This is a genomic window from Bacillus sp. FSL W8-0223 (assembly GCF_038006805.1).
Lineage (GTDB): Bacteria > Bacillota > Bacilli > Bacillales > DSM-4216 > Bacillus_O > Bacillus_O smithii.
Map to the genome: position 1 here is coordinate 171,358 of NZ_JBBOVX010000001.1, position 115,343 is coordinate 286,700.

A 115,343-nucleotide genomic window follows, 5' to 3' on the forward strand; every position below is an offset into this window, starting at 1 on the left:
GCTTAAAGCTTTGCTTGAAGGTGCGAACCGAAGCCCCAGTAAACGGCGGCCGTAACTATAACGGTCCTAAGGTAGCGAAATTCCTTGTCAGGTAAGTTCTGACCCGCACGAAAGGCGTAACGATCTGGGCACTGTCTCAACGAGAGACTCGGTGAAATTATAGTACCTGTGAAGATGCAGGTTACCCGCGACAGGACGGAAAGACCCCGTGGAGCTTTACTGCAGCCTGATATTGAATTTTGGTACAGCTTGTACAGGATAGGTAGGAGCCTTGGAAACCGGAGCGCCAGCTTCGGTGGAGGCGCCGGTGGGATACTACCCTGGCTGTACTGAAATTCTAACCCGCACCCCTGATCGGGGTGGGAGACAGTGTCAGGTGGGCAGTTTGACTGGGGCGGTCGCCTCCTAAAAGGTAACGGAGGCGCCCAAAGGTTCCCTCAGAATGGTTGGAAATCATTCGCAGAGTGCAAAGGCAGAAGGGAGCTTGACTGCGAGACCTACAAGTCGAGCAGGGACGAAAGTCGGGCTTAGTGATCCGGTGGTTCCGTATGGAAGGGCCATCGCTCAACGGATAAAAGCTACCCCGGGGATAACAGGCTTATCTCCCCCAAGAGTCCACATCGACGGGGAGGTTTGGCACCTCGATGTCGGCTCATCGCATCCTGGGGCTGTAGTCGGTCCCAAGGGTTGGGCTGTTCGCCCATTAAAGCGGTACGCGAGCTGGGTTCAGAACGTCGTGAGACAGTTCGGTCCCTATCCGTCGCGGGCGCAGGAAATTTGAGAGGAGCTGTCCTTAGTACGAGAGGACCGGGATGGACGCACCGCTGGTGTACCAGTTGTCTCGCCAGAGGCATCGCTGGGTAGCTATGTGCGGAAGGGATAAGTGCTGAAAGCATCTAAGCATGAAGCCCCCCTCAAGATGAGATTTCCCATTTCTTCGGAAAGTAAGATCCCTGAAAGATGATCAGGTAGATAGGTCCGAGGTGGAAGCGTGGTGACACGTGGAGCTGACGGATACTAATCGATCGAGGACTTAACCAAAAGAAAGCGCGAAATCGGTGAAACTGCTTCTTCTATCTAGTTTTGAAGGAATAATTTTTTCCTAAATATCCATTTGTTATTGCAATCTGCATAATTTATGTTATAATATTACCTGTCTTGAACGTCTGGTGACAATGGCGAAGAGGTCACACCCGTTCCCATCCCGAACACGGAAGTTAAGCTCTTCAGCGCCGATGGTAGTGAGGGGATTCCCCTTGCGAGAGTAGGACGTCGCCAGGCGATATCGTTCCGCAGTAGCTCAGTGGTAGAGCAATCGGCTGTTAACCGATCGGTCGTAGGTTCGAATCCTACCTGCGGAGCCATGCTTCCATAGCTCAGCAGGTAGAGCACTTCCATGGTAAGGAAGAGGTCACCGGTTCGAGCCCGGTTGGAAGCTTTCCTGTGATTTTTTTGGCCCGTTGGTCAAGTGGTTAAGACACCGCCCTTTCACGGCGGTAACACGGGTTCGAATCCCGTACGGGTCATCCTCAATGGAGGTTTAGCTCAGCTGGGAGAGCACTTGCCTTACAAGCAAGGGGTCGGCGGTTCGATCCCGTCAACCTCCACCATACTTAAACAAGCCGGCTTAGCTCAATTGGTAGAGCAACTGACTTGTAATCAGTAGGTTGTGGGTTCAAGTCCTACAGCCGGCACCAGCAGCGGAGGGGTAGCGAAGTGGCTAAACGCGGCGGACTGTAAATCCGCTCCCTCAGGGTTCGGCGGTTCGAATCCGTCCCCCTCCACCATTTAATTTTGAATAGTTTTTGTATCGTTGGATATCCTAATAATGTTCATTCATCATTGGGCTATAGCCAAGCGGTAAGGCAACGGACTTTGACTCCGTCATGCGCTGGTTCGAATCCAGCTAGCCCAGCCATTATTGTTGATCCTTTTGAAGGATTTTTTTATTGTTTTTTGATGAGCCATTAGCTCAGTAGGTAGAGCATCTGACTTTTAATCAGAGGGTCGGAGGTTCGAATCCTCCATGGCTCATTTTTTTGTATTTGCGGAAGTAGTTTAGTGGTAGAACACCACCTTCCCAAGGTGGGGGTCGCGGGTTCGAGTCCCGTCTTCCGCTCTATTTGCCGGAAGATATGGGGCCTTAGCTCAGCTGGGAGAGTGCCTGCATCGCACGCAGGAGGTCAGCGGTTCGATCCCGCTAGGCTCCATTTTCAGTTCAGATAGGAAGCTTACGTTTTTTGCCTTAAACCGTTAGGTTTGAGGCTTTTTCTATTTGGATCAGCTCTAGATACATTATCATTTGATTCTTAATTTAAGTAGGAAGAAAATGTTTCTAATTTTAAGACAAAATAATGATATTCTTGATTTTAATCTAATAGACTTTCGTTTGGACGAACTTTCGCATTGCGGATGTTGTTTACAAACAAAATTGTTCGAAGAGTGGGAAAGATTCTGCTGTACTTGAAATTCAAAAAATCTCTTCAAAATATAAAGCGGCCATAGCAGCGGCTGCATTTATGTCCATTTCATAGACAGCAGCCTCCTGCTTACGAGGTTGCTGCGATTATTTTGGACTTTGAGATTCATACAGATTCAAAAGCTGATCCAGCTTTACACTTAATGCAAGCACTTCATCATTTGCAAAAGAAGTTTTCATTGCCTGGGAAATCATTTCAACTCGGCAGTTTTCAATTTGAAGAAGCAAGTCATGTTCTGTTGTTGACATTGTCTATCACCGCTTTTGCTGATTTTTATTATTATCATATCCGTTTTCAAAAATGTGCAAACTTGATTAGGTCAATATTTGTTATGATGGAAGAGAAGATTTTTGAAACTTTCTTTTTCGTTGATTCGTATTTATATATTGCCGCTGGAGCGGGGGTACAAGTGAATGGATGTTTTTATTAGAAAAAAAATAAGGCAAGTGCTTAAGGGCGATCAGAACGCATTTGGAGAGATTGTGGAAATTTATAAAGATAAAGTGTATCAGCTTTGTTATCGGATGCTGGGAAATCGGCATGAGGCAGAAGATGTAGCACAAGAAGCGTTTTTACGTGCTTATCTCAACATTCGACGGTATGATGAAAATCGAAAATTTTCAACCTGGCTGTATCGAATTACGACCAATCTTTGCATTGATCGAATAAGAAAGAAAAAACCGGACTACCATTTAGATGCAGATATAGAAGGATCTGAAAATTTAACGCTGTATTCGCAAATTGCTTCATCCAGCCACCTGCCGGAGCAAGAAGTAGAACATATGGAATTACAAGAGTCGATTCAGCAAGCGATTTTAAAGCTTCCTGAAAAATACAGAGCGGTCATAATATTAAAATACATGGAAGAATTATCTGTCGAAGAAATCGCAGGAATATTGGATATGCCGGTTGGGACGGTAAAAACAAGATTACATAGGGGCCGAGAAGCTCTTCGAAAACATTTGCGCAAATTATAGCGAGGGGATGAGCTACAAGATGAACGCAGACTGCCAAAAAGAAATAACGCGCTATATGCATGAGTATTTAGATGGTGAACTGCCAAAAGAACAAGTTGTCAAACTAAGGGAACATTTGGAGCAATGCCAAGATTGCCATCAGCATTTTCAAGAATTGAAACAGTCTATTATGTTTGTGAGGGGTCTTTCCAATAGCGTGAAAGCTCCTGAGCATTTTACCGAAAATGTTTTATCTCTGTTGCCAAAAGAAAAAAGAACGATAAAACTGCAGAGATGGTTCCATCTCCATCCATTTTTGACTGCTTGCGCTATATTTTTTGTGTTTATGATGGGGTCGTTTGTCGCTTTATGGGAGCAAGATCAACAGTTTTCATTTACGAAGCAGCCCAATCTTGTTGTGAAAGGAAATACGGTCATTGTTCCAAAAGGGAAAACAGTGAAGGGAGATCTTGTTGTTCGGAACGGAGACATCCGAATTGAGGGAGAAGTGGATGGGGATGTTACGGTCATTAATGGTGAAAAATACATGGCGTCTGCCGGAAAAGTGACCGGGAATATAGAAGAGATTCATCAGATGTTTGAATGGCTTTGGTTTCATATGAAAGAATTGGTAGCGCAGTGAAAGGCATCTTAAGCTCTTAAAATAATTCCAATCTTGTCCCATTGTTTGATTTAAGTTCGATGTCTGAAGTATGATATAATAAATTCATTGGAAAGAGGCCCCTATACGGCTATTTTTCATTACATTATTGGAGGATGTAATATGCCGTTTTTAAGGAATTTTGATAATTTTTCAATACTGGATTATTTATCCAATATTATAGATATTTTGCTTGTTTGGTTTGTCATTTACAAAATACTGACCCTTATACGTGGAACAAAAGCTGTTCAGCTGCTGAAAGGAATTTTCGTCATTATCATTGTTCGAGGTTTCAGCGGCGTCCTTGGCTTTCATACTTTAAGTTGGATGATGGAACAGGCTTTGACATGGGGTTTTTTAGCCGTCATCATCATTTTTCAACCGGAACTCAGGCGAGCGCTGGAACAGCTGGGGCGGGGAAGATTCTTTTCGCGCCGCAGTTTAGCACAAGAAGATGAGGAGCAAATGCATCTCATTGAATCCATGGCCAAAGCAGTGAACTATATGGCTAAGCGGAGAATTGGCGCGCTCATTTCCATAGAAAGGGAAACGGGGATGACCGATTATATTGAAACGGGGATCCCTTTAAATTCTAAAGTATCCTCCGAATTATTGATTAACATTTTTATCCCTAATACACCACTACATGACGGGGCGGTCATTATCCAAAAAAATCAAATTGCAGCTGCTGCTTGTTACCTGCCGTTGTCTGAAAGTCCCTTTATCTCTAAAGAGTTAGGAACTAGACACAGGGCTGCCCTCGGTATCAGCGAAGTGACCGATAGTTTAACCATCGTGGTATCAGAGGAGACAGGCTCCGTTTCAGTCACGAAAAATGGAGAGCTGCATCGAGATCTATCTGCAGAAGACTTCCAACAACTTTTGGAAAAAGAACTGCTCCTGGGAAAATCGAAACATGGATCCTCGACTCTGTGGAGCTGGAGGGGAAAACGAAAAAATGGATAGATGGATTGAAAGCCCTTGGGTATTGAGAATTTTAGCGCTGTTTTTGGCAATATTATTATATATGTCAGTTAACGTGGAAGAAGTGGATTTGAAGAAAAAAACGGAAAATGTTCCTAACGATAATGTTGCGACGATAGAAGATGTGCCGGTGGATGTATATTACGATTCGGATAATCTTGTGGTATCCGGAGTCCCACAAACAGTAAGTGTAACGATCGAGGGTCCAAAAAGCATTGTACAGTCCACAAAAGCGCTGAAAGATTTTAAAGTGTATGTGGATCTATCCAATCTAGGGGTAGGGACTCATGATGTTCCTATAAAATATGACAATATATCGAATCAATTAAAAGTGAAAATTGAACCTGCTTATGCAGAGGTTTCCATTCAAGAAAAAGTGACAAAAGAATTTAAAGTGGGAGCGGAAATCAGCGATGGCATGCTGGGGAACGGCTACCAAGTGGATAGTTTGTCTGTCAGTCCTAAAACAGTGGAAATCACCGGGGCTAAAGACGTAATTAATCAAATTGCGTATGTGAAAGCAACCCTTGACAGCGATGAGCTGATCGATGGTGAATTTACAGGAAAAGCAAGGGTGCGTGTACTGGACAGCGAGTTGAATAAATTGGATGTAGCTGTCGATCCCGAGACGGTGGAAGTAACAGTAAAAGTCAAAAATCCAAATAAAAAAGTGCCTGTGTCTGTAAAAGAAATAGGGAATCCTCCGGAAGGCGTGAGCATTAAGGATATTGACATAGATCCAAAAGAAGTAACCGTCTACGGCAAAGAATCGGCGTTGGATAAATTAAATAATGTGGAAATCAATATAGATTTAAGTAAAATAAAAAGGGATACGGTAAAAGAGGTTCCAATTCATTTGAAAGAAGGCTTGAATTATGTTTCGCCTCAAAAAGTAAAAATTGTCGTTTCAGTGGATAAAAGAACCAAGCCAAAAGAGGACGAGAACGGAACTGCTGAGATTACGCCTGATGACAATCAAACTCAAACAAACGACACGAATTCACCGAATTCCGTCATAACCAAAACGATTGCTGATATCCCGATCGAAACTCGAGGGTTAAGCGATGATTACGTTCTTGATTCGATGTCTCCCTCAACTGTAAATGCGGAGGTAACCGGGGAAGAGAGCGTCGTCGACAAATTGAGCAAAGACGATTTTTCCCTGTTCATAGACCTTTCCGGTTTGACAGTGGGGGAACATCTGCTAAAGATTGAAGGAGACGGACCCAACAATACAGATTGGAAACTATCGGATGATCAAGTAAACGTTCAATTATCGGTAAAAAAACGTTAGTATACCTGGATGGATAGTTTATAAAGGAGCGATGAAGATAATGGGAAAATACTTCGGTACGGATGGAGTTAGAGGGGTGGCTAATTCGGAGTTGACGCCTGAGTTAGCTTTCAAATTAGGGCGTTTTGGCGGCTATGTGCTCACGAAAAACGCGAAACGACCTAAAGTATTAATTGGGCGAGACACCCGTATTTCCGGCCACATGCTGGAAGGAGCGCTCGTAGCAGGTCTGTTATCGATTGGAGCGGAAGTGATGCGTTTAGGTGTTATCTCCACTCCGGGTGTTGCTTTCTTGACAAAAGTAATGGGAGCTCAAGCGGGCGTTATGATTTCTGCTTCTCATAATCCAGTGGCTGATAATGGCATCAAATTTTTTGGTCCGGACGGTTTTAAACTTTCCGATGACGAGGAATTGGAAATTGAAAAGCTTTTAGATACGAATGAAGACAATCTTCCTCGCCCGATTGGAAAAGAACTTGGACAAGTAACGGATTATTTTGAAGGCGTGCAAAAATATATTCAGTATTTAAAACAGACTGTGGATGAAGATTTTGAAGGAATACATATTGCGTTGGATTGTGCTCACGGCGCAACCTCCTCGCTGGCCACTCATTTGTTTGCGGATCTTGAAGCTGATCTGTCGACAATGGGTGCGTCTCCAAACGGATTAAATATCAATGACGGAGTAGGGTCTACTCATCCGGAAGCGCTGGCGCAATTCGTAAAAGAAAAAGGCGCGGATGTAGGTTTGGCCTTTGACGGTGACGGCGATCGTCTTATTGCAGTGGATGAGAACGGCCAAATCGTCGATGGCGATCAAATCATGTACATCTGTGCAAAGTATTTACAACAAGAAGGCCGTTTAAAGCAGTCGACCGTTGTGTCAACCGTTATGAGCAACCTTGGGTTCCATAAAGGACTGGAAGAGTTAGGAATCAAGAGTGTACAGACGGCTGTCGGCGACCGCTACGTTGTGGAAGAAATGAAGAAAAACAACTACAACCTAGGGGGCGAACAGTCGGGACATATCATTTTCCTTGATTATAATACAACGGGGGATGGCCTTTTGACCGGGCTGCAGCTGGTGAACATTATGAAATTAACCAAAAAACCGTTATCCGAGTTAGCTGCAGAAATGAAAAAATTTCCTCAAAAACTTGTAAACGTCCGTGTTACCGATAAACATAAAGCGTTGGAAAATGAAAAGGTGAAAAAAGCGATTCAAGAAGCGGAAGAAGAAATGAAAGGAAATGGCCGTATCCTTGTCCGGCCGTCGGGAACGGAACCTCTTGTCAGAGTGATGGCGGAAGCTCCTACAGAAGAAGAATGTAATCGCTATGTTGAAAAGATCGTCAATGTGGTAAAAGAAGAAATGGGGTTAGATTAATTTATAATATATAGATATATGATATGCATAAGGAAACATTTTGATTCCTTATGCATATTTTTTATAAAGAATGTGTATTTCTTCGTAATCTTTGATGTTTTTAGTTGACGAAATCCAAAAAAATAGTGTATGATTAACGTGTTTTGAATAAGTTTCCAAAAAGGAAAGGGGGATCAAGGTTTAGCACGTTGATTTGATAATAATAGCGCCCGAACTAAGCCCAGAGCGGAGAAAACAGGCTTAGTTGACGAGGAGGAGGTTTATCGAGTTTTCGGCGGATGCCTCCCGGTTGAACGCACAGCCGTGAATTCTCTTCTTAAAACATCAGGGCGACCTGGTGGACAAAGGAAGGGAAATGCGATTTCAAGATAGCAGTCGGATGTACTGACGAATGTTGATAAAATTGAAAACGGAGATAAGGGGGCAGAAACGCCCCCGCGATTTCTTGCCCCCTTGTCTAAAGGGAGGAAGAACACCATGTGCGGAATTGTTGGTTATATTGGTAATCAAGATGCGAAAGAAATTTTGTTAAAAGGTCTAGAAAAACTTGAATATAGAGGCTATGATTCTGCTGGAATTGCTGTGAATAATGGCGAAGGCGTTCATGTGTTCAAAGAAAAAGGCCGTATTGCCGATCTGCGCAACAGTGTGGATAATAGTGTGAAAGCGAATATCGGAATTGGGCATACTCGCTGGGCTACACACGGAGTGCCAAGCAAAAGGAACGCCCATCCACATCAAAGTGCTTCAGGCCGTTTTACGATCGTTCATAACGGTGTAATCGAAAATTATGAAGAATTGAAACAACAATATTTGCAAGATGTTCCTTTGCAAAGCGATACGGATACGGAAGTCGTTGTTCAATTAATTGAACTGTTCGTCAACGAAGGAATGGAAGTCGAAGAAGCCATTAGAAAAACATTGAAACAAATTAAAGGTTCCTATGCAATTGCAGTGTTGGATGAACAAAATGCGGATACGATTTTTGTAGCGAAAAATAAAAGCCCGCTTCTTGTCGGCATCGGCGAATCCTTTAATGTAGTCGCTTCTGATGCGATGGCAATGCTTCAAGTAACGAATCAATTTAAAGAATTGATGGACCAAGAAATGGTCATTGTAACAAAAGATCGTGCAGTGATCAAAAATCTTGATGGAGAAGTAATCGAACGCGCTCCATTTACAGCTGAACTTGATGCAAGCGACATTGAAAAAGGTACTTACCCTCATTATATGTTGAAAGAAATTGACGAACAGCCGCTAGTTATCCGCAAATTGATTCAAGCTTACCAAAACGAAAACGGGGAATTAGAAATTGATCCTAAAATCGTAGAAGCCTTGAATCAATCGGACCGTCTCTATATTATAGCGGCCGGTACGAGCTACCATGCTGGTCTTGTTGGAAAACAATTGATTGAAAAAATGGCAAAAATTCCTGTGGAAGTTCATGTTGCCAGCGAATTTAGCTACAATATGCCGCTTTTATCTGAAAAACCGATGTTTATTTTCATTTCCCAAAGCGGTGAAACAGCAGACAGCCGTGCCGTTTTAGTTGAAACGAAAAAATTGGGCTATCCGGCGTTGACGATTACCAACGTACCGGGTTCGACATTGTCACGGGAAGCTGATTATACATTGCTTCTCCATGCCGGTCCGGAAATCGCCGTAGCATCGACAAAAGCGTACACAGCACAAATTGCTGTACTTGCTATCTTGGCGAACGTAACAGCGAAAGCACGCAATATTGCAGTTGATTTTGATCTAGTGAAAGAACTAGGAATCGCAGCCAACGCAATGGAAATTCTTTGCGATGCCAAAGATGAAATGGAACGAATCGCTCGGGAATATTTGGCAACTACACGCAATTGTTTCTTTATCGGCCGTTCTATCGACTATTTTGTCTGCTTGGAAGGTGCCTTAAAGTTAAAAGAAATTTCTTATATCCAAGCAGAAGGTTTTGCCGGCGGTGAACTGAAGCACGGTACGATTGCCTTAATTGAGGAAGGAACGCCTGTTATCGCACTGGCTACACAAGAAAACGTGAACTTAAGTATACGCGGAAATGTCAAGGAAGTCGTTGCTCGCGGCGCTAACCCTTGCGTGATTTCCATGAAAGGACTGGAAATGGAATCAGACCGTTTCGTCATTCCGCAAATTCACGACTTGTTAACACCTCTTATCTCTGTTGTTCCGTTACAGCTTATTGCTTACTACGCAGCTCTGCATCGCGACTGCGATGTCGATAAACCGCGCAACCTGGCAAAAAGCGTAACGGTGGAATAAAATAAGTTTTGTTCGTTGTGACCTAGTGTCTAGAAAAATTGGAACCTGAAATAAAATAACGTTTCGAAACCGAAGGTATTCTACCTTCGGTTTTTTATGTCCGAAAAAGAGCAAGGAAAAGCCCGAATAAGCACCTGAAAACAAGTATAGCAAGGCATAAAGAGGATTAATTGGAAAGAGGAGAAGGAGGAAAAGAAAGACCTGAATTCCTTGACCTTTTTCCTAATGAGGAACATAGTTAAATTCAGTGCAAATTCTTTATACCAATGAGGAAAAAGCGGGTAACGATTTTAGTAATGTCATGCCTCTAACGTTTTAACGAAAGAGGCTATATTTTTTAGGAGAAAGATCTAAATCGAATATAGAAAAGTTTTTTAATTCGCTGTCAAGATGAGTAAGTAGATAATTTGTTAGAAAGGATAGCGTTAATACGAGAAGTTATTAGGGGGATATATATGTTTGGGGTCGGTAAATTTCATTTTTATGCCTCCCCTTTTTTTCCATCATCTATTAAATTTACTTTCTGAAATTTGACCACCACTTCCACCTTCACCACCAATTCATTTTCCAGTTTTTCTTTCTTTTACAAATCCATTTTTCGGTTTACCATCATAAATTTCAATCCAATCTTATTCAACATTTTGTATAAAGTATTCAAAGGAAATTTACATTTAAATTGCATTTATACACATTCAGGACATAGTTCCGAATGGTGTGTTCTCTGCTTGTAAAAATTTGTGCCTGCATAAATTCTAAAAACATAAACATTCCGGACTATCGATTTAGGTTTATTTAATTTGTTGTCGGTAAGTACTAATGAATCACCAAATTGTTGTCAAACCCAAATAATCGTCAACTGCATATAATTTCCTATACACCACAAAAGGAGGGATTAATGTGCAAAGTGCTCAAAACATTTCACTGAGTTTACCGTCACAATCAAGCTGGGGATTAAGCACTGAAATTGCGGGAAGACCGGTTGTTAGGGGGGGACTGAACATTCACTCGGTCTCAGGGAGAACCGTAATCGGTACCGCCAATTTTCGAGGTACGCCTGTCCCTATCCATGGAACCTGGGATGAAAATACCAAACAACTAAGTTTTGAAACACCTTATGCAACGTTTTCTGGTCAATTACAAATATTTGATAGTGCGGCAATTAGAATTCGTCATTTAATCTTAAGTGGACGTTTTGTTATGAAAGCTCCTTCTCCTCAGGCAGGAGAGAGCGGCTCTTGGATTGCCACCACGAATAGAGAACTGACTGGACCTCCAATTAAAAACGGAGCTCTACCACCTATTGGAGTCTTTTTAACATCCGATTTGCTTAATCAAAGCACTGGACAATATTATCGACTTGTCTGAAATTCCATATTGTTTAGATTTATGTAGGATTATCTTTATACTAATTTTCTTTTTTCCGTCATTGGGTGCTTTCATAGAAAAAATGGTTGATGTATCAACCTTTTTTTATGATCCACTACCGGGGGCTTATCTTCAATAAGTTTTTTATAGGAAAGCCGGGCTTTTTTCCTCTCATTCATCACAGCACTCTGAATAAAAATTTTGTCTGTAGTTTAAGAATACCACCAATATTGAGTTATTAGTTAGGAGGACAACTTAAAGTTATTACTTTGTTGTTAGCTAGATGGGCATGTGGCGGTGCCTCTTATTGTATATTTTTCGGAAGCCAATGGGCAGTATTTTAGACTGCGAATAAGCTTCATAAAAGAACAGTACAACATACTATTACTTTTGAGAGTTATTTAAGATAAGGTGGTGAACTTTAAAATGTATAATCAGACAGTATACTCCTATATAAATTATGATCAGCAATTGGAGCGTCAATTTCCAAGTTTACCAGTGCCCTCGTTTCCGGGATCATCAGGTTTACCGGGTTTACCAGGACCTGGGTTTCCGGGACCATCAGGTTTGCCAGGTCTACCCGGATCACAAATTCCACAAGCTCCAACTGCTCCTCCTCCACCATTTATTCCTCAACAGGCAAGTGCTTCACCATTTGCTGTTGATCCAGGAGCAATTAGGTTGTGCCTGTTTCGTAATACTTTTATATGGCTCAACAATGGTGAAGGGTTTTGGTTTTATCCCGTTTTCGTAGGTCCAAGATCTGTTGCTGGTTTCAGATGGAATGGTTGGTCCTGGATGATATTTGGTATTGATACAAGGAGAATTATTTCGTTTACATGTTTTTAAAAACTATAATTTTTGAGGGCGATGTTTGAATAAGGGTATCGCCTTTTGCTTGTTTGATTTACTACACGGATTGTGAAGAATTACACTTAAAATAACGGGTGCGTTAGTGGAAGATTAATATTTTGAATAAAAAGACCGTCTTTTTAATGAGTCGGTCTTTTCTGCTAATTATAATGTTATATACAAAGCTAAAAGCAGCCCTTATTATTTCAGCTAATTAAATAGAAAAAACGAACGATTTTAATTATATTCCCAGTTCAGCTGTTTCATTTCATCACCCGTTCCAATGCCCATACATTATGCCGAACATAATGGAATCGATCGACCACCAGAATCGGTTTATCAAAACTTTTCAAAGCGAGCGTCTTGTAGGGCTGCCACATATCCATGACCACCATCTGTATTTTCTCCCTTGGAAGTGTACGGAAGTATTCCTTTAGGGTGGATAGATTCCTGTTAGGAATGATATCGTAAACCCTTCGGTTTACAGGATCGCCAATGATACATTGGTACTTGCCCGTTTCAGAAGTCCCTTTCAATTCATCAATGGCCAGAACTTTCGGGAGGGTCTTATTGTCATAGGAATAGTACTTGTCAAAGAGCCGAATGACGGTGGAATGCCCAAGTCCTGTTTCCTTGGCAACCTGCTTAAAGTTATACTCCCTCACTTTAACCAAAAGTGCTTGGAGGAGTCGTTTCGTGTGGCGCTGGTAACGTTCTAGAAAAGAATAGGGTTCGTAGAACCGTTTTCCACAGGACTTACATTTGTATCGGCGCTTTCTCAAAATGAGAAAACAATATTTTTCAAAGACTTTTACATCACGAATCTTTTGAATTCGATCATCATGGACAGAGGAAGTTTCCTTCTGACAGCAGGGGCATTTTTGAACTTTTACAGGCGTTTGAATATGGATTTCAAAGTGAGTGATTTGATCCTCTACATGAGTGATTTCAACATCTTCTAACCCAAGCAGTTTTGTGAGAAAAATGAGAATGCATTTACGAAATCTCCTTTTTGATGTATTCGCCGACTATCATTTTAAAGGGAGATCTTCGTAAGTGCTTTTATTTTGCCTGTAAAATCCTTAACCCCAAAATTTAGTATAGAACCAAAAATAAAAAGGGAAGCTATCCAACTTATTTGCGTTAGCTTCCCTTTTATTAGGCTCTGTTATTAAGTGATAATGGTATTATGCTTGATATGTTCTCTGACGGATTTCTCAATAAATATGATTCGTCCAACTTTACTTTCACTGAATTGTACATATGGATATCCTTTTTTTAGTCAGTTCTGTTACATCATAGAGGCGGTAGTGTTAAATACATTGATAAAATTGAGAAATTATGATAAATTAAGTTAGAAACACATTTTATTTATTTTTTATAATTATAATATCCCATTATAATTATATATCATATTTTTTCTTTAGTCAATCCCCATTTTTCATTTTTTTAAAGGAGTGATTGATATTGAATACAGAACTTCGGCGGGAGCAAGAACGATTGGACAGCATAATGGAGATCATTGCAGAGCAAATCGGCATGCTGGAAGATGAAACCCTTAGGCGCAGGAAAGAAGTGATTGATACGCGCAAACATTTTTGGGATGACGTCAAGGTGAATACAGATACTTTCGACGATTACCTTGAGACGATCATCGCCTTGAGACAACAGGCTCAGAACCTGTCTGTCAGCCAAAGCACCCACAGACAATCCTTCAAGAGGTTGGCCACGCTGCGCCGCATGCAGGAGGTGCCTTACTTCGGACGGATCGATTTCACTGAAGAAGGGGATTCCGTCGCCGAACGAATCTATATCGGTATTTCCACGCTCACGGATACAAGCGGAGAGAACATCCTTATCTACGACTGGCGGGCGCCGGTCTCGAGTGTCTACTACGATTACGCACCCGGTCCGGCCGAATATGCTACACCTGGAGGCGTAATTCGCGGCACGCTGGAGAAAAAATGGCAATATATCATCCGCAACGGCGTTATCCAATCGATGTTCGATACCAGTCTCACCATTGGAGACGAGATTTTACAGCAGGTGCTTGGCAGAGTCACGGACAAACATATGCACAATATCGTGGCTACTATTCAAATGGAACAAAACCGGATTATCCGGCATGATCGCGGGAGGATGCTCATTGTGCAAGGCCCCGCTGGCAGCGGCAAGACATCTGCCGCCCTTCAGCGGATCGCTTACTTGCTCTACAAGTACCGGGACAGGCTGAAGGCCGATCAAATCATTTTATTTTCACCGAATTCGATGTTTAATAGCTACGTGTCCAATGTGTTGCCCGAACTCGGCGAAGAGAATATGCAACAGGTCACATTTCAGGAATACTTGGACCATCGGCTGAGCAAAGCATTTCAAGTCGAGGGTCCATACGAGCAACTGGAATATGTGTTGACTGCAGCAAATGACCCTTCATACCGGACCAGGATGGCGAACATCCGATTCAAGGCATCAACTCGTTTTTTCGAGGCGATTAAAGGATACTGGAAGTCGCTGGCGTCCTCCGGCATGCTATTCAAAGATATTCTATTTAGAGGAAAACCGATCGTCACCGCCAAACAAATTGCGGAAAGGTTTTACAGCAGCGACACCTCGTTCCGCTTTCACAACAGACTTGAAAAGCTGACGGAATGGCTAAACAAGCAAATCGATGAAGCGGAGAAAATTGAACGGACCAAGCCATGGGTACAAGAAGAAATCGAGCTGCTTAGCAACGAGGATTACCATAAAGCTTACACTCATTTACGGAAAAAACGTCGCTTTAAAGGAGAATCGTTAGACAATTATGAGATTGAGACCGAAGCGATTGGCGAATTGATCGTCCGCAAAAAATTGAAGCCGTTGCGCAAACGGATCCGGGCGCTTCGTTTCATCGACTTTAAAGGGATATACAAGCAGCTTTTCACCGATCCGACGCAGATCAAACTGTGGTTGGAGGGGGAAACCCCTGGGGAGTGGGAGGATATTTGCCGATTGACGGTGAAAATGCTAGACGAAGGCAAACTGTTTTATGAAGATGCAACTCCGTTTTTATTCTTGAAAGATCTGATTCAAGGCTTTCAGACGAACATCTCGATCAAACACGTGCTTGTAGACGAAGCACAAGATTATTCTTCGTTTCAATTCGAGTATTTGAAATGTTTGTTTCCCTCGGCAAGGATGACCGTGCTCGGCGACTTTAACCAGGCGATCTTCGCCCATGCCAGCGAAACGGGCGATTTTCAAACACTGACCGACTTATACGGAACGGATGAAACGGATGTGATCACCTTGAATCGCAGCTACAGATCCACAAGACAGATCGTCGAATTTACGCGCGGACTCGTGCCCGGCGGCGAACGGATTGTCGCTTTTGAGCGCGACGGTGATAAGCCTGTGCTGACGAGAGTTTCTGATCATGCAGAACTGCACCGTTGCATTGTTTCCAAAATCAAGGATTTGCGGAATCGAGGGTATAATACGATCGCAATTATATGCAAATCTGCTGCGGAAAGCACCACCGCATACGAAGCACTGAAGAGTGTTGAAGAAGTGAAGCTCGTGAAGAGCGGCTATGCCGAATATGAACAAGGCGTTGTCGTCATACCGGCGTATTTGGCCAAGGGCATTGAATTCGACGCCGTCATCATTTATGACGCATCGGCGCAAGTATACGGTGATGAGAGCCTGCGCAGATTGTTCTACACCGCCTGTACACGGGCTATGCATCATTTGGAGCTTTATAGTGTAGGCGAACCGAGCCCCTTTTTGAGCAATGTTGCGCCGGAAAGTTTACTTCTGATCCAGGGTTAACGCGAGACTGGTCAGGGCTGGTCATTTCAAACCTGGACTGGACCTCCCATGTGGGGCCAGTCCACTTTTATCTAATATCATCAAAGATCTTTTCCATGTCCATGCCATTCGGTATATCAACGATCACTTCTTAAACGAAAAGAGAATATCTTTTTTCTAGGTCCACCAGGGAATTCTGTAATGTCCGATCCGGTAACGAAAAAGGGCGCATTGAAGGACAAGCCAAATCTTAGAACAGCTAGATAAGAATCCATTTGATTAATCTTTTTTAAAATGGATTCTTCTTTATTTATTATAAATACAGGTTTGTGAGATATTTTTGATTAAACTTTATTTCAAAGCACCACTTGAGATCTTCTTATGCCAAGAGGGGGTGTTTTTTATTATTTATTTTGGATTATCTTAATCCACCATTTTTATAAAAAATAAATTCAAATCTGTAAGAGAAAAATCCATTTTTAATCAAAAAGGGTGAAAGACTAGACTCAGTTTTCCACATGTATTGTTAAAATTAGGGAGAAGGTTAGAAGGAAAATTTTTTTGTGCGGCACTTGCATTTGGTACAATATTAAGCAGTTATATGATTGAAATGGAAAGTATATTGGAATACACAATAGAAAAACATATGAATATGAATTGAACTGGCAGGAACGGAGAGAAGCAAATGATTCATCAAGTCGGTCAGATTATGCTGTATGTCAATAATCAAGATGAGGCATTGAAATTTTGGACAGAAAAAATTGGGTTTTGCGTAGTTTCTGAAGAAAATAATGGCCAAGGACTGAGATCGATCGAAATTGCTCCAACAAAGGAAGCTGAAACGAGTATTGTTCTCCACAATAAGGAATTAATTGCTAAGATGCATCCGGAAGTAAATCTTCATTCACCTTCGCTCCTGTTTTACTCAGAAAATCTCGATCAATTATATAAAGATTTTTCGGATAAAGGCATCACAGTTGGAGAAATTGTAAGCATGCCCGGCGGCAGAGTTTTTAATTTTGTGGATAATGAAGGAAATTACTTTGCCATCATGGAAAAAAAGAAAATCAAATAAAAGAAACAAAATCCACATGACTAGGATAAACATTAACGTTCCTGATCCAAAGGTTTTGCTGAATCCAATTTCAGCCGGCCTTTGGTATTTTTTGCTTGAAAAGGGGCCAGTGTCATTCACATTGGGAGTATCAATAATATGGTGTAAATGGAATACCATCTTCAACTGTTTTACAATTTTTCGCTAATTCCTGAATCAATGTGGCCTTTTCGCTTTGCATCAATGGTCATCTTATTAATGGTAAGTTTCAGTTACACAAAACCTCTTACATCCTCGCGGTTTATTGAAAATGGCACTATTTTAAATGACATTTGATGCGATATCAATAGATTTACAAGGGTGATTAAAAGTTTGAGATTTTCAAGTATTGTACTATGATAAATTTAATTCCATTATTTGAGTTGAGCAATGGTATAGAGAGCAGTGTCCCTTGTTCTTACACAATTTACCTAAGGAGTGGTAGAGATGGCACGTGTTTTATTTATTAATGGTGGGTCAGAAGGACATATCAATCCGACTATTGGAGTTGTGCAAGAGCATATTTCGCGCGGGGAAGAGGTCGTGTACTTTACGATTGAAGCGTTTAGAGAGCGTATTGAGAAGACGGGAGCTACTGTACGAACATTTGACGGTCAAAAATTTATAAAAGCCTTTCTTTCAGGTGGAAGAAATTATTTACTTGAAAGAATCAACGGTCTTTTACATACGGCAGATATTGTCATACCTAGCGTTCTTGAACAGATCAAAGGGGAGCATTTTGATTACATCATCCACGATTCCATGTTTGGTTGTGGACGTTTACTTGCCCAAATTCTTAAGCTTCCCGCAATCAATTCTTGTACTTCTTTTGCGCAGACCAAAGCATCATTCGATAAAATGCTGGAACAGCTTTCTAAAGAAATTCCTGCAGAAATAGTTAATCCTTTATACGGTGAATTTCAACGCCTGACGGATATGGTGAAGGAAAAATATGATGTGGAGATCCATTCTCCTTACGAAGTTTTTTGTAATCCTGCCCCACTTACCATCGTTTATACAACTAGGGAGTTTCAACCTTTTGGAGAAACATTCGACCAAACTTACAAATTTGTAGGTCCATCCATCTCTTCACGATCAATGGAAGAAAACTTCGATCTTACTGCAATAAAGGGGAAAAGCCCGATTTACATATCACTGGGTACGGTCTTTAACCAAGCAATGGATTTCTATAAGCTTTGTTTTAAGGCATTTGGGAACACTGATCATACTGTTGTCATGTCTATTGGGAAACAAAATCAAATATCTGATTTGGGGGAGATTCCTAAAAACTTCATTGTAAAAAATTATGTTCCGCAAACTGAGGTGCTGAAATACAGTAAATTATTTATTACACATGGTGGAATGAACAGTACCAATGAAGGTCTCTATTATGGGGTTCCGCTCATTGTAATTCCACAAAGCGCGGATCAGCCGATCATTGCCGGGCAAGTTGCCAATATCGGAGCCGGTATTAAATTACAAATGCAAAGCTTGACTGCAAATCAACTACGTGAAGCTGCAGATCATGTGTTAAACCACCCATCTTTTCATCAAGCTGTTGCAAATATTAGGGAATCCTTTCAAAAATCGGGTGGGTATCACCAAGCTGTTGATGAGATTTTCGAATTTAAAAGTCAGTATGGTATCTAAATAAAGAAATTTCACGGCTGCCATTATTGTTGACTTTTTCTTAGTGGTACAGCAACTTCTTTTAAAAGCTGGATTGTGAAATTTATAATAAAATTAACAGATGCTTTAGTTCATAAGAACTTATTAAAATGAATAAACTTTTTCATAAAGAAGTTACTCGCTCCATTTTCAAAGCATGCCTTATTTTTTATAATAAGGTTGAACCTCTCAGGTAATATATCCGCGAGAGGTTGTTTTTAATTTTCGGATTTGTTCGAAAGAAAAGCGCGTTTTATAGTCACTCGATCCATATTTTGCAGGGTGATGCAGTAAAGGTGGGAACTGCAATGAAAGTTAATCCAAAAGAATTTTTGATGAATGATTTACGTTATATTATAAGGCCTGCAATAGAAAAGGATGCCAAAATATTGTCTGAAATAAGATTGCAGATAGATGGTGAAACGGAAAATCTAGATAGAGAAAAGGGCGAGGCGTACATAGACGAATTAGGTTTTAATCAATTAATAAAAGATGATGCAGAAAGTAGCAACTTATTTTTAGTTGCGGAAGTTGATAAGAGGATAGTAGGTTTTTCCAGATGTGAAAGAAACAAATTAAAAAGATTTTCTCATAAAGCCGAATTTGGCGTTTGTGTATTAAAAGAATATTGGGGATATGGAATAGGAAAAAATCTTCTAAAAGAATCGATTCATTGGGCTGACTCAAATGGCATTAAAAAAATAAACTTAAGTGTACTCGAAACCAATGAAAAAGCTATAAAACTCTATAAAAAATATGGATTTGAAGTAGAGGGGATTTTAAAAAAAGACAGAGTTTTATCAGATGGCAACTACTATAATACCATTTTAATGGGAAGGTTTAATGAATAGCAGCTAGAGGATGATAATATTTAAAATGCCTTTAACTCGATCAGCAAACAGAATTCCTATTTTATTCCATTAAAAAGCGCGTCATAAGAAAAAATCTTTCAAAAGGCTTCTAATTATTTTATCGTTAAATGGAGGCTTGCGAAGTGTTTTTGATCATACTTTCATTTAAAGTTTCACTAAGGCAGCATAACATTTTATGAAAAAATACGTTGACAGTGTAAACAAAAATATGTTAATTTTATGAAAACAATTCTTATTAAATTAATAGGATTAATAAGAAATTAAGATAGATGAATTTGACCAAAACACAGACCAGATCACTGGATGTGAAAAGAGAACAGCGATGATTGCGAAAATCACTGTTAACCGGCAAGAAAACCACCTTTAAAGGAAACGTATTTAAATAAAAAAGATGTTTTGAATCCCGCTTCTTTTAGGAAACGTTTAGGGAAGCTTTAAAATGAAATCTATTAAGATGTTCGAATATTTCATGTATGTCTAACATTGAATTTGAAAAGATATCTGTATTTATTTTTTAATCAAAGGGGGTGCTTCTTTACCTTTATCAGCGGAAGAAGCAAAATAATCACTTAGGCCATCATCTGCAATTCTCATATGGATCAATGATAAAAGACAATAGCAATCTGTGTTTTAGTCGACCGGACCACTGGAGACTTCCTTTCATTTTTAAGGGAGTCTCCTTTTTTAATTTAAGCTTCCCATAGACAGACATATTCAAGGAGGAATTATAAATGGAAATCTTTTGGTTTATTCCGACAAATGGAGACTTTCGTCAACTAAATCAACAAGAGGGTTCACGCCCTGCAACTTATAACTATTGCAGACAAATTGCACAAGCCGTCGATGACTTGGGCTATAGCGGCGTCTTAATTCCTACAGGAAAAACATGTGAAGAAGGATTTATTGTTGCTTCAACGCTAGCACCCGTAACCCAAAATCTAAAATTTCTTGTAGCCGTACGCCCGGGATTAATGTCGCCAAGCTTTGCTGCGCGAATGTCGGCGACATTGGATCGATTTTCCGATGGTCGGCTGTTAATTAATGTGGTGGCGGGGGGCGACCCGGTCGAACTTGCAGGAGAAGGTGTGTTTTTAGACCACGATGAACGCTATGAGTTAACCGACGAGTTTTTAACGATATGGCGGCAGTTGTTTACGGAAGAAGAAGTGAAGTTAGAAGGAAACTATTTACGAATTGAAGGGGGGCAATTGCCGTACCCAACGGTTCAAAAACCATATCCGCCACTATATTTTGGAGGATCTTCTCCTGCTGCGATGAAGGTGGCGGCAGAACACATTGATGTTTATTTAACGTGGGGAGAGCCACCGGCCCAAGTTGAGAAAAAAATTAATAAAATGAGGGAGCTCGCTGCTGCCCAAGGAAGAACGTTAAAATTTGGCATCCGGCTGCATGTCATTGTCCGTCCAACGTCAGAGGAAGCATGGGAAGCTGCCAATCATCTCATCGAACATGTGGATGAAGAAACCATTGCACAGGCGCTGAAAGTATTTAAGCGGATGGATTCAGAAGGCCAGCGTTTGATGACGAGTTTGCATGAAGGTGACCGTACCAGATTAGAAGTGAGTCCAAATCTTTGGGCAGGTATTGGATTAGTGCGTACCGGTGCGGGCACGGCGCTTGTAGGAGATCCCGATACGGTTGCCGCCCGTATAAAAGAGTACGCTGATTTAGGCATCGAAACCTTTATTTTATCAGGCTACCCACATTTAGAAGAAGCCTATAGAACAGCGGAATTATTATTTCCGAAACTTCCGGTTAATCAAAAGGATGCTTCCAATCAGCGGACGTTCCTTAGCCCATTCGGCGGAGATATAAAATCGACCGCTGCCGAACAACACGAACGTACACTCAAAAGTATAGGTTAAACGAGATTTAAATGCGGCTAAATATAGATGGATCTATTAATGAAAAAGGAGAGATGGATAAATGTCTAATCAAAAACATTTAACTTCTGATACATTGACATTCACAGAACCGGTAAGACTTCATTCGAATGAACTTGAACAACTGATCTCTGCCATTGCAAAAGATGCTGAAGTGCGCAGAAAGTCTGGTAGTGAAGCGCGGCCATTTTATGCAATGGAGTTAATCAAGAAATCAAGACTTGGTGCCCTACGTTTACCTGTTGAATTAGGCGGCAGCGGGGCCAGTATTCGTGATCTTTTCTATGTTGTCATTCGCTTAGCAGAAGCGGATCCGGATGTTGCTCATAGTCTTCGTTTTCATTACTACCAAGTGGAGGAATTTCTTCAAAGCCCTGCTGGCAAAGAGCGTGATAAATGGCTGAAAAAGGTAGCGGAAGGAGATCTTATTGGTAATGCTTATACTGAACTTTCATCTAATAATGTAGGAAATTCGGTCTATGAAACGACTTTAACCCCTGATGGCGACGGATACCGTTTAAATGGCACGAAATATTTTAGTACGGGAACTCTATATGCTGATTGGGTATTAGTCATGGCTTCTACTCCTGATGGCTCAACGGTGTCCGCACTTATTCCGACAGATCGGGAAGGCGTCATTATTGAGGATGATTGGGACGGAATTGGACAAAGATTGACCGGGAGTGGAACAACCCGTCTTGAGAATGTTTTCGTATATAAAGATGAAGTAACATTCATTGATGAAAATAAAACCCCATTTAATTCATTTTTGCAACTTATTTTACATGCGGTGATTGCGGGCATATTACGCAACGTAGTGACAGATGCAGCCGCGTTGGTTCATCGTCGTAAGCGAACATTCAGTTTTGCAGCTGCTGATAAGCCGACGGATGATCCGCTTTTGCAGCAGGTGATTGGCCAGCTTTCGAGTAGTGCGTTTGCTGCTGAGGCGATTGTGTTGACAGCCGCAGATGCATTAGACGCCACGGTGGATTCAGTTGTTGATGGAAACCTTGATTTTGATCTTAGTCATGAAGCTTCATTGAGGGCGGCTCAGGCCAAAGTGATTGTAGATGAATTGGCATTGAAGGCTTCTACATTGCTTTTTGAAGTTGGAGGGGCATCTGCAACAAGGCAATCGGAAAATCTCGACCGTCATTGGCGCAATATTCGTACAATTTCTTCCCATAACCCAACCGTTTACAAGGCTCGTGCCATAGGGAACTACGTTGTAAACAATACTAAACTTCCAATCAGAGAAGTGTACTTTTAAATTCTTCTACCATACTAGCTGAATCTATTGTTAATAAGTGATTGATCTTGACTGATATTAGGAGGTATTTAGAATGGGGATTTTAAAAACGGATCAAAATATTTATTCAAGAACTTATGTGGAAGAAATCAGAGAGCGAGTCAGCCCTATCATTCAAAATGTCATTGAACCAAATGCGGAAGCGATTGATAGAGAAGGAAAATTCCCAAGAGAAAATTTATTGGCGCTGGCTAAAGAAGGGTGGAATTCTGTAACCGTTCCTGAAAAATGGGGCGGATTAGATTTGGGTTATTTAGGCTTTTCCATTGTTTCAGAAGAAATCGGAAAGGTCGATGCTTCTACAGGGTTAGTGTATGCCATGCATGTGGGGGCAACGCAGGTTATTGTTCTATATGGAAATGACGATCAAAAGGAACGATGGCTATTGCCTGTACGGGAAGGCGCCATTGGGACTTTTTCTACAAGTGAAAAAGCGACAAGAGGGCATGTATGGTTTAACTTGAGCCAGGCTAAACGGGATGGAAAGGATTATATCATTAATGCTGAAAAATCCTTTACGACTAGTGGAGGATACGCTGATTTTTATATTTTACAAACGAGAACTCCGGATTCGGAAGACCCAAGTGATTTTAGTTATTTTATTGTTGACGGACATAATGAGGGGATTACGGCAAAGCCGTGGAAGGCACTAGGCGTTAGAGGAAATCATAGCGGACCCATTACTTTCAGTAATGTAAAAGTAAATCATCGCGATCTGGTGGGACGTGAAGGATTAGGAAAAGAGATAATGGAAGAAGGAGGAAACCCTATTTATTTGCTCGGCATTGCTTCTGTTTGGCTTGGAGTAGCACAAGGTGCGCTAAAAGCAGCTGTTGATCATGTTACGAAAACAGTAAATAAAGGTTTTGATAATAGTTTAGCTGACCACCAAGTGATCCGTCAAAAACTGGCAGAAGTGAAAATACAAATTACGGCATTAAAAGCATGGCAGATAGATTTAGCAAGACATTTTGATGAATTTTTGGCGGAGGGTAAACCGTTGAGTTTACTTGGATCAGAAGTGGTAGAGTTTAAAATTCACACTTCTGAAACGGCGGATTTTGCCGCGCGGGTCGCAATGGATGTAGCCGGCGGTTATGGATATTCTGAAGGAATATTTGAACGGCTTTATCGGGATGCGCGTGCAGGGATCCCAATGGCTCCATCGAATAATATTGGACGAGACCAAATTGGCAAAATTTTAGTAGGGTTGCCGTTGAATCTTTGGAATGAAGGTAAGTAATCTAATTTGAATTTGAGAAAAGGGCAGTCCAAAAGCTGGTCTGCATCCATAAAACTCAGCATTTTAAACGTTGGGAGACTTAATCAACCGATTAACGAAATGAAGATCAGTTGACGGGTCGTTATTTCAAGAACAATAAATGTTTAAAATTTAGAATTTTTGTTTTTTAATTCGTTCATTTTTAAAAATATATTAAAAAGAAAACATTTAAACGGGGATGAAGAAATATGTCCAAACCACTGTCATTTTCAGCTTTTGTTATGAATACAGCTTCTCACATCATTCACGGTCTTTGGCGTGATGAAAATGGGCATCAGAAGAACTTTAATGATGTTGAGCTTTGGGTATCCCTAGCCAAAAAATTGGATGAAGGTGGCTTTGATGCCATCTTTTTTGCGGATGTGATTGGATTATATGGCAATCATCGCGGCGGCTGGGAGTATCATGTTAAAACGGGCCTGCAAATACCAAGCAATGATCCCATGGTTCTTATGTCTGCACTGGCCGTAAACACGAAGTATTTAGGATTAGCTTTTACGGCGGCTCCGCTTCAGGAACATCCGTTTAATTTTGCAAGGCGCGTTTCAACATTGGATCATATCTCCAAAGGTCGTATTGCATGGAACATCGTTACAAGCTATTCGGCAAATGCTTTTCGAAATTTTGGCTATGATGGTCTAGTTCCTCACGATGAGCGATATCGCTGGGCGGATGAATATGTAGATGTATTGTATAAACTTTGGGAAGGTTCATGGGACGACGGGGCATTGTTGCAAGATGTCAAGAGCGGCATTCATGCAGATCCGGCAAAGGTTCACAAAATTAATCATATCGGAGAGCGTTATAAAGTGGAGGGCCCGCACCTTGTTTCACCATCCCCTCAGCGCACCCCGGTGCTATTTCAAGCCGGAGCATCTTCTACAGGAAGGGAGTTTGCGGCCCGAAATGCAGAGGCTGTCTTTATTGTAGCACCTGATCCCGAAAATGCCCGACAATTGATCAATGAAATCCGGCGATTGGCTAAACAAAATGGCAGGGATGAGAATGATATTCTCGTTTTTCAAGGGTTGTCTTTTGTGATTGGTGAGACGGAAGAAGAAGCGAGACGTAAAGAAGCTGAGCTGGATCAAAAAATTGATTTAGATATGATGATCGCCCATATGGCAGGCGGAATGGGCATTGATCTTGGAAATATCAGTTTAGATACACCTCTTAAACACATTGAAACAGAGGGAGTAAGAAGCACATACGAGTGGCTAAAGCAAAGTACTCCCGGGCGCACCCCTACAGTACGAGACCTTGCCAAACTGAGAACGAGATCGTCTCGCATTGTTGGAACCCCTGAAACCATTGCAGATCAACTGGAGATTTGGAGGGAAGCAGGAATCGATGGGGTCAATATGATCAATGCTGTCATTCCCGGTTCCTATGAAGAATTTATTGATTTGGTGATGCCTGTATTACGAAGACGTGGTTTAGCCCGTGGAGGCCATTCCGAGCCAAGCACCTTCCGAAAAAAATTGTTTGGATCAGATCTTCTGAATGAACGTCACCCTGCAGCCAAATATAGAGGTGCATTTGCTGCGAAAAGTACAACACAATAATAAGAATGATCGAATATAAAGGCGCCGTTTTTATCATTAATATGACTAAGAAGATGCGAATAATTTATTTTAAACAAAAGGGGGAATTTTGTAAGATGAGCTCCAAACAATTAATTTCAAAAAAAGATCAAGATCCCTTTTCCTCTGCGGCATTTTCTGAGCCGGTTAAACCAAATTCCCGTGAACTGGACCAATTGATTGAGGAAATTGCCCGGGATGCGGAGGAACGAAGGAATACGAATAGTGAAGCCCGACCTGATTATGCGATCAAGTTAATCAAGCAGTCCAAGCTTGGCGCGTTGCGTTTGCCGATTGAAGAGGGAGGAGGCGGCGCCAGCATTCGGGATCTTTTCCAAGTGATCATCCGCTTAGCCGAAGCAGATCCGGATGTAGCACACAGCCTTCGTTCACATTATTCCCAAGTGGAAGAATATCTTCGAAATCCGGATAAAAAAGAACGTGATAAATGGCTGAAGAGGGTGGCCAACGGCGATATTATCGGTAATGCATTTACCGAACTTTCGTCCAAAAATGTTGGAAAATATGCTTTTGAGACCACTTTATCCCCTGACGGTGACGGATATCGATTAAATGGGACGAAATATTTTAGTACAGGTACGATGTATTCTGACTGGGTTTTTGTGACGGCGTCCACCCACGATGGGAAAACAGTATCGGTCATCATTCCTGCAAACCGGGAAGGAGTCATTATTGAAGACGATTGGGACGGCATCGGGCAAAAATTAACGGGAAGCGGCACGACCCGTTTGAACAATGTGTATGTATTTAAAGATGAAGTAACGTTTATTGACGGTACAAAGACTCCGTTTAATTCCTATCTACAGCTCTTTTTGCATGCAGTCATTGCCGGAATATTGCGAAATGTAGCGACGGATGCTTCTTCTTTAGTACATCGTCGTAAACGTACATTTTCTTTTGCGGCAGCAGATAAACCGACAGATGATCCGCAGCTTCAACAGGTGATTGGCCAACTTTCCAGCATCGCATTTGCTGCAGAAGCGATTGTGCTAACTGCTGCAGAAGCACTTGATGTTGCTGTGAGATCAGCCGTTGACGGTGTGATCGATTATTCGTTGAGCCATGAGGCTTCGCTTCGAGCCGCACAAGCTAAGGTGGTAGTAGACGATCTTGCTTTAAAAGCCGCTACCCTGCTTTTCGAAGTTGGCGGGGCTTCAGCAACAAGACAATCGGCGAAATTGGATCGACATTGGAGAAACATACGCACGATTGCTTCGCATAATCCAACAGTTTACAAAGCTCGGGCCATTGGCAGCTACATAGTAAACGGTACAGATCTTCCGATTAGAGAAATTTATTTTTAAGACGATTTTAATCAAAACAAATATGAATGGATTTGAAGAATGAGATAAAGTGGGCAAGCTTAATGCTGATTTATAAAAATTCATTAGGAATAAGTTGGTTTTCTTTGACTTTTTCTAAAAGGATTTCTATAATAATTTCTGTACTTTTAAATTTAGAGGAGGATTATTAAAAAATGTATTTTATCAGATTGCGATTCCCGGCTTTGAACCAGTAATTAAATACGTTCAAAGGCTCTGTTTGTGTATGCAGAGTAAACGGGAGCAGTCTGTCCTTTTTTAATAATCTTCGTTTCATATAGAAAATATGTAATGTGAAGAAGGCAGACGGATCGTTCTGTCTTTTTTATTTATGTATCATTCTCCTTCTTTTGTTTAGCAAAAGGAAGGTTTATCCCGCTTCAACGGGCAGTAAGTCCCCGCTTCAAGACTTAAGCGGAAACAATGAAGTCAAGTGGGGAATAACTGCTCGTAAAAGCCCGATTAGTTCAACTAACCATCAGTGGCAGATGAAGGCTTATTAAAAGCACCGTGTCCCCATGTCTTCATCTGCACTTGCACATCCTGTGCGTTGCCCCCCACTGATGGAAGTTTCACTTTATTTGGTGACGGCTTCTAATAGCCCCTAATCTAATAAGGATGGGTCTTCTTCCCTTTACTCTGAATCACAGGCAGATCGCCTGTGATTTTTTTATGTGCGCCCGGCATGTACATGAACTATAGGGTGTAAGTCCCGAACCCCGAAGACAGAAGTAGAGGTTAGCCAAGAGCAAGGGTGTCCGTGGTGACGCGGAATCTGAAGGAAGCTGGAGGCAAAACACCGGTCCGAGGAACACGAACCTCATATAAGGCTAGGTATGATTGAGTGAGTTTGCATAACAAAACAAAGCTCTTTCTGTCGAAGGTCATATCGAGTAAATGAGGCGGATAGATGGTGTGAAAGTGCATGTACTTACCCGGGGAGGTCTGGCGGATATGTGAAGTACTCTTCATAACCTACTTAGTGATAAGTAGCTGAACCGTCAGAAGTCAGCAGAGGTCATAGTATTAGTTGGTCTAGAACAACTAAGAAGGACCGAACAATTAAGAGAGAATAGCCCTTGGTATTCAGTGAGTCATGATGAACACAGAAAACGTAGTACCTCACTTGAGGGAGGAAGCGGTGAATCCCGTGGGAGACCTCTTGGAGGGTGGAGTGACCACTGGCATAAAGAGAACAGCTATTCACGGAAGTTATAAAGACTTGCGTCAATTATCTTAATTGAACCGCCGTATACGGAACCGTACGTACGGTGGTGTGAGAGGACGGGAGTTAATCGCTCCCTCCTACTCGATTTCGAAAGGAAGAGATCACATGACCAAAAAAATAAAAAGTGCGGAACTTGTCAGTGAATTTGTAGAGGCATTCAGATGCCCACTCTGTAAAAGTTCGATGAAGGTTGTTGATTTTAAAAGCTTAATATGCTCTAAAAACCATACTTTTGATTTCTCAAAACAAGGATATGTAAATTTGATGACTCATCCCTCGAAGAGTCATTACAAGAGAGAATTGTTTAAAGCCAGACACAAGATCATTATCGAAAGTCATTTATATACTCCCATGCATGAAATGATTTCGAAAGTGATAACGGAATATATGGATGTTTCTGTTAAACCTTTTATGATTGTAGATTTAGGCTGCGGAGAAGGTTCTCATTTACAAAGGATTTTGGACGAATGTAAGGTTCCGGCAATGACTGGTGTGGGTCTTGATATTTCAAAGGAAGGCATTGCCATGGCTGCTAAGAGGTACGAAAACCAAATTTGGCTAGTAGGAGACTTGGCTAAATCACCATTGGAAGATCAATCGTTTCATGTGATTTTGAATATCTTATCTCCTTCCAACTACAAGGAATTCAAGAGGATTTTAGTGGAAGATGGGCTAGTCATTAAGGTTGTTCCTCGACCTAATTATCTAAAGGAGCTACGAGAAGCATTCTATGATCACAAGGAAAAAAGGGTCTATAAAAATGATCAAACAGTATCCCTTTTTAAAAAACATCTCCGACTACTGGATGTTTTCCATTTATGTTATTCAAAGAACCTTAATGAAACGGAACTAAAAAATTTGGTTCAAATGACCCCTCTTGCTTGGTCTGCGGATAAAGCACGTATTGATGCGTTTATTCATCGGGACTCCGCTCGGATCACAGTTGATCTAGATATTTTAGTTGGTATGAATAAAGGCTTGAAAAGAAAGTTATCATCGCACAATCGAATGGGGGGCAGTGAATAATGGAAAAAGTATATATTGAATTAAAAAATATCGAAGTCTCCTTTTTAGGCAAATTAGTATTAGATATCCCGCGATTAGCAGTACACCAATTTGATCGTATCGGGATTGTTGGAAAAAATGGGGCTGGAAAGAGTACGTTATTGAAACTTTTGGACGGTCAAATTACACCAGATAAAGGCCAAGTAAATCGCTTTGCGGATTTTGCTTATTTCGATCAACTGTCAAGACCGATTGAAAAAGAAATAGATTTTGATCTTCTAGGAAAGCTCTCTATACCTCAGACAGAAGTTGAAAATTTAAGCGGCGGTGAACAAACACGTTTGAAGTTAGCGGGAATTTTCTCCACCTACCATGAAGGGTTATTGATTGATGAGCCGACAACACACTTAGATGAGGCCGGTGTACAGTTTTTCATCGATGAGCTGCGCTATTATTACGGTGCGCTTGTTCTTGTTAGCCATGATCGTCATGTGTTAGATGAACTCGTTACAAAAATTTGGGAAGTCGAAGACGGGCGTGTAACGGAATATACAGGGAATTATTCCGACTACTCAGCACAAAAAGAACTCGCTCGTAATAGACAGCTTAAGGATTACGAAAAATACGTGAAAGAAAAAACACGTCTTTTAAAAGCGGCGGAAGAAAAGATGACCAAGGCCGAAAAAGTGACCAAGGCCAATAATCGTATGTCAAAAAAGGAAACGAAAGCAAAGGCAAATAAAATGTTTATGACGAAATCAAAAGATACAAGCCAAAAGGCGATCCAACGTGCAGCAAAAGCGATTGAGCAGCGAGTGGAGCAACTCGAAGCAGTGGAGGCGCCAAAAAAGGAACAAGCACTTTATTTTCCTCAGCCAACGGCTCTCAAGCTACACAATAAGTTTCCGATTATGGCAGACCGATTAACGCTAAAGGCAGGAAATAAAATCCTGCTCAAAGAAGCTAGTTTCCAATTCCCATTAGGCAGCACCATCGTGATTACAGGAAAAAATGGTTCAGGGAAAACAACACTCCTTCGCCATATCATCCAACAAGGAGAAGGGATTATCGTATCTCCTAAAGCTGTCATCGGATCGTATGAACAAATGGGTTATGAATTTGAGAAAGATGAAACTGTACTTGCATTTATGAAAGAACGGAGCGACTATGATGAAAGCAAGATCCGTGCTGTCCTACACGCAATGAATTTTACTGGAAATGATTTGAGAAAAAATGTCCGCCATTTAAGTGGTGGAGAAGCGATCCGTTTAGTATTGTGTCAATTGTTTTTGGGAAGATACAATGTGCTGGTTTTAGACGAGCCGACCAATTTTTTGGATGTTTTCTGTATTGAAGCGTTAGAACGCTTTTTAAAAGGATATGAAGGTACTGTCCTACTTGTATCACACGATCACATGTTTATTCAACGTGTAGCAGATCATATATATGTCATTGAAAACCAACAACTAAAATTAAGAAACTAAGTTAGACCTCATTTGCGGGTAAAATAATAGTTTCATTGTGGATGCCGGCCAGAGTTTTTTTCGTGCATAAAGGACAAATTTTATATATCATTTATCTTTTCTTGCGTTATTGAAAAAAGTCGTTTGTCTTTTGGCAAACGACTTTGTGTAGAAGCTGTATTCTTTTCTCCGTTCAGAAAAGCAGCAGGTAAGCAATCTCAAAATGAATTGGCCCATATTAAGAGGGTTCGAGCCATTTCTTAATCAAAAGGTTAATCGTTGTATAAAATCACTTTCATCGCTTTTTCTTTGGCTGCATTGCCAAATACATCATATGCTTGGATGATTTGATCCAGAGGAAAGCGATGGGTGACTAACTGCTGCGGCGAGATCTTCCCTGATTCCACTGTCTTTAACAACATCGGTGTTGTACTTGTACTGACCAGTCCGGTTGAGATCTTCACATTTCGAATCCACAATTGTTCTAGGTGCAATTCGACAGGCTTGCCGTGTACACCGACATTGGCTAGACGTCCGCCCGGCTTTAGGATTTGCTGACAGATGTCGAAGGTTACCGGAAACCCAACGGCTTCAATCGCCACGTCAACACCTTTTCCATCCGTTAATTCCATCACCTGTTCAACCGCATTTTTCGTAGAGCTGTTCACTGTCTTAGTGGCACCGAACTTTTTAGACATCTCTAGGCGATTATCGTCAAGGTCGATCATGATGATCTCCGCCGGTGAATAAAGTTGTGCCGTTAAGAGTGCCGACATTCCAATCGGTCCTGCGCCGACAATCGCAATGACATCACCCGGCTGAACTTCACCGTTGATCACCCCGATTTCCAGACTCGTCGGTAAAATGTCGCTCAACATGACAAGTGCTTCTTCATCGGTTCCCGGAGGAATATGATACATGCTTGTATCGGCATAAGGGATCCGAACGTATTCTGCCTGGGTTCCGTCGATTAAGTGCCCAAAATCCACCCACCGTTTTCACAGTGGGCATACATCGCTTTTTTGCAATAATCGCATCTTCCACAGGAAGTGACACAAGAAATCAGCACTTTGTCTCCGGGTTTGAAATTGTTGACACCCGTGCCGACTTCTTCTACTATTCCAATTCCTTCGTGTCCCAGTGTTCGGCCGTCCGTTACCGCCGGTACATCTCCGCCTAAGATATGCAAATCCGTGCCGCAAATCGTCGTTTTGGTGATTTTTACAATGGCATCAGTCGGATTCTGAATCGTCGGCTTGTCTTTCTCTTCCCATTCGATTTTTTTCGGTCCATGGAATACAAGTGCTTTCATCATTATACCTCCTATGGTTTCGTTCGCGAAGTTCCCCTCGGTTACCAAATGAAAGGTCGTACCGTCAGGGTTTAACCAGGTTAGGCGTTACTAAAGTGGTTAGGCGTTACTAAAGTGGATTATCGTCCTGTTAGTATTTTCCCCTTGAGATCATTAAATTATTCTGCTCTATAGGAGGCGTGAGGGAGAGTTGGAATGGAAATTATTGAGAGTATGGGTACATAGCGAAAAATGCTAGATTCAATCAAAAATATTTATTCTAGTATAATAGAAGAAAAGTTATTGGAGAGATCAATATGAAAATAACCAAACAAAACGCTGAACATTACATATGGGGTGACCATTGTGATGGATGGCATTTAGTGAAAAGTCCAAATTTAAGCGTGATTCAAGAACGTATGTTGCCCAATACTTCGGAGGTCAGACATTATCATCAATATGCACGCCAATTTTTCTTTGTATTAAAAGGTACAGCAACTATTGAGATAGATGGTCAAAAGATTATTTTACATTCACAAGAAGGGATTGAGGTGCCTCCTTTGACTCCGCATCAAATGATGAATGAATCAAATGAAGAAGTTGAGTTTTTGGTTGTATCTCAACCTCATAGTCATGGCGACAGAATATTAGTAGATGAAATCTAATGTTTCCAGAAAAGTAAGCAGCTAATGAAAGCACGGGTGAAAAGAGGGAAAATGCTTTTTTATCCGTGTTTATTTTTTGGTTCTATTGCGAAGGATTGCGGGCTTAAATGAATAAGGAGAAAAGGTGCTAAGAATAAAGAGGAAAAATAAAATCGAGGGGAGAATTATTTTCGTGCATTTACACCCGATTGAATAAACTGTGAACATATGAATGATCATTCTTCCATGTTTGAAAGGGAACGAAATAGATGAAAAAACAATATGTAATGATTTTATGCATATCTTTTGGCGTGTTCGCTTCTGTCATGAGCAGTACGATGCTGTCCATAGCTTTTCCAGATATCGTGGCTAGCTTTCATATCTCCTATTCTTCCTTGCAAATTCGGAATATTTTGTTTTTCGCTGTTTTCGCGACGGGTCTTCCTTTATTTGGCCATTTGGCTGATCGAGTTTCTCCCAAATTGTTGATGAGCATGGGGCTGCTGTTATTTTGTCTATCCAGTTTTTTAAGCGGATTCCTTCATCATTGGTACTTATTCTTGGCATTTCAGTCCTTTCAGGCTGTCGCAGATTCTATGATCGTTCCAGCTCAAGTGGTTCTGATCCGTAAATTGTTTCCTCAAGATAAAACGGGCTGGGCTTTTGGCTGGTTTTCGGGGACACTTTCGGCTGCTACTCTTGTAGGACCCGCTTTGGGCGGATTCATTGTACGTTATTTTCATTGGGAAACCATATTTTATTTATTATCGCTCATTTCCTTTCTATCTTTTCTTTTCGTAAGATGGGTTGTTTCAGAAGTTCAAGGTTCTGATGAAAAGGCAACATTGCCTTATTTAAGCACGATGAGTTTGTTAGGGTTTATTCTATCGGTGCAAGTTTTATTTCTACATACCCGTCTTATGACCAAAATGATAGCGTTTGTTATCGTATTTTGTAGTTTAGGATTGCTCATTTTTTCTGAAAAACGTAAACAGCAAGGGAAAGCCATATTCCCAACGAGCGCATGGAAAAATTGGATGTTTATCCATTCATTGTTTCGAGTTTTTTTATTGTATATGGTGAGTAATGCTGTATTACTGTATGTTCCAAGTTTCATGAGAGATGTCCATCATATGGAGCCGCAAATAGTAGGGTTTATTCTATTAATGGATTCCATCATTGGCGTATTTTTTGCTGGATTGGCTGGAAAATTAGCGGATAAAGCCCCGCACCGAACTTTATTAATCGGAATGATGATTTCGATCATGGGGGTCTTTCTATTAAGTGTAAGCGGAATAATTCGTCTTCCTGCTATTTTCATGTTCGGGATCATCTATTTATTATTGGGAATGGGTGGGACGGTTTCGATGCCTGCTTTAAATGCGATTGCGCTGCTTTCCGTACCCGAAAAGGAAACAGGCAGCTATATGGGAGTTTTCCAAATGATTCAGTTTGGAACAGGAGCTTTTGCAGCAGGGCTATTTTCCACTTTAGTCGAAGCAGTTCATAATACGGGGGAAATCTCTGTAAGTGGATTTACAAAAATGACTGTTATTTGTCTCGTTTTCTATTTGATTGCGCTTTTGACTCTTCTATGGGATAAAAAGCTGTTAAAAGAAAAAAAGAATGAAATCACGGCTCTGAAGCTCTAACAGTGTTCTGAAAAGTCAATTTTTGTTGCCAGTACACCAATTACCTTTTTTGTCATTGAAAATGTGGAAGCAACTGACTAATTCAAAAGTAGTTTTAATAGTGCGGGGGAATCATTATGGTGTTTGTTTGCCGAAAACATGTATACGAAGGATCAAAACTGCTTCGTATTTTCCATGTACAAAAATAAATGGTTACTGCAAGATTGCTGCGAAAAAAATAATTTTTACCGAAAAGCGATTATTTATCATCTATGTTTTGAGATAATGACATAGATCTACCTTTGAATGGTCATAAAAGAAGCGCGCCCTCTCCACATTCTTATAAATGGGAGAGGGCTTTCCCTTTTGTTTCATATTGAAAAAAAATAGTATCAAACGTCAATCGATGGTATTGGAATCAGCCGAAAGCTTTGTCGTCTTTTGCTTCGATCATCATGCAAAGAGAAGAAAATCGCTTCATTTTCCATAAACAAACTGCAATCAAACTAGTTCTTATTTAGAGACCGGAATCGGACAAAAGCAATCAATCCATTCGGTTAATAATTTTTGCAATTCATTCACACCGATGAGGAGGTCTGATTCTTCTTGATCGTTAGGGAAGAGTTGCAAAAAATAGCCGTAATCCGTATTGAATAATACTTCTTTATAATCGTCGCCGGGATACACACAAACTACTTCTTTGACGATATTGAATTTTATTTCTCCTTTGTCATCGGTATATTTAATTCCTCTATAATCATCCATTTGCTCCATCGTGGAGGTGGAACCATATTCTTGGAAGATATTGTATAATGGACGGTATTTGACTTCAAGAACAAATGAAGATTGGAAGATCTTTTGATGATCTTGCATTTTATATAAATCAACTTTAATATCAGGCTTTTTTCGGAATTTTGTACTGAAAAAATGCTTGTTTTTCTCAATGGCTAATCGTGAATTATATTCCAGTTCCTCGTTATAAATGACTTCAATCAAACAACGGCGTTCCTCGTTTTCGAGAGTAATCTTTGTTCCGTCATCTAATCCGTCTTTATATAATGACAGCTTTAATTGCTCCTTTAAATCATAATCAGCGGGAAAATGAAAATTTAAATATTGCAGACTTTCAATGACAACAAAGTAAACAAAATACTCATACAACAAATACGTAGGTTTATAGGCTGGGATGATCCATTCCTCTGTGTGAGCTGGATTTGACTGTTGTTTTAATTGTTGCATGATATGATCAAATAACAAGTAACTTTTTTTATGAATTTTTGTTTTTCTTTTTACTTGGTGGTGGCAAATCGATTTCCAAAACGAATGCTCTAAAACGGCTTGTAATCGATTACTCGATTTTTTCACCCTTTCCATCAAGTTTAATAACTGTTTTTCCTCGATCCGATATTGTTGCAACTTTCTTTCCAGCCGATGATAGGTGTTTTCGATTTTTTTCTTATGTGAATAGGTGATCGTGTTTCGATTCGAAATGCTATTTATTTCTGTTTTTATTTGGTTTAAATCTTGTAATGTGTTCTCTATTTTTTGTTTTTGTTTGGATAAATAAGGATTCAATTCGTTTTTCCCTTCTGTTAACCGTTTTAGTAATTCATGTATTTTCGTTTTTACCATTCGATTATTGTCCGTATCCACAGATGTGATATATTTACGGTTTAAATATTTAGACTGTTTGAAAAGAAAGCCTTTGGAACTATTTTGCCATTTAATGCTGGTTGAATCGAGATGTTTAGGGATATTCTCGACCACGTAATCATAGATGATGGTTGATTCGCTTTCCTTTTGAATGCTGTCAAGGGAGGCAAATAATTTTTTCTCCGCTTTCTCATACCATTTATAAAAAGAAACAAAATGACTCTTGTCAAAGATCGATTGCTCTCCTAATCCATGATTAAAATTCATTATATCTTCAGTAATCCCTTGGATTTTTTCATTTAATAAATTGTGAATTTTTTTTAACTGGATTTTCGTGACATTTTTTGGTGTGATCGAAAAAGCACCATAATAGCTTTGTGAATGATAGCGAATTTCAAAAATGTAAGTTCCACACCGCCATGGATAAACGATATTTGCGTTTTCTTGATATAACACTTTTTGGTTGTTTAGATTATTTAAAATGAAAACATCATAAAAATCTTTTTCGTCTTCTCCGAATATTTTGTTCCAAATGACTTCTATTTCGATATCATTTTCTTCACTATTTAACACCACTGCTAACTTTTTATATTCCTCAATTTCATATACATAGTTCATAACATTTTTGATGTCTGAAATTAAATGGCCGATCGGCTGCTTGCGATTTCCTATTTCTAAGTGCAGATGAAACGGTAAGCGAAGTTTTTTATCTATTACCATACAATTATTGAACGTATCCATATAGCATCAACTCTTTAGCTTTCTGTTTAATAAACTTAATTGAATTGGTGAATTTCGATACTTTTTGTCCGGTTTCTGATATTAAGATTTTAACTAATGCTCCTTCTTCATACTGATTTTCATCTACATATGTTCCTACAAGCGGACCTACAAACGTTTCAATTCCCTTGATTTTCGATAAAATTCGTTGGACAATTTGAAAATCGAAAGCTTCCTCTCTTGATATCATGGCTTCTCCCTCTTCGTTAACGGGGACATTGGCAATAAACCTTGCTATTCCGTTGACCGTTCTAAACGAAACTCCTTTCTGTTTGTCATAGGTTTGAAGCAATTCATGAATTTGATCAAGCAAAGTTAATTCATCCGTTGATAATAGATTTAACAAATCGTCATCTATGCTGGAATTTTTCAAAAACGCTTTATGAATCACGTTTAAAGGTTCAACTTCTTTTACTTTTTGATATTTTTTATAGTCATTTTTTATTCCGATAAAGCTTCTTTTTCTCGGATAAATGACGTTTGCTCGATCTAATAGACGGTCTGAAAAATCTGTGGTCGTTTCATCAAAATTAACCGTTCCAACAAAAATAATGTTGTTATGAATTTTGATTTTGGATTTGTAATGGCCATTAATACAACGATCTTGATCACTAAAGAGTGTTAAATACCTTTCTTCCTCATTTAATTCTAATAGGGATATAAAAGGACTAAACCAGTGTTCGACTTGTGATAAGTTCATTTCATCAAATATCACCATATGAATGCGATCCGGATGTTTTTCTGCTTCTAATAATAAACTGACTAGCCCAGTTTCACTTTCATGATAAACACCTGTTGAAGGATTTAAAAAACCTAGTACGTCATTTGGTTCTTTATATGACGGAGAAACAGGAATGATCAACATTCTTTTTCCAAGCTCAAGACCTAACGTTTCTCCATAAATTTTGGCTAGCTGCGTTTTTCCTGTCCCGGACATTCCGCCAATAATCGTTAGCATGTTTGTTTTTACACTGACATGGAAGGAGATCATATCTTTTTCATCGTAAAACAATCGATATTGGTTTTGAGCTTTTTCAATAAACCGCTGCAAAAATTCATATTCTTCTTTATTAAACGTACGCTTTACATTTTGGTCTGTAAAATGATCTTCAATTTCCTGTTCAATTCCTTCTTCCGGTTCGGAATATGAAAATTGCTCAATTAAGCTTATCCCTTCTTTATAGACTTTATCTTGTAAATTCGACAATTCCTTGTTTTCGATAAAATATAAATCATTGTCAATTCTAGCGTGAACGATTTCTGCAAATTCATCTTCTATTTCAATAAAACGGACATCCACTCCATCTTTTTGTGAATACGTTGTCGGATTGTTCGATTTATTGAATGATACTTGATATAAAGTACCTTCATAATAAATAAACTTAGGAGAATCGAAGATATTCGGATAAGAATTCAGTGTGATTGGATACCCTTTTTTCACCAATTTCATTTCTAAATCTTTTTTCGTTTCTTCCACCTTTAATTGCGGACCAGGGATTAACGCATACTTGCTTTGTGGCTCGATATTTTCCACTTTCACAATATCTACATAAACAAACTCCGGCTTAGGATCCAGCTTAAATACAAGGAGCTTTCCTTCCAATAACTCTCTGACTTTCTCAAGCCTTTCATAAAACATAAGATGATCGTAGTCGATCAACTCGTTAAATAATTTTCTATTTTGCCTGCTGCGAGTATTCCCTGTTAAAATTTTGTTTTGAAACGAAAAATGTTTTGAAACTTCTTCAGGGATAGGTGATAAACATTTAATATAAAATTGGATATCTTCATTATATTCATCTTTATATTTCAATGCTTCATCCAGCAATGTTCCTGCTATTTCGCTCTCTGAAACCAATCGTCCGACAAAATATGCATCCTTTAATTTTCGTTCAACTTCTGGATTCATTCTAGTTAACAACCTCATAGCGCAATTCCCCTTCTAAATATGAAATGATTGAACGGATAATGTTTTGTGTTCCTTGGCTTACCAATCGATATTGGATTTTATGATGCTCTTTTAAAAGCTTTTCAATTTTAAATATATCCTTCGTTGAAATACCGTCTGTTACGATAAATACAAGTTCTTTTTCGATCATTTTTAACTGTTCTGAAAAATGATCGATTGAAGAAAAGTAGCAAACGCGTTCTTTCCCAATCAGCGTTTCTATAATTTCATCGTTTTTTGACAAAAACACTTTAATGTCTTCTCTGATTAATTGAAAAGGTTGGACTCTATTGTTTGATTCTTCTTGAATGGAATACATTTTCTCCATTTGTTTATGCAATTGTTCAATTTCTTTTTTATACTGATGCTCAGAAATTTCTTTTTCTTTTATGATTTTTTGCAGCACCAGTTCTTTGTTTGTCACTTCTTTTGCGAGTTGTTCACGTTCTGTCTTCATAGCCTTCATTTCATTTTTTATCATTGTTAGTTGTTTGTTTAACCTTTCATTCATATCTTTTAATTGCTGAATTTTGTTATCTTGTAATTTCATTGAGCGTTCATTGCGGTCCAATTCCTCCTCCCATTTTTCGATCAGTTTTTGAATGAATAAAATGCATATATGTAAATAACTCAACTTTCGCACACAGAAATATTTAAGCATTGCTTGATATAATTAGGTATAGTGGCCAACCATTTATTCATTTGATTTTTAAAGATGTCCATGTTCAAAGAAACCTCGGCTTCCGCCAAAGTTTGGAAAAGGTCAATAAGTGATTGAAGGGCAGTAATAAAATCTATGTCTTTTACATCTTCGCAAAGGATGTAAAAAAGGTTGCCAATCGTCTTAGGATCCTCCTCTTTTCGCATTTGCCAAGCAATGAGAATATATCGTGTAAAAACAATGGTTGTATGGCTAATTAACATGTCGTAGGAACGTCCCTGGAATTCTTTCTCTAAATTTAAAAGGGATTTATTGCATTTGAAGAAGACTTCAATGTCCCAACGCATGCCGTAAATACGAATGATCTCTTCATTTTCTAATGTTGTATCTGTGCTGAGAATGGCAAGCCATTCGCTCCGTTTATTACGGTTTCGTACAAATAGAATTTTTACTGGAATTCCATTGTCTAAAGTAGCATAAACGGATCCGCGAATGTCTTTTTTACCCATGTGAGGTTTTGCCAATTTGTAAAGTTGATTCAGTGTGAAACGTTCACCATTGTAAACGTATCGCTGCTTTAATTGCTTCACCAAGCCAATGACAAATAACCCTTTGTTCGTAATCTTCTCAATTAAAGGCGCTTGTGTAAACCAGGAATCCATGAGAACATAGTCAGCTATAATCCCTTTTTCAAGCGCATGATCAAGTAAAGCTGAAGCCACGTCCGGTTTTGATTTCAGAGCTTCCTGGCGACGCTTATAGCCAGATGTTCGTTTATCAATATCGGTATTGATTTCTTGCAGGCGATTTTCCTTTTTCGGTGAACTTAGAAGAGCAAAATCAACGGGAATAAAAGTAAAACTATCGGTCCAGCCAAGGGTAAGCATTTGAAACCCTTTCAAGTACTGATGGGTAGAGTGATCAAAAACCTTAGCCAACAGTTCAACCGACTTACTACGGTTTCTTGAAAAGACAGAATCATCAATCACAAAAGCTGTGACACGATCTTTTGAAGTTAATGGTTGAAGCAGACGGATCATTTCACTGCTTAATGAAAGCAGAAACTTTCTCCAATGATAGGTTGGTGTATTTAAAAAGCGATAGACTGTATCCTTTCCGGGCAGATCCTGAGATCGTTTACTCATAAAAGCACGAAACCAGTTCTTATATTGGAAGACTAAAAGAAAAATCAGTTTGAAAACAGTAAGACAAGAATACCCGGAAAGTTTCGTAATATTCGCTTTTCTTAAATGATATCCAATATTTAATTCGGAAAATCCTTGTTTAATTTCTTTTGGTAATTGCGCAAAGTAGTCTTTATTCGTTATCATAGTGGTGACACCTTTCTTTTGGATTTGGTTTCGTCACCAATATTTTACCAAAAGAATAGGTGTCTTTCTTTATGTTTTAAAAAATGTCAAATGATAATTTTGTACTTCCAAAACCCATTTACATCAAGCATTTAAACAAGATTTTGGACTGCGAAAGCTGAGTAAATAACTTTCTTGATTTAACTGATCAATATCTATACCGTGAAATGTATCTTTCTCCATTTCTTTTAATACTTTAAAAAATGGATAAACGACTGATTTCGTATCGCTACCATCTAAAAAAACTTGCTCTATATTCGGGAAAATTGTGGAAAGCCTTTCCTCCAAATCATTCATGGAAAGAGCAGCAAGAGCTTTTAACTCTTTTTTTATATCTTTTTCCCCTAACAAAGCTTCAGCTAAATTACTCTTTTCTGATAGACTTTTTATGATTGTATCCTTTTCATTTTTATACAGAGCAGGGAAATAATAAGTAAGTAATATTAGTTTGATAGGGGGCTCGATTTCCTTGTCATTTTCCAATTTATATAGAAATTCTTCTTGCGGAAGCCCGCTATATTCATTTTCTGTGGCTTCGATCACACTTGTGAATAATATTTTGGCATTATTTACTTTTTGCAACTTTTTTTTTAAATGGTTTCTTAGTACTACTTCAGGGATTGTTTTGACTTTGCTGCTAGAAAAACCGGGAACCTTTAATTTTACCATTTTTGTCGTTTCTAATAAAATTTTTTTTGACATTAACTCGATCACTTGTTCAACAAAAGAGCTCTCATACATTTCCTTTGGAAGTTGTTTCATTGTATTCGCCCCTTCATATCCTTTGTATAAAGATTTCAATACCTTCAATATCTGCTTTTTTGACAATAATTATCAAGTTTCTCATAAATTCATCTAATACCTCCATTTTTTACATATGATTATAGCATTTTTAAGCGTTCACCATCCAAAGTTTGTCGAAAACCTTGTCATGGTATAACCCATTTTAGCTAGAAATGACATTTCCTTCCAACGAGAAATTTAAAAGCAAGAAAACCGTTTTATGGAATGTAGTAAAAGGGCTCTTTGCGCTATAATAAGAAAAATTCATTAGTTTAAATTCTTTGTATAATGATTGTGGCCATAAGCTTTTTTTATTTGAAATGTTCACGCTTTTAGGTGTATCCATTTTTTTGAAAAAACGAAACTGAATGTCCAAGAGTTAGGGACGAAAAAAACTGGCATTCGTAACGTATTTTGCAACGTCGAATCAGAGCATTATTTGAAATAGAGAAAAGGAGTGAGATTCCATGAACTTTCAAGATCAAGTGGTGGTTGTAACGGGAGCGGGGAGCGGAATTGGCAAATCCGTCGCAGAACAATATGCGAAAAAAGGGGCAAAAGTGGTCATCGCTGAGCTGAATGTAGAGACAGGAAATGAAGTTGCCAGACAAATCAAAACGCAAGGCGGAGAAGCGGTTTCTATTCAAATCGATGTGCGTGAACCGAATGATATTATCCACTTATTTCAGAAAACCAATGAAATGTACGGTAAGGTGAATATTTTAATTAATAATGCCGGAGTTTCTCGATGGAAAGATCCGCTAGAGCTGACAGTGGAAGAGTGGGAAGATATCATCCATACGAATTTGAGGAGTGTCTTTCTCTGTTCACGTGAAGCGGCAAAATATATGAAAAAGAATGAAAATGGCGGTGCGATTGTGAATATGGCTTCGACTCGCGCCTTTATGTCGGAGCCTCACTCAGAAGCTTATGCGGCGACGAAAGGTGGAATCGTTGCATTATCTCATGCGTTGGCTGTTTCATTTAGCCCTTATCATATTCGTGTCAATTCCATAAGTCCGGGTTGGATTGAAACGAAAAATTACGAGAGTTTGAACGAAATCGATCACTCTCAACATCCTGCGGGGCGAGTGGGCCGACCTATTGACATTGCGAAAGGCTGTTTTTATTTAACCGATCCTGAGAATGACTTTATTACTGGACAAAACATTGTTATAGACGGTGGCATGACGATCAAAATGATCTATGAAGAATAAAGTTTGAGTTTTGGAATATAGTTGTGATGGACACGGCAATAGAATATGGAGAGGAGGGCGCCCCGAAAGTGGAAAGATGGGGCACCCTCTTCATTTTTAGATCAATTATTTTGCAGAATGATTGGCCTTTACGAGATAAGCACAAACCCGCATTTTATCCGCCCTCACAGTTTCTTTTGTCCAATCAAACTGTAAAATATTCACTTTTATAACTTCAATCGGGTAAAATGAAACCATTTTCCAGTATATTCGTAGAAACACAAGAAGAGAAAGGAGAATGGAAATGGGATCAATCATATTGTTATCCATTATCATTGCTTTTGGTACAGCGGTGCTTGTTGTACCGATGACGGGGGGAAATAAAAAAGGAAAGGCATACATAACGGGGAAAGGGAAGTTCTTTATAAGCATCGTCGCGGTTGTTTTTATCGTGGCCGTTATCGTGTATTATGTGACGAACATCGACCGCAACTGGACGGCTTTATGGCCGTTGTTCATGATAACGACTTTATTCGGGTTTTTCTTGGCGGATGGGAAAGAACGGCTCATCAAAGGGGTTCTTTTTTTAGGAAGTTTAATCGTGGCTGTCTATATGCTTTCAGCGCCATTATGGAATGCGAATGAAAAATATAAAGTTGCCAAAATGGATCAAAAAGTAGATATAGAACCGTTTGATGAAAAAGAGAAGCCAGCCAGTGTTCCGCCTAAATTTGCGCGGAATAAAATGAAAAAAGCGTTTGGGCAAGTTCCGAATGCGAGCTATTATGAGCTGGGAAATTTGCAAATTCAAAAAGTAAAGGGCGAATATGTATATATCGCACCGGTAGAGTTTTCTGGTTTTTTTAAATGGTGGAAAGGGAAGGTGACCCCCGGCTACTTTATGATGAGCGCGACCAATGCAGACGATAATCCGAAATTTGTGAAAAGAGAAATGGCGTATACACCATCTTCTTTCTTTCAAAAAAATGTAGAACGGCATATGCGCTTAAAATACCCGACGAAAATTTTTTATGGCGACCCGCAGTTAGAAATTGACGATGAGGGAAAACCTTATTACATTCGTACGTACGGGCATTTTATCTCGGCACGGAATGGTTTTCAAACAACAGGAGTCGTTGTCGTCGATCCGGCAACGGGTGCTACAAAATCCTATTCTTTGAAGAAAGTGCCGGCTTTTATAGATGGCGCAGTATCTCCTGAGGCTGTCAGTTTGCAAAATCGTTATTTTGGTAAATACGTTCATGGTTTTTGGAACAGTATTTTCGGAAAAAGAGATGTCAAATTACCAACTGATGAAGGAACCGAAGCCAATGTAAGTCCTGTTTTTGATGATCATGGAAATATGTACTACTTTACCGATTTCACAAGTCCTAAAAAAGATGTTGACTCCATGCTCGGCTATTCATTGACCAATGGCAGAACGGGAAAAGCGACGTATTATACAGGGAACTTACAGGAATCGTATATGGATTCACAAGGAGATTTGCAAATTATCGAGAAAAAATTTATTGAGAAAAAATGGAAAGGTTCGATGCCGATTCTTTATAATTTTTACGGTGAAGCAAGTTGGTTAACACCTGTGCTAGATTCGAACGGCTTTTTGCAAAAATATTTCATCGTCTCTGCTGCTAACCCTGAAGTATCTGTATACGCAGACACACCAAATGAAGCACTAAAAATGTACAAAACGGCTCTTCAACGCAGCGACAGCACCGTAAACGGCAGTTCAAAAGCAGATGCTAAAACCGTTGCTGGCACGGTTGTGCGTGTATTTAAAGAAAGAGTGGGTGATTATACGAACGTATCATTCTTATTGAACAATAAAGAAAATTTTGTTGTCAGCTCAGAACTCGTACCGCTCGCTATTTACTTGCAGCCGGGAGATCGAGTAAATGTGAAATATTTAAATACAGGAGAACTATTTTTGCCAGTAAAAGAGATGACGATTAAAGGTCTCGAAAAATAAGGAAAAGTGTTTTTGTTCTTTGAGAGATAGAGATACAACTTGCCGCTTCCTTTTGATAGATTAGATGTTTGTGGGGTTCAAACAGATCAAGTCTGAAATCGAGGGAGCGGCAAGTTTTTATTTATGTTAGTGGTGATGCTTAAACTACTTTCGCTTTAGAGATTCGTCGGCATATGGAAGTGGGTTTTTAACAGGGAAATCACTTAGAAAGTGGAATAAGTAGAAAGAAGTTTTTTGCTCGATTTATTATTGGAAATTTCGGAAAATATAAAATCTTTCTATTGATAAATAAATTGTTTCATGATATATTTCAATATAAATCTACTAATCCTAGAAAAGCGGATACTCGATACAAAAATCTCCAAGTGACCGCTTGTGAGTCATTTGTATTGCCTGTATTGCGCTTTAAGGAGAAGGATCCAATGCATTATGATTCTGATACCATTTACATTATCGGGGATGCTAAGGCACCTCTAAATAACCCCATTACGAAACATTTTAATCAATATTTTATAGGATTAGTGGTAGATCGTACGAGTGGAAAAATTGTGGATGTAGAATGTTCCGCTACCATTCGATTAACCGTGCAGTTCCTTAAATCTATTTTTGTCGGAAGAAATATAGAAGATCCTGTATTAATACAAGAAATTAGTCAACGTTATTTTGGTTCCTCACAAAAGGCGCTTATCGTTGCTTTTCAAGATGCGCAGAAAAAATATAAGCAAATTGTAGCTGCTTTGTCTACATAAACCTAGACAAAATCCAGCCTGACGAAAAGTTGGGCTGGTTTTTATTTTGTTAAGGAGGCGAAATGGGTGATCAAAGACGGCTTTATGTATTTAAGTGTGTTGGTTGCATTTGCGGCTCTTATGGTTGGTATTGAAAGAAGATTCAAAGGGAATCGTATTTTGAAATTTATTCCGGGAATTGTACTGATTTATATTGGAGCAGCACTCATGCAAACGTTTGGCGTCTTTGCTAATAATGAGTCGATTGATGGAGTCTACAATCAAGTCAAAGGGGCATTATTGCCCGCGATGCTTATGCTCATGCTGTTAAAATGTGATATTCGAAGTATAGCAAAATTAGGCCCTAGAATGTTAGGAGGTTTCGTCGTTGCCGTTATCAGTATTTTTTTAGGTTTCGTCATCGTATATGCACTCTTTAAGCCATTTTATGTGGCTGATACTTGGAAAGCATTTGGTGCTTTGTCGGGTAGTTGGACGGGTGGTTCAGCCAATATGGTGGCCCTTCAAGGAATTCTCAATGTTCCTGAAAATATTTTTGGATATGCATTAATGATGGATACGATTAATTATGCGGTGTGGGTGATGTTTATGTTTTGGCTTGTTCCATTTGCTGATTCTTTTAACAGATGGACAAAGGCTGATGTGAGTTTTATTCAAAAAGGTTTTAATGAAGTCGCTGCTACTGACGAAAAAGACGCGCAAGGAACGCAATTTCATCATTTATTGTACTTATTAGGAATTGGCTTGCTTGTTTCTGCTTTGTCCACTTATTTAGGCAATCTCTTGCCGGAAGTGGGAGCGGTGATCAACGCTACGAGCTGGACCATTATGATTGCTTCTGTTGTTGGCCTCATTTTAGCTGTCACTCCTGTTGCCAAAATACCTGGAATTTTGGATGTATCGAATGTGATGCTTTATATAGTTGTGGCATTGATCGCATCACGTTCCGATTTTTCAAACTTAACACAAGCTCCAATTTATATCATTTCAGGATTTTTCATTATGTTGATCCATCTTATAATCATGCTTTTATTAGGTAAATTATTTAAATATGACTTATTTACTTTAGGAGTCGCTAGCTTAGCCAATATTGGGGGGATGGCTTCTGCCCCGATGCTAGCCGCGGCATACAATCGAGCGTTAATTCCTATAGGGGTGATTATGGCTTTATTGGGTGCTTTTATAGGAACGTATTTTGGAATGTTGGTAGCGAAAGTTTTGGCCATGATCTAATGGAACCATCAGGCATATAGAAAGGAAGAGATTTTGTGCGGATTGATAGTTTGAAGATTAGTCGCGAAAAGACCAGATTGCACACCCCTTTTAAAACCGCTTTAAGAACAGCTGTTGAGATAGATTGTATTCAGGTGGAAATTACGCTCCATAACGGAATAAAGGGGAGAGGGGAAGCATCTCCGACATATGTGATTACGGGTGATTCTACTGAAAGCATTGAAGCTGCTTTAAATGGCCCTATTCGTGAGGCGCTCATTGGATTGGATATTTTCCATTTTCAGGAGGCGCTAAAACGAATACAAGCATGCTGCGTTGGAAATACAAGCGCAAAAGCGGCAGCCGATATAGCTTTATTTGATGCTTATTGCAAATTATGGAATATACCATTGTTTTCGTTCCTTGGTGATCAAAAGCCTATTCAGACGTGTATGACCATCGGTGTTGATGAACCAGAGGCCATGGCAGCAACCGCGTTGGAGAAGGTGAAAGAAGGATTCCGTATTTTAAAATTGAAAGTCGGAGAAGATCCAAAGCTGGATATGGCAAGAATCAAAGCCATTATAAAGACTGTTTCAGATGATATTAAGTTAAGATTAGACGCCAATCAAGGATGGACGCCAAAACAGGCAGTAAAGCTTATTCGCGAATTACAACAAGAAGACTTTCCTATCGAATTTATCGAACAACCCGTAAAGGCGCAGGATTTAGAAGGACTAAAGTTTGTAACGGAGCGGGTAGATATTCCGATTATGGCGGATGAAAGTGTTTTTTCTGCAAGAGATGCTCTAAAAATTGTATCCGGCCATTATGCAGATTTATTGAACATAAAATTAATGAAATGCGGTGGGATCAGTGAGGCGATCAAAATAGCCAGTATGGCCGAAGCAGCAGGAGTAGCCTGTATGATTGGAAGTATGATAGAGTCGCCTCAATCAGTAGGAGCAGCAGCTCATTTAGCGGCTGCTCATCCAAATATTCAATATTTTGATTTGGATGCTCCGCTTTGGTTATCCACGGAACCTCAATATTTAATATACGAGGGGGAAAATATTACATTACCAAATAAACCTGGCATTGGAACCGTTTCCTAGTGAAAAGGGGGAGGAGAAATGAAAAGAGCCGTGATTTATTTGGTCATTTTATTTGTATTAGCGGTTGGATTTAGTCAAACTGTACAGGCGAAAGAAAAAGACCCGGTTGTTGGAAATTCTGCCTATATTGATGTGTCAGTCGCCACCTTATGGACGGCGCCCAATATTTTACGGCCAGTTGATTTACCTTCTGCCACTAATCCTGTTGACATGCGAAAATGGACATCTTCTATGACTTTAGAGGAGCAGCTGCAATTATCAGATGATGGTATGCTGGAGACCCAAGCTTTGTACGGAAATAAAGTGACGATTCTTGAAAGAAACGGAGACTGGGTGAAAGTGGCTGTCGAGGGACAACCAACCCCTCGAAATGAACTTGGATATCCGGGATGGATGTCTGTTCATCAATTGACTTATAACAAGAAATTTGCAAGAAGTGAACAAAAACCGTTTGTGATGGTAGAATCGCCAACGACCTTTCTCTATCAAAATGCTTCCTTGAAAAAGAAAGGAATGGAAATTAGTTTTAATACAAGATTGCCTTATGTCACGGAAACAAAGAAAGCCTTTAAAGTTCTGCAGCCTAATGGAAAATATGCATGGATTTCTAAGTCGGATAGTCATTTTTATCAATCTGAAAAAGCCATACCAAAGCCTACGGGTGAAGAGTTAGTGAATACAGGGAAGAAATTTCTTGGCCTCCATTATTTATGGGCAGGCATGAGTGGGTTTGGATTTGATTGTTCAGGATTTACTTTTACCATTTATCAATCTCATGGCATTACAATACCTAGAGATTCAAGCGTACAAGCACAATATGGTCAATCAGTGCCATTAAACGAATTACAACCGGGTGATTTGCTATTCTTCGCATACGATGAGGGGAAAGGGAAAGTTCATCATGTGGCGATGTATGCCGGAAATGGTATGATGATTCATTCTCCCAATTCTAAAAAGAACGTAGAAATAATTCCTGTCCATACACCAGGTTATTATGACGAATTGTCTGGAGCAAAAAGATATATTCCGGAGCCATAAAAACCGTTCAAAATTTAGAATGGAAGTGTTGAATGGAGTAAAAAAGCTTCCATTCTTTTTTTATGATTTTATCTTTTTGTAAATGATGGCATAATAGCCATTCAATTTATTTTATCAATTGGTTTACATTGGAAAAAGATTCATAAACGGAAAAACAAATCATGGTGGAGTATTGAAGTTTTGGTTGACTCTCCCGTTGCGTGATACTTTATATTGAGTAGCAAGGAGGCAAGTCGATGGGAATGAAAGTGAAAGAAGTAGCGGATTTAGTGGGGATTAGTGTTCGTACGCTGCATTATTATGATGAAATCGGATTATTAGTTCCAGAGGAGACAACCGAATCAGGATATCGCTTGTACTCGGATGAAAATCTTGAAACACTGCAGCAAATTTTATTTTTTAAAGAACTAGGATTTCCATTAAAAAAAATTAAGGACATCATTTATAATCCTTCTTTTGATCGGCAAGAAGCGTTGGAGCTGCAACGACAAATGTTGATGGAGAAACGAGAGCGGCTTGATCAAATGATCGCCACAATTGAGAAAACGATTAAACATATGAAAGGAGAAATACAAATGTCCAACAAAGAAAAATTTGAAGGATTTGACTTTCGTCATCATCCATACGAAGAGGAAGCGCGGAAACGTTGGGGCGATGAAGCGGTGGATAGAGCGAATGCGAAAGTGCGGAACATGACTAAAGAAGAACAAAAAGCGTTGTCGCAAGAAATGGAATCGATTTATCAAAAACTTGCGGCTCTCCGTCATCAGTCGCCAGAATCCGAAGAAGCACAAGCGGCCATTAAAGAATGGCATGATTTTTTGAACAACCACTTCAATCAATATTATACACTTGATGTATTTAAAGGATTAGGTCAGCTGTATGTCGAGGATGAACGATTCACGAAAAATATTGATCAGTATGGTGAAGGCCTTGCGGAATTTATGCGTGATGCCATGCGCATTTTTGCAGATAAGAACAAAAAATAATGGGTGATTCTGTTTGAACCCGTCTACTAATATTAGATTTCATAATGGTGTGCATTACTTATCATGTCTTCAAAGCCGATTTGTTATAAACCAAAAAAATTGAGAAAAAGGATATCGTTCATTTGGGAATTCAATGGGTTTATCCTTTAATTTCACAAAACCAGATGATAAGCAAAAGGCAAGAATATTTCTGGGTAAAGAATGAGAAAAGTGGGTGTATGATAATCATTTTGGAAGGCCCATTCCATTACCGCAGAAAATATTCTTAAAAAGAATGGCTTTGCAATAAGCTTCTATTTATCGAATCTGAATTTTTTCAAATCATCAGCACCTGAATCATTAACTGACCGGTATGGCTGTCTTCTTTTTCCCGGAACGATTGGTTAAATCGTTATTTCTGTTTTTGGTTTGCTTAGTCTGGATTCAATCTTTTCAAGAACTTTTTCTAGTTTTTCAAGCGGTACTTCTGTGCTTTCTGAAATATTTTTCAAATCTTGATAGGAAAGTCCTTTTGAACTGCGGAGAAGATTCTTTTGCTCATGGTCATGCAATAAAATTTGAACTGAATCAGGTCTTGAATAATGACCTAATCCGTCAAAGACTACTTTTGCAGCCTTAATCTCATTGGCATGGCAATCGGCGTAAACAATCGTATCATCGTGATAAACGGGTCCGGCGATATATTCGCCAAATGGATTGACAATGGCAGCTCCGCCTACAGCCCAACTAAAATCCATCTCTGGACTATCAATGAAATGTTTATGTTCAGGTTCAAAATCTTGTTCTCTCAACAAACCGGCTACACTGATCACAAAGCTTCCCGATTCAAAAGCGTATTCTCGAATGGCAAACTGCAAATCACAAGGATCTCCAGGTTCTGTTGTAGAATGGAATATTCGACCTTTTCTTTCACCGTTATTGGTCTTTTGTCCGAACGTCCAAGTTCCAGGCCAATTGGCGATATGGAATTCTTCGCCCATCAACATTTGGGCCGCTCTTACTAAAATCGTATGGTGTTCCCAGCAAATAAGCGATCCGATTCGTGCAATATCGGTTTGATACACATTGAGATCACTGCCGTCGCCCCGTCCCCAGTAAGTCCTTTCAGTGTAAGTAGGCATTAATTTACGGTGACGTCCTAATATGGAGCCATCAGGACCAAAAAGGATTTGACAATTATATAATGTGCGTGCTCCATCCGTATCATCGATTTCGTTAACTCCCATTACACAATAGACCCCTGCTTCCCGACAAGCTTTTCCGATGATTTCCGTGTCTTCACTTGGTATGGCAACAGAGTTGTTTTGAAGGGCAATATTCCACTCAGCCCATTCATCTATTTGGCTGGCGTAACCAGCTTTGTAATAGGCGGGAAAGACGGGAATATAGGTTTCTGAGAACGCTACTAATTTCGCTCCGTTCGCCCCTGCTTCTTTGATTCTTTTACAGGCTACTTCAATCGATTTTTCTTTGTTGAATACAATTTGAGGGGCTTGTACTGCCGCTACACGCACTGTTTCATGGCCTCCGAAAACGGATTTGTTCAACTTTTCGTTTCTAATTTTTCCCATAATTGTCTCCTTCTTCAAATATTAGGATCAACCCAATTCTATTCCGAAAATTCTGAATTGTCAATTCGTTACTCGAACATTTACAATTTATTAACAAAGGATACTAGAATTAAAAAAAGAAAGGATGGGTATCTCCCTTTTTATTTAGCTTTTCATCGTTCTATTTTGGCCTCTTAGGCTTTCTGTGTATGGCAAGTGTCGAAGGAGCAGTGTTAACCGATCTTTCTATCCGTGCGTACTTTTAACATTACACTGCCAAATATCTTACGGATTATTTTTACTTCGATAACGAGTCAATACAGACTTTACGGCTTCTGCGATTTCTTGATAGCCTGTACATCTGCATATATTGGATTCAAGCCATTCTTTTATCATTTCATCGGTTGCATCCGGGTGCTGCTTCAATAGCGCATGACAATTCATAATAAATCCTGGAGTACAGTATCCGCATTGAAAAGCAAACTTTTCAACAAATGCTTTTTGTATAGGCGTGCCGTCTAATCCTTCAATCGTTGTCATTTTTTTGCCAACAACCTCAATGGCCAGCATAAGACAAGATTTCATTGGCATATCATCTACATTAATCGTACAAGCCCCGCAATCTCCGTTTAGACATCCAGGTTTTGCACCCGTTAATCCTAATTGACTTCGGAGAACATATAGCAGTGTATCCGCGGGTCTAAAAGTGGCCATTCTTTTTTCTCCATTCACATCTAAAGTAGCGCTTATTTGAAACATATGATCATTGTGCATGCTCCTCCCCCTCCAGCGCGGTGAATATTTCTTGAAGTGTATTTTTGAAAACGAATATCCGATATTCCGATGACCCCTCTGTATCATTAAGAATGGGGGTTGGCAGATGATGAATGGCATGCTCGATTCTTGTTTCGAGAGGTAGTTGTGTTTGATTTAAATCATCCTCTATTTGTTTAGATCGAAAAGGAAAGGGACATAATCCGCTAAAAGCTGTCCGTATACCTTCTTTCGTTTTCATCGCTGCAATGGTCACAAGTGGATAGCCGGTATCCCATTGCCTTCGTTTTTTTATACTGACAGATGGTACTGAAAGATCATTCCGGTTGGTGACGATTTGCACAAGGAACTCTCCTGTTTGCAAGCGAAGTTGTTTGTAAAAAACATCTTGTATAGGAACACGCTTTATTCCGGATGGACCTGCAATCACTACTTGGCTATTCGTTAGCAGAAAAGGCAAAACCGCTTCACGATAAAAAATTTTCCCGCAAATATTTCCTCCTAAAGTAATCTTGTTTCGTGCTGTATGATCAGCCACTTCACTGGCTGTTTTGCTCAACAATGGAAACACATTCGCTTTTTCTATTTCGGTTAAAGTGAGTGCAGCTCCCATCACAGGATGGTATTCGTCCAACTGCAGCACCTTGCATTCAGGAATGTCATGAATGTCGATCACTGCTCCGGGAGTGACGAGATTCAATCTACCGAGCGTAATAATCTCCGTTCCCCCTGAAAAGTAGATCGGCCTCTTTTTTTGAATTTGTAATGTATAAAATAATTGAACTGCTTCGTTAAGCGTGGAGGGCTTATAGTATTCAAAGTCAAACGAAATCATTTTGTACCCCTTTCTTTCTTCTCCAAATGAATTCAGGGACAAGCGGCAATTGATTGAGCTGGACTCCAGCGGCAACGGATAAACTGTTGGCTAGCGCTACCGGCATACCTAATATTCCATGTTCCCCAATGCCGCGTGCACCATATGGAGCATCAAGCTGAGGAGTTTCAACAAAATCTACTATATATTCTGGATTTTCGCCGTAATGAATCGGTCTATATGTTCGAAGCTGAGAATTTTGAATTCTTCCATAGCGGTCAAAAATAAATGTTTCTCTGCCGGCAAAAGATAGTCCCATGCTCATGGCGCCCATCACTTGGCCTTTGGCTGCTTTTTCATTTAATACTTTTCCGATATCAATCACGGAAATCGCTTTGATCACTCGATAGGTAAAATCTTTTTTATCAAATTCAATTTCTACTCCTTGTGCCCCTACCGTCCATTCAGGACCTGGCTGACCTGCACCCGTATAAGGATCCAGATGAGTCATATGTCTTAAAATGTAATTTCCTCTTCCGATCACTTGTCCTCCGATTGCATTTCCGTTCGGATATTGATAGCCGTACGCCACGTCTTTTATATCAATGCCCACTTTTGGATCATCTCTTAAAAATATTCTTCCAAACCCAACCTCAAGATCTTCAGCAGAACATCTCAAAATACAGGAAGCGATCTCTTTTAGCTGTCGGATGGCATCGTCAGCTGCTGCCAAAACTGCCCGTCCTGCCATAAATGTCCCCCGGCTGGCAACCGTTTTCCAATGTTCGGGAGTCGTTTGTGTATTAACTTTCATTTGAACATGAATTTGATCTATGCTCATTTTCATGCGTTCAGCAAGAATTTGAGCCAAGATCGTCTTCGTGCCTGTTCCAATCTCTACCACACCAGAAATGAGGTTTATGCTACCATCTCGATTGAACGTTAAAATAACGCCCGAACTGGCATCGAGGTCGATGGTAGACGTTTTCCAAATACAGCTGACACCTTTCACGCGAACTTTTCGTTCATCGATTTCCATTATTGGTTTTTCGTCCCAATTTATTAATTCTTTTAGGCGGTGAATGCATTTTGGCAAATTTCCTAGATTACTGTTATTAAGAAGGACTTGAGTGGGTGTTTTATGTCCGGGAAGTATAGCGTTTTTTAGACGCAACTCAAGCGGGTCCATCCCGAGTTTCTCCGCCAGAATGTCCATGGTTCGTTCAAAAGCAAATAATACCTCGGAATGGCTAAATCCTCTGAAGGCTGTGGCGTAAGGATGATTGGTATACATGCACAAAGAGTCGCACCATACATTTTCAATATGATAAGGACCTGTACAGTCAACGGCACCGGCTCTGCTGATATCCGTTGATTTATCAGAATAAGCACCGCCATCAAATAAATAAACAATCTCCGCGGCTTTCAGTAATCCGTCTCGGGTGCAGCCGAGTTTTACGCGGGCATCGAGCCCTATATGGCATGGGGCCGTTAATATATCTTCTTCTCGTGAATAAATGAGTTTTACTCGCCTGCCTCCTGTGGCTTTAGAAGCTAGAAATGCCAGTATCTCCCATTGGACGGAGGCTTTTCCGCCATAGGCCCCTCCTACTAATGGAGTATTTACAACAATTTTGCCGAGGTCTATATTGAAATATCGGCTGATCCATTTTTTAATCATAAAGGGAGCTTGAGAGGAAGAAGTGATATGCACATAGCCGTCACGGTGAATTTCGGCGATGGCACATCTCGTTTCCATCGCCGCATGATCGGATGGAGAAAATGAAAAATTTTCTTCAACGATCAAATCGCTTTCCAGCCAGCCTTTTTCCATGTTACCTTTGCGTATTTTGGTTCGGTTGGCGATATTCGTATTTGGTTCCGGATAAACACCTTGGGTTCGCTGATAAGTATCGAGTTTTTCGTGTACAAGGGGCGCATCGCTTTTCAGTGCCTCGGATGGGGAATTAACTACTGGAAGAGGTTTATAGGTTATTTTTATTAAATCCGCTGCTCGCTTGGCCAAAACCGGATGATCGGCAACGACGAGGGCTACCGGTTCTCCGTAGTAACGGACTTTTCCAACAGCAATGGGAGGACGGTCTTGTATCTCTTCACCAATAAGCGGAAGTTCGGGAGATCCGGTTAGAATGGCTCGAACACCTGGCGCTTTTTGAGCTTCTGACGTATCAATTTTTTCTATTTTTGCGTGGCCATAAGGACTGATCACCATTTTGACATGCAACATGTCCGTTGATTGTTCATCCGCTGTATATTTTGCTTTTCCTGAAACTTTATCCAGGGCTTCTTTTCGGTAAATGCTTTTACCGATGATATTCAATTTGCTTTTCCACCTTTCTTCTGAATATTGACGGTCATTGAATTTCTGAATATATGAACCTGTTTTGATAATCGTCCGATCAATCTTTTTTTATTGCAGGAAAATGGGGAAGGGGAATGGAATAAAAGGTTTAACTCATCCCATTTCAATTTAAAAAAATATCCCTGTAAGGGATCTTCCAGACTGTCGACAAATCCGAAAAAATCGGATTTGCCGACAGTCTTTTTTTGTATAATTAAGATACCGTAATGAATTGAGGTGGATGAAGTGCTAACAAAAAATACACAGATGAATCGTGATCAAATAGAAATGATAGCTTTAGACCAACTTGTACCTGCAGATCATTTGGTTCGTAAAATCGACGCTGCTATTGATTTTTCATTTATCTATTCGCTTGTTCAAGACATGTATTCATCGGAAAGAGGTCGACCAAGTATTGATCCAGTTGTATTGATTAAAATGGCTTTCATCCAATATACCTTCGGTATTCGTTCCATGCGAAAAACTATAGAGGAAATCGAAACGAATCTGGCTTACCGTTGGTTTCTTGGATTTGGTTTTTATGATAAGGTACCTCACTTTTCAACGTTTGGGAAAAACTACGAGCGACGCTTTAAGGATACAGACTTATTTGAACAGATATTCTATCGCATTTTGAAAGAAGCTGCAGATAAGAAGCTGATAAGCAGTGAGCATGTCTTTATTGATTCTACTCATGTCAAAGCGAGTGCGAATAAGCATAAATTTGTGAAGAAAGTGGTTCGAAAAGAAACGAAAGCCTATCAAGCACGTCTACAAGATGAGATAAATGCTGATCGAGAAGCACATGGAAAAAAGCCATTTCCTCCAGATAAATTTGGGAAAGAAGAATATAAAGAAATAAAAGAAAGTACCACTGATCCGGAAAGTGGTTACTACGTAAAAGACGAGCGAACAAAACAGTTTGCTTACTCATTCCATGCTGCTGCGGATCGAAATGGCTTTGTTTTGGGGGCTATTGTAACGCCAGGGAATATTCATGACAGTTCCGTATTGGAGCCACTTCTTGAAAAAGTCATAGAAAAACATGGAAAACCGGCTGTGGTTGCTGCTGACGCTGGATATAAAACTCCCGCCGTTGCCCAATACATATTTGAAAATGATATGACCCCTGCTTTACCTTATACTCGCCCTCGTACAAAGGATGGTTATTTCAAAAAACATGAGTATGTTTACGATGAATACTACGATTGTTATCTTTGTCCGCAAGGACAAGTGTTAAAATATGCAACTACGACGAAGGAAGGCTATCGTCAATATTTTTCTGATCCAGTCCAGTGTAAAGATTGTCCATTCCTTTCGAAGTGCACCCAAAGTAAGGAGCATAAAAAACTGATTCAGCGACATGTATGGGAATTTTATTTAGAGGAAGCTGATCATCTTCGGCATACACAAGAGAATAAGAGCATTTATGCAAGACGGAAAGAAACCATTGAACGTGTTTTTGCTGATGCAAAGGAAAAGCATGGTATGCGTTGGACAACTTTAAGAGGTTTAAAAAAATTGTCCATGCAGGCGATGCTAACTTTTGCTGCAATGAATTTGAAAAAGATGGCTTGCTGGACATGGAAAAGTCCAGCAATAACATAAAATAGACCCCTGGAGGGGTCTATTCCAAACATTTGAAAGCATAAAAGTGACAAAAGGCATCCGAAAGCGCACATTCGGATGCCTTTTGTCTACACTCTGAAATATCCCTGTAAGGGATCTTCTATATACTTAAACATATATTTTAGACGATTATTCTTTATTCCAAATGCTTCATTAAATGACTGACGGTTTAGTTGTAATAAAATGGATTATTTACACTTTTTTGTTGTATAAAGGGAATATTGAATAAATTGGCCTGGGAGAAAGGAACAGGATGTTTAAATAAGAGCAACAGAATGAATGCAGAATTTTTTTAAACAAGTTTTCGGCGGGGGGAGAGGGTGGAGGGAAGCAAAATGATAGAAAGATGGAAAAAGAGTGCGAGGCGGATAAGGAGAGAACGTCGTGTGCTGTATTAGCTACTTGATACCTGATATTCATTCCGATTTTAGTATACAGATGATCTGATCATCGTTCCTATTGGAATCGTTCCTGCGTTAAAAATGATGGCAAGCAGGTGCGTTGGAAGATGGCAAGTGGCAGGAGGAACGAGAATCCATCGAAAAAACATCCAACTGGTTTGTCGGTGGGGTGTTTGTTCTTATATGGATGATGTTGGCTGTTTGGGGTTCGATCAAGTTTTATCGAATGTTTCCGTTGATGCTAAAACAGTTATCATCATGGAAAATACCGGCATGGTTAAAGTGGGTTTTGCTTCAATTATAGCGTCCACGTTTTCAAGGGAACGTTATACGTAACGAGCATGCCTCGTGAAATGTAAATAGTCATTTTTGAAATAAAAAAGGGCGGAATGGAAACTTCCGCCATCATCAAGAATACTTATGAATTGAATGACTTTTCATCGATTTTTCCATTCAAGCAATACTTCCAGCAAATGGAGAAAGATTTTTTGATTTTCAATGCTCTGTGTTTGTAAGCGAGTGATGATTTGGGACAGTGTGTATTCTTGAGAGTTAGGATTTGGGTGGATTGAACGAAAGAGGTCTTCTAAAGAAATCTCCAGAGCCTTAGCAACCTTTTCGATGCTTTCCAGAGTGGCATTCTTTTCACCTCTTTCCAATTGTCCTATATATGTAGCGTGTAGATTGGCTATATCAGCTAATTCTTCCTGGCTCAATCCCTTTTCTTTTCGAAAAGTTCGAATCCGCTCTCCAATAATCCTTGGCAATTCACTCATATTTTACCACCTCTTAGGTAACTGTAGCTTTAATCATTAAGCTTCCCAAGATACCATAGATATTCAAAATAAATTATGATATACTATAAATAGTATTTTCTGGGAAGGGACGAGATGCCTATTTTATGTAGAAACCATGTCGAATGACGTCGAAATGATTAGAATTTAGGCATATCCACCCATGATTTTGTTCTTAAATATCTTGATCCAAAATGGAATTTCAAATGATGGTATGGGTGCAATTTATTTTGGTCCCAAAACAATCAGAATTCTTTTAAGGACAGCATAGAGATGCTGTAAGAGAAGAATGTCGGAATGATGTCTAATGAATGGGCAAGTGTAAGGATATGAAGTTGAATTTGATGGGCGGGAAAATGACGGCGCCAATGAAAAGACGGTTATAGTTGTTCTGTGATCGTGACTTCATTAAGTCACGGATAAAATGATGGATGAATTTTTTCTTCTTTTGCCCCCCTTCTTTTTAATTTTCGCTAAAACTCAAGAGAATTTTTCTTTTCTTATCGAAGCAATAGGTTTAAAATGATCAAAGTATAAAAAATAATTTCTGGAATAATAAGGGGATTGCTAATGTAATGAACCATTTTGCAAAATCATTGAAAGTTCATTACGGACAGTCACTATTGTAAGACGATGCCAAACAGTCAAAAATCTTAATAAAAGAAAGGGTAAGGGCTTAAAATAATTGGATTAAAGGAAGAACAATGATAAAACGAAAGTTCATGTATGCATTTATTTTGTTGTCTTTGTCAATCGTTTTGGTGGTGAATTACTATTCGTCTTTGGAATCGTTATGGATGCTTATCTTGATCCCTGCTGTTACGACCGTCATCTTATGCCCAACGTGGAAAGCAGCCATAACGGTTGGATTTTCAAGCTTCATTTTAATGGTGATAACCGAATTTGTATTTCATCCGTTACAACCTTCATTTCGGGATGCGGTTCATCTTATGATCACAGGAGCAGTGGAATGGATTATATTCATGACGGCTTCTTTTTTTCAAATCAGAACTGCAAAGATGATCGCGGAATTGGGAAATCTTGCATTAACAGACCCGCTCACTAAAATTTATAATCGCAGATATTTAGATTTGAATTTGGAAAAGAGCAGTTTGTTTCCAAACAAAGAACAGTCGATGACGTTGATCTTGTTTGATATCGACTATTTCAAAGCCATTAACGACACATTTGGCCACAATGCAGGAGATATGGTCTTAAAAAAAGTATGTAGAGTCGTTAAGGAAATCATTCGTGAATCTGACATATTTGTTCGAACGGGTGGAGAAGAGTTTCTGATTTTTTTGCAGGATTGTTCATTAGAACAAGGCATTAAACTCGCCGAGCGCATTCGAAAGACAGTGGAAGAGACGGACTTTGTATATAAAGACAAACGGATATATGTAACGATCAGTGTGGGGGTCTCAAAATACAGCAAAGAGAAAGACTTGAAAGAGTTTACGGAGAAAGCGGATCAGGCTTTGTATCAAGCAAAAGAAACGGGACGCAACAAAGTGGTTGTCATTTAAAAAAGAATGATTTTGAAAAAATGTTGAGTTTGGGATCTTTGGAAGGGTAGTCAAATGATCTCCCATCTTTTTTTTCTGTAAAAAGACGGGTCAGAAGGTAGACCAAAGTGGATAGTCTTACTTCTCGAAATTTCTTTGAGAATACGTTAGAAATATGGTCAAAACGTGAGAATCGTGTTTCCTGAATGAGAAAGTATTAGGAAATGGCTTTTTCTTTTCATTTGGTCGAAAAACATTTCCGGAGAATAAGCATCCTGTATTTTTGAAATATTCGATTATTATGTAATCTACAAAGACATGTTGCCTTTTTAAAAATATGGCAAATAAATTATAACAGTATATGGAAGAAAATAAAAAGAGAAAGTACTCGTTCATTTGTGCGGTCAACTGCAAAAAAGATCTCGAATATGGTCGAAAAGGCTGGCTCCAACCGAGTCAGCTTTTTTCTAAACATAGGTATTGGCAGTTTTTTACTGATCTTTTCTGAAGATGATGCTTCTTTTTGTCGTTTTTTCGAAAAATTCTAACGAAATCTGTTTTCAATGGTACAATATAAAAAACAAATGATTTACACGGCACGTTCGAAACGCTGACAGGAATTTTGATTAAAGAAGCAAAAGAAATCGTCAGATGGTTCATGGACAGTCCCCATTCTTTAAAAGTTTCGGAGGTGTTTTCGGGTGAAGATACGGCGGGAAGGGGTCAAAGAATTATGGAAGCGCTTTATTTTTGAAAATGAATTAGATGATGAACTTTCTCCCATAGTGAAAGAGTCATGGATTCGATCAAAAAAATGGAAAGTCAACCCTTTTCAAGCGTTCGGTCCTATCAAAAAAATCGAAATCGAACGATATCAATCTCTTATTGATTGGGCCATGCCGTTAATGGAAGGGCTTTATTCCATCGTAAAGGGTTCCGGCTTTTTAGTCATCCTTTGCAACGAAAAAGGTCAGCTGTTAAAATCGATCGGTGACCCGGACACGTTGTTAATGGCTGAACAAATCGGTTTTGTGGAAGGAGCCGATTGGAGCGAACAATCCGTCGGCACCAATGCGATTGGCACATCCATTGTCATGGATCAGCCCATTCAAATTGTTGCAGAGGAACATTATTCCGAAATTTGTCAATCTTGGACTTGTTCCGCTGCGCCGATCCATGATTCAAAAGGCAATATTATCGGCGTATTAAATGTATCCGGTCCTTATGAAAAAGTGCACCCTCACACATTGGGAATGGTCGTTTCAGCGGTTAAAGCGATAGAGTATCAAATGGCATTGAATGAAAATGCGGAAAAAAATATTATGATGCAGAGATTTCTTGAAGCGACCACCAACAATATGAAAGAAAGCATTCTTATCACCGACACGGAAGGAAACATTATTAAAGCGAACGAACAACTGAAGAAACTGCTGAATCTTGACCCATCCGGTTTGGAAGGAAAAAAGATCCAAGAACTTTTTACAAATCAAACGATCGTTTCCAATGGTCCCATCTATCTTCAAAATGAAGAACTGCATGTTGCAGTCCGGCCATCAAGAAAAAACTATCATGTTATGGTTGATAAAATCCCCATTTATAAAGACAAACAATGGATCGGTTCGATGATCATGATGAAAGAAATTCATAAAGTGCGTCAATTTGTGAATCATTTATCCGGAAATCAAGCCAAAATTACATTCGATGATATTATTGGGCAGCATCCCCTTTTTATTCAAAAAATTCAAGAAGCGAAATTAGCGGCCAAGACGGATTCAAACGTTTTAATATTGGGAGAAAGCGGAACGGGGAAAGAAATGTTCGCACAAGCCATTCATCATGAAAGTGATCGAAGAAACAAACCGTTCATTGCCATCAACTGTGGCGGAATTCCCCGTGATCTTCTGGGCAGTGAATTATTTGGCTATGTCGACGGTGCTTTTACCGGGGCCAAAAAAGGAGGAAGTGCGGGAAAATTTGAACTGGCCGACGGCGGCACTCTGTTTTTAGATGAAATAGGAGAAATGTCTTTGGAAATGCAGGTTCTTCTTTTACGGGTTATCCAAGAAAAAGAAGTGATGCGGATCGGCGGCCATAAAGTCATACCGGTAGATGTCCGAATTATCGCCGCTACGAACAAAAATCTTCGCGAGGAAGTCCAAAAGGGGAGCTTTAGAGAAGATTTATTTTTTCGGCTCCATGTCATGCCCATCACCTTGCCGCCTTTACGAGAAAGAAAAGAGGACATCCCGCTTCTGATCCGCCATTTTATTGATAAACTGAGCAAAAAATTAAACAAGCCGTTTCCGGACATCAGACCGGATTTTTTGCAAGCACTACTTCAATACGATTGGCCGGGGAACATACGAGAATTGCAAAATATTATAGAAAGAACGTTAAATCGACAGACAAAGCCGGTTTTATCGGCAAAAGATTTGCCGGAGGAAGTGTTCCATCTGTTTTCCGGGCAAAAAGAAGAAAAGTCGTTCATGCATAAAGAGGATATAAAAAAACAGGCCATTCTTCAGGCGTTATGCCTATTTCATGGAAATGTCACAAAAGCAGCCAAGCATTTAGGCATTTCCAGAAGCACGTTTTACAGACAAATGAGAAAATTTCACATTACTTATTAAAGCGACTGTTTCATTTTGTATCAAATTGTTTCAATATGTTGCAACAAAGTGTTCCATTTTGGAACACTTTGTTTGAAAAATAAGAGTGAAAACGGAATATCAAGAAAAAATCGTTTCCATTAATTTCAGGGAAAATAATAAAAAATTCGGATTTTTCGACAATATGCGTTTTTTTCTTATTTTTTGGCACATTTATTGCACTATCAAACAATGAAAGCGTTTTATTTTCGCAAAGGAGGAGAGCGAGTTGACGATTTCCAGGGAACATCTTATTTGGATGTATGAAACGATGTACAAGATTCGTTATTACGAGGACAAAATGGCAGAAGCTTATGCCGAAGGAAAAAATCCTGTCTTTAATATCGGTGCAGGGCCTGTACCTGGTGAAATGCATCTGGCAACAGGGCAGGAACCGGCCGCAGTTGGTATATGTATTCATTTAACAAAAGAAGACACTGTTTCGTCTCCACATCGTCCGCATCATCATGCCATCGCAAAAGGGGTTGATTTGAATAGAATGACAGCTGAAATTTTTGGAAAAGCAACTGGGCTCGGAAAAGGCAAAGGCGGACACATGCATTTATTTGATCCGAATGTGAAATTTTCTTGCGGAGGAATTGTAGGAGCCGGCATTCCACATGCATTGGGGGCGGCCCTTGCAGCGAAGAAAAAAGGAACGGATTCCGTAGCGGTGGCTTTTATTGGGGAAGGAGCTGCCAACCAAGGGGCTTTTCATGAGTCATTAAATATGGCGGCATTGTGGAATTTGCCTCTTATTGTTGTCATTGAAAACAATCAATACGGAATTTCTGTTCCAAAGTCATCATCCACATCCGTTTCCTCCAACGCTATAAGAGCCGCCGCTTATGGAATTCAGGGATATTATGTGGAAGAGAATGATCCGATCGAAATGTATAAAGTGTCAAAAGAAGTGGTAGAAAAAGCAAGAAAAAATGGAGAACCAGCCATCATTGAAATTGAAACGTACCGTTATTTAGGACATTTCCAAGGAGATCCTGAAGTTTACAGAGATAAAAACGAAGTGACTTTACTGAGGGAAAAAGATCCGATTGTCCGAATGCGCTCCATCTTATTGACAGAACACGGAATAGAAGACATGCAGCTGGCGGAATTGGAGCAAAGAGCGAAACAAGAAGTCGATGCTGCTTATCAATTCGCGCGTGAAAGCGAATATCCTGAACCGGAAGATGCTTTAAAAGACTTATTTGTCTAATGATGGAAAGAAAGGAGCGGTCCAAAATGCAAAAAACAAAACAGCGTTTGTTATCAGGAAATAAAGCAGTGGCAGAAGCGATTCGGTTAGAGTTGGAAAGAGATCCGAACGTGTTTGTGATGGGAGAGGACGTGGGCGCATACGGAGGGATATTTGGAGCAACGGAAGGATTATTTCAAAAGTTTGGTCCTGAAAGAATCATGGATACACCGATTTCTGAAACCGCTTTTATCGGAGCGGCCGTTGGAGCTGCTGCAGATGGAATGCGGCCGATCGTTGAATTAATGTTCGTCGATTTCTTTGGTGTTTGTATGGACCAAATTTATAACCATATGGCCAAAATTCCGTATATGTCAGGCGGTCGAATCAAGCTTCCGATGGTGCTGATGACCGGTGTCGGCGGAGGATACAACGATGCTGCTCAGCATTCCCAAACCTTATACGCCACTTTTGCCCATCTGCCGGGAATGAAAGTGGTGGCGCCTTCGACTCCGTATGACTTGAAAGGCTTGATGATTTCCGCCATCCGGGACGATAATCCGGTCGTCTTTATGTTTCATAAAACATTGCAAGGACTGGGCTGGATGGATCAATTGGACGCATCCGTCGGACATGTCCCGGAAGAAGCGTATACAGTTCCGATCGGCAAAGCCAAAGTGGTAAGAGAAGGAACCGACATCACAATTGTGGGCATTCAAATGACGGTTCATCACGCTTTAGAAGCAGCGAAAAAGTTGGAGCAGCAAGGAATTCAGGCAGAAGTCATCGATTTGCGTTCGCTCGTACCTTTAGATCGCGAAACGATTCTTCAGTCGCTTAAAAAGACACATCGCTTATTGGTCGTTGATGAAGATTATTTATCATATGGCATGACTTCAGAAATTGCAGCCATTGCGGCAGAAGACGGTTTATATGATTTGGATGCACCAGTCAAAAGATTGGCCGTTCCGGATGTGCCCATTCCATACAGCCGCCCGCTTGAACAATTTGTTTTGCCAAATGCCGATAAAATTTTTCACGAAGCCATCAAGCTAGTAAATGAATAAAATGGATTTTCCATACAGGAGGTAGCCATGTCAATCTCAGTTCAATTGCCTCGACTATCCGATACTCATGATGAAAGTTTGATCACCTTTTGGCATGTTTCAGAAGGGGATGAAGTCAAAAAAGACGATACGATCGTGGAAGTTCAAACCGAAAAAGCCGTTTCGGAAATTCAAGCTCCGGAGTCAGGGATTATAAAAGAAATCAGGAAAAAAAGAGGAGACACTGCCGCCATCGGGGATATATTGGCCATCATTGAAACCGTCGAAGAAACGGTTCAGTCTGATTCAACAGAGGAACAGCAAAAGTCTCTACAAGACGTTCATGTAGAGAAAAAAGCGACTCCGCGCGTCAAAAAGTTGGCGAAAGATCTTGGAGTGGATTGGCGTCTTGTCACGCCCACCGGTCCGAACGGTAAAGTCACGGAAGAAGATATTAGGAACGCAGTACAAAAAAGCACCGATGAAAAGCCGTCCAACCGATTCTTTATCGCGGCTCCGTCTGTACGCAAATTTGCCAGAGAACACAATGTGAACCTTGAGGAAGTGACTCCGAGCGGGCCAAACGGAAGAATCATAAAAAGTGATATTGAAGCGGTCTTAGCCAATCGAAAATTACAACAGGCAGAGGCGGAACAGGAAGCGGCGGCCGGCAAGGAAACAACGAAAGAGGAAGCCATCCCGCAAGGCCAGCAAAGAATACCGCTTTCCGGCATACGAAAAGTGATCGCAAAAGCCATGGTTCATTCGAAATCCGTCATCCCGCATGTCACTCATTTCGACGAGGCCGATGTCACAAAGCTTGTGTCTCACCGCCAAAGGGTAAAACCGTTTGCGGAAGAAGAAGGCATCAAATTGACGTATTTAGCTTACACAGTTAAAGCATTAACGGCCGTTCTTAAAAAATATCCGATGCTTAATGCTTCGTTGGACGATGAACGCGATGAAATCATTTTGAAGGATGAATACCATATTGGTTTTGCAGCGGACACCGATCATGGTCTTGTCGTTCCGGTCATTCGACATGCAGACAAAAAGTCGTTGTTCCAAATCGCTAAAGAAATCCAAGAACTTGCGAAAAAAGCAAGAGATGGATCGATCAAAGCTGATGAAATGACAGGAGCCACTTGCACAATATCCAATATCGGATCGGTAGACGGTTCTTGGTTTACTCCAATTATCAATCATCCGGAATCATGCATTTTAGGCATTGGCAGAGTGGAGAAAAAACCGATTGTAGTTCATGATTCGATTGACATTGCATCGATGATGGCTTTGTCCCTCAGCTACGACCATCGCCTGATCGACGGCGTTTTAGCACAAAAAGCTTTAAATGAACTGAAAAAATATTTAAGCGAACCGGATTTGTTATTTGTTCAGTAAATACTTCATTCGTAGTTCTAGAAAATTGAAGTTTCATCAATAAAAACAGAAACAGCGGAATGACATTTTCACAAAGGTTTAGTGGGCTGTTGTTCTTCATGCTCATTGAAAGGGAGACATATATCTTTTCATCTATGAAACAACTAAAATTTTTCACGGTTTTTCAGCAGCATTTCTTTTTTATATTGAATAAACAAAGGGGGCGTCACTTTTGAAAACGATTGAAAACGCTTATTATACTCATGAAGTTCACGGTGAATATGAAATCTTTGAACTGGGAGACTTTCAGTTGGAAGAAGGAGGCACTATTCGAGACTGTAAACTGGCCTACAAAACGTTCGGCAAGCTGAATGAAGCGAAGGATAATGCGATTCTGTTTCCCCACATGTATTCCGGAACCCACAAGGCGATGGAAATTTATATTGGAGAGGGGATGGCGTTAGATCCAAGCAAATATTTCATTATTCTACCGAATCAGCTTGGCAATGGTTTATCCAGTTCACCTCACAATACTCCGTTTCCATTCGGCAGGGGTGCCTTTCCAAAGGTGAGGATCAGCGATGATGTCCGGGCTCAACATAAACTGGTCACCGAAAAATTCGGAATCAACACTTTGCAGTTGGTGGTCGGTTGGTCCATGGGGGCTCAGCAGACCTATGAATGGGCGGTGCGGTATCCGGAAATGGTGAAGCGAGCGGCTCCGATTGGCGGGACGGCTAAAAATACACCTCATGATTTTCTTTTTACCGAAACTTTAATCGAGGCAATCACTTCTGACCCTGCATTTCAAGACGGATGGTATGAAGATCATCAACAAGTCCACCGTGGTTTGCGCCGCCACTCCCGAATTTGGGCAGTGATGGGGCTATGTACCGAGTTTTACAAGCAGGAACAGTGGCGTCGTCTCGGCTTCTCCTCTTTGGACGACTTTTTGGTAGGATACTGGGACAATTGGTTTTTGCCGATGGATCCAAACAATTTGTTGTGTATGGCTTGGAAATGGCAGCGGGGAGACGTGAGCCGCAACACCGGCGGAGACTTAAAAGCGGCTTTAGAACGGATTCAAGCGAAAGTATATGTTATGCCGTTTGAAGAAGACATGTTCTTCCCTGTCCGAGACTGCAAAGCCGAACAAGAGATGATTCCTAACAGCGAACTGCGAGTCATTCCAAGCTTGTGGGGACACTTCACCATGATGGGATTTTTTGAAGAAGACAAAAATTACATCGATGCCCAGCTGAAGGACCTTTTGTCTACACCCGTTTGAGAACGGATGCAGAGCGGATTTTAACAAGATTATATAAGATGGATGAAAGTCGAAGAACCAGAGCAAAACCGGCTCTGGTTCTTTCTGATGTAAAGGTCAGGGGAAACCACCTCTCTCTCAAAAAAAAACTGTTTGAATAAAGGAATGGAATAAAAATGACTCGTTAATGAAATGCACTTCTGTCAATGTAGGGCAACAATGCTTGTCCAGTTTGCTTTGGCATAATCTGTTTTCGATAAAAATTAATCATCTGGACAAAATAAGGGAGACGAAAAATGAGTAAAAGATGCGTGATGTGAATAGCGAACGAAAGAACGTTTCCATTATCTGAAAGTGTAAAACCTGTTATCATTCCATTTGTTTTCCATGAACCGTCTGTTCGTATAAACATGAGTCTTGCTGTCCGGTGTTATTTCGTTTGTTTCAACTCCCTTCTGTTCAACGTTTCTTGTTGAAGGGTCTAAGTCCATAGATATTGCTCCGCTTTTGACAGATGTGAATTGGGAGAGAGTTCCATTCTTTGTTGGCATCGTATGTAAACGTCGATTGAATTTTTTCCATTTGAATGGATGTGAAAAACAACAATGGAAGAATCATTCTTGCAGACATGATTTTGAAACATACTAACCTAAACAACGAATTTACACAAAAGGTGTTGTTGCTTGATGATCAACAAAAAGTTCGTCCTATGGTGTATCTTGATTATAGGTTGTTCGGTTGCTCTGTCGTTTATTTGTACAGTTTTCGTAAAAGCGAACGATTTGAATAGAGGCCGAAAGTTTTACGAAGAACACGGAAAAGCCATTTGGGAAATACCGACCAAACAGAAAGTCATTGCATTGACATTCGATGATGGACCTAGTTCAAAATATACTCCGCAAATTCTGGATATTTTAAAACAATATCACGCCAAAGCAACTTTTTTTGTGGTGGGGACCTGTGTAAAAGCTCATCCTGATGTAGTGAAACGAGAAATTTTGGATGGACATGAATTAGCGAACCATACATACCATCATTCCGTTTTTAGGGGGCTGAACGAGGAAGAAATTAGAAATGAATTAAGAAAAACAAAACAAACGATTACGCAACTGACTGGATATTCTCCTAAATTGTTTCGCCCGCCAGGAGGTTATTACAATGAAACCATTATTAATGTTTCGAACCAAGAAGGTTATACGGTTGTGATGTGGTCATGGCATCAAGATACGTATGATTGGAAAAAACCGGGCGTTCATAATATTGTAAAAAAGGTTTTATCTAACGCCCGAAATGGGGATATTGTCTTATTTCATGATAACGGCGGAGACCGTCGTCAAACAATTGAAGCACTAAAAAAAATTTTACCGGAACTTCAAAAAAGAGGATATAAATTTGTGACCGTATCAGAATTACTACAAATGCATCCGAAATACAGATATCTCGACTGGACGCCAGGGTAAAGAATGAGTCGGAGGACGGAAACGTCGCTAATCCGCACTCAAATTTTATTAAAGCAAAATTCATGTCCACGGCTCTCGACTGCAAACCTTTTCTAATAGTGTACTGTTATAAAGATTACATGCGGAAGAGAGCCACAAAACCATTATTTTTGAAAAGACATTTTATTATTTAACTCATGATTGAATTCATCCATCGAAAGAACTTCCAAACGATGATCATAAAAAGACCATATCCAAAAAAAGAATAGGAATGTTTCCATTGATTATGATGAACAAACCACCCGAATGCTTCTGATTGTTTTTCAACAAATGACATTGCTAGACTTGCCATGATGATAAAAGCCCCTTTTTTCCAAATGTTTAACTTATCCATAAAATATAGAAAACAAAAGGTGAAAATGGGCAAGCCGATAAGAGTAAATACAATGTTGATGGTGAAAATGGCTGAATAGGGTCTTAACGGAAAGCTGTACCACTCGTTTCCGACAAAATAAAGATCCAAATAAGTTCCTATCCATGAGGCGAACAAAGCGGTCAAAATATAGGCAGCAATGGTTTTGCTTTTAACGGAAAATGGCTTTTTTCGCGATAACCGCAAGTTCCATTTTTTCGATCGTCTCACAATATTCATCGGCAATCTCCCCGTTTATTTCTTCATCTAGCTTGTTGAAATAATCCGTAATCGTCCAGTCATAGAACCAATCTCCAATGTCTGCTTTCTCATGTGAAACGTTTTTCCATGCGTACTCTAATCTTGGACTATAGATTCGAGGGACCCCTTTTTGTATTTGGCCGTTTTTCATACGGCGTCGATAGGGCCGGCCCGGAATCGATTCACGAACGTCATGAAATAGGTGGGGCCAGTAATCTTTGCGAGATCCAGTGTGAGGGCAAGAAACGGCCCAACGAATGAACGTGTCTACCCCCTCTTTATTATAAAAAAGCAAGGAATATAACCGTTTTCCTAATAAAATCCGTTCATGAAGATAATCGAAACGTTGCAATGTTTGCCCCATAAGACCGATACTTCGCTTCTCATTTTCTTTATAGTAAGGAAACAAAATATGGTTTAATCGAAGAAAATCTTGAAGCTTAAACTCTATTGTATGAAAGACGTTTTTTTGAAAAAGGGCATTTTGAATGACTCGCTTTTCTAAATAGCTTTGTTCATTTATGACAAGAGCAATGGCGAGAATATAAGGGTCACGATATTTCCAAAAGTGGTTCCAGATCGTTTCCATAAAAGTAGAGACATGAAAAAAAGGGAGAAGGGAAAAAAGCGGTTTATTTCTTTTTATACTTTCTTCATAAAGCAAAAACTGCGGGTATATATCTTGAAAAATAAGCCAATTTCCACGTTCCAAAAAGGAAAAGAAAAATTGTTGTTCCTGTTCCGTCAATAAATGGGACAAGAGATCTCCTTTTAAGTCAGTCATATTCCAGCCGCCGTTTCTGGAAACCATATGTCCCAAAAACGCCCAATGAATTTCCGGATGACGCAAATAAACATCCAAGTAGCTTTTCGTTCTGGTGATATTGTTTTGATTTTTGATTTCGGTTTGGATGAGTATTTGTTGGATGAGTTTTCTTTCCTCTATCGTTAAATCAGCTTCATTTACCGCGGCCATTTTGAAACCTTTGCCCTTTTTCTTTAACTCCTCATTGATTTCAAGAAGAAATGGGGGTGTATTCCGTTTTTTCTTTTTCTTTATCAGCCCCAAAATGTCTCCCCTCCCTCAACAAAACATTTTGTTAAATGAAAGGGATGGCAAGTGTGACGTTTAGTGTTCCAAACGAAGTCCACTGAGTCTTGAATACATGGAAAATAGATAATCTAAAGAGGTCATACCAATGGAAACGAGATGTGTATATGATCATCTTATTACGTGCTTTGAAAATAAATGATGAAGACTTTATGAAAGCACAGCCGGTAAGATTCGAAAATAAAGAAATAAGGCAAACGGGAATTAAGAAACGTAACTGAGTGGGCAGAAGGGTAGGAAGCGTAGATCAGGCGAAAAACGTTCATCGCAAAATGGGAGGGCAGGACCAAAACAAGAACGAAGATCATTTTTTAAGTCATCGTTGTCAATACACGGATAAGGATGTTTAGCTTTCCCGTGAAAGGGTATTTGAAATGCAGTTCTTAGTGATTTAGGTTAGAGCGTTTTTATTGTTTTTCCGGAATCCAGCCATGGGGAAAGTTTACATCATTTGGATTAAAAATAAAAAATTGGAAATTATGTAAGATATAATAAACTTGTACAGCTGCATGCAGGGTGGGCAGTGATTACTCCCTTGAAGAAAGGGGGGTATCACTGATGATGACGGTTTCCGATGCGTTGACGTTAATGATTTCGTTTGCGGCCTTAATCGTTGCCGTCATTTCTGTGTCGAAAGACAAAAAGTAACCCACCCTGCCGAGCCTAAGTAAGGGTGGGTCATATCCGCAAATACGAGGGCCACTGCACTTCTTGCAGTAAGCTGTGTATGTTAGGGCATTGGTGACCGCCAATGTCCTTTTTTATTTTATGCTATTCCATTTTATTATAATCATAAAACAGGAAAGATGACAAGAAATGACGCAGGTGAGGATGAATCCGTTTGTGTAGAAATTTTCGCTGTAAAAATAAAGGAATTTTCAACTTTTGAAGGATTTTAATTAAATCCGCGATAAATCCAAAGTCAAGTAGAAGGAATTTTTTCGTTATATATCGCTTTGTGGTGCTGTTGATCGTGATAATTGAAAAAACAATATTCAAAAAAGATTGACAAATAAAAAGCAAGCAGAGTTGAATCGGGCATTATTGGAATGGAAGGTTCTTTTCTTTCGCAACCAAAAAATCACGAGTGAACAGCAGCGGGCGTTTGCTCGGCTGTGGGGTGAATTAGAAGTTCATCCATTTTATCCTGTTGAAGAAGATCAATCTGAGGAGATTGTTCGCTTTTCCAAAGGGAAGAAAGAAACTGGAAAAGAAAATATTTGGCATACGGATGTCACTTTTCGCCCCAATCCTGCGAAAGCAGCGATATTAAGATTAATAGAAGTTCCTCCTGTCGGGGGCGACACGTTATGGGCAGATATGGCCGCTGCATATGATAATTTACCTGACGAAGTGAAGGAGCGTATTGATCACCTTACTGCTATTCACGATTTTACTCCTGCTTTCAGCGATTTATTGACACCGGAAGAGTTAGCGGTTCAACAAGAAAAATTTCCGCCTGTTGAACATCCGGTCGTTCGAACCCATCCGGAAACTGGACGGAAGACTTTGTTTGTGAATCCATCGTTCACGACTCGAATCGTAGGTCTGGACCCTGATGAGAGTGAAGAGCTGCTTCAGTATTTGTTCCGTCAAGCTCACATTCCTGAATATCAGGTGCGTTTTCGTTGGGAAAAGGACTCCATCGCTTTCTGGGATAATCGTGCAACCCAACATTATGCGGTATCGGACTATTATCCAAATCCGCGTAAGGCTGAACGCGTTGCCATCGTTGGGGATCGTCCATATTAAGCAATATCATTGGAACAACGAATGGAACCTTTTTAGGTTCCATTCGTTCAGAGTGTAGACAAAAGGCATCCGAATGTGCGCTTTCGGATGCCTTTTGTCACTTTTATGCTTTCAAATGTTTGGAATAGACCCCTCCAGGGGTCTATTTTATGTTATTGCTGGACTTTTCCATGTCCAGCAAGCCATCTTTTTCAAATTCATTGCAGCAAAAGTTAGCATCGCCTGCATGGACAATTTTTTTAAACCTCTTAAAGTTGTCCAACGCATACCATGCTTTTCCTTTGCATCAGCAAAAACACGTTCAATGGTTTCTTTCCGTCTTGCATAAATGCTCTTATTCTCTTGTGTATGCCGAAGATGATCAGCTTCCTCTAAATAAAATTCCCATACATGTCGCTGAATCAGTTTTTTATGCTCCTTACTTTGGGTGCACTTCGAAAGGAATGGACAATCTTTACACTGGACTGGATCAGAAAAATATTGACGATAGCCTTCCTTCGTCGTAGTTGCATATTTTAACACTTGTCCTTGCGGACAAAGATAACAATCGTAGTATTCATCGTAAACATACTCATGTTTTTTGAAATAACCATCCTTTGTACGAGGGCGAGTATAAGGTAAAGCAGGGGTCATATCATTTTCAAATATGTATTGGGCAACGGCGGGAGTTTTATATCCAGCGTCAGCAGCAACCACAGCCGGTTTTCCATGTTTTTCTATGACTTTTTCAAGAAGTGGCTCCAATACGGAACTGTCATGAATATTCCCTGGCGTTACAATAGCCCCCAAAACAAAGCCATTTCGATCCGCAGCAGCATGGAATGAGTAAGCAAACTGTTTTGTTCGCTCGTCTTTTACGTAGTAACCACTTTCCGGATCAGTGGTACTTTCTTTTATTTCTTTATATTCTTCTTTCCCAAATTTATCTGGAGGAAATGGCTTTTTTCCATGTGCTTCTCGATCAGCATTTATCTCATCTTGTAGACGTGCTTGATAGGCTTTCGTTTCTTTTCGAACCACTTTCTTCACAAATTTATGCTTATTCGCACTCGCTTTGACATGAGTAGAATCAATAAAGACATGCTCACTGCTTATCAGCTTCTTATCTGCAGCTTCTTTCAAAATGCGATAGAATATCTGTTCAAATAAGTCTGTATCCTTAAAGCGTCGCTCGTAGTTTTTCCCAAACGTTGAAAAGTGAGGTACCTTATCATAAAAACCAAATCCAAGAAACCAACGGTAAGCCAGATTCGTTTCGATTTCCTCTATAGTTTTTCGCATGGAACGAATACCGAAGGTATATTGGATGAAAGCCATTTTAATCAATACAACTGGATCAATACTTGGTCGACCTCTTTCCGATGAATACATGTCTTGAACAAGCGAATAGATAAATGAAAAATCAATAGCAGCGTCGATTTTACGAACCAAATGATCTGCAGGTACAAGTTGGTCTAAAGCTATCATTTCTATTTGATCACGATTCATCTGTGTATTTTTTGTTAGTACTTCATCCACCTCAATTCATTACGGTATCTTAATTATACAAAAAAAGACTGTCGGCAAATCCGGTTTTTTCGGATTTGTCGACAGTCTGAACGAATGGAACCTTTGTAGGTTCCATTCGTTGTGTTCTGATCATCATTTCCATCATGTACGGATCATTTATTTTCAACAAAGTTTGACCAGGTCCGATTTTCAAGCTCAAACCGAAGCGCCAAGAACAAGATTTATCACGATTGCACATGTATTATGGTACCCTTCTTTGTAAAGGCATCAATATGATGAAAATTTCATAATATCCTTTCATGATATGTACTTCTGAAAAAGGGAGGTGAAACGTTTATGAGTTGGATTTTGCTTTTATTAGGAATTCTTTCGGAGGTTTTAGGCACAACTTCAATGAAAATGTCAGCAGGATTTACGAAGCTCATTCCTTCTGTACTCATGTTTGTATTTTATGGAGCCAGCCTTACGTTAGTTACATTGGCACTGAAAAAGATAGATGTAAGCATCGCTTATTCCATATGGTCCGGACTTGGTACTGCGATTATCGCCATCATAGGCATTTTATACTTCAAAGAACACTTTTCTTTCTTAAAAATGGTGGCCATCTTGATGATTATTGCCGGTGTGATTATCTTAAATGTCAGCGGAGAAGCGCATGGAAAAGAAGTCTCTTCAGTCTCTGTATCGGATCTACATATCAAATAAAAAGCAATGAAAATGGCGAACAGGAATGGTCACTGTTCGCCTTTAAATTATCCAACATACCTTTGCAAGATTCGATCGACGGAAGCTCCGTATGTTTCTCCAAACAGATTCAGGTGAACGAGCAAGTAAAACAGTTGATACAGCTCTTTTCGATCCTTATATTCAGGAGAAAGTGGCTGAATTTCGTTGTACGAGCGATAAAAAGCATTTGGAAATCCGCCAAACAATTCCGTGAAGGCAATATCCATTTCTGAATGCCCATAAAATACTGAAGGGTCAATGAGATAAGGAATTCCATGTTCGCCTGCCATCCAGTTTCCGCCCCAAAGGTCGCCGTGCAATAAAGAAGGCTGGCATGTTTGTGGTAGCCATTGATCAAGCGACTGTAACAATGCTTCCATTTTCTTTCGTCTATATGTTGGCATTCTTCCTTTTTGTTCTGCCAATTGAACTTGCGGAAGAAGCCGCCGTTCCCGAAAATAATCGATCCAGTTTTCATATTGTCCGTTTTTTTGCGGAAGACGGCCAATGAAGCTATCTTCGGCTAATCCGAAATACTGACCGTAACATTGATGAAGGCGAGCTAGTGCCTGACCTAGCAAAACCGCAGTCTGATCCGTTTTTTCTCCTTCAATCCATTCAAGCAACAGCAAACCATAGGATCCGTCTTCTGCTTCCACGCAATGATATACTTTTGGAACATGAACGGCATTCGTTTGCCTTAGCAATTCAAGACCAGCTGCTTCACTTTGAAAAAAGCGAGGAGGAATTCGCTCATTGATTTTGGCAAAATAGGAACGATGTTCACTTCTTACATAATAGGCAGCGTTGATATCGCCTCCGGATACGCTTTTGCATTGGACGATCGCTGTTTTGTCGCCGATTTGATCAAGTGATTCTCGTAATATCGACGAAAGGTTCATACTACTATCTCCTTTCATTGTGGCAAACTAGTGAAACGAATCATAGGGGGTGTATGGATCGAAAGGGTATAAGAGATTGAATTTTCGATACTCGTTAGAAGCTAAGGTGTTGAGAACGAAACAAGCAGTTTGTAATTTATTATATATCAGAACATCTTTTTATAGAGTTGTCATAGGAACAAATGCTTGTCAGAGGCAATCATATATTGAAACATTTACAGCATTGGGACAGATTTAAGAAAATACAGTTGTGGGAAGCATCTTTATCCAAAGAGGCTGGATACGAATCAGAATAATCCAACAAAATCCGAACTCGAAATTAGAGTTCGGATTTTTCAATCCATGAAAGGCAATCTGACGATGAAAGTAGTGCCTTTGCCTGGTTGGCTTTCTGCTTCTATTGTGCCGCCATGGGCTAATACGAATTCCTTGGCGATAGCGAGCCCCAATCCCATACCGCCCCTGTTGCGGGTTCGCGCTTCATCTGTACGGTAAAACCGATTGAAAAGAAAAGGGAGTTGTTCAGGTTCAATGCCAATTCCAGTATCAGAAATCGCAACGCAAAGAACACGACTCTTTTCGTTCTCTGTCGTTTCCTCATCAACTGTAATAGTGATAGAACCACCCGAGGGCGTAGGATAAGAACGTCACCAATCCAAAGAATATGGGTGGGAAAGAAGGGGGATAGACAAAAACACTAAAATCCGATTCGTCAATATGGCAAAGAAATCAGTTTCGTCAGCATTATGGTCATTTCCCAATGAGAGAATATTGGGGAACACCCAGAAATTATTCAAATAGGCAATCTTTTTGAATGGATATGAAATTCCCTTTCAAGCAGTTAGCCAAGGCCTATGGATGGAGGAGCGCCATCGCTTAGGTCCTTGCAGTCTGTTATAGGCGTAGTGAAAAGATGAGATATTACGAATATTTTTTGTGTCGGAGCTGCGTTTTTCGTCAAAATGGAAGAAAGGATGGTTCGAATGAATAAAACGATTTTAGTGACGGTGGTCTTACTTGCAGGATTATTTGTAGGATTGGTGTTTGCTGTAGCCATTATAGATAGTGTTTACCAAATGTTTGGGGTTTCATTTGGCACGCTTATTTTTCTACTGCCAGTTGTTGGTGCGGGAACCGCTCTTATGCTGTTTTTGCGTAAACAGACTCAATAAAAGAACACTTGCTACGGCACAAATGAGGCTCTATTCGACATGGACGATGCCTTCAAGATAGATTATAAGGGGTAATAAAAGGCTCGTATTGGCCTAAAAATCAGAAACAGCATATATAAATTTATCCCCCTAACCATCACGATGACGGAAGGGGGATAGAACACCAAGTTTTCTTTCTTAAGTTTATACTCTATTATTTTGCTGGCAAAGTGTCTTAATATGCTGGACACGAAAAGTGTTGCCAATTGTCTTGTTGAAAAATGATAGATCTAAAACATCTGTTGTAACATTCATGAAGAGAATATCGGCTTTGTTGCCCCAGAATACAACCTTATTTTCCTTCATTGATTTTAACTGGTTGTGCTCTGAAATTGGTGGATAGTTGATCATTCGTCATAAACATTACAAATAATAATGTCAGCAGCGCTGGAATAAGACTCCACACAAAGGTATGGGCAATGGAAGATGACAACGCTGATGTGATTTTATCCAGCACTGGTTCGGGAATGTGGGAGCGCGTGTCCGGCGATAGTATCGCTCTTGGATCTTTGAAATTCAAGTTTTGTGGTGCTTGCGACATGCCACTGAATGTGTCCGTTAAATTATGTTTAAAAAGATTTCTTTGAATGATTCCAAACACCGTGACCCCGATCGTCATTCCAAGCGAACGCAAAAAGGAATTGGTTGAACTGGCCGCCCCACGATCTTTATGCTGAAAATGGTGGATAGCCGCCATACCTAAAACGGAAAAAGAAGCACCTACCCCTAATCCGGTTATAATCATATACAAGGTAATCATAAGGCGAGAAGTATGGACTGTTATTGTGCTTAATAGAAACATGCCGATAATGAAAATCGATGTAAAGATGATCATGACGTTTCGATAACTCATTTTATTGGCTAAAAAACCGCCTAATTGAGCGGATACCGTCGTCGCTAACATCATCGGCAGTAAAACCAGCCCTGAATTCGTTGCTGAACCGCCGATCACTCCTTGGATAAAAATTGGAATGTACACGGTGGCAACTATATAGGTGGCTCCGGAAAAGAACCCTACAAGATTGCTTGCTGCAAACAAACGTTTTCTAAACATATGATAGGAAATAATGGGTTCTTTTGCCTTTGTCTCCACATAAAGAAACAGCAAAAATAAAACAGCGAAAGCGGAAAATAAACCGATGATGACTTTGGAGCTCCATTCAAATTGGTTTCCGCCCAGTTCAAGAGCAAACATTAGGCAAATGATCGCAGGAACGAGTGTAACGACTCCCCACCAATCAATTTTTTGCTTCGCATGAACAGGCGATTCGCGGTAAAAAAAGGTAACGAAAAAGAACGATAGAAGACCAATAGGGATGTTAATATAAAATACCCAGCGCCAATCGAAGTAATCCGTGATATAAGCGCCAAGCAATGGTCCGAATATGCTCGACAAACCAAATACCGCTCCAAAAAAACCTCCCATTTTTCCGCGTTTTTCAGGAGGAAAAAGATCAAACATAATGGCAAAGGCAATAGGAACTAACGCACCACCGCCAATTCCTTGAATCGCCCGAAAAAGGCTGAGCTGAACAATGTTTTGGGCAACGCCGCATAACATCGAACCAGTTAAAAACACGATTAGCCCAAAAATGAAAAACCGTTTTCGACCATACATATCCGAAAGTTTTCCAAAAATCGGCATCCCAGCCATCTCGGCCACCATATAAGCGGATGTTACCCAAACAAATTTGTCCAGTCCTCCAAGATCCGCTACAATGGTCGCCATAGCCGTTGCCACAATGGTGTTATCGATTGCCGCAACGAAAATTCCTAATAATAAACCTGCCACAACCCACGCTATGTTCGTTTCTTTCTTTTTCACCGAAAGCCACCTCCCCTTAAATGGAACGATTCGATTCTATACTTTTTTACTATCTATTACAATCGCTTTTTCATCTTGTTGAAAGCTGGTTTGATATTCTACCAGATCAATCTCACAACCTGGACCAATTGTCACTTCTTTTCCTCTGACAACTTTTGCTTTCGTATATTCTAAATAAATGTCATCTCCTTCAATACTTTCTGCAACGAGCTTGGCGGAATCCTGTCTAAATCGTTTTAGAAAATTGATGACATTAAATGCTTTGCTTTTGGTGACGCGAATGACTTCTCCGCCAATTTCCGCAATGCGGCTATCCTCAAAATGAAGATAGAGAGATACTTTTTCTGCATTTAACGTTCTGCCAATGGCAACGGCTCCTTTTAAGGAAATAGAATCCGCTTCACAATCGTTTTCAATCTTCAATTCGCCATAACCATGAATATGTCCTCCGACTAAACGTTCTTTTATATGAACGGCTCCGCGAAGGTTTAAATCTTTCATCGTGGCATGACCTTGTATATCGGCTTCTCCAAAAATCTTGATGGACTCTGCCTCTACATTTCCCTTCATATTTGCCTGACCGAAAATGTCAATCGTTTTTGCCTTGACGAGCCCGTTTGCGTCGGCAGTTCCAAACACTTTCCATTGAACGCAATGCAAGTCTCCATTAATGGTGCCTTCTCCGCGAATTTTTACTTTGTTGAAAGTTCCTCCAGAAGTAATACCAGTACCGTTCACCGTTAAATGACGCAGCACATCATTTTCCACCCTCAGTCTCCCTCCTCTATAATTTTTTGCTGGTTTTTACTTTGATCTTTTATCGCATTGAAAATGATTTTTATATTCCACAAATTCTATGTCGCAGCCGGGACCAAGTATCACTCGGTTTCCTCTCACTACTTTTGCTTTTGTATTCTCCAAATAAATTTCGTCTCCTTCAATGCTTTCAGCGTTTAATACGGCATTGAAGAACCACTTTTTAAAAAATATCCTTCTTTGTTTTTTCACTTCAATGTTCTCGCCGCCAATTTCTTTTGCCTGACAATTTCCAAACAACTGAATTTGAATTTTTCCTGCATTTAATAATCCACCGACACGGAAACTCCCGTTTGTTTCAAATACTTCTGATGCACAATCACCTGAGATCGTCGCTCCGCCGTGAATACGCAACTCTTCCGCCTGTACATTTCCTTTCACTTTTCCGCTTCCGTTAAAACGAACTTCTTTGCACTCCACATCTCCGACAATGCTAGCTTTGCCCTGGATTTTTATCTTCTCTGAGTGCAGCGCTCCGTGCATATTCGCTGTCCCGGCAACATAGGTTGTTTCTGATTTCACATTGCCATAAATTTTGGCATTTCCTTGAATGTTCAATTCGATACAATCAAGATCGCCTTGCAATTCACCATTTCCGGAAATTTTTACTAGGTTGTAATTTCCGCCAGAAGCATTTCCGAAACCTGCGATCACTAAATCCTGTCTTTCCACCCGTTATCCCTCCAGTATTTTCATTTTTAATTCCTCCATGCAGCTTGATAAATGAAGACGGGCCACTACTTTTACATCCTCTTCAAAATACACGTCGTTTCCGCTCGCCACTAACATACAGGTGGATATTCCCATTTTGCGTATCAAAATCAATTCAAAACTACGACCTTGAAATTTTGGGTAATAGGCATCTAATACATTTAAGATGGTTTTACCCTCTTCCAAACTGATATCTCCGGATTGGAGAAGCTTTTCCAGCGCATAGAGTTGAAACAGTTGAACAAATGAAAATGTTTCATGTTCTCCTTTTTGTTCTTTATAAAAACGCAATGTCATTAACGAAATAATGTTTCGATTAAGAAGTTCGTCTTTTTTGAGTGTGATGTCTGCGGGGTTAGGAGAAAACATACTCGCCAATTCATCCAATGATAAATCGTCTTTCATATTTTTAATGTTTTCTATTCTTGTTAATATTTTTTCTTTCGGAAAAAACGTTTCTTGTCCGGTAAAAGTCGATTTTCGAATGAACCATTCTTCGGGAATTAACTTTTTTCGTTTCCAACGATACAGCTGTCCGTAAGAAATTCCTGTTAATTCGAGCAACTCTTTTTTAGAAATCAACTCTTGTTCCACCGCTTGGCACCTCCTTCACACGAAATAGTGTAACATAACAATGTTACGTTGTAAATAAAATATACGTTCATTTTTCCTGTGAACCGGATCAGACAAAACGATAGGCAAAAAGGAATGAAGATTCCTTTTCATTATTCATTAGGGAATTACCATCTATCTCAACGATACCATTGGCGCCTTCATTAAAATAAAAGGCAGCCACTTCAAGATGGCTGCCAATTCTTGTATTAAACGATAAATTTTGTTCACTTTTTCCCGAAACGGCTCTACATGAACAAATCGCACTTCCCGAAGTACTTCTTTCCCATCTACAAATAACAACAAAACGGGGGCGGTGAAAATGGTAAAACGCCCTGCAACTTCCGGAACGTGATCGGCATTGACAAGAGCCAGTTGAATATCAGGGAAATCAGCCATGACATTTTGAATTTTTGGCAATAAATCATGGCACACACTACAATGATCTCTGGATATATATAAAAACGCTAACTCGTGACGGTCAACAAAATCATCGACTTCTTTGACAGAAAATAGTTCTTTCATGATATTCAAAAGTAGATCTCCTTCCGTAAAGGGATAAAACCATAAGGTATAGTGATTATAACACGGCAAACAAGATGAACGTATCGACGGTGTTCATATGTATATATGATCTGAATTTGAAGAAAAAACAGAATCTTGTTCTTTTGGTATCAACAATAAGTCTTTTCCCAACCTACTGATGTTTTTGATCAATTTTTGTAACGGACGAGGTGTCCCATTTACTTCAATATAATATGAAACCTTAATATTATTTCTATTCTTCTCTATGATTAATGCTTGCTAGTATAAAAAAGTAGGAGATTAGGAACTTGGAATATCCGTTATCTTTGATCGAACTAATTTCCTATAAACATCAGAATAAACTCCAGATCGAAAAAAGAGTCGAGGCTTTTGTTTTTTTGTGAGGTAACTATATGGAGCTAGAGTTAATTCTTATGTCATCAAGACTAGTAAAAAGATTTCATTACAGTGGAGAATTTTAGAAAGTTTTTTATAACTCTTGTACATTTTCGACATTATTCGACAATTTGTTGGTTATTATTTTAGTACAATATAATTATTCTATACAATCGAACGATTATTACAAGTTGGTATGTTGGAGCGGAGTGTTCAAATAAAGGAGTTAATAAAAATGGCAAGAATTATTGATAATAAACAAAGTGGTCTTGTAGGAGATGTTTTAAAAGATTGTATTACAAAGGGCAGTAAACTATCGATAGCAGCTGCTCACTTAACTTTATACGCATTTGTCGAATTAAAAAAAGAACTTTCACTATTAGATGAATTTCGCTTTATTTTTACAGAGCCTGCTTTTATTGAAGGAGAAAATATTTTAAAAGAACAAATTGAAAAAAATGAAGCATTCTTATACGGCGTCGAAGAAGAGAGAAAATATAAAATTGAACTAAATCAGGCATATATAGCTAAACAGTTTGCAAAATGGTTAAAGAGAAAAGCACAAATCAAATCCGTTACAACAAAGCGCATTCAAGGGGGATTTTATCATGTTAAAAATAAAGATGGTACCCAAATTGGGCTAGTTGGTGGAGCGCCCTTTTCAAGTCCGGGATTAGGATATAGCAACTCCTCAAGCATGTACATTAACAATATTGTTGACGACTTAGAAACAAATAAGCAATTAATTCGTAATTTTGATGACATTTGGCAAAATGAATATGTTTTACAAGATGTGAAAGAACAAATACTACGGCGTTTAAAAGTGTTATATAAAGAAAATTCGCCCGAGTTTATTTACTTTGTCACTCTCTACAATCTTTTTAAAGATTTTTTACAGGATACAAAAAATTATGAGGTATTGCAAACAAAAACTGGATTTGAAAATACAGTAATTTGGAATAAACTATACGACTTTCAGCGTGATGGCGTAATTGGTGCCATTAATAAAATTGAAACGTACGGAGGTTGCATCATTGCTGATAGCGTTGGTCTTGGGAAAACGTTTGAAGCGTTAGCCATCATTAAATATTATGAATTACGAAATCATCGTGTTCTCGTGTTGGCTCCAAAAAAGTTAAGGGAAAATTGGGAAGTTTACCGTTTAAATGATAAAAGAAATATCCTGATAGATGACCGCTTTTCTTATGATCTTTTAAACCATACAGACTTATCGCGAGAGCGTGGATACAGTGGTGCAATTAATTTAGAACATGTAAATTGGGGAAATTACGATTTGGTGGTCATTGACGAATCACATAATTTTCGCAATAATGACCCACGCAAGAGCCACATTACTCGCTATACTCGGTTAATGAATGATATTATAAAATCCGGTGTTAAGACTAAAGTTCTTATGCTCTCTGCCACTCCAGTCAACAATAAGCTTGATGATTTAAAAAATCAAATTGCCTTTATTACAGAAGGTAATGACAAAGCATTAGCAGAGACAGCCAATATTAAACTCATTAGCCAAACGATTCGACGTGCGCAATCACAATTCAACAAATGGAGCAATCTTCCGGAAAATGAGCGCACTACAGAGAGACTGTTAGATATGTTAAGCTGGGATTATTTTGCATTGCTTGATTCGCTGACTATTGCTCGTTCTCGTCGTCACATTGAAAAGTACTATAACATAAAAGACATTGGAAAATTTCCACAGCGATTAAAGCCAATGAATATTAAAAAGACGATCGACGTTAAAAATGAATTTCCTCCTCTTTCAGTGATCAATAATGATATTTTACGGTTGCATTTTGCTATCTATTCACCGATGAAATATATTTTACCACATAGAAAATCGTTTTATTATGAGAAATACGATACAAAAGTGTCAAACGGGCGTGTTTTGAAACAAACCGACCGGGAAAACAATCTCGTTTACTTAATGAAAACGAATTTGCTGAAACGGCTCGAGAGCAGTATTCATTCTTTTTCGTTAACATTAGAAAGCATTATCAAGAATATTGATTTACATATCCGTAAAATCGAAAATTATCATTCATCCTTTGAACCCATTGAAAACGAAGATGATATTGATATGGACGATCCTGAACTTGAAGATGCTTTAATTGGATCAAAAGTAAAAATCTTGCTTCAAGATATTGATTTAATTCGTTGGAAAGAAGATTTGTTGTATGATCGAGACATTTTAGTAAAGATGTTACAACGTGCTATGCGAATCACTCCTGATCGTGATCAAAAATTATTGGCTCTCAAAGAAATTATTCAATCGAAAATTGAAAATCCAATTAACGGCCAAAATAAGAAACTATTAATTTTTACAGCATTTGCTGATACGGCAAAATATTTATATGAGAACTTACATAAGTGGATTTTCCATAATTTCGGGCTGCACTCTGCCGTTGTTACAGGTTCTGATCATCCAAAGACAACATTGAAGTTCAAAAAAGTGGATTTCAATAGTGTGTTAACGAACTTTTCACCCATTTCTAAAGAGAGAGCAAAAGTCATGCCGAATATGATGGAAGAGATTGATATTCTCATTGCAACCGACTGTATTTCTGAAGGGCAAAACTTGCAAGATTGTGATTATCTCGTCAACTATGACATTCATTGGAATCCCGTGCGCATTATTCAACGATTTGGACGTATTGACCGACTTGGAAGTAAAAATGAACGTATTCAGTTAGTGAACTTTTGGCCGTCGATGGAGTTAGACGAATATATTAATCTAGTCGGCAGGGTCAAAGACCGAATGACCATTCTTGATATCTCTTCCACCGGGGAAGAAAACGTTATCGCCGACAACAGCAACGAAATGAAAGATTTAGAGTATCGCCGGAAACAACTCGAAAAATTACAAAATGAAGTCATTGATTTAGAAGATATTTCTGGGAATATTTCATTAACGGATTTCACGATGGATGATTTCCGAATGGATTTATTAAATTTCATGAAGAAAAACAAAGATGTAATCGAGAAGGCTCCGCTAGGTTTATTTAGTATTACAACGAATAAAAATGAAAAACTACGAGAAGAAATTAAGCCGGGAGTTATTTTCTGCTTGAAACAAATCAATAACTTTACAGCTTCTAGCGAACAAAACGCACTTCATCCATATTATTTGATTTATGTGAAAGAAGACGGCGAAGTGTTATATAACCATGTCCATATCAAGAAAATTCTCGATATCTATCGTTCGCTATGTAATGGGCAAAAGGAAGTCGAAGCACAATTATATGCAGCGTTTTATGAAGAAACAAAGAACGGCAAAGAGATGGGACAGTACAAAATGATGTTGGAAAAAGCAGTGGAAGATATTGTCGGGAAGATCGACCAACAATTGACGCTTAACATCTTTAGTCTAGGGAATTTAGACAGTCTCGTCACAAATGCGAATACAAGCCTGCAGGATTTTGAAATCATTTCTTATCTCATTATAAAAGGGTGAGAACGATGGCTGGATTAACGTTTTACCGTATGATTGGGCTGGACAATAAAGTTCGTCCGCTCAAAAAAAAATTAGATAAAAAGATGTTCTATGATTTCGCTGATTTAAACAAGAAAGAAAAAGACTACATTACAAAATATATTGAACGAATGGAATTAAGTTATTTATTAACCCCGAGCACAATCAATATCCAGCCATTTATCAACGAAGAATACCATTATGAAGGGGTTATGTTTATTACGATTCAACTGAGGGAGGAAGCGAAAGACAATCATCTGCCGGTCATCGGTGAAATCATCCAAGGGGCGCTTCCGAACCCTGTGGTGATTGTCTTTGAAAAGCAAGGAAACTTTCAAATCGGCACATGCTTAAAACGATTAAATAAAGTAGATATGTCGCAGGTTGTACTGGAAGAATCGTATTACACTCCTTGGTTTCAATTGGACAACGATGACGAAACGGTCCATCAGTTTATAAAAACGATTCATATTACAAACCTATCATTTTCTCATTTTTTTCAGTTTTATAAAGATATTCATTTAGCGGTACAAGCGTTTCAACATACAAAGGTTGTCGGAGCGTTTTACGTTGCAGAAAACGAAGAAGTACAGCAGCTTATTCAGCAAATCCAACAATTCGAAGCGGAAATAACGAAATGGAAAAATAAAATGAAAAAAGAAACGCAGTTTAATCGAAAAGTAGAGATGAATATTAAAATTCAACAGCTAACAAAACAAATGGAACAGTTGAAACAACAATTGCAATGAAAGGAGAACCATCATGGAAAAACTAGACGGAAAATCGCTCGATTTAGTGAAAACAAATATTGAAGCGTTAAAGCAATTATTCCCGGAAGTCGTCACAGAAGGAAAAATTGACTTTGAAAAGTTAAAACTAGTGCTTGGAGAAGAAATCGAAAAACGGAACGAACGATATGAATTTACATGGCATGGTAAAACCAAAGCAATGAAAATGGCTCAAACGCCATCCACTGGAACCCTTAGACCGGATAAAGCATCCAGCAAAAACTGGGATACAACGGAAAACCTTTATATTGAAGGAGACAACCTCGAAGTACTAAAGCTGTTGCAAAAATCATACTTTGGCAAGATTAAGATGATTTATATCGACCCACCGTATAATACGGGGAAAGACTTTGTGTATAAAGACGATTTCCGGGATAATATTAAGAACTATAAAGAACTGACTGAACAAACAATGAAAGCAAATACGGAAACTAATGGACGATATCATACTGACTGGTTAAATATGATGTATCCAAGGTTAAAACTGGCAAGAAATCTACTAAGAGAAGATGGCGCAATATTTATATCAATAGATGATACTGAAGTTCCAAATTTGAGAAAACTCTGTGATGAAGTGTTTGGTGAAACCAATTTTGTAACAACTTTTATTTGGCAAAGAGCTTTTGCACCTGTTAATATGAATAAGTTTGCTTCTCGTAACCATGATTTTATTCTATGTTACGCGAAAAAAATTGATAGTTTATTACTCTATGGTCTATCAAGGAGTGAAGATGCTGATGGAAGGTATTCTAATCCTGATAATGATCCTAGAGGACCTTGGATGTCAGGAGATTTATCGGTAGGTCCAGTTGTTGAAGAGAAAGTATATGAAATAGTTACACCAAGCGGAAGAAGAGTTTTACCTCCAGAGGGGCGTTGTTGGGTCTTAACAAAGGAAAGATTTGAAGAATATCGTAAAGATAATCGAATTTGGTTCGGTAAAGACGGTAACAATGTCCCACGTTTAAAACGATTTTTAAGTGAGGTAAAATCTACTATTACTCCATTGACTGTATGGACATATCAAGAAGTATCACATTCACAAGATGCTAAAAAGGAATTAAAAGAATTATTTGATAATCAGTCGGTAATGGATTATCCTAAACCAGTAAAATTGATAAGAAGAATATTAGAGTTATCTACAAGAGATAATGATATAGTATTAGACTTCTTCTCTGGCTCGGCGACCACCGCCCATGCTGTTTTGCAGCTAAATGCAGAAGACGGAGGTAATCGCAAATTTATCATGGTGCAATTGCCTGAGTTAACTGACGAAAAATCAGAGGCGTATAAAGCGGGATATAAAAATATTTGTGAAATCGGGAAAGAACGCATTCGTCGCGCTGGAGAAAAAATCGTTCAAGAAACAGGAAAAACGGATTTAGATATTGGTTTTAAAGTGTTTAAGCTTGATTCTTCTAACGTCAAAACGTGGGATCCTGATTTTGAAAAATTGGAGAAAACCCTTTTTGACTTGCAAGAAAACATTAAAGAAGACCGTACAAAAGAAGATTTGTTGTATGAAATTCTGCTAAAAATCGGCTTGCCGCTCACTACGCCAATTGAAGAGATCGACTATAATGGTAAAACTATTTACAACGTCGGCTTTGGTTCTGTTTTATTATGCCTGGAAAATGAAATTGATTTAGATATAGTGAATGAGATGATGAAATATCAGTCAGAGCATATGCAGCCAAAAGTCATATTCAAAGAATCTGGTTTCATCAACGATTCAGTAAAAACAAACGCCATTCAAACTTTGAAAAAGAACGGAATCACAGATGTTAGGAGTGTATAAGACATGAAATTAAAGTTTATTTCTGACTTAGACTATCAAAAACAAGCCATTGATTCCGTTGTGCAAATATTTAATGGACAAAAGATGAAACAGTCCAATTTTACCGTTTATTATGGAACCCAAGAACAAGCGGGTATGATTCAAACAGCATTAGGCATAGGAAATCGTTTGGATCTAACGTCTTATGAAATCTTAAAAAATGTGCAAGAAATCCAAATGAAAAACGGCTTACCGCGAAGTGAGACCCTCGATGGAATGAATTTTACGGTCGAAATGGAGACAGGGACAGGAAAAACATATGTGTATTTACGGACGATTTACGAATTAAATAAACATTATGGTTTTACAAAGTTTGTCATTGTTGTGCCTTCTGTGGCGATTCGGGAAGGGGCATATAAATCACTGCAAATTACAAAAGAGCATTTTAACGAATTGTATGATCATACTCCATTAGAGTATTTTATTTATGATTCACAAAAGCTAGATCAAGTTCGAAACTTTGCTACTGCGACAACCATTCAAGTGATGATTATTAATATCGATGCGTTTCGCAAGAGTTTTGAAGACCCAGAAAAAGAGGATAAAGCGAATGTTATTCACCGAACCAACGATCGTTTAAACGGTTATAAACCGATTGAATTTATTCAACAAACAAATCCGATTGTTATCATTGATGAACCGCAAAGTGTCGATACGACGCCAAAGTCGAAAATGGCGATAAAGTCGTTGAATCCGTTATGTACGTTGCGTTATTCTGCTACCCATGTTGACAAATATAATATGGTCTACCGTCTTGATGCGGTTGATGCGTATAATCAAAAACTTGTGAAGAAAATAGAAGTAATGTCTATCCGTTCAGAACCGTCCTATAATTTACCTTATATTAAATTACTCGAAGTAAAAGAAGGAAAAGCAAAAATTGAGATTGATGTTGAATCACGTGGAAAAGTGAAGCGGAAAACTAAAACGGTCAAATATGGAGATGACTTATACGATATTTCGGGGGAACGTGAATTATACCGTGGTTATATTGTTGAACAAATTGATTGGACGCAAGGAAATGAATCCATTGAAGTAAACGGTCATCATTTGCGTATAGGCGATGTCATTGGCGATATTGACGATGATGAAATGAAACGATATCAAATACGCAAAACGATTGAAGAACATTTAGATAAAGAATTACGCCTTAAACCACGTGGAATAAAAGTATTAAGTCTTTTCTTCATTGACAAAGTGGCAAACTATCGGGATTATGACAAAGATGGCAATCCCATAAAAGGAAAATATGCCATTATGTTTGAAGAAGAGTACAATAAATTAATTCAAAAGCCAAAATATCATACATTATTTAATGATATCGATGTCAATATGGACGTAGAAAAAGTACATAACGGGTATTTTGCCCAAGATAAAAAAGGAAAATTAAAAGATACAAAGGGAAACACGAAAGCCGATAGCGATGTTTATAATTTGATTATGAAAGATAAAGAGCGCTTGTTAAGTTTGGACGAGCCTTTAAGATTTATTTTTTCACACTCTGCACTTCGCGAGGGCTGGGATAATCCGAATGTGTTTCAAATTTGTACGTTAAAAGATTCGTCAGGAACGTATGTGTCAAGACGACAAGAGATTGGACGCGGCTTGCGCTTAGCGGTTGATCAAAACGGTGAACGTGTTCAAGATTATAACGTCAATACGTTAACAGTTATGGCCAATGAATCGTACGAAGAGTTTGTAGCCAATTTACAAAAAGAGATGGAAGAAGAGACAGGAGTCACATTTGGTAAATTCGAAAAACATGTCTTTTCTAAATTAGTCTATATTGATGAAAATACTGAAGAACCTGTACAGATGGGGTATGATTTATCAACGAAACTATATGAAGAATTGAAACAAAAGAATTACATTGATGATCATGGTAAGGCAACTCAGCAATTAAAAGAAGATCTTGAAAACTATAATTTAAAACTAAGCGATGAATTTCAACCTTGGCAGTCATCCATTTATAAAGAAATTAACCATTATTTAAAACAATTGCCAATAAAAGACGGAAGTAAAAAGAAAAAAGTACAGTTGAATAAAGCGATATTAGATAGTAAAGAGTTCCTTGAGTTATGGGATAAAATTAAATACAAAACGGTTTATTCAGTGAAAATCGATAGCGAACAATTGATTAAGAAAAGCGTTGAAAGTATTCAAAAAATGCCGCGTATTGACAAGGTTCGTATTTTAAGTCAAAAAGAAAAAGTGACCATGGACAAAGTAGAAGGAATTCAAGGACAAACAGTGAGTAAACGAATAGAAGACTACGTCACCGCTCATCATACATTGCCAGATGTTATTACAGAATTACAAAATCGTACGAACTTAACAAGAAAAACGATTGTTAGAATTTTGGTTAACTGCAAGCGATTAGAAGATTTTAAAAACAATCCTCAAAAGTTTATTGAGGCAGTGACAAATATTATTCAACGTGAAATGAAGCTGCTTTTAAAGGACGGTGTAAAATATTACAAAATTGGGGAGAATTCGTATTATGCGGTGGAGCTGTTCCAAAGCGAAGAACTGATTGCGTACCTAAATGATAATGCCATACAAAGCGAAAAGTCACCTTATGACCATATCGTTTATGATTCGGATATTGAAGCGAGTTTCGCTCAGCGTTTTGAAAACGATGAAAACGTCAAAGTATATGTTAAGCTGCCAAGCTGGTTTAAAATCGACACTCCTATAGGCTCTTACAATCCTGACTGGGCCCTTGTCGTGGACAAAGATGGTGAAGAAAAACTATACTTCGTTCTCGAAACGAAAGGAACGGAAATCGAGGAATTCTTACGTCCAAAAGAAAGAGCAAAAATTGAATTTGCCCGCAAACATTTTGAAGCAATCGGTACAAATATTGAATTCATCGGTCCTGAAAAAGATGTTGAGGATTTTATGCTTCGGGCATTAAGTTGATAGTTAAAATATATGTGAAGAGACACAATTTTTAATGGCGGTTTAATGACTTCTAATTCCGGCCATATCAGACAACGCTAGATATCTCTTTATAAAATAAATATCTAATAAAAGTAATTTTCATAGTCGAAAAAGAGGATGACTTGAGAATGCCTTTATGAGTCACCCTCTTTTTTGTGTTAACCAATAAATTTTTTTCACTTTTTCCCGAAACGGCTCTACATGAACAAATCGCACTTCCCGAAGTACTTCTTTCCCATCTACAAATAACAACAAAACGGGGGCGGTGAAAATGGTAAAACGCCCTGCAACTTCCGGAACGTGATCGGCATTGACAAGAGCCAGTTGAATATTGGGGAAATCAGCCATGACATTTTGAATTTTTGGCAATAAATCATGGCACACACTACAATGATCTCTGGATATATATAAAAACGCTAACTCGTGACGGTCAACAAAATCATCGACTTCTTTGACAGAAAATAGTTCTTTCATGATATTCAAAAGTAGATCTCCTTCCGTAAAGGGATAAAACCATAAGGTATAGTGATTATAACACGGCACATCACATCAACAGATCGTTGGTGCTCAAAGTGTGTCAAGATGATACCGATGAAACGTTGGAGTTGGTAAGGCAACAGAGCTGTCTAGTCTTTTGATACAATTCGTAATGAAATCATTTCATTATTTAGAGGTGACGGTATTGAAACATTTACAGCAAAAAATTATTGAATTTCGCGATGCTCGGAATTGGAGTCAGTTTCATAATCCAAAGGATTTAGCGATTTCATTGAGTTTAGAAGCGGGGGAGTTGCTGGAGAATTTTCAATGGAAAAGCAGCGAGGAAGCCGTAGAAGTGAACTTTGAAAACATCAAAGACGAAATAGCCGATGTAGTCATTTATGCACTGTTGCTTTCGCATGAATTAGAAATTGATTTAGAGGAAGCCATTGAAGAAAAAATAAAGAAAAACGAACAAAAATATCCCATTGAAAAATCTTTTGGATCAAAAAAGAAATATACTGAATTGAAGTAGTGTAGAATGATTGCCTTTTAATCACTTTTAGGAATAAAGATCAGCCATAAGGAGAAACAGAGGACCACCCATTTAGCTGGTGGTCTTTTATGGTAAATTTAAAAGCTGCCCCCCTAATTATAGGGAGCAGAGGCAGCAATGGTCGATTTTGCCGCCATCTGCCTAAAAATCAAAAATGAGTTTCAGGCCGTGTATAAAGTGTGGATCGATGAACGTATAATCTATCATATCGTGAACTTATTCTGTTAAACTAAGCTTCTTGTTATACACTTTAAAATAAACCCATAATGCGTTGACCAATAACAATGCACCTGTAATAAGAAAGACATATCTGATACCCAAATAGGCTGCCACTTGCCCGCCCAATATCGAACCGCCAAATACGCCTAAATACCCTGCTGACATGCTAAAACCAAAAATTCTGCCTGTAAGAGAATCTGGTGTTATTTTCTTAACAAGGGCATTAACAGAAGGAACCAACCCTGCCGTTGCTAATCCTAATAAAAAGCGAAGCGCCATGAACTGCCAAGGGTTTTTGACAAAGTCTTGTGGTATAAAAAGCAGTCCTGACATTACAAGTGCAACTAATATCACTTTCTGAGCTCCTATTTGGTCAGAAATTTTCCCTAGTCTTGGAGCGGCAATGATATTTGCCAGACCTGAAGCCGAGAAAGTGATTCCGGCTAACAGAGCAACGTGGCTGGTATTTTGGGATAACTGGGTGACATACACGGTTATGATTGGTTCAACAGAATATAATGCTAGATATATGACAAAAAAAGTCACAAGCATGATAATAGTCAGGCTTTTTTTAGGAATAGTATTCCATATTTCCTTTGTACTTAGCGTCTTTTTATTTGCACGAGTAAAAGATTCCTTTACAAATAAAGCAGATGTCATAAAGGCAATCAACAGCAGTGCACCTGTTATAAAAAATACATTTCGCATGCCGAAGTGATCCTCAATAAAGCCACCAATCGTTGGTCCAAGCAAAGAACCTGCTATACTTGCTGTTGCAAGGGTACCCAAAGCCCATCCTGCGTGCTCTTTATCTGTTTGAGTAGCGATCAAAGTCGTACAGGCAGTACTATAACCTGTGATAATGCCCTGCAACACTCTTAATCCAATCAGTTCATATACATTCTGCGCAAAACCCATGCAGAATACAACTACCGCCATACCAAGGCTTGCTCGCAAAAGCATGGGTTTTCGTCCGAATTTGTCAGCAGCATGGCCCCAAATAGGTGAGAAAACAGATGAAATGATATAGGTAACACCAAAAGCAACCCCTGAAAATTGATCGATTAGAGTTGTATTATGAACTCCGAGATTTTTTATGTAGAGAGGTAAAACAGGGGCAATTTGACTCATCCCTATACTGGTTACAAACATTCCAAACCAACAAACGATTAAATTCCTTTTCCAAATCGGCATGAATATAAGCCTTCCTTTTGCTATACTTGCTCTTTTTCATTGCTAGCGAATCAATCATGAATAATGATCATTGAACCATGCTTGTATTTTTTCGTCAGGGCCCGCGGACGCGGGTGCTATATTTTTAATCCAAGGTACCAATCCAATCGTCGACAGTCAGCACCTCTGCCTGACGAGGGAACACTTTCTCCATGAGAACACGGTGAACTTCAGGATCATGATCAAGACATGCATCTGAAAGCACCGTAAGCGCAAAGTCTTTATCCGCTGCTTCCCGCAATGTCGATAGAACGACTCCACTTGTGGCAATACCGCTGAGAATCAGCGTGTCGATTTGGCGGGATCGTAGTATGACTTCAAGGTCGCTGCCGGCAAACGCGCTAACGCGAAGCTTTGTCACAACGGGCTCGTCTGGTCGGGGCTGCACCGATTCATGAATTTGCGTTGATGCGTCTGAGACGGTCATGCCACCAAGTCCAGCAATGGCTGAGAACGACTTATTCCGTGGGCTGATCTCGGGATAGCCTTCGCGAAATGCGACTCGCACAAAAATAACTGGGATGTTGTGCTGTCGTGCAGCTTCCACGGCTTTTTGGAACGGGAGCAGCACTTTCTCATTTTCGGCGAAATGCGATACGATGCCGTTTTGCACATCCATGACCAACAGAGCAGTTTTATTGTGATGATTCTGCATATATTGTACACTCCTATTCATTATGTTAATATTAAACGGAGAATTCTCCACTTAATATTAATCGGAGAGTTCTCCGCTTGTCAAGAGCGATTAGTATTATATTCTAGGGAGTGATGGTATAGTGGATGATGCGGATGCAAACCACACTCGTTCTGAACGTCGTGATGCTGCCGAGAATCGTCAGCGTATATTAAATGCGGCTCGTAGGCTATTTGAGCAATATGGGGTTGAACAAGTCAGTATGAATCAAATTGCCACAGAAGCACAGGTCGGTTCGGGAACGCTCTATCGTCGTTATAGAAACAAAGGTGAATTATGTTTGGATTTAATCAAGGACAACATTTCCCTGCTTTTTGAAGATATGGAAGCGTACTTGAATCAGAACCGGACAGAGCCGCCAAGTAAACGATTGAAAGGGATCCTCAGCTTATTTATCCGTTTTCGTGAGAAAAAGGCACAGTTGCTTAAAGGAGTCGAGGACTCCGCACCAACCAATCGACTTAGATACCGAACTCGAAGTCCTCTATATGACCAATTGCATCAACTAATCGTCGAACTATTGGACGAGATGTCTGAAACTGATCAGACCCATCTTCATAATGTTTTTAGAGCGGATACGTTGCTGGCGGCTTTAAGCAGCGATTCCTATTTGTTTCAAAGAGAGGTGCGTGGTTATACGCCTGAGATGATTTTGGAACAGCTCTGTTCTATATTTATTCCGCCTCAATGAGTGCTTTTGACCAAAAGCTACACAACTTGTAATAGTTGAACTACAACATCCTGTTATATTCTCAGGTATTAAACACACCTTTTAATTTCATGGGCAGATGGCAGCGAAATCAGACTTCGCTGCCTCTGCCTTTCTTACATTAGAGAGGAAGTTTCACGCTGATTAAGTGGCTTGCATTTGAAGTGAGCTCATATTCATATTGATTCTTTCGCAAAAACAAAAACGACTAAAACTTCAATCCAAAGGTAAATCACAATTTTGTATTGCATATATTCAAAAAAAGGAATGAAAGCGCATCCATATTTATGTTTGCTGGTGCTACAATGTGTGTGAAAAGAAAGGAGGTATACAATGCAACTTGACGGGAGAAGTAGATATCTCCTAAAAGAGGTGATGACAAACCCGAATATTAGCAGCAAGGAATTAGAGAAAAAATATCAATTAAGTCGAAGACAGATTAGATATAGCATTGAAAAAATTAATGGTTGGCTTAAAAGTCGGAATCTTCCCGAAATTGATAGAACAAATAAAGGCTATTTTCTTGTAGATAAAGGCTTAAAATCTAAGTTTCGTCTAGATGAAGAATGGGAATGTGGCAATGTAAATGAGTTATCAAAAATAGAACGTGTGAACATCATTTTATTAATGCTGTTATGTTGCGATGAATTGTTATCATTAATTCATTTTACGAGTGAATTAAAGGTAAGCAAGAATACGGCCTTGGATGACTTGAAACGGGCTAAGAATATTGTTTCTGAATACGGTCTTGAGTTTCGTTATTCACGAAAATTTGGGTATTTAATCGAAGGAAAAGAGCTCAACATTCGTAAATTGCTGGTATCGACGATTGATAAAGTTATAAAAATGGATGAAGGTAAAGAAAGAATAAAGAGAATGGCTTGTATAACGGATGAAGAAATAGCTGAATTCCAAAAGAAAATAGAAAGAGTGGAAAAACGGTTAAATTTAAAATTTACGGATGAAAAAGTTATATTAATGCCCTATATTTTGTTGCTTATATTAAAAAGAATTAAGCAAGGGAATCAAATCGATTCCTTTTATATCCACTATGAAGAAATTTCGGATACAAAGGAATATTTGGCGACGGAGGAAATTCTTCATGATTTTAAAGATGTGCCGGAAGAGGAACGTCTTTTTATCACGCTATATTTACTCACAACGAATGTATATTGGTCAGAAGGGTTAACACAAGAAATCATACCTGATCTAGTTCAGGCATTAGATGAGATGCTTGTATTGTTTGAAAAGAATACATGTATTTTTTTAAAAGACCGGGAACAGTTGATTCAGAAGCTGCTTCTTCATATGAAGCCTGCTTACTACCGTATTAAATATCGCTTAACTGAAGCGAATAATATGCATGAAGTTGTGAACAAGGATTTTAAAGAACTCCATCATCTTGTGAAAAAATCTATCCAACCGCTAGTTCACCTAATCGGATGTGATATTCCGGAAAACGAAATCATTTATTTCACGATGTTGATAGGGGGATGGATGATACGGCAAGGAGAAAATATTGGAAAAAGAATGAAAGCTGTTGTCGTCTGTCCAAAAGGGGTTTCGGTTTCCAGATATATGTTTAGTACTTTAAGAAACTTGTTTCCGGAATTTATATTTTTGGATTCATTATCCATTCGAGAATTTCAACAATATCCGATGGACTATGACATTGTATTTTCACCAGTTTTTGTAGAAACGAAAAAGAAATTTTTCTATGTGAATTCTTTTCTTGGACATGACGAGAAAAAAAGACTGCGGAAGCAAGTCATGCATGAATTGTACGGATATGTGCCAAATGAATTAAATATAGAAGATATGATGGAAATCATCCAAAAATATTGCGTTATTAAAGATAAAAAAAATTTGTCTAAGCAGTTAATGGAGTATATCCGTCAAGACCATTCTTACTTTGATTATGGGTGGAATAACAGAAACCCCAATTTATATGAATTAATCACTCCTTCCACGATTACATTTCGTCATTCTGTTCATTCTTGGGAGGAAGCTATCAGGCTGGCCTCTCAGCCATTATTAAAAAGCAAACATATTACTCATCAATATGTCGAATCCATGATTCAACGCTGTCACTCTGATCCTTATATTGTCATTGGTCCCAATACCGCGATTCCTCATGCAGCTCCAGAGGAAGGAGTCAATGAACTGTCTATGAGTATGCTTCGATTAAGAAAAGGAGTATCATTCGCCACTGATTATACTATCCAGTTAATCATCATTATTGCTGCGTTAGACAAAGACCAACACCTTCGAGCATTAATGCAGTTAATGAAACTAGTAAGGAATGACCGCGATCGTGAACAAATCATCCATGCAAAGTCCGTTCAAGAGATACAAGCGATTATGGAGAAATATGCAGTAGACGAATAAATAGTTTTTCAGAAAGTCTGGAGGAGAGAATGAGTGTGTGGAATTTATTTGGATGAATCATTAATTTTAACGGATCTGGAGGTTACGGATAAAGAAGAATTATTGAAAATGATGGGGACTAATTTAATGGAAAAAGGATTAGTAAAAGAAAGTTTTATAAAAGCGATCATCGAAAGGGAAAAAAACTATGCGACTGGTTTACCGACGAAAAGTGTATCTGTAGCGATCCCTCATACAGATCCTGAACATGTAAATAAAAAAGCTATTAGTCTAGCGATATTAAAAAAGGAAGTTCATTTTGGCATCATGGGAGAGAAGAATGCCGAAACTCCTGTTAAATTAGTGTTTATGCTTGCGATCGATAAGAAAAGGTCACATGTAACCTTTCTTCAAAAATTAATGGAAATATTTCAAAACGAAGAAGAACTGAATTATTTATTATCAGAAGAAAATAAAACCAATATTAAAAATCGATTAATTCATGATTTACGAGTACAAAAAGGAGAGGAATAAACATGAAAAAGAAAAAGCAAGTATTGGTTGCATGCGGTGCGGGAATTGCCACATCTACGATCGTTAATAAGGCGCTTGAAGAAATTTGTAAAGAAAATCATATTGATTGCGATATTATCCAAATCAAAATTACCGAAGTAGGATCGTATGTTGATTCGGCGGATTTATTAATTAGTACAACGATCGTGCAGCAGGAATATCCGTTCCCGGTCATCAATGCAAGAGCGTTTTTAACCGGAATTGGATTAGACGAGGCGAAAAAAGAAATTTTAGAGGAATTAAAAAAATAGAGTATGAAGGATATAAATTTCATGTTGAACCCATGAAATCTAACCAGTTGACATCGGGAGGGCAATGAAATGAAGGGATTTTTTGATGCTATACAAGCATTTTTGGACCTGGGTGCTACCGTTATATTGCCTATCGTCATCTTCTTATTGGGTCTATTGTTCGGACAAAAACCGGGAAAAGCTTTTCGTGCGGGTCTTACAATCGGTGTAGCTTTTGTAGGAATTTTTATGGTAGTAGATTTACTCGTTAACAATCTTGGTCCAGCGGCTCATGGGATGGTGAAAAGATTTGGAATTCAGTTAAATGTAATTGATGTCGGGTGGCCGGCGGCCGCTTCGATCTCATGGGCTTCTAAGATTGCGGCGTTTGTTATACCGCTTGGGCTGTTAGTGAATATATTGATGCTTGTGACGAAAACAACTAAAACCATGAACGTAGATATTTGGAACTTTTGGCATTACGCGTTTACGGGAGCGATTGTTTATACTCTAACAGGCAGTATGATTCAAGGCTTAATAGCAGCGATTTTATTCCAAATTGTTTGTTTAAAAGTCGCCGATTGGACTGCACCTATGCTAGAAGATTATTTTGGATTACCGGGCATATCGGTCGCTACAGGAAGTACCATCTCTTATGCTGTGCTTGGGATTCCGTTGGTGAAATTGATTCAAAAGATTCCGGGAGTTAAAAATCTACACGCCGATCCTGAAACGATACAAAAAAGATTCGGAATATTCGGTGAACCGATTTTTATGGGACTTATTCTTGGAATCGTGTTGGGATTATTGGCTGACTACTCAATTGGTAAAACGATTCAAATCGGCATATCAATGTCAGCCGTGATGGTTCTCATGCCTAGAATGGTGAAAATTTTAATGGAAGGACTTATGCCTATTTCAGAATCGGCACGAGAATTACTTCAAAAGAAGTTCGGAGCGAAAAATATTTATATTGGCCTGGATTCAGCTGTTGCCATTGGCCACCCCTCCGTCATTTCAACTGCGTTGATTCTCGTACCGATCACGGTTGTATTAGCTGTTATTTTGCCAGGCAACAACGTACTCCCATTTGGGGATTTAGCAACTATTCCATTTATTGTTGCATTTATCGTTGGCGCTTCTCGAGGGAACATTATTCATTCGGTGATTGTAGGAACGATTCTGATTGCTTTATCTCTTTACATGGCGACAGATCTAGCGACTCTTCATACGCAAATGGCTATCGATGCCAAATTCCATATGCCTCATGGAGCGAGTAAAATATCTAGCATTGACCAAGGTGGAAACTTAATTAACTACTTGATTTATAAGCTATTCTTCTGGATCCATTAATCTGTCTTTATTGATCGTGAGCAAGGAGGAATTTTAATGAAAGCGCTGTTAAAAACAAAACTTGGTCCCGGAAACTTAGAAGTGGCAGAAGTAGAAGAACCACAAGTAGGAAAAGATCAAGTCAAAATATTGGTGAAATATTCTGGTATATGTGGTACCGATATTCATACGTTTCAAGGGCATTATAAAGTGAGTGCACCGGTTATTTTAGGACATGAATTTTCGGGTGAAGTAGTTGAGGTTGGCAAAAATGTCACGGAGTTTCAACCTGGAGATCGAGTGACATCCGAAACGACGTTTTATATTTGCGGCAAATGTAAGTACTGCCAATCAGGAGATTACAATTTATGCAGCAGTCGAAAAGGATTGGGAACGCAACAAAATGGAAGTTTCACTAAGTATGTGATTGCTAGAAAAGAGAGCGTTCATAGACTGCCTGAACATGTAGATTATTTATCTGCAGCGATGACGGAACCTCTTGCATGTGCTCATCATGCTGTTTCGAAATCGGCGATAAAAAAAGGCGATGTTGTCGTTGTGTTAGGACCTGGACCGATTGGCTTGCTTACTGCTCAAATAGCGAAAACTTATGGAACAACCGTTGTCATCACGGGTTTATCCAACGATAAAATTCGATTGGAAAAAGCAAAAGAACTAGGGATTGATTATGCTGTCAATATTCAAGAAGAAGATATCAACGCTCTTGTACAAAGTTTAACGGATGGATATGGTGCTGATATTGTTTTGGAATGTACCGGTGCTGTTCCGGCTGTGAATATGGGACTGGACTTGTTGAAAAAGAAGGGACAATTTGTCCAGGTCGGTATTTTTAAAAACCCGGAAATCCCTATTGATTCTGAAAAAATTATTCAAAAAGAACTCACATTCATTGGATCGAGAAGCCAAAAGCCAAGTGATTGGGAACCGTCATTAGCTTTAATGAATGAAAAACTCGTCAATACCAAAGCGCTTGTGACTCATCAATTTGATATAACACAATGGGACGAAGCATATAAGGTCATTAAGAACGGTGAGTCCATTAAAGTAATATTGAAGCCGGTAGAATAATGAAAAAAGAATCGATTACAACTTGTACGAGAATAGAAAATGATTTTGGTAGATATTCGGGGGAAACGGAAGGCGGGCGACATAAACGTATATGGTTGAGAAATTTCTTGATTTTGTACTCGGGCAGTACGGCAGATCAATGAGCGATTTTTATTTTCAACATCAGCTGTTGATCAACTCTATCGTGTTGGGTTTGGCACTAGTATATAGGTTTTATCCAAAAAATAAGAGCACTCGACGGAAACTACAGGAGGTTATGGAGACTGATCGGAAAGGAAGTACACTTTCATGAAAGCACTAAAGCTTTATGGAAAAAAAGATTTAAGATTCGAAGAAGCAGAAAAGCCGGTTATTGAAAAAAGCAACGAGGTGATTATAAAAGTAAAAGCAGCGGGGATATGCGGCTCTGATGTGTCAAGATATGCCAAACTAGGCCCTTACGTTGAAGGAATGATATGGGGGCATGAGTTCTGTGGAGAAGTAGTGGAAATCGGTTCTGATGTCCATCATGTTCAAATAGGGGATCGTGTAGCAGGATGTCCTACATTTTATTGCGGAAAGTGTGACAGCTGTAAAAAAGGAATATTATCACAGTGTGAAAAATTGACCGTGATCGGGTCGAGATATCCTGGGGCATTTGCAGAATATGTAAAACTTCCTAAGGAAAATGTTCTTCCTTTACCGGATACGATTGATTTTGATACGGCTGTCTTTATTGAACCTTCAGCTGTCGTTGTCCACAGTCTTTATCGCACAACAATGATACCTGAAGCAGAGATCGCCGTGGTGGGATGTGGAAACATTGGGTTGCTAGCTGTTCAATGGGCAAAAATATTTGGCGCTAGAAAAGTCTATGCAATCGATATTGATCAAAAAAAATTAAACATCGCTAAAGAAGTAGGAGCAGATGTCGTGATGAACTCACTTGAAAAACCAGCTTATGATCAGTTGATGGAATGGACGGATGGAAAAGGTGTAGATATAGCGATTGAGTCAGCTGGTTCTCCTATTACATCGGCACAAGTTTTTGCGTTAGCCAAACGAAGAGGCCAAGTTGTTTTTATGGGAATCCCTTACGGCGATGTCAACATTGAGCGATTTTACTTTGAAAAAATTGTAAGAAATGAATTAACCGTATTAGGCTCATGGAATGCGATTTCTGCTCCATTTCCAGGCAAGGAGTGGAGCACGACCATCGATTATATGAAAAAAGGAAAAATGAATGTCAAACCGTTAATATCTCATCGACTTTCGCTTAAAGAAGGCCCGGAAATTTTTGCAAAAATCACGAACAAAGATGAATTTTACGGAAAGGTTCTGTTTTATCCGGAAATGACCTGAATAACGGTTATCTCTTTTAAGAAGCCTATAAGTATTTATATAACCTAAGCCCAAATAACGGGCTTAGGTTATTTTAGATGCCCCAATCTATAAAGGGACCAGCCATAAAGACAATAGTAATTAGCTTCGTATATGGAATGCGAATGAAGAGATCTTAACAATACTTTTTAAACTAAACAATTGTTTACATCCATTTTTTAAGGCTGAGAGATTGATGTTCTGATTCCGTTTAAAAGCAAATTTAAGTTAATAGATGACTTCAATATGGTTCTGTTCCAAAAATGTTAGCCATTCTTCACGTGGTTTAGTATCTGTAATGAGAAAATCGATGTCTGATATATCAAGGAATTTCACAAAAGCTATTTTATCAAATTTTGTATGGTCTACTAGTAAAATAACTTTATTTGCTTGTCGTATCATATGTTTTTTTAAATCGCTCTCGTTTTCATTTGATTCAGTGATGCCATGAGTTAATGAAATTCCTTTACAACTTAAAAGGACAACATCAACATTGTAGTTTCGTACTGTGTTTTCAGCAATTGAGCCAACCAGTGAACCAGATTGTTTTCGTAAAAGCCCTCCTGTAGAGATGATATTTAATTTTGATTGTGTAAATTCACGTAAAGATTCCACTGAATTCGTCAGTACAGTTAATCCTTCTTTTGTGTTATTTAATTCTTTTAGAGCTTCGAAAACGGTTGAACTGGCATCAGCCATTAAAGTGTCTCCATCTGAGATCAGAGAGTGGATTTTACTAGCAATCTTACGTTTCTCTTCAATATTAGTAGTATTGCGAGTATGATAAGGCAAATCTTCGTTTGTGTGTATATTCAACACTGCGCCCCCATAAGTTCTCGTGACAATGCCCTCTTTTTCTAATTTCTCCAAGTCTCGGCGTATTGTTTCTTCAGTCACATTAAATTCGTTAGCTAGGTTTGATACATAAACCTTCTTCTCTCTGTATAAGGTGTTAAGGATTTTTTCACGACGTTCAAATGGTAACATGGTAATGACCTCGTCTCCTGTTTTTGTATATAAATTAAAAAGTATCCAGTTTGTGTTTGTTCCTAAATGTTTTCTTTTGTAAGGGATTATCATTTTGCTACTTTTGAGTTTACCAAAGATCTGAATGATAAAAAAGAAGATAAAACAAACAAAAAACCACAAAAAGGAAAAACATTATATGCGGAATTCAAAATAAAAGCTAGTGTATTTAAAAAAATTTTGTGCAAAACATGCAATAAGCAACACGAAACAAAATGAATAAGACATGTATTTGTTTTGTTTCGTGTTGATTTTTATTTGTTTTTGGTTTAATATATGTTTAAAATACAGAAATGATTATCAAGTTCCAAAGGAGGGAGGACCCGATGCAATATGTTGCGGTTGATATCGGTGCTTCCAGCGGACGAATGGTTTTAGGTGAAATTAAAAATGGAATATTAGAAATGAAAGAGATCAGTCGATTCGCCAATGGATTTACCAATGTAGGAGGGACCTGTTATTGGGATCTGGATCATTTATTAGACCAAATATTACAAGGATTAGAACAAGTAAAATCAGTGGGCTATGACCAATGTACACTAGGAATTGATACATGGGCCGTTGATTATGTTTTGTTAGACGATAAAGGTAAGCGCTTACGGGAATCGATTTCATATCGTGATGGCAGAACCAAAAACACGATTGAAAAAGTAGCACAGTTGCGATCCAAAAAAGAAATTTATCAAAAAACAGGCATCCAATTTCAACCATTTAATACAATTTATCAATTGTTTGAAGACAGTAAAAATGAGCTATCTAAAACAAATCAAATTTTAATGATCCCTGATTATCTTGGCTATTGTTTAACAGGTGTAGCGGTGACCGAAGAAACCAATGGTTCCACAACTCAATTATTAAATATTCACAATCATCAGTTTGATGATGAGCTCTTAGAAATGATCTCTGTAAAAAAAGAACAGTTCGCTAGATTGGTAGAACCTGGTACTCTCCTTGGACAGCTAAAAAAAGAATGGTTTCCATCATACGATTTGCCAAATGTCCAAGTTATTACCGTGGCTTCTCATGATACAGCATCGGCCATCGTTGGGACTCCAGGTTTTGGAGAAAATTGGGCATATTTAAGCAGTGGTACTTGGTCTCTACTTGGAATAGAGAATGAGGTACCGATTATAAATGATCAAGCATTTTATAAAAATTATACGAATGAATGGGGAGTTTTCAAAACCATTCGTTTTTTAAAAAATATTATGGGTTTATGGTTAATTCAAGAAGTCAGAAGAAACTTGCCTAAAAATTATACTTTTCCACAATTTGTAGAAGAAGCTAAAAAAGTAAAAGCGTTTAAACAGTTCGTTAATTTTAATCATGAGCGTTTTCTAAATCCAGACAATATGGTCGAAGAAATCCAAAATTACTGTCGAGAAACAAATCAAGAAGTCCCTTTAACTCCAGGAGAATTAGCAAATTGTATCTACAATAATTTGGCCATCATTTATGCGATTGCCATTGATGAACTTGAAATGATTACTGGAAAGAAGATAGAACAATTGCATATTGTTGGTGGCGGGTCTAATAATGAATGGCTTAATCAGCTAACAGCAGATCTTAGTGGTAGAACGGTATTTGCCGGACCTTCAGAAGCAACGGCTATTGGCAATCTGATTATGCTGATGATTGCGACAGGAGAGGTTTCTGATTTAGAAACCGCTCGCAAACTAGTTCGTCATTCTTTTCGCATTCAAACTTATCACCCCAATCATGTCGATCGCATAGCGATCCTTAACCAATACAAGGAGGTAGTCTACGATGATTACACCTCAAGTGCAACGAGCTTATGATGATGCAAAAGAAGTTTATCTAAAGCATGGAATTAACGTAGATGAAATATTAGAAAAATTAAAAGAAATTAAGATTTCTATGCATTGTTGGCAAGGTGATGACGTTCGTGGATTTATGAATAAAGATCAAGAATTAACAGGAGGCATTTCAGTAACTGGTAATTATCCAGGTGCGGCGCGAACACCTGAAGAACTTCGACAAGATTTAGAAAAAGCGTATTCATTAATACCGGGTAAACACAAATTAAATCTACATGCTATTTATTTAGATACGGATGAAAAAGTAGATTTAGATGAAATTGAACCTCGTCATTACAAAAAATGGGTCGAATGGGCAAAGAAAAAAGGAATTGGTCTTGATTTTAATCCAACTTGTTTTTCTCATCCGAAATCAGAAGATGGTTTTACATTAAGTCATCCGAACAAAGAAATTCGTGATTTTTGGATTGAACATTGCAAACGAGCTCGTAAAGTAGGTGAGTATTTTGGAAAAGAATTGGGGCAAACATGCGTGACTGATATTTGGATTCCAGATGGTTACAAAGATTTGCCTGTAGACAGACTAACACCTAGAAAAAGATTAGAGGAAGCTTTGGATGAAGTATTTAGTGAAGAAATCGATCCACAATACAATTTAGATGCAGTTGAAAGCAAGTTATTTGGGATAGGTTCAGAAAGTTATGTGGTGGGATCTCATGAATTCTATATGGGTTATGCACTCACGCGCAATAAATTATTATGTTTAGATACAGGACATTTCCATCCTACGGAAGTTGTTTCAAATAAATTATCTGCTATTTCGTTATTCAACAAAGGTATTCTTCTTCACGTTAGTCGACCTGTTCGCTGGGATAGTGACCATGTCATTCTTTTAGATGATGAATTGCAGGAAATTGCTAGAGAACTAGTAGTAAATGACTTGTTTAAGAAAACATATATTGGTCTTGATTTCTTTGACGGTAGTATCAACAGAGTTGCTGCTTGGGTTATTGGAATGCGTAATATGATTAAAGCAATCCTCAAAGCCTATTTAGAACCTATTGAACAATTGAAAGAGCTTGAACTAAAAGGGGATTTTACAGCGCGTCTTGCTCTCCGAGAAGAGTTTAAAACATATCCGTTTGGTGCAGTTTGGGATTACTATTGTGCATCTCAAGGAGTGCCTATTCGCGAAGAATGGCTCAATGAAGTACGAAATTATGAACAAGAAGTATTGTTAAATAGAAATAAATCTTTAAGCGAAAAAAGGTGAAAAAATGGTGGTTCAATTAGATATTTTATCAGCAAAGTTTTTACAAGAAATGATGAAAACAACTGCAAATCTTTATCGTTTAGGGTGGGATGAGCGTAACGGGGGAAATATTACTTATTTACTAAAAGAAGAAGAAATCAGCCCCTATTTAAATTTGAATCATGTGATTAGAAGGGTTCCAATAAAGTTTGATGCTTCTGAACTTGCTGGAAAATATTTTATTGTGACAGGATCAGGAAAATATTTCAAAAATGTGATGGATGATCCTGAGTCAAATCTAGGAATCATTCGAGTAACAAAAGATGGAAAGACTATTGAAATTTTATGGGGGCTTGAAGATAATGGTTTTCCTACAAGTGAATTACCTACGCACTTCATGGGTCATATCCAACGTCTTAAAGTCGATCCAAATCATCGTGTCATTATACATTGCCATGCAACGCATTTAATTGGGATGACATTTACTCATCCTTTAGATGAGATCGCATTTTCAAAAACTTTGTGGAAAATGTGTACAGAATGTATAGTTGTTTTTCCGGAAGGGGTTGGAATCATTCCGTGGATGGTACCGGGCACGGATTCGATTGGACGTGCGACAGCTGAAAAAATGAAAGATGTCCGTCTTGTATTATGGCCGCATCATGGTATTTTCGGTGCAGGTACAACCATGGATGAAACCTTTGGATTAATTGAAACTGCAGAAAAAGCCGCACAAGTTTACACAATTGTTTGTACACAAGGGGGAGTTAAACAAACAATAACTGATCAACAATTACATGATTTAGCAAAAGCATTCGGAGTTGTTCCAAGGCCAGGTGTGTTGGAGTTGGAATCTTGAATCAAAGAGGTGAACGAAGTTGGTTAGAAAAGCAAGCATCATGTTTGTACACAAAGATCAATATAAAGAATATAAACGACGTCATAATGAAGTTTGGCCTGAGATGAAAAAAGAATTAAAGGCTCATGGTGTTAAGAACTATTCAATTTTTTTAGATAGCAAAACAGGTAGACTGTTCGCTTACCTGGAAGTAGAAGATGAAGCATTATATGAGAAAATAGCACAAACTTAGATTTGTAAAAAATGGTGGGCTTATATGGAACCTTTGATGGAAACTGACGAAGATAACAGTCCCGTTTCCATTGATTTACAAGAAGTTTTCCATTTGGATTAAGACAGGGGTAAGGCACCGCATACCAATAAATAGTGTATCACATTCATGTATGTGGTGTCAGATGTTTAAAAAACTGAAACAGCTTATGTAACCCATTACGGTTAATTTAGGGATATCGAAATACCTATAAATGTAAGCGGTAACAATATTGGCGAGTTTTCTATGAAAATAAAATTAATAAGGTGGGAGGGAGAAATATGGGGAACATTGGGAGAAAAAAGACTACGGGATGGCAAGCAACTATATCCGTTGCGATGGCTAACTATATTGAGGCGGGATCTATTATAGCCGCTGCAAGCAGCTTAACAATGTGGCAAGCATATCTTCATTTAGACAGCATATCGGTGGGGCTTTTAAGCGCTTTAAGTGCAAATGCTTTTGGTGCCGCTATTGGAGCCCTATTTGGTGGTTATTTATGTGACAAGTATGGCCGCAAATTTATTTACGCATATGATTTGCTCTTTTATATGTTAGGTGTTTTATTAATTGCTGTTTCTGTTAATTTTCCAATGCTTTTGATTGGTACCATTATTACAGGAGTTGCTGTTGGAGCAGGGGTGCCAGCATCTTGGACGTATATTGCCGAAGAAGCTCCACATTCTCAAAGAGCAGCCCATGTAGGAACTGCTCAATTAGCTTGGTCAACAGGTCCAATGATCACATTCTTGTTAGCTGTCTTACTCGCACCACTTGGTTTATTAGGTAGCCGTATTATTTTTCTTCATCTCTTAGTCATTGCGTTTATTACATGGTACATTCGTCAAGGTTTGTCTGAATCCACAATTTGGAAAGAAGGGAAGGAAAAAGAGTTAATAATAGGGAAAAAATATAGAAGTAGTTTAAAAGAGTTATTTAGTCTAAAAGTAAATCGTGAAGCATTCTATTTACTAGTAGGGATTTATTTATTCTGGAATTTAACTGCCGGAGCAATGGGGTATTTTATGCCGTATATTTATCAAAATGTCGGAGGACTTACAGGAGAACAAGCGAATTTGCTTCAAGCCTTTTTGTGGGGATTGACGGTTCTAACAACGTATACCGTATTTATGAAACTAGGTGATAAATACAGTCGACGTTTCTTATTTGGTTTAGGGGCTGTCATGGGTATTGTTGCTTGGCTAATTTTAACCTATACGGGTATGAATTGGTTCTCGTTATTTGCGTTTGTTATTCTTTGGGGAAGTGCAGCAGGGTTTGGTGCTCAGGCATTTTACGGGTTATGGGCCAGTGAATTGTTCCCAACTAAATATCGTGCAGGTGCTCAAGGTTTCATTTATTTCTTAGTTCGTTTTGGAATTGCGATTTGGTCGTTCCTTTTACCGACCTTAATGGATAAACTAGGATTTCAAGTTGCAGGCATTGTGATGATTATCTTCTTAGTCATTCATTGTGTGATTGGTATCGTTCTTGCTCCAAACACTCAAGGTAAAAGTTTAAAAGAAATTGAAGCAGAACGTTATGGATTGAATAATAATGATGTTGTACAAAATGTAGGAGTCCAAACGGATAAAGTAAATAACAAAGTATAAAAATGAAAAAGAGCCCAATTTTGAGAAAGAAAAGAGCCCATTTTGATAAAGAAATTGGGCTCTTTTTGTCATCCATTGGAACGTATATGTGAATGAATTTTTGGGCGATGGACACTGAGTTTTGCTGGTTTTTTGTCTGCAAATAAAATCAGACATGAACCAATCATAATGAAAACAATTCCGGCTGCTGTATTGGCAGAAATAGCTTCATTCAAGAGAAAGAAGGCTAAGATCGGAGCTAATGCCGGTTTGATAAAGAACACCGTAGAGGCTGTAGAAGCGGATGTGACGTCCATTGCTAAAAAGTAGAAAGCAAATCCAAGTCCCGTCACAAAAATACCAATATAAATTAAGCTAGGCAATGTACTCCATGTAATTCCTTGGGTGACGGGTACATTCGCAAACACATCCAGTCCGATGCTTGTAAGCCAATTAGACACAGCATTTATTTTTGAAATAAGAATGAGAGCAAGAATCTCTAAACTGCCTGTTACAAAACTGAAACAAGTTAAGATAACGCCGTCACATTTATATTGTCGAATTCCTTTTTTGCCTACAACGCTGTAGAGGGCAAATGAAACGGCTGATAATAGTGCATAAACAATGCCTGCTGGATTAGAAATTTCGAATGGATTTACAATTCTTAAAATGCCGATCAAGCTAATGACTAATGCCCATATGGTTCGCTTAGTCAGTTTCTCTTTTAATAGAAAATGGGCAAGCGGAACGACAAAAAGTGGATTGCAGCTGAATAGTATTGCTACGGTTGATGCCTTTGTATAAACAATCGCTAATTGATAAAACGTCATACTAACGACAACGCATAAAAAACCTGTGATGATGAAAAAGAATAGATGTTCTTTTTTTAAAGTAAACCCACTTTTTCTCATATGTTGAATAGCAAGAGGAGCTAAAATCATCGCTCCAATAAAGAAACGTATAAGATTCAGTTGAATAGGATGAAAGTTAAAGTCACTAGACATGACTTTAATCACAATCTCCATCGTACTAAAAAGAACAGCCGATAGAATGATATATAGAAAACCTTTTTTCATCTTGATTACCTCGATTTTTTAGAATCGTGCAGTCATCTGAGTATTAAATGTAGACAACTATTCATCATTCCTTTTGACACAAACATCATTATAGTTCAGTATTTCACAAATGAAAAAGAGCAGTTATGTGAATTACTGAACAATATATCCGCTTTGAATAAAATGAAAACGATTGTTTAAAAGATATCTTAAGAATGCTCTGTTTTTTGAGCACTTTTATGGTTTTGGCATTAAAAACATATATTGGCATTTTTTCTGTATTTATAACACTTGGAATGAAGGTCAAAAAAGGTTTATGAAAATTTATAAATATTTTAGAACTTAGGAATTTTTCATCCTAAGAGTATGTTAAAATGAAGCGAAGGCAGAAAAGAGAATCTTCTGCCTCTTATTCTTTGCCTCTCCATATCATGATGTTGTGAAAGATTGGAGGAAATTCATGTATCGACTGATCAGTACGATCTTATTGTTGTTAGTGAAAATGTTTCGCCTTTTAAAGGTGAAGGGGAAAGAGCATATTCCATCCGATGAAAGATTTGTGGTGACGTGTTCTCATAGGGGATGGGTCGATGTCATTATGTTGGCTCTTGCTCTTTATCCGATACCTGTCCATTATATGGCGAAGCAAGAGCTCTTTAAGGGAAAATGGAGAGATCGTTTTTTCCGCTCTATTAACGCATTTCCTGTCAATAGGGAAAATCCGGGGCCGAGTGCTTTAAAAATTCCTATGCAGATCTTGAAAAAGAACCAATGTGTAGGCATATTTCCGAGCGGGACGCGAACAAGTGAAGATGTTCCTTTAAAAAAAGGGGCTGTGACTGTCGCATTAAAATCGAATGCCCCTATATTGCCTGCTGCTTATAAAGGTCCAACCAATTTCAGCGGATTATGGAAGGGAGAAAAATCGCACGTTCTATTCGGTGAACCCCTTATCTTTGATAAAGAAAAACAAGAAATGAACCGAGATGAATTAATCGACTATGCCTTAAAACGATTAGAGACCAAAATAAAAGAATTGGAAAATGAATTAGAAAAGGAATAAAAGAAGATGCCCATCGTTGAAATGATGGGTATTTTTATTGATTGATGAGTGTGAATGAGCACTATAGGTTGATTCATTAGAGAGGAAATCTATTTTGTGTCGTCCAAAAAGTTGTTGGGCTAAGAATGAAGCATAGAAGGCGAATATACAATGTGTGGACGCTTTTAAGCTCCAATGGTTGTATGCGTCCGATCCTTGAAAAGACGTCATTAGAGCACCTCAATTAAATCTAACACTAAAAAAACCATCCCGAACCACTTAAATCAAGTGATGCTGGATGGTTTTCTCCGTCGTTTTGAAACAGTCTCATGTGGAATTTCTTTTTAAGATCAATCCCTTACTGTACTTTCACATATCGAACTCCACTTTGATTTCCGGCCTTATCTTTCGCATAAATTTTTAAAGTCGTGCCTTTTTTCTGTTTGGATATTTTGATTTTGTAATTTCCTTTAGAGTCGGCAATGGCCTTGCTGATATATTTATTCCCGTTGTATACGTAAACGGTTGATCCGGCTTCAGCTTTCCCTGCAATCACTGTTGACTTAGATGTCACTTTATTAGCCGTTGGAATACTTGGCGCCGTTTTGTCTGCTACTTTAAAAGCCTTGCCTGCACTTTTGTTGCCGGCTTTGTCCGTGGCATAAGCTATTAAAGTTGTGCCTGCTTTTTGCTTAGATTTAATAAGAACTGAAAAGGCTCCTAAACTATTGGCAGTGGCTTTTCCTAGTAGGGTATTGCCGGAATAGATTGTGACGGTTGCTCCGGGTTCAGCTTTTCCGGTTATGGTTAATTGGTTGTCGCCAAAAATATTGACTGTTGGGCTTGCCGGCGGGGTTTTATCCAGCACATTCACTGCAACGGCAGCACTTTTATTTCCGGACGCGTCTTCGGCGAATACAGTTAAGGTCGTGCCTGCTCTTTGTTTCGTAATCGTTACTTTAAATTGACCGCTTTGATTTGCTGTACCAATTCCAAGTGTGGTGTTGCCTGTTTTTACGGTTACTTTGGCATTTGCTTCGGTTGTTCCTGTGACAACTGTATCTCGGTCGCTTACTACGTTGACTGCCGGTTTTGTCGGCGCGGTGTTGTCACTCACCGTTACAATGGTTTCTTCACTTTTGTTTCCCACCGAATCTTCCGCATATACATGTAATTCAGTGCCCGCTTTTTGCACAGGAATGGCGACGGAAAAACGGCCATTTTCATTTGCATCGTCAGAACCAATCACATTCCCGCTTGCCTCTACTGTTATTTTATTATTTGGATCAGCGGTCCCGGTCACAGACGTGTCATGATCGCCGACTTTATTCACGGATGGTTTCGTAGGTTGTTGTACAGAGGTGCCTTGATCTTTTGTTAAAAACGTATAAGTAACATCTGATCCTTTATCTGCAGGGATACTATAGTCTTCAGGCGAACGAACCTTTTTAACAACCGCTCCCCCGCCATTCAAATAAAGTGAACTTCCGCTGTAGATTTTTTCCTGCAGTGAGTCGAAAGCCGGATTCCCTTTAAATCCGTATAATCCGGATTTTTGTTTCAATAGAAGCGCCGCTCTAAAATCTGTCATAAATTTTCCAAATGTAAGATTTGGATCAATATATTTTTGGATCATATCTTGGACGGCTTGGTAATCGCTGTGTGGATCATCTATCAGCTCTTTAAAAATTCGATCCCCTTGTCCGCATTGAATCTTGAAATATTGCATAAACAAATAGGATAGAGAGTAATTGGCTAAAGTATCCCCATCATAATCCCAATATAGGAGTGAATGTCCATTTGTAATATCCGTATCATAATTATAGTAATCAATTCGATCTTGCAGAGCTTGATTTTCGTAAATTTGTTCGGCGGCCATGGAAAGCCCTTCGTCCATCCATGTATCCATAGGCTCTTTTTTTTGAATCAATACTTTCTCGTTGAAATTAATCATATGTTGAAATTCGTGGACAAGCGTGGAGTAAGCAGCAGAGACATCTTTATTTGAGCTCGTCCCCATCGTTGGATATGTATCGATATAAAAGATTTCAGATTGATTGGAATCAGGAACAGCATAAAGATCCGCTGGATTAAAATAACCTGCAACATATCCTCCGCTTTCATTAAATCCATCTTGTATATCATACACAAGAATATCCACTTTTCCGTTTCCGTCTACATCTGATTCATTCCCGAAATTTTCTACATCTAAAGGGTGAATTTTATCGTCAAATTCTTTTCCGAGTTGCCCTGCTTTTTCTTGTGTAATTTGATTATTATTTACCCATACGTTTGAGTGTGAACCACTATAACTCAAAGTTGCCTTAATTTGATAATCTTGATTCGTTACAAGATTGGAAACCCAAAAATTCTTGCTGTCTCCTACTTGATATAATGGGCGGATTGATTTGGCCTCTCTTTTTATGAAGTTATTTTTATATTTTTTGGCGTCAAAAGGTTTCACATAGTCCATTTTATAGGCGCTTTTTGCGATGTTTTTGTTTAACGAATATTGATCATTATTGATTTTAAATGAACCGGAATTTTCGATTTGATCGCCATTAGTGGATTCGTTGCTAATCAACACATAATGATTAGAATCTGGGGTCGTTGATTCTTTACAAAATGGATTATTCACTTTAAAATAAGTGACATCAGAGTAGTATGAAGCATATAAGCTAGGTATAACTCCTACTCTCATATAAATATAAGGATCATTTTCATAGACCGACTTACCGATAATGGTTTCTAAAGAAAAGCTGCCCACCAGATACTTCACATTAAAAGTTGAGCTTCCTAAATACGACATGGAACCATTATCATTCTTATAAAATTCGATATCAAGATAGGCATCTTTATTTGTTGTATTACTTTGATACCCAAGTAGGACTTCCATATCCGAATTCGAATAATCAACTGTGTTGTTGTAAGTCAGGTAATGAGATTGACCGTAGCTATCCGATAAAACTCCAAGGTGTTGTCCAGGTGAAGCGAATGGGTAATCATCAGGATTCCTATAATCTTGATCCGTTTCTTGCTTAGCTTTCAAAGGCTTAGTAAATTGATTGGAAATTTTTTCTGGATATAAGATTTTTGAAGGCTCATTGATACCTTTTTCATTTGCATGCGCTCCTATAGGCAATGAAAACACTAATAGAATGGAATAAAATAAGTAGCTCCATTTTTTTAATGACCGCAAGACGATTCCTCCCTAGATATGCTATCTTTTAAATGTTAATTCATTTTTCCGTATTTTAACAGATTGAAATATAAAAAAATAGTTCTTTTGGGCTAAAAATAAGTATTTTGCATACAAATAGTATACTTCTAATCTAATGAATGTAAAATCATTTCAAAAAATTCTCAAAATGAATCGATCGTTTTGTCTGAAATTTTTTTGTTTCCGATTTCGTTTTTGTACTACGAAAAACGGGAAAAGTAATTGGGCAAGTATCCATAAATTTTTAACATTCGCAACGATGCGTGCGATGAACGAGGCATCATATAAATCCGAAGGTTTGGAATTTCCCTAAGGATCAAGGCTTCAACCATTTGATCACGATAAAGAGGGATGATCCCCAAAGGATTTTTGTGTTATTGCGGAGCGGGTTTCAGTGGATCGTGCCGGATGCCGTGCGAAAAAATTCTTGGAAACGATAAAAGAGAGAGGAGATGAAATAGTGAAAGATGCGGAGCGATCTCTTTCAAAAAACATCGTCTTAGCCATTTTGGATACAGTCACATTGGGCATTCCCATTTATGCTGTCAATTTTATAAAGCAGCCAAAAAAGACATTAAAAATTTCTTTCATTGTTATTCCCGTTGTTTCGATTATTGCTTGGTTGATTGCATCATGGAGTGAATGAAGCCCTGGAAGTAAGGGCTTTTTATTTTGTCTTTTTCGTTGGAAAAGATGAGCATTCCGTATGAAAGAGAGATAGAACAATTCTGTGAACTTGGTTTTGGACAGGGGAAAGCGCTCATATCGGTTCCCGTTTTTCATGTATAATAAATAGAAGAACGGATTTCATCCCCTTCATCGAGGAGATGCAGTCAGAAGGAGATTTAGGTGAGGAACATGGATGAATTAAAAATAGATGACGTGGCCAAGCAAAGCGGTTTAACGAAACGAACGATTCGATACTATGAACAAATTGGGCTTCTGCCTTCTCCTCCGAGAAGCAAAGGGGGAATTAGACTTTATTCACAACAGCATGTTGAGTTTTTAAAGAAAATTACGAACGCAAAAGAAGTGTTGGGATTTACTCTTCAAGAGCTGCAACATTTTATTTCTTTAAGCAATACATTGGAACAGCAGAGAGTAAAATACAGACAGGTAAAAGGAACAAGCGAACAAAAAGACAAAGCGGAGGATTTAATTCAAGCCTTAACCGATCTTTTAAATACAGTCGATGCGCAATTATTGCTCATTGAACAGAAAAAGGAAAAGATTTTAAAAGTGGAGTCGGAATTAATGGACTTAAAAAACAGGGCGGAAAAGGCCATTGAACGATTGGAAAAGGAGAAATAAGATAAGATGGCCATCGGCAAGGGGGCAATTCCCGCAAATGCTGGGTTGGAGATAACGAGCTGTTTGGGGCAGTTTTTCCGCCGCTGGATTTCGTTTGACCTTTGTTTCTCGAAGAGTAGAGGGTTTCTGACCATTGATGCAAGATCTTTTTCAAGCATAGTTGAAATCAGTGGAAAACCTGAGTCAACTGTGCTTTTTTATTTAGGATGAGAAATTAAATGCTTTCAAGAAAGGGAATGGAAGAAGAACTTGGTTCATATCGGAAGCAGACACACATAACACTTTGACCATCTGTATTCATACATGCATGTTCTAAGCGCAGCCTACACATATTATTGAATAATGGGACGAGAAGGGAGTTATGGTGTTGCTTGGGACTATTGGAAAAGCTTTATTTCTTATCTTTGCTGGCATACTGCTCCTTCGGATTGCAGGAAGAAAAACTATTTCACAAATGACGTTGCCGGAAACGATTATCATCATATCGATAGGAACGATTATTGTAGAGCCGGTGGCGCAAGAAAGCCTCTTAGGCACCATTTTGGCGTCTTCCACATTTATCGTGGCATTGGTCGTGACCGAATTTTTGCAGATGAAGTCGAATCGATTGGAAACATTTATATCCGGAAAAGCGA

Annotated in this window: 88 protein-coding genes, 10 tRNA genes, 2 rRNA genes and 4 pseudogenes (2 of these 104 only partly in view); 75 read left to right on the forward strand and 29 right to left on the reverse strand. The window is 38.9% G+C overall.

The genetic code is table 11. The annotated features are described in order from the left end of the window. From NST81_RS00890 to NST81_RS00945, 12 genes are all read left to right on the forward strand, one after another. A 23S ribosomal RNA gene (locus NST81_RS00890) occupies positions 1-1,041 on the forward strand; it begins 1,892 nt to the left of the window's first position. 124 nt (positions 1,042-1,165) lie between these two features. Continuing rightward, a 5S ribosomal RNA gene (gene rrf, locus NST81_RS00895) occupies positions 1,166-1,281 on the forward strand. An 8-nt stretch (positions 1,282-1,289) separates the two neighbouring features. Continuing rightward, a tRNA-Asn gene (locus tag NST81_RS00900) sits at positions 1,290-1,364 on the forward strand. A gap of 1 nt (position 1,365) precedes the next feature. Then, positions 1,366-1,438 (forward strand) — tRNA-Thr (locus NST81_RS00905). 16 nt (positions 1,439-1,454) lie between these two features. After that, positions 1,455-1,526 (forward strand) — tRNA-Glu (locus NST81_RS00910). Between the two features lie 8 nt (positions 1,527-1,534). After that, positions 1,535-1,610: transfer RNA gene (locus tag NST81_RS00915), tRNA-Val, on the forward strand. An 11-nt stretch (positions 1,611-1,621) separates the two neighbouring features. Then, positions 1,622-1,697: transfer RNA gene (locus NST81_RS00920), tRNA-Thr, on the forward strand. Between the two features lie 5 nt (positions 1,698-1,702). Next, a tRNA-Tyr gene (locus NST81_RS00925) sits at positions 1,703-1,787 on the forward strand. A 56-nt stretch (positions 1,788-1,843) separates the two neighbouring features. Further along, positions 1,844-1,918 (forward strand) — tRNA-Gln (locus tag NST81_RS00930). Between the two features lie 43 nt (positions 1,919-1,961). Then, a tRNA-Lys gene (locus NST81_RS00935) sits at positions 1,962-2,034 on the forward strand. Positions 2,035-2,047: 13 nt separating this feature from the next. Beyond that, positions 2,048-2,119, forward strand: a tRNA-Gly gene (locus tag NST81_RS00940). Positions 2,120-2,137: 18 nt separating this feature from the next. Beyond that, positions 2,138-2,210, forward strand: a tRNA-Ala gene (locus tag NST81_RS00945). Positions 2,211-2,566: 356 nt separating this feature from the next. Here the strand turns inward: NST81_RS00945 and NST81_RS00950 are convergent. Continuing rightward, positions 2,567-2,728, reverse strand: a complete 162-nt coding sequence (locus NST81_RS00950) for an aspartyl-phosphate phosphatase Spo0E family protein (RefSeq protein WP_081473101.1) — start codon at positions 2,726-2,728, stop codon at positions 2,567-2,569. A gap of 165 nt (positions 2,729-2,893) precedes the next feature. Here NST81_RS00950 and sigW point away from each other — a divergent pair, with 165 nt between their 5' ends. The 8 genes from sigW to NST81_RS00990 all read left to right on the forward strand — a co-directional run bounded on the left by sigW (position 2,894) and on the right by NST81_RS00990 (position 12,256). Continuing rightward, a complete protein-coding gene (gene sigW, locus NST81_RS00955; protein WP_270584141.1) occupies positions 2,894-3,457 on the forward strand; it encodes an RNA polymerase sigma factor SigW in 564 nt (187 codons plus the stop codon). Between the two features lie 19 nt (positions 3,458-3,476). Then, positions 3,477-4,079, forward strand: a complete 603-nt coding sequence (locus NST81_RS00960) for an anti-sigma factor family protein (RefSeq protein WP_048622393.1) — start codon at positions 3,477-3,479, stop codon at positions 4,077-4,079. A 141-nt stretch (positions 4,080-4,220) separates the two neighbouring features. Beyond that, a complete protein-coding gene (cdaA, locus tag NST81_RS00965) occupies positions 4,221-5,063 on the forward strand; it encodes a diadenylate cyclase CdaA (RefSeq protein ID WP_048622394.1) in 843 nt (280 codons plus the stop codon). After that, a complete protein-coding gene (locus NST81_RS00970; RefSeq protein ID WP_341027735.1) occupies positions 5,056-6,375 on the forward strand; it encodes a CdaR family protein in 1,320 nt (439 codons plus the stop codon). Before cdaA ends, NST81_RS00970 begins: the two co-directional genes overlap by 8 nt. Positions 6,376-6,415: 40 nt before the next feature. Further along, complete coding sequence (glmM, locus tag NST81_RS00975; protein WP_048622396.1) at positions 6,416-7,762, forward strand: phosphoglucosamine mutase; 1,347 nt, start codon at positions 6,416-6,418, stop codon at positions 7,760-7,762. A gap of 477 nt (positions 7,763-8,239) precedes the next feature. After that, a complete protein-coding gene (gene glmS, locus NST81_RS00980; RefSeq protein ID WP_048622397.1) occupies positions 8,240-10,042 on the forward strand; it encodes a glutamine--fructose-6-phosphate transaminase (isomerizing) in 1,803 nt (600 codons plus the stop codon). A gap of 897 nt (positions 10,043-10,939) precedes the next feature. After that, a complete protein-coding gene (locus NST81_RS00985; protein ID WP_341027742.1) occupies positions 10,940-11,407 on the forward strand; it encodes a hypothetical protein in 468 nt (155 codons plus the stop codon). Between the two features lie 426 nt (positions 11,408-11,833). Next, complete coding sequence (locus NST81_RS00990) at positions 11,834-12,256, forward strand: hypothetical protein (protein WP_061778550.1); 423 nt, start codon at positions 11,834-11,836, stop codon at positions 12,254-12,256. A 266-nt stretch (positions 12,257-12,522) separates the two neighbouring features. Here NST81_RS00990 and NST81_RS00995 read toward each other — a convergent pair whose 3' ends face one another. Continuing rightward, positions 12,523-13,251 carry an ISL3 family transposase gene (locus tag NST81_RS00995; protein WP_341030460.1) on the reverse strand — a complete coding sequence of 243 codons (729 nt, stop codon included), beginning with the start codon at positions 13,249-13,251 and terminating at the stop codon, positions 12,523-12,525. Between the two features lie 475 nt (positions 13,252-13,726). On the opposite strand from NST81_RS00995, the gene helD reads away from it, so the two are divergent. From helD to NST81_RS01050, 11 genes are all read left to right on the forward strand, one after another. Beyond that, complete coding sequence (gene helD / locus NST81_RS01000) at positions 13,727-16,069, forward strand: RNA polymerase recycling motor HelD (protein ID WP_341027748.1); 2,343 nt, start codon at positions 13,727-13,729, stop codon at positions 16,067-16,069. A gap of 664 nt (positions 16,070-16,733) precedes the next feature. Continuing rightward, the gene (locus NST81_RS01005; RefSeq protein WP_341027751.1) at positions 16,734-17,123 is read left to right on the forward strand and encodes a VOC family protein; all 390 of its coding nucleotides are present in this window, start codon (positions 16,734-16,736) and stop codon (positions 17,121-17,123) included. Positions 17,124-17,588: 465 nt separating this feature from the next. Next, positions 17,589-18,791, forward strand: a complete 1,203-nt coding sequence (locus tag NST81_RS01010; protein WP_341027753.1) for a macrolide family glycosyltransferase — start codon at positions 17,589-17,591, stop codon at positions 18,789-18,791. A gap of 326 nt (positions 18,792-19,117) precedes the next feature. Further along, on the forward strand, positions 19,118-19,660 hold the full coding sequence (locus tag NST81_RS01015) for a GNAT family N-acetyltransferase (RefSeq protein WP_048622404.1): 543 nt from the start codon (positions 19,118-19,120) through the stop codon (positions 19,658-19,660). 752 nt (positions 19,661-20,412) lie between these two features. Further along, positions 20,413-21,567 carry an FMNH2-dependent alkanesulfonate monooxygenase gene (gene ssuD / locus NST81_RS01020; RefSeq protein WP_341027757.1) on the forward strand — a complete coding sequence of 385 codons (1,155 nt, stop codon included), beginning with the start codon at positions 20,413-20,415 and terminating at the stop codon, positions 21,565-21,567. A gap of 61 nt (positions 21,568-21,628) precedes the next feature. Beyond that, positions 21,629-22,858, forward strand: coding sequence for an acyl-CoA dehydrogenase family protein (locus NST81_RS01025; protein ID WP_341027760.1), 1,230 nt, complete (start codon positions 21,629-21,631; stop codon positions 22,856-22,858). A gap of 73 nt (positions 22,859-22,931) precedes the next feature. Beyond that, positions 22,932-24,140 (forward strand): acyl-CoA dehydrogenase family protein, encoded by a 1,209-nt coding sequence (locus NST81_RS01030; RefSeq protein WP_341027762.1) that lies wholly within the window; start codon positions 22,932-22,934, stop codon positions 24,138-24,140. Between the two features lie 227 nt (positions 24,141-24,367). Beyond that, a complete protein-coding gene (locus NST81_RS01035) occupies positions 24,368-25,744 on the forward strand; it encodes an LLM class flavin-dependent oxidoreductase (protein WP_048622409.1) in 1,377 nt (458 codons plus the stop codon). 95 nt (positions 25,745-25,839) lie between these two features. Beyond that, positions 25,840-27,087 (forward strand): acyl-CoA dehydrogenase family protein, encoded by a 1,248-nt coding sequence (locus tag NST81_RS01040; RefSeq protein ID WP_048622410.1) that lies wholly within the window; start codon positions 25,840-25,842, stop codon positions 27,085-27,087. Between the two features lie 1,351 nt (positions 27,088-28,438). Next, entirely contained in the window at positions 28,439-29,359 is a 921-nt protein-coding gene (locus NST81_RS01045; protein ID WP_048622411.1) for a putative RNA methyltransferase, read from the forward strand. Further along, positions 29,359-30,822: an Msr family ABC-F type ribosomal protection protein gene (locus NST81_RS01050; protein WP_048622412.1), complete on the forward strand. Its 1,464-nt coding sequence runs from the start codon at positions 29,359-29,361 to the stop codon at positions 30,820-30,822. Before NST81_RS01045 ends, NST81_RS01050 begins: the two co-directional genes overlap by 1 nt. Before the next feature lie 251 nt (positions 30,823-31,073). Here NST81_RS01050 and NST81_RS01055 read toward each other — a convergent pair. Beyond that, positions 31,074-32,113: pseudogene (locus tag NST81_RS01055) on the reverse strand (zinc-dependent alcohol dehydrogenase family protein). A gap of 296 nt (positions 32,114-32,409) precedes the next feature. Here NST81_RS01055 and NST81_RS01060 point away from each other — a divergent pair. Together NST81_RS01060 and NST81_RS01065 are read left to right on the forward strand one after the other, a co-directional pair. Further along, positions 32,410-32,757 (forward strand): cupin domain-containing protein, encoded by a 348-nt coding sequence (locus NST81_RS01060; protein WP_048622413.1) that lies wholly within the window; start codon positions 32,410-32,412, stop codon positions 32,755-32,757. 248 nt (positions 32,758-33,005) lie between these two features. After that, positions 33,006-34,388: an MFS transporter gene (locus tag NST81_RS01065; protein ID WP_048622414.1), complete on the forward strand. Its 1,383-nt coding sequence runs from the start codon at positions 33,006-33,008 to the stop codon at positions 34,386-34,388. A 492-nt stretch (positions 34,389-34,880) separates the two neighbouring features. On the opposite strand, the gene NST81_RS01070 is transcribed toward NST81_RS01065, so the two are convergent. The 5 genes from NST81_RS01070 to NST81_RS01090 all read right to left on the reverse strand — a co-directional run bounded on the left by NST81_RS01070 (position 34,881) and on the right by NST81_RS01090 (position 41,541). Further along, a complete protein-coding gene (locus tag NST81_RS01070; RefSeq protein WP_048622415.1) occupies positions 34,881-36,761 on the reverse strand; it encodes a hypothetical protein in 1,881 nt (626 codons plus the stop codon). After that, entirely contained in the window at positions 36,745-38,727 is a 1,983-nt protein-coding gene (locus tag NST81_RS01075) for a hypothetical protein (RefSeq protein WP_048622416.1), read from the reverse strand. The genes NST81_RS01070 and NST81_RS01075 overlap by 17 nt, the downstream gene beginning before the upstream one ends. Continuing rightward, positions 38,711-39,319, reverse strand: a complete 609-nt coding sequence (locus tag NST81_RS01080; RefSeq protein ID WP_341027774.1) for a hypothetical protein — start codon at positions 39,317-39,319, stop codon at positions 38,711-38,713. Before NST81_RS01080 ends, NST81_RS01075 begins: the two co-directional genes overlap by 17 nt. A 59-nt stretch (positions 39,320-39,378) precedes the next feature. Continuing rightward, a complete protein-coding gene (locus NST81_RS01085) occupies positions 39,379-40,740 on the reverse strand; it encodes an IS4 family transposase (protein ID WP_341027776.1) in 1,362 nt (453 codons plus the stop codon). A gap of 123 nt (positions 40,741-40,863) precedes the next feature. Beyond that, entirely contained in the window at positions 40,864-41,541 is a 678-nt protein-coding gene (locus NST81_RS01090; RefSeq protein ID WP_341027778.1) for a hypothetical protein, read from the reverse strand. Between the two features lie 488 nt (positions 41,542-42,029). Between NST81_RS01090 and NST81_RS01095 the strand changes: the two genes are divergently transcribed. From NST81_RS01095 to NST81_RS01125, 7 genes are all read left to right on the forward strand, one after another. Continuing rightward, positions 42,030-42,779 (forward strand): SDR family NAD(P)-dependent oxidoreductase, encoded by a 750-nt coding sequence (locus NST81_RS01095; RefSeq protein WP_341027780.1) that lies wholly within the window; start codon positions 42,030-42,032, stop codon positions 42,777-42,779. 283 nt (positions 42,780-43,062) lie between these two features. Continuing rightward, a complete protein-coding gene (locus NST81_RS01100) occupies positions 43,063-44,745 on the forward strand; it encodes a hypothetical protein (protein WP_341027783.1) in 1,683 nt (560 codons plus the stop codon). A gap of 422 nt (positions 44,746-45,167) precedes the next feature. Next, the gene (locus NST81_RS01105; protein WP_341027786.1) at positions 45,168-45,494 is read left to right on the forward strand and encodes a DUF3870 domain-containing protein; all 327 of its coding nucleotides are present in this window, start codon (positions 45,168-45,170) and stop codon (positions 45,492-45,494) included. A gap of 66 nt (positions 45,495-45,560) precedes the next feature. Further along, positions 45,561-46,727: a DUF819 family protein gene (locus NST81_RS01110; protein ID WP_048622422.1), complete on the forward strand. Its 1,167-nt coding sequence runs from the start codon at positions 45,561-45,563 to the stop codon at positions 46,725-46,727. 35 nt (positions 46,728-46,762) lie between these two features. Next, positions 46,763-47,821 carry a dipeptide epimerase gene (locus NST81_RS01115; RefSeq protein WP_048622423.1) on the forward strand — a complete coding sequence of 353 codons (1,059 nt, stop codon included), beginning with the start codon at positions 46,763-46,765 and terminating at the stop codon, positions 47,819-47,821. Positions 47,822-47,839: 18 nt separating this feature from the next. Further along, positions 47,840-48,859, forward strand: coding sequence for a C40 family peptidase (locus NST81_RS01120; RefSeq protein WP_341027789.1), 1,020 nt, complete (start codon positions 47,840-47,842; stop codon positions 48,857-48,859). 236 nt (positions 48,860-49,095) lie between these two features. Continuing rightward, positions 49,096-49,848 carry a MerR family transcriptional regulator gene (locus NST81_RS01125; protein WP_048622425.1) on the forward strand — a complete coding sequence of 251 codons (753 nt, stop codon included), beginning with the start codon at positions 49,096-49,098 and terminating at the stop codon, positions 49,846-49,848. A 383-nt stretch (positions 49,849-50,231) separates the two neighbouring features. Here NST81_RS01125 and NST81_RS01130 read toward each other — a convergent pair whose 3' ends face one another. The 4 genes from NST81_RS01130 to NST81_RS01145 all read right to left on the reverse strand — a co-directional run bounded on the left by NST81_RS01130 (position 50,232) and on the right by NST81_RS01145 (position 55,327). Next, complete coding sequence (locus tag NST81_RS01130; protein ID WP_341027791.1) at positions 50,232-51,419, reverse strand: carbon-nitrogen hydrolase family protein; 1,188 nt, start codon at positions 51,417-51,419, stop codon at positions 50,232-50,234. Positions 51,420-51,683: 264 nt separating this feature from the next. Continuing rightward, a complete protein-coding gene (locus NST81_RS01135) occupies positions 51,684-52,172 on the reverse strand; it encodes a (2Fe-2S)-binding protein (protein WP_341027792.1) in 489 nt (162 codons plus the stop codon). Then, a complete protein-coding gene (locus tag NST81_RS01140) occupies positions 52,162-53,007 on the reverse strand; it encodes an FAD binding domain-containing protein (RefSeq protein ID WP_341027794.1) in 846 nt (281 codons plus the stop codon). Before NST81_RS01140 ends, NST81_RS01135 begins: the two co-directional genes overlap by 11 nt. Then, a complete protein-coding gene (locus NST81_RS01145; RefSeq protein WP_341027795.1) occupies positions 52,994-55,327 on the reverse strand; it encodes a xanthine dehydrogenase family protein molybdopterin-binding subunit in 2,334 nt (777 codons plus the stop codon). The genes NST81_RS01140 and NST81_RS01145 overlap by 14 nt, the downstream gene beginning before the upstream one ends. Before the next feature lie 267 nt (positions 55,328-55,594). Between NST81_RS01145 and NST81_RS01150 the strand changes: the two genes are divergently transcribed. Together NST81_RS01150 and NST81_RS01155 are read left to right on the forward strand one after the other, a co-directional pair. Then, positions 55,595-56,956: an IS1182 family transposase gene (locus NST81_RS01150; protein ID WP_341027798.1), complete on the forward strand. Its 1,362-nt coding sequence runs from the start codon at positions 55,595-55,597 to the stop codon at positions 56,954-56,956. Between the two features lie 522 nt (positions 56,957-57,478). After that, positions 57,479-57,682: a hypothetical protein gene (locus NST81_RS01155; protein ID WP_327796746.1), complete on the forward strand. Its 204-nt coding sequence runs from the start codon at positions 57,479-57,481 to the stop codon at positions 57,680-57,682. Between the two features lie 133 nt (positions 57,683-57,815). Here NST81_RS01155 and NST81_RS01160 read toward each other — a convergent pair whose 3' ends face one another. Further along, entirely contained in the window at positions 57,816-58,154 is a 339-nt protein-coding gene (locus NST81_RS01160; RefSeq protein ID WP_003353068.1) for a helix-turn-helix domain-containing protein, read from the reverse strand. A 722-nt stretch (positions 58,155-58,876) separates the two neighbouring features. Here NST81_RS01160 and NST81_RS01165 point away from each other — a divergent pair. The 7 genes from NST81_RS01165 (at position 58,877) to NST81_RS01195 (ending at position 68,673) form a co-directional block, all read left to right on the forward strand. Beyond that, on the forward strand, positions 58,877-59,698 hold the full coding sequence (locus NST81_RS01165) for a GGDEF domain-containing protein (protein WP_341027801.1): 822 nt from the start codon (positions 58,877-58,879) through the stop codon (positions 59,696-59,698). A gap of 680 nt (positions 59,699-60,378) precedes the next feature. Continuing rightward, positions 60,379-62,307, forward strand: a complete 1,929-nt coding sequence (locus NST81_RS01170; RefSeq protein WP_341027804.1) for a sigma-54-dependent Fis family transcriptional regulator — start codon at positions 60,379-60,381, stop codon at positions 62,305-62,307. A 247-nt stretch (positions 62,308-62,554) separates the two neighbouring features. Continuing rightward, a complete protein-coding gene (locus NST81_RS01175) occupies positions 62,555-63,541 on the forward strand; it encodes a thiamine pyrophosphate-dependent dehydrogenase E1 component subunit alpha (protein WP_003353065.1) in 987 nt (328 codons plus the stop codon). A gap of 26 nt (positions 63,542-63,567) precedes the next feature. Beyond that, on the forward strand, positions 63,568-64,587 hold the full coding sequence (locus NST81_RS01180) for an alpha-ketoacid dehydrogenase subunit beta (protein ID WP_048622435.1): 1,020 nt from the start codon (positions 63,568-63,570) through the stop codon (positions 64,585-64,587). A gap of 27 nt (positions 64,588-64,614) precedes the next feature. After that, a complete protein-coding gene (locus NST81_RS01185; RefSeq protein WP_341027807.1) occupies positions 64,615-65,967 on the forward strand; it encodes a dihydrolipoamide acetyltransferase family protein in 1,353 nt (450 codons plus the stop codon). A gap of 211 nt (positions 65,968-66,178) precedes the next feature. Next, positions 66,179-67,234: an alpha/beta fold hydrolase gene (locus tag NST81_RS01190; protein WP_341027808.1), complete on the forward strand. Its 1,056-nt coding sequence runs from the start codon at positions 66,179-66,181 to the stop codon at positions 67,232-67,234. 665 nt (positions 67,235-67,899) lie between these two features. Further along, entirely contained in the window at positions 67,900-68,673 is a 774-nt protein-coding gene (locus NST81_RS01195; protein WP_048622438.1) for a polysaccharide deacetylase family protein, read from the forward strand. Between the two features lie 169 nt (positions 68,674-68,842). Here the strand turns inward: NST81_RS01195 and NST81_RS01200 are convergent, their stop codons facing one another. Continuing rightward, complete coding sequence (locus NST81_RS01200; RefSeq protein ID WP_341027811.1) at positions 68,843-69,304, reverse strand: CBO0543 family protein; 462 nt, start codon at positions 69,302-69,304, stop codon at positions 68,843-68,845. Next, positions 69,237-70,394 carry a DUF2515 domain-containing protein gene (locus tag NST81_RS01205; RefSeq protein ID WP_445662317.1) on the reverse strand — a complete coding sequence of 386 codons (1,158 nt, stop codon included), beginning with the start codon at positions 70,392-70,394 and terminating at the stop codon, positions 69,237-69,239. The genes NST81_RS01200 and NST81_RS01205 overlap by 68 nt, the downstream gene beginning before the upstream one ends. 600 nt (positions 70,395-70,994) lie before the next feature. On the opposite strand from NST81_RS01205, the gene NST81_RS01210 reads away from it, so the two are divergent. Together NST81_RS01210 and NST81_RS01215 are read left to right on the forward strand one after the other, a co-directional pair. Next, positions 70,995-71,084, forward strand: a complete 90-nt coding sequence (locus NST81_RS01210) for a putative holin-like toxin (RefSeq protein WP_244878026.1) — start codon at positions 70,995-70,997, stop codon at positions 71,082-71,084. A 366-nt stretch (positions 71,085-71,450) separates the two neighbouring features. Beyond that, positions 71,451-72,188, forward strand: a pseudogene (locus tag NST81_RS01215) (TauD/TfdA dioxygenase family protein); the annotation flags it as partial. A 147-nt stretch (positions 72,189-72,335) separates the two neighbouring features. Here NST81_RS01215 and NST81_RS01220 read toward each other — a convergent pair. Next, entirely contained in the window at positions 72,336-73,676 is a 1,341-nt protein-coding gene (locus NST81_RS01220) for an IS1182 family transposase (protein ID WP_341030462.1), read from the reverse strand. A 357-nt stretch (positions 73,677-74,033) separates the two neighbouring features. Between NST81_RS01220 and NST81_RS01225 the strand changes: the two genes are divergently transcribed. After that, a complete protein-coding gene (locus NST81_RS01225; RefSeq protein ID WP_270584776.1) occupies positions 74,034-74,402 on the forward strand; it encodes a DMT family transporter in 369 nt (122 codons plus the stop codon). A 47-nt stretch (positions 74,403-74,449) separates the two neighbouring features. Here NST81_RS01225 and NST81_RS01230 read toward each other — a convergent pair whose 3' ends face one another. Then, positions 74,450-75,325 carry a fructosamine kinase family protein gene (locus NST81_RS01230; RefSeq protein ID WP_341027815.1) on the reverse strand — a complete coding sequence of 292 codons (876 nt, stop codon included), beginning with the start codon at positions 75,323-75,325 and terminating at the stop codon, positions 74,450-74,452. A 335-nt stretch (positions 75,326-75,660) separates the two neighbouring features. After that, a pseudogene (locus NST81_RS01235) lies at positions 75,661-75,945 on the reverse strand (sensor histidine kinase); the annotation flags it as partial. Between the two features lie 363 nt (positions 75,946-76,308). On the opposite strand from NST81_RS01235, the gene NST81_RS01240 reads away from it, so the two are divergent. Then, positions 76,309-76,497: a hypothetical protein gene (locus NST81_RS01240; RefSeq protein WP_341027817.1), complete on the forward strand. Its 189-nt coding sequence runs from the start codon at positions 76,309-76,311 to the stop codon at positions 76,495-76,497. A gap of 331 nt (positions 76,498-76,828) precedes the next feature. Here NST81_RS01240 and NST81_RS01245 read toward each other — a convergent pair whose 3' ends face one another. The 5 genes from NST81_RS01245 to NST81_RS01265 form a co-directional block, all read right to left on the reverse strand. Next, entirely contained in the window at positions 76,829-78,361 is a 1,533-nt protein-coding gene (locus NST81_RS01245; RefSeq protein ID WP_270584748.1) for an MDR family MFS transporter, read from the reverse strand. A 36-nt stretch (positions 78,362-78,397) separates the two neighbouring features. Next, the gene (locus NST81_RS01250) at positions 78,398-79,129 is read right to left on the reverse strand and encodes a polymer-forming cytoskeletal protein (protein WP_341027819.1); all 732 of its coding nucleotides are present in this window, start codon (positions 79,127-79,129) and stop codon (positions 78,398-78,400) included. Positions 79,130-79,165: 36 nt separating this feature from the next. Continuing rightward, complete coding sequence (locus NST81_RS01255) at positions 79,166-79,849, reverse strand: polymer-forming cytoskeletal protein (RefSeq protein WP_341027821.1); 684 nt, start codon at positions 79,847-79,849, stop codon at positions 79,166-79,168. A gap of 3 nt (positions 79,850-79,852) precedes the next feature. After that, complete coding sequence (locus NST81_RS01260) at positions 79,853-80,482, reverse strand: YhbD family protein (RefSeq protein ID WP_048622461.1); 630 nt, start codon at positions 80,480-80,482, stop codon at positions 79,853-79,855. A 153-nt stretch (positions 80,483-80,635) separates the two neighbouring features. After that, positions 80,636-81,025 carry a thioredoxin family protein gene (locus NST81_RS01265; protein WP_341030463.1) on the reverse strand — a complete coding sequence of 130 codons (390 nt, stop codon included), beginning with the start codon at positions 81,023-81,025 and terminating at the stop codon, positions 80,636-80,638. A gap of 631 nt (positions 81,026-81,656) precedes the next feature. On the opposite strand from NST81_RS01265, the gene NST81_RS01270 reads away from it, so the two are divergent. From NST81_RS01270 to NST81_RS01285, 4 genes are read left to right on the forward strand one after another with little or no spacing between them, the layout of a single operon-like run. Beyond that, positions 81,657-84,896 (forward strand): helicase-related protein, encoded by a 3,240-nt coding sequence (locus NST81_RS01270; RefSeq protein ID WP_341027822.1) that lies wholly within the window; start codon positions 81,657-81,659, stop codon positions 84,894-84,896. A 5-nt stretch (positions 84,897-84,901) separates the two neighbouring features. Beyond that, positions 84,902-85,663 carry a DUF4391 domain-containing protein gene (locus NST81_RS01275; RefSeq protein WP_341027824.1) on the forward strand — a complete coding sequence of 254 codons (762 nt, stop codon included), beginning with the start codon at positions 84,902-84,904 and terminating at the stop codon, positions 85,661-85,663. A 13-nt stretch (positions 85,664-85,676) separates the two neighbouring features. Next, the gene (locus NST81_RS01280) at positions 85,677-87,500 is read left to right on the forward strand and encodes a site-specific DNA-methyltransferase (RefSeq protein WP_341027825.1); all 1,824 of its coding nucleotides are present in this window, start codon (positions 85,677-85,679) and stop codon (positions 87,498-87,500) included. 3 nt (positions 87,501-87,503) lie between these two features. Further along, on the forward strand, positions 87,504-90,461 hold the full coding sequence (locus tag NST81_RS01285) for a type III restriction-modification system endonuclease (RefSeq protein ID WP_341027827.1): 2,958 nt from the start codon (positions 87,504-87,506) through the stop codon (positions 90,459-90,461). A gap of 162 nt (positions 90,462-90,623) precedes the next feature. Here the strand turns inward: NST81_RS01285 and NST81_RS01290 are convergent, their stop codons facing one another. Next, a complete protein-coding gene (locus NST81_RS01290) occupies positions 90,624-90,956 on the reverse strand; it encodes a thioredoxin family protein (RefSeq protein ID WP_445662364.1) in 333 nt (110 codons plus the stop codon). Positions 90,957-91,131: 175 nt separating this feature from the next. On the opposite strand from NST81_RS01290, the gene NST81_RS01295 reads away from it, so the two are divergent. After that, positions 91,132-91,497: a nucleotide pyrophosphohydrolase gene (locus NST81_RS01295; protein ID WP_218016358.1), complete on the forward strand. Its 366-nt coding sequence runs from the start codon at positions 91,132-91,134 to the stop codon at positions 91,495-91,497. Positions 91,498-91,734: 237 nt separating this feature from the next. Here the strand turns inward: NST81_RS01295 and NST81_RS01300 are convergent, their stop codons facing one another. Together NST81_RS01300 and NST81_RS01305 are read right to left on the reverse strand one after the other, a co-directional pair. Next, positions 91,735-92,931, reverse strand: coding sequence for a multidrug efflux MFS transporter (locus NST81_RS01300; RefSeq protein ID WP_048622466.1), 1,197 nt, complete (start codon positions 92,929-92,931; stop codon positions 91,735-91,737). Positions 92,932-93,055: 124 nt separating this feature from the next. Continuing rightward, a complete protein-coding gene (locus NST81_RS01305; protein ID WP_048622467.1) occupies positions 93,056-93,625 on the reverse strand; it encodes a cysteine hydrolase family protein in 570 nt (189 codons plus the stop codon). A 121-nt stretch (positions 93,626-93,746) separates the two neighbouring features. Here NST81_RS01305 and NST81_RS01310 point away from each other — a divergent pair, with 121 nt between their 5' ends. The 7 genes from NST81_RS01310 to NST81_RS01340 all read left to right on the forward strand — a co-directional run bounded on the left by NST81_RS01310 (position 93,747) and on the right by NST81_RS01340 (position 101,305). Beyond that, positions 93,747-94,355 (forward strand): TetR/AcrR family transcriptional regulator, encoded by a 609-nt coding sequence (locus NST81_RS01310; RefSeq protein ID WP_048622468.1) that lies wholly within the window; start codon positions 93,747-93,749, stop codon positions 94,353-94,355. A 351-nt stretch (positions 94,356-94,706) separates the two neighbouring features. Beyond that, positions 94,707-96,761, forward strand: coding sequence for a BglG family transcription antiterminator (locus NST81_RS01315; RefSeq protein ID WP_048622469.1), 2,055 nt, complete (start codon positions 94,707-94,709; stop codon positions 96,759-96,761). A gap of 33 nt (positions 96,762-96,794) precedes the next feature. Further along, positions 96,795-97,274 (forward strand): PTS sugar transporter subunit IIA, encoded by a 480-nt coding sequence (locus NST81_RS01320; protein ID WP_003354008.1) that lies wholly within the window; start codon positions 96,795-96,797, stop codon positions 97,272-97,274. Between the two features lie 2 nt (positions 97,275-97,276). Next, a complete protein-coding gene (locus NST81_RS01325) occupies positions 97,277-97,564 on the forward strand; it encodes a PTS sugar transporter subunit IIB (protein ID WP_003354007.1) in 288 nt (95 codons plus the stop codon). Between the two features lie 69 nt (positions 97,565-97,633). Beyond that, positions 97,634-98,896 carry a PTS galactitol transporter subunit IIC gene (locus NST81_RS01330; RefSeq protein ID WP_048622470.1) on the forward strand — a complete coding sequence of 421 codons (1,263 nt, stop codon included), beginning with the start codon at positions 97,634-97,636 and terminating at the stop codon, positions 98,894-98,896. Between the two features lie 36 nt (positions 98,897-98,932). After that, on the forward strand, positions 98,933-99,964 hold the full coding sequence (locus tag NST81_RS01335) for a zinc-binding dehydrogenase (protein WP_048622471.1): 1,032 nt from the start codon (positions 98,933-98,935) through the stop codon (positions 99,962-99,964). A gap of 288 nt (positions 99,965-100,252) precedes the next feature. Next, the gene (locus NST81_RS01340; RefSeq protein ID WP_341027835.1) at positions 100,253-101,305 is read left to right on the forward strand and encodes a galactitol-1-phosphate 5-dehydrogenase; all 1,053 of its coding nucleotides are present in this window, start codon (positions 100,253-100,255) and stop codon (positions 101,303-101,305) included. A gap of 246 nt (positions 101,306-101,551) precedes the next feature. On the opposite strand, the gene NST81_RS01345 is transcribed toward NST81_RS01340, so the two are convergent. Further along, positions 101,552-102,310: a DeoR/GlpR family DNA-binding transcription regulator gene (locus NST81_RS01345; RefSeq protein WP_003354003.1), complete on the reverse strand. Its 759-nt coding sequence runs from the start codon at positions 102,308-102,310 to the stop codon at positions 101,552-101,554. A 365-nt stretch (positions 102,311-102,675) separates the two neighbouring features. Between NST81_RS01345 and rhaB the strand changes: the two genes are divergently transcribed. From rhaB to NST81_RS01370, 5 genes and pseudogenes are all read left to right on the forward strand, one after another. After that, positions 102,676-104,148, forward strand: coding sequence for a rhamnulokinase (gene rhaB, locus NST81_RS01350; protein ID WP_341027837.1), 1,473 nt, complete (start codon positions 102,676-102,678; stop codon positions 104,146-104,148). Beyond that, a complete protein-coding gene (rhaA, locus tag NST81_RS01355; protein ID WP_003354000.1) occupies positions 104,117-105,400 on the forward strand; it encodes an L-rhamnose isomerase in 1,284 nt (427 codons plus the stop codon). Before rhaB ends, rhaA begins: the two co-directional genes overlap by 32 nt. 4 nt (positions 105,401-105,404) lie before the next feature. Further along, on the forward strand, positions 105,405-106,238 hold the full coding sequence (gene rhaD, locus NST81_RS01360) for a rhamnulose-1-phosphate aldolase (RefSeq protein ID WP_003353999.1): 834 nt from the start codon (positions 105,405-105,407) through the stop codon (positions 106,236-106,238). A 19-nt stretch (positions 106,239-106,257) separates the two neighbouring features. Next, positions 106,258-106,572: pseudogene (gene rhaM / locus NST81_RS01365) on the forward strand (L-rhamnose mutarotase). Between the two features lie 197 nt (positions 106,573-106,769). Beyond that, positions 106,770-108,101, forward strand: coding sequence for an MFS transporter (locus NST81_RS01370; protein WP_003353997.1), 1,332 nt, complete (start codon positions 106,770-106,772; stop codon positions 108,099-108,101). A 68-nt stretch (positions 108,102-108,169) separates the two neighbouring features. Here the strand turns inward: NST81_RS01370 and NST81_RS01375 are convergent, their stop codons facing one another. After that, positions 108,170-109,156 carry a DMT family transporter gene (locus NST81_RS01375; RefSeq protein WP_341027839.1) on the reverse strand — a complete coding sequence of 329 codons (987 nt, stop codon included), beginning with the start codon at positions 109,154-109,156 and terminating at the stop codon, positions 108,170-108,172. 439 nt (positions 109,157-109,595) lie between these two features. On the opposite strand from NST81_RS01375, the gene NST81_RS01380 reads away from it, so the two are divergent. Further along, positions 109,596-110,198, forward strand: a complete 603-nt coding sequence (locus NST81_RS01380) for a lysophospholipid acyltransferase family protein (RefSeq protein ID WP_048622478.1) — start codon at positions 109,596-109,598, stop codon at positions 110,196-110,198. Positions 110,199-110,535: 337 nt separating this feature from the next. Here the strand turns inward: NST81_RS01380 and NST81_RS01385 are convergent, their stop codons facing one another. Continuing rightward, a complete protein-coding gene (locus tag NST81_RS01385) occupies positions 110,536-113,376 on the reverse strand; it encodes an Ig-like domain-containing protein (RefSeq protein ID WP_341027841.1) in 2,841 nt (946 codons plus the stop codon). Between the two features lie 415 nt (positions 113,377-113,791). Here NST81_RS01385 and NST81_RS01390 point away from each other — a divergent pair, with 415 nt between their 5' ends. The 4 genes from NST81_RS01390 to NST81_RS01405 form a co-directional block, all read left to right on the forward strand. Continuing rightward, complete coding sequence (locus tag NST81_RS01390; protein WP_328203133.1) at positions 113,792-114,043, forward strand: hypothetical protein; 252 nt, start codon at positions 113,792-113,794, stop codon at positions 114,041-114,043. A gap of 212 nt (positions 114,044-114,255) precedes the next feature. After that, complete coding sequence (locus NST81_RS01395; RefSeq protein ID WP_040341231.1) at positions 114,256-114,708, forward strand: MerR family transcriptional regulator; 453 nt, start codon at positions 114,256-114,258, stop codon at positions 114,706-114,708. Between the two features lie 6 nt (positions 114,709-114,714). After that, a complete protein-coding gene (locus tag NST81_RS01400; protein ID WP_328203134.1) occupies positions 114,715-114,918 on the forward strand; it encodes a hypothetical protein in 204 nt (67 codons plus the stop codon). Positions 114,919-115,069: 151 nt separating this feature from the next. Then, positions 115,070-115,343, forward strand: the start of a protein-coding gene (locus tag NST81_RS01405; protein ID WP_328203136.1) for a DUF421 domain-containing protein. It continues 308 nt past the right edge of the window; only the first 274 of its 582 coding nucleotides appear in the window; its start codon is at positions 115,070-115,072; its stop codon lies off the right edge, out of view.

Excerpts from the sequence above, each read along its gene's own strand:
- NST81_RS00950 (WP_081473101.1), bottom strand. The coding sequence starts at position 2,728 with ATGTCAACAACAGAACATGACTTGCTTCTTCAAATTGAAAACTGCCGA.
- sigW (WP_270584141.1), top strand. The coding sequence starts at position 2,894 with ATGGATGTTTTTATTAGAAAAAAAATAAGGCAAGTGCTTAAGGGCGAT.
- NST81_RS00960 (WP_048622393.1), top strand. The coding sequence starts at position 3,477 with ATGAACGCAGACTGCCAAAAAGAAATAACGCGCTATATGCATGAGTAT.
- cdaA (WP_048622394.1), top strand. The coding sequence starts at position 4,221 with ATGCCGTTTTTAAGGAATTTTGATAATTTTTCAATACTGGATTATTTA.
- NST81_RS00970 (WP_341027735.1), top strand. The coding sequence starts at position 5,056 with ATGGATAGATGGATTGAAAGCCCTTGGGTATTGAGAATTTTAGCGCTG.
- glmM (WP_048622396.1), top strand. The coding sequence starts at position 6,416 with ATGGGAAAATACTTCGGTACGGATGGAGTTAGAGGGGTGGCTAATTCG.
- glmS (WP_048622397.1), top strand. The coding sequence starts at position 8,240 with ATGTGCGGAATTGTTGGTTATATTGGTAATCAAGATGCGAAAGAAATT.
- NST81_RS00990 (WP_061778550.1), top strand. The coding sequence starts at position 11,834 with ATGTATAATCAGACAGTATACTCCTATATAAATTATGATCAGCAATTG.
- NST81_RS01005 (WP_341027751.1), top strand. The coding sequence starts at position 16,734 with ATGATTCATCAAGTCGGTCAGATTATGCTGTATGTCAATAATCAAGAT.
- NST81_RS01010 (WP_341027753.1), top strand. The coding sequence starts at position 17,589 with ATGGCACGTGTTTTATTTATTAATGGTGGGTCAGAAGGACATATCAAT.
- NST81_RS01015 (WP_048622404.1), top strand. The coding sequence starts at position 19,118 with ATGAAAGTTAATCCAAAAGAATTTTTGATGAATGATTTACGTTATATT.
- ssuD (WP_341027757.1), top strand. The coding sequence starts at position 20,413 with ATGGAAATCTTTTGGTTTATTCCGACAAATGGAGACTTTCGTCAACTA.
- NST81_RS01025 (WP_341027760.1), top strand. The coding sequence starts at position 21,629 with ATGTCTAATCAAAAACATTTAACTTCTGATACATTGACATTCACAGAA.
- NST81_RS01030 (WP_341027762.1), top strand. The coding sequence starts at position 22,932 with ATGGGGATTTTAAAAACGGATCAAAATATTTATTCAAGAACTTATGTG.
- NST81_RS01035 (WP_048622409.1), top strand. The coding sequence starts at position 24,368 with ATGTCCAAACCACTGTCATTTTCAGCTTTTGTTATGAATACAGCTTCT.
- NST81_RS01040 (WP_048622410.1), top strand. The coding sequence starts at position 25,840 with ATGAGCTCCAAACAATTAATTTCAAAAAAAGATCAAGATCCCTTTTCC.
- NST81_RS01045 (WP_048622411.1), top strand. The coding sequence starts at position 28,439 with ATGACCAAAAAAATAAAAAGTGCGGAACTTGTCAGTGAATTTGTAGAG.
- NST81_RS01050 (WP_048622412.1), top strand. The coding sequence starts at position 29,359 with ATGGAAAAAGTATATATTGAATTAAAAAATATCGAAGTCTCCTTTTTA.
- NST81_RS01060 (WP_048622413.1), top strand. The coding sequence starts at position 32,410 with ATGAAAATAACCAAACAAAACGCTGAACATTACATATGGGGTGACCAT.
- NST81_RS01065 (WP_048622414.1), top strand. The coding sequence starts at position 33,006 with ATGAAAAAACAATATGTAATGATTTTATGCATATCTTTTGGCGTGTTC.
- NST81_RS01070 (WP_048622415.1), bottom strand. The coding sequence starts at position 36,761 with ATGGATACGTTCAATAATTGTATGGTAATAGATAAAAAACTTCGCTTA.
- NST81_RS01075 (WP_048622416.1), bottom strand. The coding sequence starts at position 38,727 with ATGAGGTTGTTAACTAGAATGAATCCAGAAGTTGAACGAAAATTAAAG.
- NST81_RS01085 (WP_341027776.1), bottom strand. The coding sequence starts at position 40,740 with ATGATAACGAATAAAGACTACTTTGCGCAATTACCAAAAGAAATTAAA.
- NST81_RS01090 (WP_341027778.1), bottom strand. The coding sequence starts at position 41,541 with ATGAAACAACTTCCAAAGGAAATGTATGAGAGCTCTTTTGTTGAACAA.
- NST81_RS01095 (WP_341027780.1), top strand. The coding sequence starts at position 42,030 with ATGAACTTTCAAGATCAAGTGGTGGTTGTAACGGGAGCGGGGAGCGGA.
- NST81_RS01100 (WP_341027783.1), top strand. The coding sequence starts at position 43,063 with ATGGGATCAATCATATTGTTATCCATTATCATTGCTTTTGGTACAGCG.
- NST81_RS01105 (WP_341027786.1), top strand. The coding sequence starts at position 45,168 with ATGCATTATGATTCTGATACCATTTACATTATCGGGGATGCTAAGGCA.
- NST81_RS01120 (WP_341027789.1), top strand. The coding sequence starts at position 47,840 with ATGAAAAGAGCCGTGATTTATTTGGTCATTTTATTTGTATTAGCGGTT.
- NST81_RS01125 (WP_048622425.1), top strand. The coding sequence starts at position 49,096 with ATGGGAATGAAAGTGAAAGAAGTAGCGGATTTAGTGGGGATTAGTGTT.
- NST81_RS01130 (WP_341027791.1), bottom strand. The coding sequence starts at position 51,419 with ATGGGAAAAATTAGAAACGAAAAGTTGAACAAATCCGTTTTCGGAGGC.
- NST81_RS01135 (WP_341027792.1), bottom strand. The coding sequence starts at position 52,172 with ATGCACAATGATCATATGTTTCAAATAAGCGCTACTTTAGATGTGAAT.
- NST81_RS01140 (WP_341027794.1), bottom strand. The coding sequence starts at position 53,007 with ATGATTTCGTTTGACTTTGAATACTATAAGCCCTCCACGCTTAACGAA.
- NST81_RS01160 (WP_003353068.1), bottom strand. The coding sequence starts at position 58,154 with ATGAGTGAATTGCCAAGGATTATTGGAGAGCGGATTCGAACTTTTCGA.
- NST81_RS01165 (WP_341027801.1), top strand. The coding sequence starts at position 58,877 with ATGATAAAACGAAAGTTCATGTATGCATTTATTTTGTTGTCTTTGTCA.
- NST81_RS01180 (WP_048622435.1), top strand. The coding sequence starts at position 63,568 with ATGCAAAAAACAAAACAGCGTTTGTTATCAGGAAATAAAGCAGTGGCA.
- NST81_RS01185 (WP_341027807.1), top strand. The coding sequence starts at position 64,615 with ATGTCAATCTCAGTTCAATTGCCTCGACTATCCGATACTCATGATGAA.
- NST81_RS01195 (WP_048622438.1), top strand. The coding sequence starts at position 67,900 with ATGATCAACAAAAAGTTCGTCCTATGGTGTATCTTGATTATAGGTTGT.
- NST81_RS01200 (WP_341027811.1), bottom strand. The coding sequence starts at position 69,304 with ATGAATATTGTGAGACGATCGAAAAAATGGAACTTGCGGTTATCGCGA.
- NST81_RS01210 (WP_244878026.1), top strand. The coding sequence starts at position 70,995 with ATGATGACGGTTTCCGATGCGTTGACGTTAATGATTTCGTTTGCGGCC.
- NST81_RS01220 (WP_341030462.1), bottom strand. The coding sequence starts at position 73,676 with ATGAATCGTGATCAAATAGAAATGATAGCTTTAGACCAACTTGTACCT.
- NST81_RS01225 (WP_270584776.1), top strand. The coding sequence starts at position 74,034 with ATGAGTTGGATTTTGCTTTTATTAGGAATTCTTTCGGAGGTTTTAGGC.
- NST81_RS01230 (WP_341027815.1), bottom strand. The coding sequence starts at position 75,325 with ATGAACCTTTCGTCGATATTACGAGAATCACTTGATCAAATCGGCGAC.
- NST81_RS01240 (WP_341027817.1), top strand. The coding sequence starts at position 76,309 with ATGAATAAAACGATTTTAGTGACGGTGGTCTTACTTGCAGGATTATTT.
- NST81_RS01265 (WP_341030463.1), bottom strand. The coding sequence starts at position 81,025 with ATGAAAGAACTATTTTCTGTCAAAGAAGTCGATGATTTTGTTGACCGT.
- NST81_RS01270 (WP_341027822.1), top strand. The coding sequence starts at position 81,657 with ATGGCAAGAATTATTGATAATAAACAAAGTGGTCTTGTAGGAGATGTT.
- NST81_RS01275 (WP_341027824.1), top strand. The coding sequence starts at position 84,902 with ATGGCTGGATTAACGTTTTACCGTATGATTGGGCTGGACAATAAAGTT.
- NST81_RS01280 (WP_341027825.1), top strand. The coding sequence starts at position 85,677 with ATGGAAAAACTAGACGGAAAATCGCTCGATTTAGTGAAAACAAATATT.
- NST81_RS01285 (WP_341027827.1), top strand. The coding sequence starts at position 87,504 with ATGAAATTAAAGTTTATTTCTGACTTAGACTATCAAAAACAAGCCATT.
- NST81_RS01290 (WP_445662364.1), bottom strand. The coding sequence starts at position 90,956 with ATGAAAGAACTATTTTCTGTCAAAGAAGTCGATGATTTTGTTGACCGT.
- NST81_RS01295 (WP_218016358.1), top strand. The coding sequence starts at position 91,132 with ATGAAATCATTTCATTATTTAGAGGTGACGGTATTGAAACATTTACAG.
- NST81_RS01300 (WP_048622466.1), bottom strand. The coding sequence starts at position 92,931 with ATGCCGATTTGGAAAAGGAATTTAATCGTTTGTTGGTTTGGAATGTTT.
- NST81_RS01305 (WP_048622467.1), bottom strand. The coding sequence starts at position 93,625 with ATGCAGAATCATCACAATAAAACTGCTCTGTTGGTCATGGATGTGCAA.
- NST81_RS01315 (WP_048622469.1), top strand. The coding sequence starts at position 94,707 with ATGCAACTTGACGGGAGAAGTAGATATCTCCTAAAAGAGGTGATGACA.
- NST81_RS01325 (WP_003354007.1), top strand. The coding sequence starts at position 97,277 with ATGAAAAAGAAAAAGCAAGTATTGGTTGCATGCGGTGCGGGAATTGCC.
- NST81_RS01330 (WP_048622470.1), top strand. The coding sequence starts at position 97,634 with ATGAAGGGATTTTTTGATGCTATACAAGCATTTTTGGACCTGGGTGCT.
- NST81_RS01335 (WP_048622471.1), top strand. The coding sequence starts at position 98,933 with ATGAAAGCGCTGTTAAAAACAAAACTTGGTCCCGGAAACTTAGAAGTG.
- NST81_RS01340 (WP_341027835.1), top strand. The coding sequence starts at position 100,253 with ATGAAAGCACTAAAGCTTTATGGAAAAAAAGATTTAAGATTCGAAGAA.
- NST81_RS01345 (WP_003354003.1), bottom strand. The coding sequence starts at position 102,310 with ATGTTACCATTTGAACGTCGTGAAAAAATCCTTAACACCTTATACAGA.
- rhaB (WP_341027837.1), top strand. The coding sequence starts at position 102,676 with ATGCAATATGTTGCGGTTGATATCGGTGCTTCCAGCGGACGAATGGTT.
- rhaA (WP_003354000.1), top strand. The coding sequence starts at position 104,117 with ATGATTACACCTCAAGTGCAACGAGCTTATGATGATGCAAAAGAAGTT.
- rhaD (WP_003353999.1), top strand. The coding sequence starts at position 105,405 with ATGGTGGTTCAATTAGATATTTTATCAGCAAAGTTTTTACAAGAAATG.
- NST81_RS01370 (WP_003353997.1), top strand. The coding sequence starts at position 106,770 with ATGGGGAACATTGGGAGAAAAAAGACTACGGGATGGCAAGCAACTATA.
- NST81_RS01375 (WP_341027839.1), bottom strand. The coding sequence starts at position 109,156 with ATGAAAAAAGGTTTTCTATATATCATTCTATCGGCTGTTCTTTTTAGT.
- NST81_RS01380 (WP_048622478.1), top strand. The coding sequence starts at position 109,596 with ATGTATCGACTGATCAGTACGATCTTATTGTTGTTAGTGAAAATGTTT.
- NST81_RS01395 (WP_040341231.1), top strand. The coding sequence starts at position 114,256 with ATGGATGAATTAAAAATAGATGACGTGGCCAAGCAAAGCGGTTTAACG.
- NST81_RS01400 (WP_328203134.1), top strand. The coding sequence starts at position 114,715 with ATGGCCATCGGCAAGGGGGCAATTCCCGCAAATGCTGGGTTGGAGATA.